106 protein-coding genes and 1 pseudogene (1 of these 107 running past the window's edge) are annotated in these 114,970 nt (G+C 60.0%); 55 read left to right on the forward strand and 52 right to left on the reverse strand.

Annotated features, from left to right (window positions below):
- Both AC54XV_RS26500 and AC54XV_RS26505 read right to left on the reverse strand, forming a co-directional pair.
- Positions 1-960, reverse strand: the 5' portion of a protein-coding gene (locus tag AC54XV_RS26500; protein WP_201025292.1) for a CaiB/BaiF CoA transferase family protein. Its footprint begins 264 nt before the window's first position; 960 of the gene's 1,224 nt are visible here — the first part of the coding sequence; its start codon is at positions 958-960; its stop codon lies beyond the left edge, outside the window.
- A 9-nt stretch (positions 961-969) separates the two neighbouring features.
- The gene (locus AC54XV_RS26505; protein WP_003401217.1) at positions 970-2,151 is read right to left on the reverse strand and encodes an acyl-CoA dehydrogenase; all 1,182 of its coding nucleotides are present in this window, start codon (positions 2,149-2,151) and stop codon (positions 970-972) included.
- Positions 2,152-2,304: 153 nt separating this feature from the next.
- On the opposite strand from AC54XV_RS26505, the gene AC54XV_RS26510 reads away from it, so the two are divergent.
- From AC54XV_RS26510 to AC54XV_RS26555, 10 genes are all read left to right on the forward strand, one after another.
- Entirely contained in the window at positions 2,305-3,219 is a 915-nt protein-coding gene (locus AC54XV_RS26510) for a LysR family transcriptional regulator (RefSeq protein ID WP_058399173.1), read from the forward strand.
- Positions 3,220-3,638: 419 nt separating this feature from the next.
- A complete protein-coding gene (locus tag AC54XV_RS26515; protein ID WP_003401222.1) occupies positions 3,639-4,760 on the forward strand; it encodes a Re/Si-specific NAD(P)(+) transhydrogenase subunit alpha in 1,122 nt (373 codons plus the stop codon).
- A 10-nt stretch (positions 4,761-4,770) separates the two neighbouring features.
- Positions 4,771-5,094, forward strand: coding sequence for an NAD(P) transhydrogenase subunit alpha part 2 (locus AC54XV_RS26520; protein ID WP_002555867.1), 324 nt, complete (start codon positions 4,771-4,773; stop codon positions 5,092-5,094).
- Positions 5,091-6,545, forward strand: coding sequence for an NAD(P)(+) transhydrogenase (Re/Si-specific) subunit beta (locus AC54XV_RS26525; protein WP_024639005.1), 1,455 nt, complete (start codon positions 5,091-5,093; stop codon positions 6,543-6,545). The genes AC54XV_RS26520 and AC54XV_RS26525 overlap by 4 nt, the downstream gene beginning before the upstream one ends.
- Before the next feature lie 179 nt (positions 6,546-6,724).
- Positions 6,725-8,218, forward strand: coding sequence for a succinyl-CoA:acetate CoA-transferase ScpC (gene scpC, locus AC54XV_RS26530; protein ID WP_058399172.1), 1,494 nt, complete (start codon positions 6,725-6,727; stop codon positions 8,216-8,218).
- Between the two features lie 320 nt (positions 8,219-8,538).
- Positions 8,539-8,754 (forward strand): DUF1127 domain-containing protein, encoded by a 216-nt coding sequence (locus tag AC54XV_RS26535; RefSeq protein WP_002555870.1) that lies wholly within the window; start codon positions 8,539-8,541, stop codon positions 8,752-8,754.
- 311 nt (positions 8,755-9,065) lie between these two features.
- On the forward strand, positions 9,066-9,383 hold the full coding sequence (locus AC54XV_RS26540; protein WP_003340363.1) for a DUF2388 domain-containing protein: 318 nt from the start codon (positions 9,066-9,068) through the stop codon (positions 9,381-9,383).
- 86 nt (positions 9,384-9,469) lie between these two features.
- Positions 9,470-9,775 (forward strand): DUF2388 domain-containing protein, encoded by a 306-nt coding sequence (locus AC54XV_RS26545; protein WP_003401226.1) that lies wholly within the window; start codon positions 9,470-9,472, stop codon positions 9,773-9,775.
- 38 nt (positions 9,776-9,813) lie between these two features.
- A complete protein-coding gene (locus AC54XV_RS26550) occupies positions 9,814-10,134 on the forward strand; it encodes a DUF2388 domain-containing protein (protein WP_003316115.1) in 321 nt (106 codons plus the stop codon).
- Positions 10,131-12,092, forward strand: coding sequence for a DUF7844 domain-containing protein (locus AC54XV_RS26555; RefSeq protein WP_011269381.1), 1,962 nt, complete (start codon positions 10,131-10,133; stop codon positions 12,090-12,092). The genes AC54XV_RS26550 and AC54XV_RS26555 overlap by 4 nt, the downstream gene beginning before the upstream one ends.
- Here the strand turns inward: AC54XV_RS26555 and AC54XV_RS26560 are convergent, their stop codons facing one another.
- The 5 genes from AC54XV_RS26560 to AC54XV_RS26580 all read right to left on the reverse strand — a co-directional run bounded on the left by AC54XV_RS26560 (position 12,093) and on the right by AC54XV_RS26580 (position 15,174).
- Positions 12,093-12,470: a hypothetical protein gene (locus AC54XV_RS26560; protein ID WP_011269382.1), complete on the reverse strand. Its 378-nt coding sequence runs from the start codon at positions 12,468-12,470 to the stop codon at positions 12,093-12,095.
- A gap of 165 nt (positions 12,471-12,635) precedes the next feature.
- A complete protein-coding gene (locus tag AC54XV_RS26565) occupies positions 12,636-13,079 on the reverse strand; it encodes a hypothetical protein (RefSeq protein ID WP_003401233.1) in 444 nt (147 codons plus the stop codon).
- A gap of 247 nt (positions 13,080-13,326) precedes the next feature.
- Positions 13,327-13,602 (reverse strand): HU family DNA-binding protein, encoded by a 276-nt coding sequence (locus AC54XV_RS26570; protein ID WP_011269383.1) that lies wholly within the window; start codon positions 13,600-13,602, stop codon positions 13,327-13,329.
- A 192-nt stretch (positions 13,603-13,794) separates the two neighbouring features.
- Entirely contained in the window at positions 13,795-14,943 is a 1,149-nt protein-coding gene (locus tag AC54XV_RS26575; protein ID WP_011269384.1) for an NAD(P)/FAD-dependent oxidoreductase, read from the reverse strand.
- A 63-nt stretch (positions 14,944-15,006) separates the two neighbouring features.
- Positions 15,007-15,174, reverse strand: a complete 168-nt coding sequence (locus AC54XV_RS26580; protein WP_003401239.1) for a rubredoxin — start codon at positions 15,172-15,174, stop codon at positions 15,007-15,009.
- 189 nt (positions 15,175-15,363) lie between these two features.
- Here AC54XV_RS26580 and AC54XV_RS26585 point away from each other — a divergent pair, with 189 nt between their 5' ends.
- From AC54XV_RS26585 to AC54XV_RS26605, 5 genes are all read left to right on the forward strand, one after another.
- Entirely contained in the window at positions 15,364-15,924 is a 561-nt protein-coding gene (locus AC54XV_RS26585) for a chorismate--pyruvate lyase family protein (RefSeq protein ID WP_024652671.1), read from the forward strand.
- Complete coding sequence (gene ubiA, locus AC54XV_RS26590) at positions 15,924-16,814, forward strand: 4-hydroxybenzoate octaprenyltransferase (RefSeq protein WP_058399171.1); 891 nt, start codon at positions 15,924-15,926, stop codon at positions 16,812-16,814. The genes AC54XV_RS26585 and ubiA overlap by 1 nt, the downstream gene beginning before the upstream one ends.
- 167 nt (positions 16,815-16,981) lie before the next feature.
- A complete protein-coding gene (gene phoB / locus AC54XV_RS26595; RefSeq protein WP_002555882.1) occupies positions 16,982-17,671 on the forward strand; it encodes a phosphate regulon transcriptional regulator PhoB in 690 nt (229 codons plus the stop codon).
- Between the two features lie 60 nt (positions 17,672-17,731).
- The gene (gene phoR, locus AC54XV_RS26600) at positions 17,732-19,054 is read left to right on the forward strand and encodes a phosphate regulon sensor histidine kinase PhoR (protein ID WP_011269386.1); all 1,323 of its coding nucleotides are present in this window, start codon (positions 17,732-17,734) and stop codon (positions 19,052-19,054) included.
- Between the two features lie 99 nt (positions 19,055-19,153).
- Positions 19,154-20,494, forward strand: a complete 1,341-nt coding sequence (locus AC54XV_RS26605) for a hemolysin family protein (protein ID WP_003316097.1) — start codon at positions 19,154-19,156, stop codon at positions 20,492-20,494.
- Between the two features lie 169 nt (positions 20,495-20,663).
- On the opposite strand, the gene AC54XV_RS26610 is transcribed toward AC54XV_RS26605, so the two are convergent.
- From AC54XV_RS26610 to AC54XV_RS26645, 8 genes are all read right to left on the reverse strand, one after another.
- Positions 20,664-21,566: a peptidoglycan DD-metalloendopeptidase family protein gene (locus AC54XV_RS26610; RefSeq protein WP_058399170.1), complete on the reverse strand. Its 903-nt coding sequence runs from the start codon at positions 21,564-21,566 to the stop codon at positions 20,664-20,666.
- A 190-nt stretch (positions 21,567-21,756) separates the two neighbouring features.
- A complete protein-coding gene (locus AC54XV_RS26615) occupies positions 21,757-22,641 on the reverse strand; it encodes a response regulator (RefSeq protein WP_003401252.1) in 885 nt (294 codons plus the stop codon).
- Positions 22,642-22,845: 204 nt separating this feature from the next.
- The gene (gene phoU / locus AC54XV_RS26620) at positions 22,846-23,607 is read right to left on the reverse strand and encodes a phosphate signaling complex protein PhoU (protein ID WP_003401254.1); all 762 of its coding nucleotides are present in this window, start codon (positions 23,605-23,607) and stop codon (positions 22,846-22,848) included.
- A 70-nt stretch (positions 23,608-23,677) separates the two neighbouring features.
- On the reverse strand, positions 23,678-24,511 hold the full coding sequence (gene pstB / locus AC54XV_RS26625; protein ID WP_003401255.1) for a phosphate ABC transporter ATP-binding protein PstB: 834 nt from the start codon (positions 24,509-24,511) through the stop codon (positions 23,678-23,680).
- A gap of 66 nt (positions 24,512-24,577) precedes the next feature.
- A complete protein-coding gene (gene pstA / locus AC54XV_RS26630) occupies positions 24,578-26,194 on the reverse strand; it encodes a phosphate ABC transporter permease PstA (protein WP_172452223.1) in 1,617 nt (538 codons plus the stop codon).
- A gap of 69 nt (positions 26,195-26,263) precedes the next feature.
- The gene (locus AC54XV_RS26635) at positions 26,264-28,549 is read right to left on the reverse strand and encodes an ABC transporter permease subunit (protein ID WP_024661017.1); all 2,286 of its coding nucleotides are present in this window, start codon (positions 28,547-28,549) and stop codon (positions 26,264-26,266) included.
- Between the two features lie 143 nt (positions 28,550-28,692).
- Positions 28,693-29,691: a phosphate ABC transporter substrate-binding protein PstS gene (locus AC54XV_RS26640; RefSeq protein WP_024639001.1), complete on the reverse strand. Its 999-nt coding sequence runs from the start codon at positions 29,689-29,691 to the stop codon at positions 28,693-28,695.
- Between the two features lie 166 nt (positions 29,692-29,857).
- Positions 29,858-31,147: an MFS transporter gene (locus AC54XV_RS26645; protein ID WP_496717513.1), complete on the reverse strand. Its 1,290-nt coding sequence runs from the start codon at positions 31,145-31,147 to the stop codon at positions 29,858-29,860.
- Between the two features lie 430 nt (positions 31,148-31,577).
- Between AC54XV_RS26645 and AC54XV_RS26650 the strand changes: the two genes are divergently transcribed.
- Together AC54XV_RS26650 and AC54XV_RS26655 are read left to right on the forward strand one after the other, a co-directional pair.
- Positions 31,578-31,979: an acyl-CoA thioesterase gene (locus AC54XV_RS26650; RefSeq protein WP_003316086.1), complete on the forward strand. Its 402-nt coding sequence runs from the start codon at positions 31,578-31,580 to the stop codon at positions 31,977-31,979.
- A 91-nt stretch (positions 31,980-32,070) separates the two neighbouring features.
- A complete protein-coding gene (locus AC54XV_RS26655) occupies positions 32,071-32,982 on the forward strand; it encodes a D-hexose-6-phosphate mutarotase (RefSeq protein WP_003401266.1) in 912 nt (303 codons plus the stop codon).
- 24 nt (positions 32,983-33,006) lie between these two features.
- Here the strand turns inward: AC54XV_RS26655 and AC54XV_RS26660 are convergent, their stop codons facing one another.
- The 4 genes from AC54XV_RS26660 to purE all read right to left on the reverse strand — a co-directional run bounded on the left by AC54XV_RS26660 (position 33,007) and on the right by purE (position 35,799).
- Positions 33,007-33,549 (reverse strand): DUF3299 domain-containing protein, encoded by a 543-nt coding sequence (locus AC54XV_RS26660; RefSeq protein ID WP_003401267.1) that lies wholly within the window; start codon positions 33,547-33,549, stop codon positions 33,007-33,009.
- 83 nt (positions 33,550-33,632) lie between these two features.
- Complete coding sequence (locus AC54XV_RS26665) at positions 33,633-33,878, reverse strand: GlsB/YeaQ/YmgE family stress response membrane protein (protein WP_003401269.1); 246 nt, start codon at positions 33,876-33,878, stop codon at positions 33,633-33,635.
- Between the two features lie 337 nt (positions 33,879-34,215).
- Positions 34,216-35,298 (reverse strand): 5-(carboxyamino)imidazole ribonucleotide synthase, encoded by a 1,083-nt coding sequence (locus tag AC54XV_RS26670; RefSeq protein WP_003401272.1) that lies wholly within the window; start codon positions 35,296-35,298, stop codon positions 34,216-34,218.
- 9 nt (positions 35,299-35,307) lie between these two features.
- Positions 35,308-35,799: a 5-(carboxyamino)imidazole ribonucleotide mutase gene (gene purE, locus AC54XV_RS26675; protein ID WP_003340324.1), complete on the reverse strand. Its 492-nt coding sequence runs from the start codon at positions 35,797-35,799 to the stop codon at positions 35,308-35,310.
- A gap of 360 nt (positions 35,800-36,159) precedes the next feature.
- Between purE and AC54XV_RS26680 the strand changes: the two genes are divergently transcribed.
- On the forward strand, positions 36,160-36,774 hold the full coding sequence (locus AC54XV_RS26680; RefSeq protein WP_003401274.1) for a zinc metalloprotease: 615 nt from the start codon (positions 36,160-36,162) through the stop codon (positions 36,772-36,774).
- Positions 36,775-36,824: 50 nt separating this feature from the next.
- Here AC54XV_RS26680 and AC54XV_RS26685 read toward each other — a convergent pair whose 3' ends face one another.
- Positions 36,825-37,724, reverse strand: coding sequence for a LysR substrate-binding domain-containing protein (locus AC54XV_RS26685; protein WP_003401277.1), 900 nt, complete (start codon positions 37,722-37,724; stop codon positions 36,825-36,827).
- A gap of 315 nt (positions 37,725-38,039) precedes the next feature.
- On the opposite strand from AC54XV_RS26685, the gene aspA reads away from it, so the two are divergent.
- The 3 genes from aspA (at position 38,040) to AC54XV_RS26700 (ending at position 42,231) form a co-directional block, all read left to right on the forward strand.
- On the forward strand, positions 38,040-39,464 hold the full coding sequence (aspA, locus tag AC54XV_RS26690; RefSeq protein WP_011269395.1) for an aspartate ammonia-lyase: 1,425 nt from the start codon (positions 38,040-38,042) through the stop codon (positions 39,462-39,464).
- A gap of 281 nt (positions 39,465-39,745) precedes the next feature.
- Positions 39,746-41,197: an alanine/glycine:cation symporter family protein gene (locus AC54XV_RS26695; RefSeq protein WP_032654703.1), complete on the forward strand. Its 1,452-nt coding sequence runs from the start codon at positions 39,746-39,748 to the stop codon at positions 41,195-41,197.
- Between the two features lie 29 nt (positions 41,198-41,226).
- Positions 41,227-42,231, forward strand: a complete 1,005-nt coding sequence (locus AC54XV_RS26700) for an asparaginase (protein ID WP_496717517.1) — start codon at positions 41,227-41,229, stop codon at positions 42,229-42,231.
- A gap of 55 nt (positions 42,232-42,286) precedes the next feature.
- Here AC54XV_RS26700 and AC54XV_RS26705 read toward each other — a convergent pair whose 3' ends face one another.
- The 3 genes from AC54XV_RS26705 to pdxR all read right to left on the reverse strand — a co-directional run bounded on the left by AC54XV_RS26705 (position 42,287) and on the right by pdxR (position 46,122).
- A complete protein-coding gene (locus tag AC54XV_RS26705; RefSeq protein WP_003316074.1) occupies positions 42,287-43,174 on the reverse strand; it encodes a bestrophin family protein in 888 nt (295 codons plus the stop codon).
- Positions 43,175-43,293: 119 nt separating this feature from the next.
- Complete coding sequence (locus tag AC54XV_RS26710; protein WP_116893928.1) at positions 43,294-44,505, reverse strand: YeeE/YedE family protein; 1,212 nt, start codon at positions 44,503-44,505, stop codon at positions 43,294-43,296.
- Between the two features lie 54 nt (positions 44,506-44,559).
- Positions 44,560-46,122, reverse strand: coding sequence for a MocR-like pyridoxine biosynthesis transcription factor PdxR (gene pdxR, locus AC54XV_RS26715; RefSeq protein WP_024642901.1), 1,563 nt, complete (start codon positions 46,120-46,122; stop codon positions 44,560-44,562).
- A gap of 90 nt (positions 46,123-46,212) precedes the next feature.
- Here pdxR and AC54XV_RS26720 point away from each other — a divergent pair, with 90 nt between their 5' ends.
- From AC54XV_RS26720 to AC54XV_RS26730, 3 genes are read left to right on the forward strand one after another with little or no spacing between them, the layout of a single operon-like run.
- Complete coding sequence (locus AC54XV_RS26720) at positions 46,213-46,851, forward strand: FMN-binding negative transcriptional regulator (RefSeq protein ID WP_024642900.1); 639 nt, start codon at positions 46,213-46,215, stop codon at positions 46,849-46,851.
- Positions 46,848-47,294, forward strand: coding sequence for a GNAT family N-acetyltransferase (locus AC54XV_RS26725; RefSeq protein WP_024642899.1), 447 nt, complete (start codon positions 46,848-46,850; stop codon positions 47,292-47,294). The genes AC54XV_RS26720 and AC54XV_RS26725 overlap by 4 nt, the downstream gene beginning before the upstream one ends.
- 15 nt (positions 47,295-47,309) lie before the next feature.
- Positions 47,310-47,978, forward strand: a complete 669-nt coding sequence (locus tag AC54XV_RS26730) for a GNAT family N-acetyltransferase (RefSeq protein ID WP_024642898.1) — start codon at positions 47,310-47,312, stop codon at positions 47,976-47,978.
- A gap of 152 nt (positions 47,979-48,130) precedes the next feature.
- Here the strand turns inward: AC54XV_RS26730 and oadA are convergent, their stop codons facing one another.
- Positions 48,131-49,939 (reverse strand): sodium-extruding oxaloacetate decarboxylase subunit alpha, encoded by a 1,809-nt coding sequence (gene oadA, locus AC54XV_RS26735; protein ID WP_057458180.1) that lies wholly within the window; start codon positions 49,937-49,939, stop codon positions 48,131-48,133.
- 100 nt (positions 49,940-50,039) lie between these two features.
- Positions 50,040-51,455 (reverse strand): acetyl-CoA carboxylase biotin carboxylase subunit, encoded by a 1,416-nt coding sequence (locus tag AC54XV_RS26740; RefSeq protein ID WP_003401293.1) that lies wholly within the window; start codon positions 51,453-51,455, stop codon positions 50,040-50,042.
- A gap of 160 nt (positions 51,456-51,615) precedes the next feature.
- Here AC54XV_RS26740 and AC54XV_RS26745 point away from each other — a divergent pair, with 160 nt between their 5' ends.
- Complete coding sequence (locus AC54XV_RS26745) at positions 51,616-52,566, forward strand: LysR family transcriptional regulator (protein WP_024638995.1); 951 nt, start codon at positions 51,616-51,618, stop codon at positions 52,564-52,566.
- Here the strand turns inward: AC54XV_RS26745 and AC54XV_RS26750 are convergent.
- Positions 52,520-52,705 (reverse strand): PA3496 family putative envelope integrity protein, encoded by a 186-nt coding sequence (locus tag AC54XV_RS26750; protein ID WP_003401296.1) that lies wholly within the window; start codon positions 52,703-52,705, stop codon positions 52,520-52,522. The two genes, AC54XV_RS26745 and AC54XV_RS26750, sit on opposite strands and share 47 nt — an antisense overlap.
- A gap of 256 nt (positions 52,706-52,961) precedes the next feature.
- Between AC54XV_RS26750 and AC54XV_RS26755 the strand changes: the two genes are divergently transcribed.
- Complete coding sequence (locus AC54XV_RS26755; RefSeq protein ID WP_024641708.1) at positions 52,962-53,273, forward strand: hypothetical protein; 312 nt, start codon at positions 52,962-52,964, stop codon at positions 53,271-53,273.
- 93 nt (positions 53,274-53,366) lie between these two features.
- Here AC54XV_RS26755 and hexR read toward each other — a convergent pair whose 3' ends face one another.
- On the reverse strand, positions 53,367-54,233 hold the full coding sequence (gene hexR / locus AC54XV_RS26760; protein WP_003401299.1) for a transcriptional regulator HexR: 867 nt from the start codon (positions 54,231-54,233) through the stop codon (positions 53,367-53,369).
- A gap of 312 nt (positions 54,234-54,545) precedes the next feature.
- On the opposite strand from hexR, the gene uvrD reads away from it, so the two are divergent.
- The 3 genes from uvrD to AC54XV_RS26775 all read left to right on the forward strand — a co-directional run bounded on the left by uvrD (position 54,546) and on the right by AC54XV_RS26775 (position 58,324).
- Entirely contained in the window at positions 54,546-56,729 is a 2,184-nt protein-coding gene (gene uvrD / locus AC54XV_RS26765) for a DNA helicase II (protein ID WP_003367943.1), read from the forward strand.
- A 211-nt stretch (positions 56,730-56,940) separates the two neighbouring features.
- Entirely contained in the window at positions 56,941-57,786 is an 846-nt protein-coding gene (locus tag AC54XV_RS26770) for a Tim44 domain-containing protein (RefSeq protein ID WP_058399165.1), read from the forward strand.
- A gap of 130 nt (positions 57,787-57,916) precedes the next feature.
- On the forward strand, positions 57,917-58,324 hold the full coding sequence (locus tag AC54XV_RS26775) for an SMI1/KNR4 family protein (protein ID WP_003316056.1): 408 nt from the start codon (positions 57,917-57,919) through the stop codon (positions 58,322-58,324).
- Between the two features lie 37 nt (positions 58,325-58,361).
- Here the strand turns inward: AC54XV_RS26775 and AC54XV_RS26780 are convergent, their stop codons facing one another.
- Entirely contained in the window at positions 58,362-60,125 is a 1,764-nt protein-coding gene (locus AC54XV_RS26780) for a cation:proton antiporter (RefSeq protein ID WP_024660271.1), read from the reverse strand.
- A gap of 291 nt (positions 60,126-60,416) precedes the next feature.
- On the opposite strand from AC54XV_RS26780, the gene AC54XV_RS26785 reads away from it, so the two are divergent.
- Complete coding sequence (locus tag AC54XV_RS26785) at positions 60,417-60,902, forward strand: acyl-CoA thioesterase (RefSeq protein WP_003316052.1); 486 nt, start codon at positions 60,417-60,419, stop codon at positions 60,900-60,902.
- Between the two features lie 47 nt (positions 60,903-60,949).
- On the opposite strand, the gene pdxY is transcribed toward AC54XV_RS26785, so the two are convergent.
- Entirely contained in the window at positions 60,950-61,816 is an 867-nt protein-coding gene (gene pdxY, locus AC54XV_RS26790) for a pyridoxal kinase PdxY (RefSeq protein ID WP_024642075.1), read from the reverse strand.
- A 118-nt stretch (positions 61,817-61,934) separates the two neighbouring features.
- Here pdxY and AC54XV_RS26795 point away from each other — a divergent pair, with 118 nt between their 5' ends.
- On the forward strand, positions 61,935-62,327 hold the full coding sequence (locus tag AC54XV_RS26795; protein ID WP_003401310.1) for a DUF3301 domain-containing protein: 393 nt from the start codon (positions 61,935-61,937) through the stop codon (positions 62,325-62,327).
- A 136-nt stretch (positions 62,328-62,463) separates the two neighbouring features.
- On the opposite strand, the gene AC54XV_RS26800 is transcribed toward AC54XV_RS26795, so the two are convergent.
- Positions 62,464-63,435 (reverse strand): CobW family GTP-binding protein, encoded by a 972-nt coding sequence (locus tag AC54XV_RS26800; protein WP_496717524.1) that lies wholly within the window; start codon positions 63,433-63,435, stop codon positions 62,464-62,466.
- Positions 63,436-63,487: 52 nt separating this feature from the next.
- Here AC54XV_RS26800 and AC54XV_RS26805 point away from each other — a divergent pair, with 52 nt between their 5' ends.
- On the forward strand, positions 63,488-63,862 hold the full coding sequence (locus AC54XV_RS26805) for a hypothetical protein (protein ID WP_011269409.1): 375 nt from the start codon (positions 63,488-63,490) through the stop codon (positions 63,860-63,862).
- 3 nt (positions 63,863-63,865) lie between these two features.
- On the opposite strand, the gene AC54XV_RS26810 is transcribed toward AC54XV_RS26805, so the two are convergent.
- Positions 63,866-64,516 (reverse strand): DUF1826 domain-containing protein, encoded by a 651-nt coding sequence (locus tag AC54XV_RS26810; protein WP_058399164.1) that lies wholly within the window; start codon positions 64,514-64,516, stop codon positions 63,866-63,868.
- Positions 64,516-65,724 (reverse strand): zinc metallochaperone GTPase ZigA, encoded by a 1,209-nt coding sequence (zigA, locus tag AC54XV_RS26815; RefSeq protein WP_058399163.1) that lies wholly within the window; start codon positions 65,722-65,724, stop codon positions 64,516-64,518. Before zigA ends, AC54XV_RS26810 begins: the two co-directional genes overlap by 1 nt.
- Positions 65,725-65,864: 140 nt before the next feature.
- On the opposite strand from zigA, the gene AC54XV_RS26820 reads away from it, so the two are divergent.
- Complete coding sequence (locus AC54XV_RS26820; protein ID WP_024651559.1) at positions 65,865-66,248, forward strand: hypothetical protein; 384 nt, start codon at positions 65,865-65,867, stop codon at positions 66,246-66,248.
- A gap of 5 nt (positions 66,249-66,253) precedes the next feature.
- Here AC54XV_RS26820 and AC54XV_RS26825 read toward each other — a convergent pair whose 3' ends face one another.
- Together AC54XV_RS26825 and AC54XV_RS26830 are read right to left on the reverse strand one after the other, a co-directional pair.
- A complete protein-coding gene (locus tag AC54XV_RS26825; protein ID WP_024638986.1) occupies positions 66,254-67,480 on the reverse strand; it encodes an N-acetylmuramoyl-L-alanine amidase in 1,227 nt (408 codons plus the stop codon).
- A gap of 200 nt (positions 67,481-67,680) precedes the next feature.
- Complete coding sequence (locus tag AC54XV_RS26830) at positions 67,681-68,202, reverse strand: DUF3617 domain-containing protein (protein WP_003316040.1); 522 nt, start codon at positions 68,200-68,202, stop codon at positions 67,681-67,683.
- Between the two features lie 169 nt (positions 68,203-68,371).
- Here AC54XV_RS26830 and cls point away from each other — a divergent pair, with 169 nt between their 5' ends.
- The gene (gene cls, locus AC54XV_RS26835; protein WP_024641007.1) at positions 68,372-69,811 is read left to right on the forward strand and encodes a cardiolipin synthase; all 1,440 of its coding nucleotides are present in this window, start codon (positions 68,372-68,374) and stop codon (positions 69,809-69,811) included.
- A gap of 46 nt (positions 69,812-69,857) precedes the next feature.
- On the opposite strand, the gene cfaB is transcribed toward cls, so the two are convergent.
- From cfaB to hflK (AC54XV_RS26860), 5 genes are all read right to left on the reverse strand, one after another.
- Positions 69,858-71,045: a C17 cyclopropane fatty acid synthase CfaB gene (cfaB, locus tag AC54XV_RS26840; RefSeq protein ID WP_024641006.1), complete on the reverse strand. Its 1,188-nt coding sequence runs from the start codon at positions 71,043-71,045 to the stop codon at positions 69,858-69,860.
- A gap of 236 nt (positions 71,046-71,281) precedes the next feature.
- Positions 71,282-73,246, reverse strand: coding sequence for a heavy metal translocating P-type ATPase (locus AC54XV_RS26845; protein ID WP_032654732.1), 1,965 nt, complete (start codon positions 73,244-73,246; stop codon positions 71,282-71,284).
- Positions 73,243-74,313, reverse strand: a complete 1,071-nt coding sequence (gene hflK / locus AC54XV_RS26850) for a protease modulator HflK (protein WP_003401338.1) — start codon at positions 74,311-74,313, stop codon at positions 73,243-73,245. The genes AC54XV_RS26845 and hflK (AC54XV_RS26850) overlap by 4 nt, the downstream gene beginning before the upstream one ends.
- Positions 74,310-75,344 (reverse strand): protease modulator HflC, encoded by a 1,035-nt coding sequence (gene hflC / locus AC54XV_RS26855; protein WP_003401340.1) that lies wholly within the window; start codon positions 75,342-75,344, stop codon positions 74,310-74,312. The genes hflK (AC54XV_RS26850) and hflC overlap by 4 nt, the downstream gene beginning before the upstream one ends.
- 11 nt (positions 75,345-75,355) lie before the next feature.
- Positions 75,356-77,302 carry a protease modulator HflK gene (gene hflK / locus AC54XV_RS26860; RefSeq protein ID WP_058822546.1) on the reverse strand — a complete coding sequence of 649 codons (1,947 nt, stop codon included), beginning with the start codon at positions 77,300-77,302 and terminating at the stop codon, positions 75,356-75,358.
- Between the two features lie 96 nt (positions 77,303-77,398).
- Here hflK (AC54XV_RS26860) and AC54XV_RS26865 point away from each other — a divergent pair, with 96 nt between their 5' ends.
- From AC54XV_RS26865 to AC54XV_RS26880, 4 genes are all read left to right on the forward strand, one after another.
- Positions 77,399-77,632 carry a hypothetical protein gene (locus tag AC54XV_RS26865; RefSeq protein WP_129451593.1) on the forward strand — a complete coding sequence of 78 codons (234 nt, stop codon included), beginning with the start codon at positions 77,399-77,401 and terminating at the stop codon, positions 77,630-77,632.
- Between the two features lie 198 nt (positions 77,633-77,830).
- On the forward strand, positions 77,831-79,450 hold the full coding sequence (locus AC54XV_RS26870; RefSeq protein WP_003401346.1) for a glucan biosynthesis protein D: 1,620 nt from the start codon (positions 77,831-77,833) through the stop codon (positions 79,448-79,450).
- 710 nt (positions 79,451-80,160) lie between these two features.
- Complete coding sequence (locus AC54XV_RS26875; RefSeq protein ID WP_496717531.1) at positions 80,161-81,444, forward strand: hypothetical protein; 1,284 nt, start codon at positions 80,161-80,163, stop codon at positions 81,442-81,444.
- Positions 81,445-81,538: 94 nt separating this feature from the next.
- Positions 81,539-83,422 carry an acyltransferase family protein gene (locus tag AC54XV_RS26880; RefSeq protein WP_240851076.1) on the forward strand — a complete coding sequence of 628 codons (1,884 nt, stop codon included), beginning with the start codon at positions 81,539-81,541 and terminating at the stop codon, positions 83,420-83,422.
- 102 nt (positions 83,423-83,524) lie between these two features.
- Here AC54XV_RS26880 and AC54XV_RS26885 read toward each other — a convergent pair whose 3' ends face one another.
- The 4 genes from AC54XV_RS26885 to AC54XV_RS26900 are packed head-to-tail and all read right to left on the reverse strand — an operon-like array spanning position 83,525 to position 88,363.
- Complete coding sequence (locus AC54XV_RS26885; RefSeq protein ID WP_003401355.1) at positions 83,525-84,163, reverse strand: response regulator transcription factor; 639 nt, start codon at positions 84,161-84,163, stop codon at positions 83,525-83,527.
- Entirely contained in the window at positions 84,163-85,230 is a 1,068-nt protein-coding gene (locus AC54XV_RS26890) for a sensor histidine kinase (RefSeq protein WP_060409288.1), read from the reverse strand. Before AC54XV_RS26890 ends, AC54XV_RS26885 begins: the two co-directional genes overlap by 1 nt.
- A 51-nt stretch (positions 85,231-85,281) precedes the next feature.
- Positions 85,282-86,586 (reverse strand): ABC transporter ATP-binding protein, encoded by a 1,305-nt coding sequence (locus AC54XV_RS26895; RefSeq protein ID WP_024640682.1) that lies wholly within the window; start codon positions 86,584-86,586, stop codon positions 85,282-85,284.
- 22 nt (positions 86,587-86,608) lie between these two features.
- A complete protein-coding gene (locus AC54XV_RS26900; RefSeq protein WP_003401364.1) occupies positions 86,609-88,363 on the reverse strand; it encodes an ABC transporter permease in 1,755 nt (584 codons plus the stop codon).
- A gap of 709 nt (positions 88,364-89,072) precedes the next feature.
- Between AC54XV_RS26900 and AC54XV_RS26905 the strand changes: the two genes are divergently transcribed.
- Positions 89,073-90,448, forward strand: a protein-coding gene (locus AC54XV_RS26905) for an IS3-like element ISPsy9 family transposase (protein WP_104722995.1) whose coding sequence is annotated in 2 segments (ribosomal slippage) — positions 89,073-89,544 and positions 89,544-90,448 — 1,377 coding nt in all. Because the reading frame shifts where the segments join, the coding sequence is not laid out codon by codon here.
- Positions 90,449-90,539: 91 nt separating this feature from the next.
- Here the strand turns inward: AC54XV_RS26905 and AC54XV_RS26910 are convergent.
- The 4 genes and pseudogenes from AC54XV_RS26910 to AC54XV_RS26925 form a co-directional block, all read right to left on the reverse strand.
- The gene (locus tag AC54XV_RS26910) at positions 90,540-91,403 is read right to left on the reverse strand and encodes a methyl-accepting chemotaxis protein (RefSeq protein ID WP_371136417.1); all 864 of its coding nucleotides are present in this window, start codon (positions 91,401-91,403) and stop codon (positions 90,540-90,542) included.
- A 39-nt stretch (positions 91,404-91,442) separates the two neighbouring features.
- Positions 91,443-92,462: pseudogene (locus tag AC54XV_RS26915) on the reverse strand (methyl-accepting chemotaxis protein); the annotation flags it as partial.
- Between the two features lie 181 nt (positions 92,463-92,643).
- The gene (locus AC54XV_RS26920) at positions 92,644-94,674 is read right to left on the reverse strand and encodes a methyl-accepting chemotaxis protein (RefSeq protein ID WP_060406249.1); all 2,031 of its coding nucleotides are present in this window, start codon (positions 94,672-94,674) and stop codon (positions 92,644-92,646) included.
- A 426-nt stretch (positions 94,675-95,100) separates the two neighbouring features.
- Positions 95,101-95,325 carry a DUF6555 family protein gene (locus AC54XV_RS26925; protein WP_003316018.1) on the reverse strand — a complete coding sequence of 75 codons (225 nt, stop codon included), beginning with the start codon at positions 95,323-95,325 and terminating at the stop codon, positions 95,101-95,103.
- 427 nt (positions 95,326-95,752) lie between these two features.
- Between AC54XV_RS26925 and AC54XV_RS26930 the strand changes: the two genes are divergently transcribed.
- From AC54XV_RS26930 to AC54XV_RS26940, 3 genes are all read left to right on the forward strand, one after another.
- Positions 95,753-96,634: a manganese catalase family protein gene (locus tag AC54XV_RS26930; protein WP_011269424.1), complete on the forward strand. Its 882-nt coding sequence runs from the start codon at positions 95,753-95,755 to the stop codon at positions 96,632-96,634.
- A 36-nt stretch (positions 96,635-96,670) separates the two neighbouring features.
- Positions 96,671-96,868 carry a hypothetical protein gene (locus tag AC54XV_RS26935; RefSeq protein ID WP_003401374.1) on the forward strand — a complete coding sequence of 66 codons (198 nt, stop codon included), beginning with the start codon at positions 96,671-96,673 and terminating at the stop codon, positions 96,866-96,868.
- Between the two features lie 92 nt (positions 96,869-96,960).
- Positions 96,961-97,458, forward strand: coding sequence for a YciE/YciF ferroxidase family protein (locus AC54XV_RS26940; RefSeq protein WP_032654854.1), 498 nt, complete (start codon positions 96,961-96,963; stop codon positions 97,456-97,458).
- Between the two features lie 68 nt (positions 97,459-97,526).
- On the opposite strand, the gene AC54XV_RS26945 is transcribed toward AC54XV_RS26940, so the two are convergent.
- Positions 97,527-98,045 (reverse strand): DUF4142 domain-containing protein, encoded by a 519-nt coding sequence (locus AC54XV_RS26945; RefSeq protein WP_010428410.1) that lies wholly within the window; start codon positions 98,043-98,045, stop codon positions 97,527-97,529.
- Between the two features lie 334 nt (positions 98,046-98,379).
- Here AC54XV_RS26945 and AC54XV_RS26950 point away from each other — a divergent pair, with 334 nt between their 5' ends.
- The 12 genes from AC54XV_RS26950 (at position 98,380) to AC54XV_RS27005 (ending at position 110,484) form a co-directional block, all read left to right on the forward strand.
- Positions 98,380-99,831: an iron-containing redox enzyme family protein gene (locus tag AC54XV_RS26950; protein ID WP_060409266.1), complete on the forward strand. Its 1,452-nt coding sequence runs from the start codon at positions 98,380-98,382 to the stop codon at positions 99,829-99,831.
- Positions 99,828-100,775, forward strand: coding sequence for a methyltransferase (locus AC54XV_RS26955; RefSeq protein ID WP_024640374.1), 948 nt, complete (start codon positions 99,828-99,830; stop codon positions 100,773-100,775). The genes AC54XV_RS26950 and AC54XV_RS26955 overlap by 4 nt, the downstream gene beginning before the upstream one ends.
- Before the next feature lie 159 nt (positions 100,776-100,934).
- Complete coding sequence (locus AC54XV_RS26960) at positions 100,935-101,348, forward strand: VOC family protein (RefSeq protein ID WP_024651901.1); 414 nt, start codon at positions 100,935-100,937, stop codon at positions 101,346-101,348.
- Positions 101,349-101,623: 275 nt separating this feature from the next.
- A complete protein-coding gene (locus tag AC54XV_RS26965; protein WP_060409241.1) occupies positions 101,624-102,403 on the forward strand; it encodes an ABC transporter ATP-binding protein in 780 nt (259 codons plus the stop codon).
- Between the two features lies 1 nt (position 102,404).
- Positions 102,405-103,355, forward strand: coding sequence for an ABC transporter substrate-binding protein (locus AC54XV_RS26970; RefSeq protein ID WP_060409242.1), 951 nt, complete (start codon positions 102,405-102,407; stop codon positions 103,353-103,355).
- Positions 103,352-104,395 carry a FecCD family ABC transporter permease gene (locus tag AC54XV_RS26975; RefSeq protein WP_054092694.1) on the forward strand — a complete coding sequence of 348 codons (1,044 nt, stop codon included), beginning with the start codon at positions 103,352-103,354 and terminating at the stop codon, positions 104,393-104,395. The genes AC54XV_RS26970 and AC54XV_RS26975 overlap by 4 nt, the downstream gene beginning before the upstream one ends.
- A 184-nt stretch (positions 104,396-104,579) precedes the next feature.
- A complete protein-coding gene (locus tag AC54XV_RS26980; protein WP_496717538.1) occupies positions 104,580-105,908 on the forward strand; it encodes a UDP-glucose dehydrogenase family protein in 1,329 nt (442 codons plus the stop codon).
- Complete coding sequence (locus AC54XV_RS26985; RefSeq protein WP_060409243.1) at positions 105,905-106,900, forward strand: NAD-dependent epimerase/dehydratase family protein; 996 nt, start codon at positions 105,905-105,907, stop codon at positions 106,898-106,900. The genes AC54XV_RS26980 and AC54XV_RS26985 overlap by 4 nt, the downstream gene beginning before the upstream one ends.
- A gap of 11 nt (positions 106,901-106,911) precedes the next feature.
- Positions 106,912-107,655: a glycosyltransferase family 2 protein gene (locus AC54XV_RS26990; RefSeq protein WP_058822555.1), complete on the forward strand. Its 744-nt coding sequence runs from the start codon at positions 106,912-106,914 to the stop codon at positions 107,653-107,655.
- Entirely contained in the window at positions 107,652-107,936 is a 285-nt protein-coding gene (locus AC54XV_RS26995) for a lipid-A-disaccharide synthase N-terminal domain-containing protein (protein WP_003367870.1), read from the forward strand. Before AC54XV_RS26990 ends, AC54XV_RS26995 begins: the two co-directional genes overlap by 4 nt.
- Positions 107,933-109,462, forward strand: coding sequence for an ArnT family glycosyltransferase (locus AC54XV_RS27000; RefSeq protein WP_024651904.1), 1,530 nt, complete (start codon positions 107,933-107,935; stop codon positions 109,460-109,462). Before AC54XV_RS26995 ends, AC54XV_RS27000 begins: the two co-directional genes overlap by 4 nt.
- A 41-nt stretch (positions 109,463-109,503) precedes the next feature.
- On the forward strand, positions 109,504-110,484 hold the full coding sequence (locus tag AC54XV_RS27005; RefSeq protein ID WP_060409245.1) for an SdiA-regulated domain-containing protein: 981 nt from the start codon (positions 109,504-109,506) through the stop codon (positions 110,482-110,484).
- Between the two features lie 146 nt (positions 110,485-110,630).
- On the opposite strand, the gene AC54XV_RS27010 is transcribed toward AC54XV_RS27005, so the two are convergent.
- Together AC54XV_RS27010 and AC54XV_RS27015 are read right to left on the reverse strand one after the other, a co-directional pair.
- On the reverse strand, positions 110,631-110,906 hold the full coding sequence (locus AC54XV_RS27010) for a type II toxin-antitoxin system RelE/ParE family toxin (RefSeq protein ID WP_003401398.1): 276 nt from the start codon (positions 110,904-110,906) through the stop codon (positions 110,631-110,633).
- On the reverse strand, positions 110,906-111,178 hold the full coding sequence (locus tag AC54XV_RS27015) for a CopG family ribbon-helix-helix protein (RefSeq protein ID WP_003401400.1): 273 nt from the start codon (positions 111,176-111,178) through the stop codon (positions 110,906-110,908). The genes AC54XV_RS27010 and AC54XV_RS27015 overlap by 1 nt, the downstream gene beginning before the upstream one ends.
- Before the next feature lie 199 nt (positions 111,179-111,377).
- Here AC54XV_RS27015 and AC54XV_RS27020 point away from each other — a divergent pair, with 199 nt between their 5' ends.
- Entirely contained in the window at positions 111,378-112,103 is a 726-nt protein-coding gene (locus AC54XV_RS27020) for an NAD-dependent epimerase/dehydratase family protein (RefSeq protein ID WP_060409246.1), read from the forward strand.
- Positions 112,104-112,209: 106 nt separating this feature from the next.
- Here the strand turns inward: AC54XV_RS27020 and glmS are convergent, their stop codons facing one another.
- Complete coding sequence (glmS, locus tag AC54XV_RS27025) at positions 112,210-114,045, reverse strand: glutamine--fructose-6-phosphate transaminase (isomerizing) (RefSeq protein ID WP_058822558.1); 1,836 nt, start codon at positions 114,043-114,045, stop codon at positions 112,210-112,212.
- Between the two features lie 9 nt (positions 114,046-114,054).
- The gene (locus tag AC54XV_RS27030; protein WP_010422861.1) at positions 114,055-114,822 is read right to left on the reverse strand and encodes a DeoR/GlpR family DNA-binding transcription regulator; all 768 of its coding nucleotides are present in this window, start codon (positions 114,820-114,822) and stop codon (positions 114,055-114,057) included.
- Positions 114,823-114,970 lie beyond the last annotated feature (148 nt).

A 114,970-nucleotide genomic window follows, 5' to 3' on the forward strand; every position in this document is an offset into this window, starting at 1 on the left:
GGCGGCCTCCAGCTCACTGACCCATTGCGCAGTGGTCTTGAACACCGTCACCTGGCGAATCAACGGAATCAGCTCGGCACGATGGGCCACTCGCAGCTTGTTGGTCAGGAAGCGCGGATCCTCCGCCCACTGCGGCTGCCCCGCCACAGCGGCAAACTTCCTGAACTGACTGTCATTGCCGACGGTAAGGATCAGGTCGCCATCGGCCGTGGGGAAATCCTGATACGGCACGATGTTGGGATGAGCATTTCCCAGACGCCTGGGGGCTACCCCCGTCGTCAGGTAGTTCATGGCCTGATTGGCCAGACAGGCTACTTGTACATCCAGCAGCGCCATATCGATGTACTGGCCGATATCGCTTTGATCGCGATGCGCCAGAGCCGCGAGAATGGCCGTCGTCGAATACAGCCCCGTCAGAATGTCAGTCAATGCGACGCCGACCTTCACCGGCCCGGCCCCCTCTTCACCGTCCGGCAGACCGGTAAGGCTCATCAAGCCACCCAGCGCCTGGATCATGAAGTCGTAACCCGGACGCCGCGCATACGGCCCGCTTTGCCCGAAGCCGGTAATGGAGCAATAGATCAGCCTCGGGTTGACCGCCCTCAGCGACTCGTAATCCAGTCCGTAAGCCGCCAGCCCGTCGACCTTGAAGTTTTCGATCACGATGTCGGACTTCGCTGCCAGTTCGCGCACCAGCCTTTGCCCTTCAGGACGCGTGAAGTCGATGGTCACTGACTGCTTGTTGCGATTGGCGGACAGGTAATAAGCCGCCTCGCTGGTGTTCTGCCCCGCAGCATCCTGAAGGAACGGCGGCCCCCACGAGCGCGTATCATCGCCACACCCGGGGCGCTCGACCTTGATGACGTCAGCGCCGAGGTCAGCAAGGATCTGCCCGGCCCATGGCCCGGCCAGGACTCTCGACAGGTCGAGCACCCGGATATGCGAAAGCGCCCCCATGATCAGCCCTCCTTAATAGAAAGCCTGAATGCCGGTCTGCGCACGCCCAAGGATCAACGCATGCACGTCGTGCGTGCCTTCGTAGGTATTCACCACTTCCAGGTTGACCAGATGCCTGGCGATGCCAAACTCGTCCGAGATGCCATTGCCGCCCAGCATGTCGCGGGCCAGACGCGCGATATCCAGCGACTTGCCGCACGAGTTGCGCTTCATGATCGAGGTGATCTCCACGGCAGCCGTACCTTCGTCCTTCATGCGCCCCAGACGCAGGCAACCCTGCAAGGCCAGAGTGATTTCGGTCTGCATGTCTGCCAGTTTCTTCTGGATCAGCTGATTGGCCGCCAACGGACGCCCGAATTGCTGGCGATCCAGGGTGTATTGTCGCGCGGTGTGCCAGCAGAACTCCGCGGCACCCAGCGCACCCCAGGAAATGCCGTACCGTGCCGAGTTGAGGCAGGTGAACGGCCCCTTCAGACCGCGCACGTCGGGGAAGATGTTCTCTTCGGGGACGAACACGTTATCCATGACGATCTCGCCGGTGATCGATGCGCGCAAACCAACCTTGCCGTGAATGGCCGGAGCGCTCAGGCCTGCCCAGCCTTTTTCGAGAACGAAACCGCGAATATCGCCGGCATCGTCCTTGGCCCACACCACAAACACATCGGCGATCGGGCTGTTGGTGATCCACATCTTGCTGCCGCTCAAGCGGTAACCACCCTCGACACGCCGGGCACGGGTAATCATCGCTCCAGGATCGGACCCATGATCAGGCTCGGTCAGGCCGAAGCAGCCGATCCATTCGCCCGAAGCCAGTTTGGGCAGGTACTTCTCTTTCTGGGCCTGCGTACCGAACTCGTTGATCGGCACCATGACCAGCGAGGACTGCACACTCATCATTGAACGGTAGCCCGAGTCGATACGCTCGACTTCACGCGCGATCAGCCCATAACACACATAATTCAGACCGCTGCCGCCGAACTCTTCCGGGATGGTCGCCCCCAACAGCCCCACTTCGCCCATCTCGCGAAAGATGGCCGGGTCGGTTTTCTCGTGACGGAATGCTTCCAGCACGCGCGGGGCCAGCTTGCTCTGGGCGAACTGCTCGGCCGTGTCGCGGACCATGCGCTCTTCTTCAGTGAGCTGTTGATCCAGCAACAAGGGGTCAATCCAGTTAAAGCTTGCCTTACCGCTCATGCCAGTTCCTCGCATTCAGATGAAATCATGCAGCGATCCTAGTCCCGGCCCATGCCAGCGACAAACGAGGTTTTATCAAGCGTCTGTGCTAATTTCTCACTCCGTGACACAGAACTGCGCTCTAAAACAAAAATATCAGTGAGAAGAAAGTACATGAGACGCAAGATACCCAGCACCACTGCACTGGTCAGTTTCGAGGCAGCCGCCCGCCACGAGAGCTTCACCAAGGCCGCCAATGAGCTGTCCCTCACGCAAGGCGCTGTGTGTCGGCAAATCGGCGGACTGGAGGAGTTTCTCGGCGTTGAGCTGTTCCGGCGTTCGCGCAGGGGCGTAAAGCTCACGGAAGCGGGGCTTTCCTATAGTCGTCGTGTGTCCCAGCAACTGGACGCGGTAGAGCGTGACACACTGTCGGTCATGGGCCAGCAAGGTGCCAACGCCATCGAGCTCGCCGTGGTGCCGACCTTCGGAACTCAGTGGCTGCTGCCGCGCCTGAAGGACTTCCAGCACAGGCACCCCGACGTCACGGTCCACCTGACCAACCGCACCCGCCCGTTCCTGTTTGCCGACACCGACTTCGATGCCGCGATCTACTTTGGCGATGCCGACTGGTCCGGCACCCAGTCGCATCGGCTGATGGGTGAAAACTCCATGCCGGTCTGCAGCCCCTCCTTTCTTGAAGGTCGCGACAGCCTGGAAGCACGCGAACTGGCCGAATTGCCGCTGCTGCAACAGACCACCCGGCCCTACGCCTGGCGGCAATGGTTCAACGCACAGGATCTGGATGTAGCGCGTGACATGACCGGTCCGCGCTACGAGCTGTTCTCCATGCTGGCGCAGGCGGCCATGCACGACATGGGCATCGCCCTGATTCCGCCCTTCCTCATTCAGCGTGAACTGCAGGAAAGGCGCCTGGTGATCGCAAACACCCGCGCACTACCCGGCAGTAGCAGTAAGGGCTATTACCTGATGATTCCCGAGCGCAAAGTGGAATCGGCCTCGCTGACTGCATTTCGTGACTGGCTGATCGAACAGGCCCAGCGTTACCGGCTGCCCCAGGAACAAGCCTGAAGCCGTTCAAAGGTAGTCCATAGCAAAAGTCGCCTACAGATATAACCTAATGTCGCAATGAAGAAACTTCCCACTGATCACAAAAATCCGGCATCCCTCTTTGTTTATAGGGACTTTAGCTCTATTCGCTGCTTTTCCCGGTTTTCCGCCAGAAAACTTCTATCACCTGTTTTTCGTAAGGAATAGCGCCACAAGCCTTACAGATAAAGGTCCTCGTCAGATCAGTGCGACAATAGGTCACAGTGTGACTTGTAGTTCATCTATAGTTTCGTTACAGAATGTATTGAAGCCCGCAAACTTCGCCTGCAAAATGCCCCGCCCCTGCTGCAAAGGGGTGTGCTGATTGGCCAAGCCAGACGCACCAGCCGTAGTGCACTGGCCTACATACGAACGATAAAAAATCGCGCAGGAGATTTGTCGTGCACATTGGTGTTCCTCTCGAAACACAAGCGGGCGAAACCCGGGTAGCTGCTACCCCGGAAACCATCAAAAAGCTGATCAGCCAGGGTCACAGGGTTACGGTGCAAAGCGGCGCGGGCCTTCATGCCAGCGTTCCGGACAGCGCTTACGAGGCTGCTGGCGCAGTGATCGGTGACACTGACGAGACCTATGCGGCCGAGCTGATTCTCAAGGTCGTCGCACCTGACGATGAGGCGCTGAGTCTGATCAAAAGTGGCTCGGTGGTCGTCGGCATGCTCAACCCCTTCAACAATGAACTGATCGGCAAGATGGCCGCACGCGGCATTACCGCGTTCGCCCTGGAAGCCGCGCCGCGCACATCGCGCGCGCAAAGCCTTGATGTGCTGTCTTCGCAAGCCAACATCGCGGGCTACAAGGCAGTACTGCTCGCCGCACATCATTACCCGCGCTTCATGCCCATGCTGATGACAGCTGCCGGCACCGTCAAAGCTGCCCGGGTGCTGATCCTGGGCGCAGGCGTTGCCGGTCTGCAGGCCATTGCCACCGCCAAAAGGCTGGGCGCAGTGGTAGAAGCCTCGGATGTACGTCCGGCAGTGAAGGAGCAGATCGAGTCGCTGGGCGCAAAATTCATCGATGTGCCCTACGAGACCGACGAAGAGCGCGAATGCGCCGAAGGCGTTGGCGGCTACGCGCGGCCCATGCCGGCCAGCTGGATGCAGCGCCAGGCCGCCGCTGTGCATGAGCGCGCGAAACTGTCGGACATCGTCATCACGACCGCACTCATTCCCGGCCGCAAGGCACCGGTGCTGCTCGGCGCAGAAACCGTGGCGCAGATGAAACCAGGCTCGGTGGTGATCGACCTGGCCGCTGCACAGGGCGGCAACTGCCCGCTGACCGTTGCCGATCAAGTGGTTGTCGAGCACGGCGTGACCATCGTCGGCCACACCAACCTGCCCGCTCTGGTCGCAGCCGATGCATCGGCGCTCTACGCCCGCAACCTGCTGGACTTCATGAAGCTGCTGTTCGACAAGGACGGCACATTCTCGATCAACCTCGAAGACGACATCGTCGCCGCATGCCTGATGTGCCGCGACGGGCAAGTTGTCCGCAAGAACGGCTGAGGACACACCAATGGAAGAGCTGATTTCCCCCGGCGTCTACAACCTGATCATTTTCGTACTGGCGATTTATGTCGGCTACCACGTGGTCTGGAATGTCACGCCTGCGCTGCACACGCCACTCATGGCGGTCACCAATGCCATCTCCGCCATCGTCATCGTCGGCGCCATGCTCGCCGCCGCGCTCACGGTTACCCCGCTGGGCAAGACCATGGGCACGCTGGCGGTCGCACTGGCGGCCGTGAATGTGTTTGGCGGGTTTCTCGTCACTCGGCGGATGCTGGAGATGTTCAGGAAAAAGGCCCCCAAGGCAAAGGATGAGGCGCCCAAGTCATGAGCATGAATCTGGTTACCCTGCTGTACCTGATCGCATCGATCTGCTTCATCCAGGCACTCAAAGGCTTGTCGCACCCGACCACCTCGCGCCGTGGCAACCTGTTCGGCATGCTCGGCATGGGCCTGGCGGTCATCACCACAATCGGCCTGGTGTTCAAACTGGCGGCACTGTCTAGCGCTGAAGGGACCAGCGCAGGCATCGGCTACATTGTGGTCGGCCTGCTGGTGGGCGGAACCGCTGGCTCGATCATGGCCAAGCGCGTCGAAATGACCAAAATGCCGGAGCTGGTGGCGTTCATGCACAGCATGATCGGTCTGGCAGCGGTGTTCATCGCTATAGCAGCCGTGGTCGAGCCTCAATCGCTGGGTATCGTTCGCAATCTGGGCGATGCGATTCCGGCCGGCAACCGTCTGGAGCTGTTCCTGGGTGCAGCCATCGGTGCGATTACCTTCTCGGGTTCGGTCATCGCTTTCGGCAAACTCTCGGGCAAGTACAAATTTCGCCTCTTTCAAGGCGCACCGGTACAGTTTGCCGGCCAGCACACGCTCAATCTGGTCCTGGGTCTGGCCACGCTGTTCTTCGGTCTGACCTTCATGTTCACCGGCAGCCTCACTGCCTTTGCGATCATGCTGGCGCTGGCCTTCGTCATCGGTGTGCTGCTGATCATCCCGATTGGCGGGGCCGACATGCCGGTGGTGGTCTCGATGCTCAACAGCTATTCAGGCTGGGCAGCAGCCGGCATCGGCTTTTCGCTGAACAACTCGATGCTGATCATTGCGGGCTCACTGGTAGGCTCCTCGGGCGCGATCCTTTCCTACATCATGTGCAAGGCGATGAACCGCTCGTTCTTCAACGTGATCGGCGGTGGCTTCGGCGGCGCAACGGACTCGGCAGGCCCGGCGGGTGCCAAGGAAGCGCGCCCGGTGAAGTCAGGTTCGGCAGACGACGCAACCTTCTTGCTGACCAATGCCGATACCGTGATCATCGTGCCCGGCTACGGCCTGGCAGTGGCTCGTGCCCAGCATGCGCTCAAGGAACTGACCGAGAAGCTCGTCCACCGCGGCGTCACCGTGAAGTACGCCATTCACCCGGTGGCCGGACGCATGCCCGGGCACATGAACGTGCTGCTGGCCGAAGCCGAAGTGCCTTACGACCAGGTGTTCGAGATGGACGACATCAACTCCGAATTCGGTCAGGCCGATGTGGTGCTGGTGCTCGGTGCCAACGACGTGGTCAACCCGGCCGCCAAGAACGATCCGAAATCCCCTATCGCCGGAATGCCCATCCTGGAGGCGTTCAAGGCCAAGACCATCATCGTCAACAAACGCTCGATGGCCAGTGGTTACGCAGGTCTGGATAACGAATTGTTCTATCTGGATAAAACCATGATGGTGTTCGGAGACGCCAAAAAGGTGATCGAGGACATGGTGAAGGCCGTCGAAAACGCCTAGCCTCACACCGCTCCATTGAAGCCCAGGCTCGCTTGGCGACCGGGGCTTTTTACATTCCGCGTAACAGTGTTTTGCGCTGGAAACCGCCAATCAGAGCGCTCAAATGCGACCTTGGTAGCAGGACGAAGCCCGTCCAAGGCTCTAGACTTGTCGTTCGCTTCTATCTACGAGACAGACCCATGTACCGTGACCGTATCCGCCGGCCCTCCCTGATGAGCAAGGTTATGAGCGCAGCCGACGCTGCCGCCTTGATTGAAGACGGCATGACCGTCGGCATGAGTGGCTTCACCCGTGCAGGCGAAGCCAAGGCCGTACCCCACGCGCTGGCCGAGCGCGCCAAAGTGACGCCGCTGAAAATCAGTCTGATGACCGGCGCCAGTCTGGGCAATGACCTGGACAAGCAACTGACCGAGTCCGGCGTTCTGTCCCGGCGCATGCCCTTTCAGGTCGACAGCACGCTGCGCAAGGCGATCAACAACGGCACGGTGATGTTCATCGATCAGCATTTGTCCGACACCGTCGAGCTGCTGCGCAATCGGCAGATCAAGGCTGTGGACCTGGCCGTGATCGAATGCGTGGCGATCACCGAAGAGGGTCATCTGGTGCTGAGTACCTCCGTGGGCAACTCGGCCAGCTTCGCCATTCTGGCCAAACAGGTCATCGTGGAGATCAACCTGTCCCAGCCACTGGAGCTGGAAGGCCTGCACGACATCTATATACCCAGCTACAGGCCGACACGCCTGCCGATTCCGGTCCTGGAGGCCGATTCGCGTATCGGCAGCCACGCGGTGAAAATCGACCCGGCAAAAATAGTCGGCATTGTCATCAGCAACCAGCCCGACTCGCCTTCCACGGTAACGCCACCTGACGCGGACACGCAGGCCATCGCCAATCATCTGGTGGAGTTCTTCAAGAAGGAAGTGCGCGAAGACCGCCTGACCGACAAGCTGATGCCATTGCAGGCCGGTATCGGCAACATTGCCAACGCCGTGATGCATGGCCTGCTGGCGTCGCCCTTCACCGACCTGACGATGTATTCCGAGGTGCTGCAGGACTCGACCTTCGACCTGTTCGATGCAGGCAAACTGACTTTCGCCTCGGGCAGCTCCATGACCTTGTCGGCGGCCAAGCACGCCGAGGTCTTTGCCGACTTCAATCGTTACAAGTCCAGGCTGGTGTTGCGCCCCCAGGAAATCTCCAACCACCCCGAGGTGATCCGCCGTCTGGGCATCATCGGGATCAATACCGCGCTGGAGTTCGACCTGTACGGCAATGTGAACTCCACCCACATCTGCGGGACACGCATGATGAACGGCATCGGCGGTTCCGGAGACTTCTCGCGCAACGCGCACCTGGCGATCTTCGTCACCAAATCGATCGCCAAAGGGGGCGCGATCTCCAGCGTTGTGCCGATGGTCAGCCATGTCGACCACACCGAACACGACGTCGACATCCTGGTCACCGAGCAGGGCCTGGCGGACCTGCGCGGTCTGGCGCCTCGCGAGCGCGCCAGGGTGATCATCGACAACTGCGTGCATCCGGACTATCGCGACGCGCTGAACGCCTACTTCAGTACTGCTTGCGCTGTGGGCGGGCACACCCCGCACATCCTGCGCGAAGCACTGAGTTGGCACATCAACCTGGAAGAAACCGGACGCATGCTGCCAGCCTGAACAGGACAGTTGGAAGTGAGCAAGCGCTTTTCTGATTCACTTTCAGCTGGCACCCAAGGGCTTATGAAAAAACTGTACTGCTGTACCGGTCATAAAACTGCCTTGAACGGTCAAAATCACCACAATCGACCACAAAATGCACCCATAAAGTGCAGACCGGTACAGTTGCCCCATTTATGAACAAAACAGTGCCCGATCACAGTTAACTGAACCCTCACAATACAGGTGAACTGTGTCTATGGAAGCTGGACGCGCACGAGGAAAATGGGCACCAGTCAAGTAACTCACTTATCCCGCCACGAGCGGAAGGAAGTCACACCATGGAACGTACAATCAGTTCCGATCTGTTCAGCGAAAGCACCGTTACCACCGCAAAAGCCTCTCTGCCTCTGCGCGTATTCGCCAACCTGATGCTCTGGCAGCGTCGCCTGTCCAGCCGCCACCAGCTGGCCCGTCTGGATGCACGCCTGCTGGCTGACGCCGGTATCAGCGAATCCCAGCGTTACGAAGAGCTGAGCAAGCCGTTCTGGCGCTAAACATGCGCCCGCTGGTCCTTGACCTTTAGGTCTCCTGCCAGCACCCCGAATTGCTTCATACAAGACCCGTCTCAGGCAACTGAGGCGGGTTTTGTCGTTTCAGGGGGCGGATTAAAGAGTTCTGGCTAGACAGGTACAGTTTTTAAGAAGTCTAAAACTGCAGGTACAGTTACCAAATATTGCAAACTGTGTAAGCCGAAGCCATCGACCGTCATGACAACTGCGGTATCGGTGGGATAGTCTAGCGCTCTACCTCAGCCCTTCGGCTTCGCAGGCAGTCTGTGCCCACTTGTCCACAACGGAACTCGATCATGTCTCTGCTACGTAACCTTGGCGCTGTCTTTCTGTTGACCGCCGCAGCCGGTGCAAACGCCTCCAGCTTCATTGTCACCACCGACGCAGTGGTCGATGCCGTCAATGCAGCGACGCGCGCGACCTCCAACGTTTCTTCTTCCCTGAAAGACGACAAGATCGTTCTTGCCGCCCGTGACGACGCCGCCAGCTTCGTGGCCAGCTCCGGCGACATCCGCAGTGCTCGACTCGAAGGCGCGCTGCAGCATATCCGCCAGGTTTTGCCTGAACTGCAAGCCAGCGACAGCCAACTGGCTCAAGCCATCCTGGCCATCTGACCGCTGCGCCCCGGCCATGTGCCGGGGTAGCTCTGGCCCGCGCATTGCGCTAGCCTTGGAGGCTGTTTTGCCGGTTCGTGAAAGTCATGCGTTTAGTGCACCTTCTGTATATCGCTCCCTTTGCCAGCCTGATGTACGTCAGTCAGGTTCAAGCGTTCGATACGACCACGCAAGGCCTGGTCAAGACCGGCTACGCCACCAGTCAGGTTTCGACAGGACCGTTCGATAACAAACTGATCATGGCTGCCCGTGACGATGCTGCTGCATTCATCGCCAGCGGCGGAGAAATGCGCGGTGCCCGGCTTGAGTCAGCGCTGCACGCCCTGCGTCAGGCAGATGCAAAACTTCATGCCAGCGACCTTGAACTGGCGCAGGCAATCCTCGTCCAATAGCCACTTTCCCCTCTTCGCGTAACTGGAGACGTCACTACATGCGTACCCCGCTGATTGCTGCTTCCCTTGGCCTGCTCTTGCTGGCCGATTTTGCCCAGGCCCAGACTGTTGTGGCCACGAGCAACATCATCGTTCGTGCGTTCGGCCGTACCATCGATTTCACTTCCGACACCACCACATCGATCCGCGATTCCAAGGTCGTTCTCCAGGCCAAGGACGATGCTGCCAGCTACGTTGCCACCGGCGGTGATATCCACGGTGCCCAACTGGATGCTGCGTTCGACACGCTGCGTACCCGCGTGCCGGAAGCGCGCGGTGCAAGCGATCAGACCCTGGCTGAAGCAATCCTCGCATTGTGAGGCGGCTTCGCGCCTGGCTGCTCGCTGGCGCGCTGTCGCTGGTCGGTACGCATGCCTTTGCCAGCCTGAAGCTGGAACTGCACACCGACGGCCTCGATGCACCTCAACAGCAAGCCAGCCAGGCGCTGCTCGACGAAGCCCTGCATGCGTTACCGCCCAGCTTCGTCGAAGCACTGGACCGCACCGTCGAGGTGAGCTGGTCCGCTGACATGCCGCAGAATGCCTACGGTCAGGCTGCCGGTCCCTATCAGCTGTACCTCAACAACCACCTGCTGGCGTCATTGACGGACGGCTCGGCCGCCACCGCCCAGACGGGCCGACCACACGGCACGGTGCGTCGTGAGTTGCTCGCCACTGTCCTGCATGAGCTGACCCACGTCTACGACCGCGCCCGCCTGTGGTCGCCCAGCGAGCGAGCGGCGATTTTTCGCTGCACATCACGCAGCAGTTCGCTGGGCAAGGTCGGCCTGCCTGACAACTGCCGCGGCCAGACCGAGCGACGCTTCACCCTGAGTGACGATCCACGCCTGCTGGACCTGGCGGGCTGGCAGCAATATGTCGGACGTCGTGGCGACCGCGAGGAACATAACGGCCAGGTTGCCCGCAGCCCGGACATCTACGAAACCACCAGCCCGCTGGAATTCGTGGCGGTGAACATGGAGTATTTCCTCCTTGATCCGGCCTACGCCTGCCGTCGCCCTGCCCTGTATGCGTATTACAAGGAGCGTTTCGGCTGGGCACCTGCAGCCCATAACGAATGCCCAAAGTTTTACCCCTACCTGAACGCCGGCAGCGACTTCGGCCGGGAGCCGCTGGGCAAGCTGGACCCGGAACGGGTCTATGCGGTGGACTATCTGCTGGCCGAGGCGAACCAGAACTGGGCAAGCCGCTGGGGCCACAGCATGTTGCGCCTGGTGATCTGCAAACCCGGTCGCCCGCGCGGCCCGGATTGCCGACTGGACCTCGATCAGCATCTGGTGCTGTCTTACCGGGCGTTTGTCGGCGACGTGCAGCTGTCCAGCTGGGACGGCCTGATGGGGGCCTACCCGTCGCGCCTGTTCGTCCTGCCACTGGCGCAGGTCATCGATGAATACACCAAGACCGAACTGCGCAGCCTGGCGTCGGTACCGATCAAGCTGTCGCGTCCGGAAATAGAAGGGCTGGTGCAGCACGCTGCCGAGATGCACTGGAGCTACGACGGCAACTACTACTTCCTTTCGAACAACTGCGCCGTTGAAAACCTCAAACTGCTGCGCGCCGGTACGCACAACCCCAAACTCGTCGGCCTGGACAGCATTTTGCCCAACGGTTTGCTTGAAGTCCTCGAAGGCCGTGGGCTGGCTGACACCAGCGTACTGGATGATCCCAAGGAGGCGCTGCGTCTGGGCTATCGGTTCGACTCCTATCGCGACCGCTATCAGGCGATGTTCGAAGTGCTGAAGAAGCACCTGCCGATCAAACAGAACACCGTGGAAGACTGGATGGCCCTGCCAGCCAGTGAGCGCAGCCAGTGGTTCGCTAAAGCCGATCTACGTACCAGCGCTGCGATTCTGCTGCTCGAGCAGGCCAGCCTGCGCAGGCAACTGCTGTTGGCCCAGGACGAAGTGAAACAGAGCTACCTGGGTGCACGGGAATTGAAAGACGGCAAAGTCTCCAACGCGACCAAAACGCTGCAGGAAATCCTCGCCAGCAGCGGGTTCCTCAGCCGGCCTGCCGAGCTGCTGGGCAGCGACGGGTACGGTTTGCCACAGGCGGGTGAATGGCAGCGTCTTGAGGCAGAAAGCAGTCAGCGCCAGAAGCAGCTCAAGCGCCTGACCGGCGATCTCGACAAGGAAGTGCGAGCCCTGCTGGAGCCTGAGCGCGCCAAAGAGATTGCCGCCAACGAAGCCAACCTCAAACAGGTGTCCGAGCACCTCAGGGCGTTGCACAAGGCTGCAGGCGGGCTGCAGCTGCCGTGATCAGGCGGCTTTCTTTCTCGGTTTGAGGTATTTGACCAGGCCCTGGAACCAGATCACCAGGGCCGGGTTGCCCTTGATCTGAATATCCTTGTCCTGAATGCCCTTCATGAACGCCAGCTGCTTGTTCTTCGCCTGCAGGGTATCAAAGCCGAAGGCTGCATCACGAAACACGATGGCAAAGGCCGGCTCTGCGACCGTGCCACTTGCACTGCGAATCCGCTGATCGTGGACCATGAAGTGACGTGCAACCTTGCCATCTGCGGTCTGCAACTGAAAGGTCAGGTCCTTGCCAGCCAGTTGCTGCTGAAACGCAGGGTTGTTACGACTGGCGCGAGCCATCAGCAGGCCCAGCATCCACAACAGAAAACGAAATTTCATACACGGCCTCTGAACACGCGGGTTCCGATTCTGGATCGGCGTGGCAGTGTAGCGGGTTATCGGCGCAAAACCTGTAGGACAAAATGGATATCGAAGGAGATCGGCACTAAACGGCCGTTGAGCGCGAGGATGCTGCTCCGCGTGGGAAGCAGCATCACACTGACATCAACGAATGCTGTTGATGCTGCCTTTGTTACCCGTGACCTTTACATCGACCTTCTTGAAGATGAAGTAGTCCTTGACGCTGACTTCGTAGCGCGGCGCGACGATCAGATCGGCGCCGGAGGATTTGACCGCTTTGAAGGCGGCTGCCGCTTTGGTCGTTGACACAGGATCAGGCAACGCCAGACCCAGGCCGCCACCGCCACTTGCGCCACCGTAGGTCACGCCATCGGCGAACTGATTATCGCCGCCGAAGCTCAGGAAATTGAACAGCACGTTGGTGGACGACTCGCCGCTGATGGTGCCGCCAACCTTGACGTCAGCCTTCAGGTCGGTTTTGACCGTGCCTTCCAGCGGTGCGCTTGGCTGGCTGACGTTGTAGCTCACACAACCGCTGGTCGTGGCGATCAGCGCCGCAACAGCAGCAAACTTCCATGGCTTTTTCATTCGAGATTTCCCAAGAGTAATTGAAGGGGTGCAGCAGGGGCGGCACTCTAAGGGAATCAACAACAAGAAGAAGTCAGGCAAAGCTGGGGCTTTGGAAGGCAATTACACGCAATGGGGTAGGACAATTCTCGCAGGGAGCGAAAGGCATCATCGGCGTCATACGACAGAAACAAGAAACGGGCACCCAATCCGATTGGTGTGCCCGCCTGTGGGTCGCGCGCCTCCCGCCGAGGCGCACAACAGGGTGTCAAGGATTGACGCTGTCTTTCAGGGCTTTCCCCGGTTTGAAGGCAACCGTGTTGCTTGCCTTGATTTTAACCGGCTCCCCGGTCTGTGGGTTCTTGCCAGTGCGAGCGCCGCGGTGGCGTTGCAGAAAAGTACCGAAACCTACCAGCGTGACACTGTCCTTGCGGTTCAGTGCGCCAGTAATCTCTTCAAGGATGGCATTGAGAACGCGATTGGATTGTTCTTTGGTGAGATCCGCCTTTTCAGCGATGGCGGCTGCAACATCTGGTTTGCGCATATGAAGCCTCTTTTACGGTTTTTTGTTTTTATGTCCCGCGCCGCTTTTGTAAAACAACGGCAACAAGGCGCCGCGACAGCTCTACGTAGCGGCAGACAAGACCGAGGATGGCATGCCGAACTGACCCGCGCCAGTGCATGAACGCGGTTTATTGGCAGAAATACAGGGTCAATCCGACAAAATGACGAGAAATCACGCCAATAACGCAGGTAACGCCTTGTTGAGTGCGAGTTTTTCCATAACCGCAGCGCCTGTCAGGGCATAGCCCAGCAGATGGCCATCAGCGTCGTGACACAGCGCCTTGATGTCAGCGCCCTGCCCTTCGACGCTCCAGTGGCCATCGCTGCCACGCGGCGGCGGCGAAACCACCAGCGGGCAGGCGGGCGTCTTCACGGTGATCGGCATGGGCCCGTATTTGACGGAAGTCGGGTTTCCGGCCAGCGTCTGGGCCAACGCACGAGCGCAGCTCATCAACGGCATCACGTAGAGCAGGTTCAGGCCATCGACTTCAGCGCAATCACCCAGCGCGTGGATGTTGGCGTGGGAGGTTTGCAACAGGCGGTCGACCAGAATGCCGCGCCCGGTCTGCAGCCCGGCGGCAGCGGCCAGTTCGATGCGAGGACGCAGGCCGATGGCTGACACCACCAGGTCGCAGTCCATCACCTGCCCGTCCGACAAGTGCGCTTGCAGGCCATCACCATTGCGATTCAGACGGGTCAGCACCGGCCCCAGATGGAAACGTGCACCCAGGCTTTCAAGGCCGGACTTCACAGCAGCCGCAGCCTCAGGGGGCAACAGGGTCGGCATGACCTGTTCGCACGGCGCCACCAGATCCACTTCATAGCCGCCCAGGATCAGGTCGTTGGCGAACTCACAGCCAATGAGCCCTGCGCCGAGAATCAGCACCCGGCGTTTGCCCGCCGCAGCCGCCCGGAAACGGGCGTAATCCTGAAGATCGTTGATCGGGAAAACCGCGTCGCCGGCGTCGCCTTCCACCGGTACACGAATGGTTTCGGCGCCCCAGGCCAGCACCAGATCGCGGTAATACACCGCCTCTTCGCCGATCCACAGGCGTTTGTGGCCGGCATCGATCCCGCTGATGCGCGTGTGCGTACGAATCTCGGCCTTGAGCTGATCGGCCATGGCGCCGGCTTCAGCCATGCTCAGGCCGTCAGCCTCCTTGTTTTTGCCAAAGCCGGTAGAGAGCATCGGCTTGGAGTAGGAACGGCCATCGTCGGCCGTGATCAATAGCAGCGGCGTGTCCACGTCCAGCTTGCGAAACTCTCGGGCGAGGTTATACCCCGCAAGGCCGGTGCCGATGATGACGACAGGTGCGCTCATTGTTCTTCCCTATTTCACTGTGCCTGGTGCTAGTTGTTGCCAGCCCTTGTTTGCGGGCAGCAATCAGCCGATTTCGATCATCTCAAAGTCCATCTTGCCCACGCCGCAATCCGGGCACATCCAGTCTTCAGGCACATCCTGCCAGAGGGTGCCGGGCGCAATTCCGTCATCCGGCCAGCCATCGGCTTCGTTATAGACCAGGCCGCAGACGATGCATTGCCACTTCTTCATGTCAGGTTCTCTCGTTTATCAGGCTCAATAGCGTACGACGGTCGGTTGCCGTCTTCTGAAGGGGCGTTGTACTGATCGGCAGGCGCGGATGCAAGTCTGATTCTATAACCCGACGCTCTATCGACCGTCGGTCGAGACCGGCAATCATGCTAAGCTCGCGGCCTCGTTGGCTGCCGGAACTGGCTTACCGTGACCCAGCAATCCCCCGCATTCATTGGCCCTGCCTGGCTTGAGCGCGAGCAATTGATCGACGCACCGGACCCGGTAATGCTCGACTGGTTGTTCAATCAGGACTCCCTCACTCGTCGGTTGGACCGTTTGTCTGACGGTCGTTTCAGCGTATTTCCGCAGTTTGAAGGCTGGCAGCCCTTGCGCCCTGACGAGTGCCTGGCGCTGGGCCTGCCAGAGGCTGGCGAAGGCTGGGTACGCGAGGTGTACCTGCGTGGTAACGGCAACAACTGGGTGTTCGCGCGCAGTGTCGCCGCCCGCAGCGCCCTGCAGGATGGTGGCCTGAATATGGACGAGCTGGGCACTCGCTCGCTGGGTGAGTTGCTGTTCAGCGACCCGGCGTTCGTGCGCGGCACGCTTGAAGTGTGTCATTACCCCGAGGCCTGGCTGCCGGCTGCCGATGCAGCGCGCGGACTGTGGGCACGCCGCTCGCGCTTTGATCGCGATGCCTTGAGCGTGCTGGTCGCCGAAGTTTTCCTGCCTGCCCTGTGCACTGCGATTCATGACAAGGACCACGTCTGATGTACCTGTCCCTCCTCAAATCCCTCAATCGTCTGAGCCCGCGCGCCTGGGACTTCATCCAGCTGACGCGCATCGACAAGCCCATCGGCGTCTACCTGCTGCTGTGGCCGACCCTGTGGGCGGTCTGGATTGCAGGCAAAGGCGCGCCGTCGCTGCAGACCGTGTTCATTTTTGTGCTCGGCGTCTTTCTGATGCGGGCGGCAGGCTGTGTGATCAATGACTTCGCCGATCGCAAGGTGGACGGCCACGTCAAACGCACCGAGCAGCGCCCGCTGGTCAGCGGCAAAGTCAGCTCCAAAGAAGCGCTGGTGCTGTTTGCGGTGCTGGTCGGACTGAGCTTTGTGCTGGTGCTGTTTACCAATGCGGCGACCATCTGGCTGTCGTTCGGCGGTCTCGCCCTGGCGGCCAGCTATCCGTTCATGAAGCGCTACACCTATTACCCGCAAGTGGTGCTGGGTGCTGCGTTCTCGTGGGGCATGCCGATGGCCTTCACTGCCGAAACCGGCGAGCTGCCCGCTGCAGCCTGGTTGCTGTACATCGCCAACCTGCTGTGGACCGTGGGCTACGACACTTACTACGCCATGGTCGATCGCGACGACGACCTGAAAATCGGCGTGAAATCCACGGCCGTCCTGTTCGGCGATGCCGACCGGGTCATCATCCTGACCCTGCAAGGGCTGGCACTGGGCTGCCTGATGCTGGCCGGTGCGCGCTTCGAACTGGGCACGTGTTTCTACATCGGTCTGCTGGCAGCGGCAGGCTGCTTTGCCTGGGAATTCTGGAGCACCCGTGAGCGCGAGCGAGACGCCTGCTTCAAGGCCTTCCTGCACAATCACTGGGCCGGGCTGGCGATATTCCTGGGCATCGTCGCCGACTACGCGGTGCGCTGAAAACAGCCAGCGCCAGCCTGGGCACGAATTAAATAACTTCAGGATCGCGGGGCCTGCGGGCCCCCGCAGCCTGTCAGCGTGCTAGCCTCATTCAGACCTGTCACACGACTGCAATAATTCCGTTATCTAATGCGCCCCAAGACAGTTAAATGACAAGAGGTTCGAGCATGGCTGGCAGGAGCATCCTGATCGTTGACGACGAAGCGCCAATTCGCGAAATGATCGCCGTTGCGTTGGAAATGGCTGGATACGACTGTATTGAAGCCGAAAACTCTCAGCAGGCCCACGCGATCATCGTGGACCGCAAGCCTGACCTGATTCTGCTCGACTGGATGCTGCCTGGCACGTCCGGCATCGAACTGGCCCGGCGCCTCAAGCGTGATGAACTGACCGGGGACATCCCGATCATCATGCTCACCGCCAAGGGTGAAGAGGACAACAAGATTCAGGGCCTGGAAGTCGGCGCCGACGATTACATCACCAAGCCTTTCTCGCCCCGCGAGTTGGTGGCACGCCTCAAGGCTGTGCTGCGTCGCGCTGGCCCGACTGACGGCGAAGCGCCCATCGAAGTCGGCGGCCTGCTGCTCGACCCGATCAGCCACCGGGTCACCATCGACGGCAAACCGGCCGAAATGGGCCCGACCGAATACCGTCTGCTGCAGTTCTTCATGACCCACCAGGAGCGCGCCTACACGCGCGGTCAGTTGCTGGATCAGGTATGGGGCGGCAACGTCTACGTCGAGGAACGCACCGTCGATGTTCACATCCGCCGCTTGCGCAAGGCTTTGGGGGATGCGTATGAAAATCTGGTACAAACCGTACGCGGCACTGGCTATCGTTTCTCGACCAAAAGCTGACAACCGCTGCGTCGACGCAGGGCAAGGGCCGGTGCAGACCAGACAAGGATTTACCCCTAATTGAATCAAAATTGGCACGGCACTCTGATACGCCACATGTTGTTGCTGGTCACCGCCTGCCTGTTGGTCGGCCTGATCAGTGGGCAATATGCCTGGAGCCTGGCCGCCGGGCTGGGGCTGTATCTGGCCTGGACCCTCAAGCAACTGTTGCGCCTGCATGAATGGCTGAGCAGCCACAAGGCCGACGAGCCGCCTCCGGACGGTTACGGTCTGTGGGGCGAGGTCTTCGATAGCATTTATCACCTGCAACGTCGTGATCAACGCGTCCGCGGTCGCCTTCAGGCGGTCATCGACCGCGTGCAGGAATCCACCGCCGCGCTGCGTGATGCGGTGATCATGCTCGACAGCGACGGCAATCTGGAGTGGTGGAACCGTGCCGCTGAAACCCTGCTGGGCCTGAAGACGCCGCAGGACAGCGGGCAGCCCGTGACCAACCTGGTGCGGCATCCACGTTTCAAGGAATACTTTGCGTTGGGCGACTACAGCGAGCCGCTGGAAATCCCGTCGCCGACCAACGATCGCCTGCGCATTCAGTTGCTGATCACCCGTTATGGCAACAATGAGCATCTGATGCTGGTGCGCGACGTGACGCGCATTCATCAGCTGGAGCAGATGCGCAAAGACTTCGTCGCCAACGTGTCTCACGAGTTGCGGACGCCGCTCACGGTGATCTTCGGCTACCTGGAAACGCTGCTCGACAACGTGGACGAGGTCAATCCACGCTGGGTACGTGCGCTGCAACAGATGCATCAGCAGGGCGGGCGCATGCAGACGCTGCTCAACGACCTGCTGTTGCTGGCCAAGCTCGAGGCCACCGATTACCCCTCGGACAACCACCCGGTGGTCGTCAATTCCCTGCTCAAGACCATCACCGCCGATGCCAACGCGCTGTCGGGCAGCAAGAACCAGCAGATCCACCTCAGCCTGGAAAGCGACATGCGCCTCAAGGGCAGCGAAAGCGAACTGCGCAGCGCGTTTTCCAACCTGATTTTCAATGCCGTCAAATACACCCCGGCCGAGGGCGTGATCCGTATTCGCTGGTGGGCCGACGAACGGGGCGCGCACCTGAGCGTGCAGGATTCAGGGATCGGCATCGAGACCAAACACCTGCCGCGCCTGACGGAGCGCTTCTACCGGGTCGATACCAGCCGCGCGTCCAATACCGGCGGTACAGGGCTCGGTCTGGCCATCGTCAAACACGTGCTGCTGCGCCATCGCGGCAACCTTGAGATCAACAGTGTTCTCGGCAAGGGCAGTGTTTTTACCTGTCACTTTGCCAGCGCTCAGTTGTCCAAACCCGCGAGCGACGATTCAGACTACTAGGCAATCCCGCTTCGAGCCGCTACATTGCCGGGTTCATAGCCTCCTCTCTGGCGTGACACGACCCTCTTCCTGTTAATACGGACCCTGCAAAACCCAATCATGGACCCTTCCCCTAGTTTTAACCTGTCTTCACTCTTCGCCGATTTCGGCATGATTCTGTTTGCTTTGTTCCTGGTCCTGCTCAACGGTTTTTTCGTTGCGGCAGAGTTCGCCATGGTCAAACTGCGCTCGACTAAGGTTGAAGCCATTGCCGACAAGAACGGCTGGCGCGGGCACATTCTGCGCAAGGTCCATGGCCAGCTGGACGCCTACCTTTCGGCCTGTCAGCTGGGGATCACCCTCGCCTCTCTGGGCCTGGGCTGGGTCGGTGAACCGGCCTTCGCGCACCTGCTGGAGCCGCTGCTCGCAGCGGTGGGCGTGGACACTCCGGAATTGATCAAGGGCGTGTCGTTCTTTACCGCCTTCTTCATCATTTCCTATCTGCACATCGTGATCGGCGAGCTGGCCCCCAAATCCTGGGCGATCCGCAAGCCGGAGCTGCTCTCGCTGTGGACGGCGGCGCCGTTGTACTTCTTCTACTGGTTGATGTACCCGGCCATCTACCTGCTCAACGCCAGCGCCAACGCCATTCTGCGCATCGCCGGCCAGGGTGAGCCCGGCCCGCACCATGAACACAGCTACAGCCGCGACGAACTGAAACTGATCCTGCACTCCAGCCGTGGCCAGGACCCAAGCGATCAGGGCATGCGCGTGCTGGCGTCGGCGGTGGAAATGGGCGAGCTGGAAGTGGTCGACTGGGCCAACTCCCGCGAAGACATGGTGTCACTGGACTTCAACGCGCCGCTCAAGGAAATCCTCGCCTTGTTCCGCCGTCACAAATTCAGCCGTTATCCGCTGTATGACGCTGAACGTGGCGAGTTCGTCGGCCTGCTGCACATCAAAGACCTGCTGCTGGAGCTGGCAGCGCTGGACCATATTCCGGAATCGTTCAACCTCGCCGAGCTGACCCGCCCGCTGGAACGTGTTTCCCGGCACATGCCGCTGTCGCAGTTGCTCGAGCAGTTCCGCAAGGGTGGCGCGCACTTCGCCGTGGTGGAAGAAGCCGACGGCAAGATCGTGGGCTACCTGACCATGGAAGACGTGCTCGAAGTACTGGTGGGCGACATCCAGGACGAACACCGCAAGGTCGAACGCGGCATTCTTGCCTATCAGCCAGGCAAGCTGCTGGTACGCGGAGATACGCCATTGTTCAAGATCGAGCGCCTGCTGGGCATCGACCTGGATCACATCGAAGCCGAGACACTGGCGGGCCTGATCTACGACACGCTCAAGCGCGTGCCGGAAGAAGAGGAACAACTGGAAGTCGAAGGCCTGCGCATCATCATCAAAAAGATGAAAGGCCCGAAAATCGTCCTGGCCAAGGTGCTGAAGCTGGACTGACCGATCAGCGCCGCCTGTTCAGGATCGAACGCAAGGTGTCCTCCCGGACGACTATCGTTCCTCACGCTCCAGCGTAGGAATGCCTTGCGTGACGCTCCGCGTCACAAATCTGCGCCGCGCCCCATGTTCAGGATCGGACGCAGGGCGTGGAGCTATGAATGGCTCCCCCTCAATTCCCGCCGACGGCGAAGTTGGGTAGGCTCTGCACCGGTGTGGCGAATTCATAGGGGATCGAGATCAGTTCATTGCCCGAGTTGCGCTGCACGACGAAGTGCAGGTGCGGACCGGTGCTGTTGCCGGTGTTGCCCGACCGCGCCAGCGCTGTTCCGACACTCACCCGCTGACCTTCCCTGACACTCACCGAGCCGCGCATCAGGTGCAGGTAGACGCCCATGGTGCCGTCGTCGTGCAAGATGCGCACAAAGTTGCCTGACGCATTCGAGCCCCGCCCTGACTGGCTGTTTTCGATCTTCACCACCGTGCCGCCGCGCGCGGCAATGATCGGCGTTCCCTCCGGCATGGCGATGTCCATTGCATAGCGCCCCTTGACGCCGTAATGGCTGTACCTGCCATTCGGGCCCTGAGTCAGGCGGAACGGGCCGCCAATCCACGGCAGCGGGTATTTGTAGGCCTGCACCGAGCCTTTGGGGTCTCCCAGAGTTGAAGTCAGCATCGAGGCGTAGTTCATCGGCTTGCTGCCCACCTTGGGGCTCAAGACCACCACGCGCTGGTTGCTGCGCGCAGCGATCGTGCGGCGCAGCGTTGCCGACGAGCCAGAGACCCCCAGCACGTTGGTCACACTGGAAAGCTTGAGTTCGACCTCGACCGGGGCATACAGATCATTGCGCACGTACAGACTGTGTACGCCCTTTTCACGTCTGACACTCAAGTGCACCTGGCCGTCGATACGCTCGACCATGCGGTCCCGAAACACCATGACCGATGCGCCGGGCGTCGGCCGGTCCGAGAAGGACACCACGCCATTGGCATCGGTGAATTTATAAATCGTGACCGCCCCGGCCGACTGCACAGTCAACGTCAGGGCAAACAGGATAAGCAGGCGTTCAAGCATCGGGATGGTCGGGTTCAAGGGCACTGGGTGCCAAGCCTAGCAGCCTTGCAGGCAGAAGAGGACGCAAGGGTATCAATCGGACATGAATGAAGCGTCAAGGAAGGCACGCCAGAGCGCCGGTACGCGGTGTTGTGTAACACCGCGCAAAGCTGACGCAGCGTGGGCACGCCGTTCAGCTCAGAGGTGGATGTCAGGCACCCGGGATAAAGTGCTTCTGCGCCGTACCGCGTGCAATCAGACGCGACAGATAGTCGAGCTTCTGCGCATCCTGGTCGACGAAACGGAAAGACACCTGCAGCCATTCGCTGTCGGGCTTCTGCTCGAACGCGGCAACCGAGTGCAGGTAGCCATTCAGGCGCGCGACTTCGTTGCTCTCGCCCTGCTCAAGGTCCAGCACCGCGCTGTCGAGTACCTGCGGCAGGTTTTCGCTGACGCGAATCACCAGCGTGGCGTCTTTCAGGGTGAGGGCCTTGATCACGCACGACTGAATGCCGTTGGGCAGACGCAACTGGCCCTGTCCGCGACCGGTCGGCTCTGCCGATCTGGCGGGTGCAGGTGCTGGCTTGGGAGCTGCGGCAGCAGCAGGCGCGCTACGAACCACTTCGGCCTTGCCACCGGTCAATGCACTCAGCGAGTCATTGAGCGGCGAGTTCATGCGTGCCGGGGCTGTGGACATGACAGCGTCAAGCTTGCCGACTTTTGCCAGCGCTTTCTTGACCTTGGTCAGCAACTGTTCATTGGTGAACGGCTTGCCGACAAAATCGGTCACTCCAGCCTGAATGGCCTGCACGACGTTTTCCTTGTCACCACGGCTGGTCACCATGATGAACGGAACGGTTCTCAGGTAATTGTCTTGCTGGCGGCACCATGTCAACAGCTCAAGGCCGGACATTTCTGGCATTTCCCAGTCGCACAGGATCAGATCGAACGCCTCTTTGCCCAGCAACGTCTGAGCCTTGCGACCATTGACCGCGTCCTCGGTATGAATCCCGGGAAAATAATTGCGCAGCCCTTTCTTGACCAAGTCGCGAATGAAAGTCGCGTCATCCACCACCAATACACTGACCTTACTCATCGACGCTCCTGCGGGCGTGTTCACCTGGAGGCGAACTGCGGTATGCCAACACGCCCTTTGTTTCGGCAAGCATAGCGTTGACTGATAGCCAACTGCCATATTGATTGACTGCGCCGCGGCATTTAATCCGCTGGCGACGGGAAATACTGATCTGCACAACGAAAAACGCCCAGCGCGTGCTGGGCGTTTTTCTCGCAGGCAATCTTACTTATCGTCAGCGTCGCCCGGAACATTAGCGGTTTCGCTCGATATACCCTGCACTTCTTCCTTCATGCGCTTGAGACCCATGTGCCGCACGTCGGTCCCGCGCACCAGGTAGATCACCAGTTCGGAAATGTTGCGTGCATGGTCGCCAATTCGCTCCAGAGAGCGCAGCACCCAGATGATGTCCAGTACCCGGGAGATCGAGCGTGGATCTTCCATCATGTAGGTCGCCAGCTCGCGCAGAGCCGTCTTGTACTCGCGGTCGATGGTCTTGTCGTACTGCGCCACCGACAGGGCCAGCTCGGCGTCGAAGCGGGCGAACGAGTCCAGCGCATCGCGCACCATGTTGCGCACCTGATCGCCGATGTGACGCACCTCGACGTAACCACGCGGCGCCTCGCCCTCTTCGCAAAGCTTGATGGCACGGCGTGCGATCTTGGTGGCTTCATCACCAATGCGCTCCAGGTCGATCACCGACTTGGAAATGCTGATGATCAGGCGCAGGTCGGACGCCGCAGGCTGGCGACGAGCCAGAATGCGCAGGCACTCTTCGTCGATGCTGCGTTCCATCTGATTGATCCGGTCGTCGACCTCGCGAACACGCTGGGCAAGACCGGAGTCGGCCTCGATCAACGCCGTGACCGAATCGTTCACCTGCTTCTCGACCAGGCCACCCATTTCGAGCAAATGGCTGCGAACATCTTCGAGTTCAGCGTTGAACTGTTGGGAAATGTGATGCGTATGGCTGTCTTTGTGGATCATGCTGGGTGTCCTTGGAACGTCCGGTTAATTGCGAAAACGCAGCGGTGGTTCAGGGCTGACGAAGCACGTACTACCCGTAACGACCGGTGATGTAGTCTTCTGTCTGTTTTTTTGCCGGGTTGGTGAACAAGGTATCCGTATCACCGAACTCGACAAGCTTGCCCATGTACATAAACGCGGTGTAATCCGACACCCGAGCCGCCTGCTGCATGTTGTGGGTAACGATCACAATGGTGTATTTCGATTTCAGTTCGTAGATCAGTTCTTCGACCTTGAGAGTCGAAATCGGATCAAGTGCCGAACAGGGTTCGTCGAGCAGCAGGACTTCCGGCTCCACGGCGATCGTTCGGGCAATGACCAGACGCTGCTGCTGCCCCCCGGACAAACCCAATGCCGACTCATGCAGTCGATCCTTGACTTCATCCCAGAGCGCAGCGGCTTTCAGCGCCCACTCGACAGCTTCATCGAGCACGCGCTTCTTGTTGATCCCCTGAATGCGCAGCCCGTAGACCACGTTTTCATAAATCGTCTTGGGGAACGGATTGGGCTTCTGAAACACCATGCCGACGCGTCGACGCAACTCGGCGACTTCCTCGCCCTTGGTGTAGATGTTGTGCCCGTACAGGTTGATCGCGCCCTCGACCCGGCAACCATCGACCAGGTCGTTCATGCGGTTGAAGCAGCGCAACAACGTCGACTTGCCGCACCCGGACGGGCCGATGAACGAGGTCACCTTCTGCTTCGGGATATTCAGGGCAATGTCGAACAGCGCCTGCTTGTCGCCATAGAACAGATTCAGGCCTGGCACTTCGATGGCCACGCTCTCGTCGGCCAGATCCAGGCGTTGCTTGTGCCGCCTCAGGGCCGACATGTTCATGCCACTCGTCGGGCTTTCATGCTGCATGGATTGCTCCTGTGCGAACGGTTCGCGTCATCGAACGGCCGCGTTTGCCAAAGGGCGAATTCGGAATCAATTGTCGAGCGCCTTGTACTTTTCCCGCAAATGGTTACGGATGCTCACCGCCGACAGATTGAGCAAGGCGATGACCAGTACCAGCAGCAGTGCGGTGGCATAGACCAGCGGGCGGGCTGCCTCGACGTTGGGGCTCTGGAAGCCGACATCGTAAATGTGGAAACCCAGGTGCATGATCTTCTGATCGAGGTGCAGATAAGGATAGTTGCCGTCCAGCGGCAGTGACGGCGCCAGCTTGACGACGCCCACCAGCATCAAGGGCGCAACTTCCCCGGCGGCACGCGCCACCGCGAGAATCAGCCCGGTCATCATTGCCGGGCTAGCCATCGGCAACACAATCTTCCACAGCGTCTCGGCCTTGGTTGCACCCAGTGCCAGCGAACCTTCACGCAAGGTCAGCGGAATGCGCGCCAGCCCTTCTTCGGTTGCCACAATCACCACCGGCACGGCGAGCAGTGCCAGGGTCAGCGAGGCCCATAACAGGCCAGGCGTGCCGAACGTCGGAGCCGGCAGCGCTTCAGGAAAGAACAGCCGATCCACCGAACCGCCAAGTACATAGACGAAAAAGCCCAGGCCGAACACGCCGTAGACAATCGCAGGCACACCGGCGAGGTTGTTCACCGCGATGCGAATCAACCGGGTCACCGGCCCCTGACGCGCGTACTCACGCAGATAGACCGCCGCCAGCACACCGAACGGCGTGACGATCACGGCCATGATCAGGGTCATCATCACCGTGCCGAAGATCGCCGGGAAGATACCGCCTTCGGTGTTGGCTTCGCGTGGATCGGCGCTGAGAAATTCCCACAGTTTCTCGAAGTAGAAGCTCAGCTTGGTCACCGTGCCCATCGCATTGGGCTGATAGGCACGCACCACCTTGCCCAGGCTGAGTTCGATCTCTTTGCCGCTGCCATCACGCGCGGTCAGGCTGTCGCGATCAAAGGCCTGGTGCAGCCCGTCAAGACGCGCCTCGATCACCTTGTAACGCGCATCCAGCTCGGCACGCTCGGCGGCCATGTCCGCTTGCGCGGCGGCATCCAGCCGGCCATCGAGCTCCAGCTTGCGGGCCTGCAGACGCAGGCGCTCGATGCTGTGATTGATGGCACCAATGTCTTTCTTTTCCAGGGTATAGAGTTCGTCAGCCAGCTTTTCGACGCGTTTGATGCGCTCTTGCAGGACCGGCCAGGCCGCCTCGCCTTCGGCCACGATGCGTCCGCCCTCCTTGACGTTGACCAGATAGCCGTAGAAATTGCCCCACTCGCGCCGCTCCAGCGTCATCAGGTCTGCAGGCCGGCTCTGCCCGGTCAGCCATTCGCCTACCACCCAGTTGAAGTCACTGGGGTTGATATCCCGATTGCCGACCTTGAACAGCTCACGGGTCATGAACTCCGGCCCCTGATCAGGCACCGGCAGGCCCGCGCTTTTCAGGCGCGCACGAGGCACCTGCTCCTGCTCGACCCGTTCACCGACCAGAACACTCGATTCCTGATTGGGTACCGCGTACTGCGCGCTCACCAGATCGGCGGGCCAGAAATGCCCAAGGCCGCGCACGGCGATCACCGCCAACAGGCCGATGGTCATGATCACAGCGATGGATACGGCACCCGCACTCATCCAGACGCCGGGGGCGCCACTTTTGAACCAGTTCCTGAGGGAGTTCCGCTTCACCAATGCTTACCTTCCTTACAGCGACGAGTATTGCTTGCGCAGACGCTGACGAATCAGCTCTGCGAGGGTGTTCATCACGAAGGTGAACATCAACAGCACCAACGCCGCCAGAAACAGCACCCGATAATGGCTGCCGCCCACTTCCGACTCCGGCATCTCCACCGCGACATTCGCCGCCAGCGTACGCATGCCTTCAAACAGGTTCATGTCCATGATCGGCGTATTGCCGGTCGCCATCAGCACAATCATGGTTTCCCCCACGGCCCGGCCCATGCCGATCATCAAGGCGGAAAAGATGCCGGGGCTGGCGGTCAGGATCACCACCCGCGTCAGGGTCTGCCATGGCGTTGCGCCCAGTGCCAGCGAACCCAGCGTCAGGCTGCGCGGCACGCTGAACACCGCATCTTCGGCAATCGAATAAATGTTGGGGATCACTGCGAACCCCATGGCGATACCGACCACCAGCGCATTGCGCTGATCGTAGGTGATACCCAGGTGGTCGCGAATCCAGGTGCTCATGTCCCCGGCGAAGAACCAGCTCTCCAGGTGCGGGCTCATGCTCAACGAGAACCAGCCCACCAACAGCACGACAGGAATCAGGATCGCGCTTTCCCAGCCATCGGGAATACGCAGGCGAAGCGAATCAGGCACGCGGGTCCAGAAAAAGCCCGCCAGCAAAATGCCGATCGGCGTGAGCAGCAGCACACTGAAAATGCCGGGCAGATGCCCTTCCAGATACGGGGCCAGAAACAATCCGGCAAAAAAGCCGAGAATCACCGTCGGCATCGCTTCCATCAATTCGATCACCGGCTTGACCTTGCGGCGCATGCCCGGGGCCATGAAGTAGGCGGTATAGATCGCCGCAGCCACGGCCAGCGGCGCGGCCAGCAACATGGCGTAGAACGCCGCTTTCAGCGTGCCGTAGGTCAACGGTGCCAGGCTCAGCTTGGGCTCGAAGTCGGAGTTGGAGGCCGTGGACTGCCAGATGTACTTGGGCTCATCGTAATTCTCGTACCAGACCTTGCCCCACAGCGAACTCCAGGAGACTTCCGGGTGTGGGTTGTCCAGCGTCAGCGGCAGCAGCTTGCCAGCGCTCTCGATCAGAATCCGGTTGGCGCGCGGCGACAACGCCAGAATGCCGGGCCCCTCGGCAACCTGGTCGATCAACAGGGTGCGGTGCGCAGTGCTGTGGAATACGCCCAGCTTGCCGGAAGTATCCAGAGCGATGAAGCCCTTGCGGCGCTGCTCGGCCTTGATCTGCGCGATAGGTGCGCTGCCCAGGCCGAAATCGCGGATGCGCATCAGGCGCTGCTCACCGTCGGTGCCACGGGCCATGAACCACTGGGACAGGCTGCCCTTGGAGTTGCCGATGATCAGCGAAATGCCGCCGACCAGTTGAGCGCTCGCCGTGATCTCGGCGTTGCCGTCTTCCAGCAATTTATAGCGGCCATTGAGGCTGCGATCGCGCAGGCTGAACACATCCGCCTGCGCGCGCCCGTTGATGACATACAACCATTGCTGGCGCGGGTCGATGTAGATCGCCTTGACTACAGCAGACATCTGCGGCAATTCGATGCGCGTCTGCTCGCGGGTCATCTCGCCGGTCATCATGTTTTCTTTCTGTTCGAGCGAGACGACATGCAACTGAGTGCCGGTCGCCCCTGCCAGCTTCAGGCTGTCGCCATCGGAGCTGACGGTGACATGCTCGACCGCACGCCCGGCCTCATCCAGTACCAGGGGCGCTTCGCCGTAGGGCCAGGCCACGCTCGGGGTGATGGTTTTCTGATCGTTCGGGTAGGTCGTCAGGTACGAGTGCCTGAACACCAGCACCTGACCGTTGGACAAGCCCAGGGCTATCAATGGCGCGCCGGGCTGGTCCTTGCCGATGGACGCGACGGACACGCCCGCGGGAAGCGGCAAGGCAATGCGCTGCAGCTCTGCGCCGTCCTCGAGGTTGAAAAAGACCACTTCGCCCTTGTCGGAAATGCGCATGCCGATCTGGTTCTGCTCTTCGATGGTGATCATCAGCGGCGCACCAGCGTCCTGCAGCCAGGCGGCATTCAGCGCAGGCTCGGCGGTCAGGCTGGCGCCTTTGAAAAGCGGCGCAACGACATAGGCAAGGTAGAAGAAGATCAGCGTGATGGCCGCCAGCACGGCAAGGCCACCAATGGCGACGTACCAATGAGTGAGACGATCCTTCAACGCACGGACACGACGCTTTCGCACCATCGCGGGCGTATTGAAATCAATACGCGCCGGAGGCGAATTCTGGTCCATCGTCGATTTGAACAGCTCATTCATGCGCACACACCGTAGACGCCTTGTATGACAGAAACATTACAGAAAGGTGACGCAAGAAAGCCCGCTGCCTGCGCAACCGGCGGCGGACTGTTCAATTTTGTGTGCAGGCCAGTCCATCGAGCCTCGCCCCAACGCGTACGCGATTACTTTAACGCCACGCCGCTCGCGCCCTGCAGGCCAAGATCGGCCAGCGTCTTTTCCACGACACGCGCAGGCAGCGGGATGTAACCGTCCTTCATCACCACTTCCTGGCCCTGTCTCGACAGCACCAGTTTCACGAACTCGGCTTCCAGCGGCGCCAAGGGCTGATTCGGCGCCTTGTTCACATACACATAAAGAAAGCGCGACAGTGGATAACTGCCGTTCAGGGTATTGGCTTCGCTGTCTTCGACAAACTCGCCCCCTTCCTTCTTCGCCAGCGCAACAGCCCTGACGTTGGATGTCTTGTAACCGATCCCCGAGTAACCGATGCCGTTACGCGAATTGCTGATCGCGCTGACTACCGAAGCAGAGCCGGGCTGCTCGTTGACGTTGGCCTTGAAGTCGCCTTTGCACAGGGCTTCTTCCTTGAAGTAACCGTAAGTGCCCGACACCGAGTTACGACCGAACAACTGGATCGGTTTGCCTGCCAGATCGCCGGTCACACCGACATCACCCCAGGTTTTCGCATCTGCCCTGGCACCGCACAGGCGGGTCGCGGAAAAGATCGCGTCCACTTGCTGCAGGGTCAGGCCCTTGATCGGGTTGTCCTTGTGCACGAAAACCGCCAGGGCGTCCACCGCGACCGGAATCGCGGTCGGCTTGTAGCCATGCTTCTGCTCGAACGCCGACAACTCGCCGTCTTTCATCTTGCGGCTCATCGGGCCCAGATTGGCCGTGCCCTCGGTCAGCGCGGGTGGCGCCGTGGAGGAGCCGGCCGCCTGGATCTGGATGTTCACGCTCGGGTATTCTTTCTTGTAGGCCTCGGCCCACAATGTCATCAGATTTGCCAGGGTATCGGAGCCGACACTGGAGAGATTGCCCGACACACCGGAGGTCTTGGTATAGGCCTTGATGGCAGGGTCGACCGCAGCCAGCGTATTGGCTGCCGTCACTCCGGCAGCAACCAGGGTCAGTGCAGTCATCAAACGCTTGAGTGTCATCCTTGCGCTCCTGGCAGGGTGTGTCGGTGTCGACGAGCCTTTTTTGGCCAGTCTTGTGACTACTCTATGAATTGATTATGACAATAAGATGAAAAGGCTATCGACCTGTGCAGGTAGATAGCCTTTGGCTGTAGCGGTGCCAGAGCGATTCAACAGTGGGCGATGATCAACGCTTTCGGCTCAGCAAGAACGCACCGATGGCCATGCCCAGGCCGCAGAGGATCGCGACGTACCACGCCGGCCCCATCGGACTGCTCTTGAGCATGAAGGTCACGACCATCGGCGTCAGACCACCGAAGATCGCGTACGCCAGGTTGTAGGAGAACGACAGCCCCGAGAAGCGCACCACAGGCGGGAACGCCTTGACCATGACGTAGGGAACTGCGCCGATCGTACCGACGAACAGGCCAGTCACCGCATACAGCGGGAACAGCACTTCCGGATGGCTGCCGAGGATGTGATAGAACGTCCAGGAACTGATCAGCAGACCTGCGCTGCCCAGCAGAAACACCCAGCCTGCGCCGAAGCGATCCGTCAGAGCACCTGCCGCGATGCAGCCCACGCTCAGGAAGACAATGGCCAGGCTGTTGGCTTTCAGCGCCGTAGCAGCCGGAAAGCCATAAATGGTCTGCAGGATGGTCGGCGTCATCAGGATCACCACTATGATCCCGGCAGACAACAACCAGGTCATCAGCATCGACAGCGCAACGGCGCCACGATGATCGCGCAGCACCGCCTTGAGCGGCACTTCCTCGGCCAGTGCCTTGCGCAGTTGCAGCTCGGCGAAGACCGGCGTTTCATGCAGCAGGCGGCGCAGATAGACCGACATCAGGCCGAACACGCCACCCAGCAGGAAAGGGATACGCCATGCGTAATCCGATACCTCGACCGGGGTGTAGATGCTGTTGATCGCCGTGGCGACCAGCGAGCCCAGCAGGATGCCCGCTGTCAGGCCGGCGGTCAGGGTGCCGCAGGCATAGCCGACACGACGTGCAGGCACATGCTCGGACACGAACACCCAGGCGCCCGGCACTTCACCGCCAATGGCGGCCCCTTGAATGACGCGCATCAACAGCAGCAGAATCGGCGCCCACATGCCGATCTGTGCGTAGGTCGGCAGCAGACCCATGATCAGGGTCGGCACCGCCATCATGAAAATGCTCAGCGTGAACATTTTCTTGCGCCCCAGCAGATCGCCGAAGTGCGCCATGATAATGCCGCCCAGAGGCCTCGCCAGATAACCGGCGGCGAAAATGCCGAACGTCTGCATCATGCGCAGCCAGTCGGGCATGTCCACCGGGAAAAACAGTTTGCCGACCACCGCCGCGAAAAACACGAAAATGATGAAGTCGTAGAACTCCAGCGCACCACCCAGAGCCGACAGCGACAGGGTTTTGTAATCGCTGCGAGTCAGAGGCCGCGCAGGCTGCGTGGAACTTGGAGGAACAGATGACATGACAAGGCTTCTCTTTACGTGTTCTTTGAAAAGGGGCGAGCGACAGCAACGCTGGCTGCTGCGGGGTGCCGTGCAGAAGCGATTGTCGGGAGCAACGGTGCAGATAGGCACCAAAATTGCGTGTACAGGCAGTCTTGTCACCTGTAGAGGTCCAGCAAGATAGCAAATTGCTACAAAAAACACATGGCAGAACTGCCACTGACACAAAATGAAGACCCACGGTCGTTCTATGACGCAACGCCCGATATACTCGCAAGTCGTCAACAGCCTTGGGAAGCTGTGCGAAAACGTCTGAATCAGCGGGTTTCGCAGAGTTTCCCTTTGGGCCACACCGGCGCTGAACACATAATGTTCATGCTCATGGTTTTGAATGGCACCTGTTAACCGCGACATACAATAATGAGAGTCATGGGTCAGAGGCACCCTAGGCATGATCGAGCTCGAACAAGAAGACCCAACCCCGCAAGGCGACCTTGCACTGCAAATCACCGCCCTTCCCCGCGAAACCAATGGCTTTGGCGACATCTTTGGCGGCTGGCTGGTGTCTCAGATGGACCTGGCAGGCACAGCGATGGCCAGTAAAGTGGCGGGTGGCCGTGTGGCGACCGTCGCCATCGATCGCATGGCGTTTCTGGTCCCGGTCGCAGTCGGCGAACAGCTTTCCTTCTATACCCGCACCCTCGAAGTCGGACGCACCTCGATCAAGATGATGGTCGAAGTGTGGAGCGACGACCCGCTCACCAGCGAATGGCGCAAGGTCACCGAGGCTGCGTTCGTGTTCGTGGCCATAGATGCCAGCGGCCGGACGCGCTCGGTTCCTGCGCGACGGTAAATTGTCGTTCGGTCATGGATTGGCTGCACGGGTAAACTCACCGAGCGTGAAGCGGTCTATTTTCGTCACGGTCATTGAGTGAGAACTTTGCATGCCAACATCCCCGGTTGAACCCACCGTTGAATCCATCCTTTACGATGAGCTGAACTGCTGGCGTATTTGCCACGGCGAAGCAGAGCTGCTGGTTGCGCAACAAGGCGCACACATCCTCAGCTATCAAGTGGCCGGGCAGCCGCCGCTGGTGTGGCTGAACGAAGAGGCGGTTTTCAAACGCGGCAAACCCATTCGTGCCGGCATGCCGATCTGCTGGCCGTGGTTCGGTAACCTGGAGCGCAACCCGCAAAGCGTGCAGGCCATGCGCGACAGCAGCGAGCCTGCCAAGGCGCATGGCGAAGTGCGGGCGCTGGACTGGCAGTTGCTGGGTATTGGCGCAGATGGCGACGCACTGCTGGTGGAGTTCGTGCTTCCCGAAGCCGAAGGCCACTTGCCTGGCTGGCCGCACAACGTCGCCCTGAAACTAAGCATTCGTCTGGACCACGCACTGAATGTCAGTCTGGTCAGCTACAACTGCGGCACTGAGCCAGTAGTGATCAGCCAGGCGCTGCACACCTATTTCGCCGTCAGCGACGTACGTCAGGTCAGCGTCGAAGGGCTCGACGGCCTGCGCTACATCGAAACCCTGGCAAACTGGGAAGAACGCGAGCAGAGCGGCGACCTGACCTTCACAGGCGAAACCGACCGCATCTACAAGGACACGCCGGGCGTGCTCAGCATCGTTGACCCCGAGTGGCAGCGACGCATCCACATCCGCAGCACGGGCTCGAACTCAGCCATCCTGTGGAACCCGTGGATCGAAAAGACCGGCAAGTTCACCGACATGGCAGCAGACGGCTGGCAGCGCATGGTCTGCGTCGAAACCGCCAACGTGCTGGACGACGTGGTCACGCTGGCACCGGACCAGATGCATGTGCTGGGTGTGAGTATCTGGAGCGAGGCGCTCTGATCGATCAGTAATTGATCAAGCCCATCAGAGGTCCGACTCAACCACCACACGGACCTTTGATGCATCCATCGCATACGCCGCATCGGCAAGGTCGTTACTGACCTTCTCGATTTTCAGGGTGCCTTCTACCCACAGTGGTGTGTAGATATCATCCAGTTTCAGACCCTTGGGGTAACGCACCAGCACCAGCTGGTTGGGCGGCGGTGGCGGAACGTGGATGCAGGCGCCTGGGTAAGGCACGATGAAGAACAGCGTACTGCGGCCCTTGGCATCGGTTTCGAGAGGCACAGGGTAGCCGCCGAGACGAATCGTCTTGCCATTCATTGCCGGGACGGTTTTGGTCGAATACATGACTGCTGGCAGACCCTTGCTCTGCTTTAGCCCACCCTTGCTGTCGAACGTGCCCATGGCTTCCGGAGAATTGTGGTCAATCTCGGGCATGGCTTCGAGGGCTTTTTGATCGGACTTGGGCATCAGCTCAAGCCAGTCGGTTTCCGGCAACTGGGCGAGTGCGGGACCGGAGAGCGCGGATAACAGCAGAAGAGTCATCAACAGGAAGCGACGCATGATAAAGCTCGGCAAAGGGGTGGAAAGTTGCCGAGCATTCTAGCCCTCTGCGCACTGTAAAACAGAGGGCTGACGCATAAGCGTTATTTCTTTCTGATCATGCCGTAGATAACCAGCAGGATGATTGCACCTACCAGCGCGCCGAGGAAACCTGCACCCTCGCCTGCCTGATAGATACCCAGCGCCTGACCACCGTAAGTGGCTGCAAGCGAACCGGCGATACCCAGCACGATGGTCATGATCCAGCCCATGCTGTCGTCGCCCGGCTTCAGAAAGCGAGCCAACAGACCAACGATCAGGCCGATAAAGATGGTTCCAATGATACCCATGCCATTTCCCTCTGTATTAAGTGAATATGCCCGGGCTAATAGCAGCCCCGACCTACTGCTATCTGAGAACAGCGACAGGGAATGGTTCCGGCGCGATGGCGAGTTTGAGTCGAGGTGGAGAATTCTTCATGAATGACGGGGCTGAACCGACCTGAGCTGAGGCCAGGCGTCTCGAACGGCGCTGCAACGCAGAAGCATAGGTACGACAGTTCAAAACGCTCGTTCCGCACGCTCTGCGTGGGAATGCAGTTCTCGACGCTCCGCGTCGCAAAAGGACGCGGAGTGTCCTGAAACTGCATGCCAACGCGGAGCATCGGCACGCTAGCCTTGGGCCGGATCAGCCCTTGATCAGCGACTCTACCAACTTCACCTGACGATCCAGCGTTGCGCGGTCTACGCTGCGGACCGTGGCGTGTCCTACCTTGCGGCCAGCCTTGAAGGCCTTGCCGTAGTGATGCAGGTGGCAGTCTTCGACCGCGATGACCTTGTCCACTGCGGGCACTTCACCGATGAAGTTGAGCATGGCGCTTTCACCGACCTTGGCCGTAGAGCCCAGCGGCAGACCGGCAACCGCACGCAGGTGGTTTTCGAACTGGCTGCACTCGGCGCCTTCGGTGGTCCAGTGACCGGAGTTGTGCACGCGCGGCGCGATCTCGTTGGCTTTCAGGCCACCGTCGACTTCAAAGAATTCGAATGCCAGCACACCCACGTAATCCAGCTGCTTCAGAACGCGGCCGGCGTAGTCCTCGGCCAGTGACTGCAAAGGATGATCGGTGCTGGCGATGGACAGACGCAGGATGCCGCTGTCATGCGTGTTGTGCACCAGCGGGTAGAACCGGGTCTCGCCATCACGCGCACGCACGGCAATCAACGACACTTCACCGCTGAACGGCACGAAACCCTCCAGCAGGCAGGGCACGCTGCCCAGCTCGGCGAATGTGTCGACCACATCGGCCGCCGAACGCAGGACCTTCTGGCCCTTGCCGTCATAACCCAGGGTGCGGGTCTTGAGCACGGCAGGCAGACCGATGCTGGCTACCGCGGCATCCAGGTCGGCCTGCGACTGGATATCGGCGAATGCCGGCGTCGGGATGTCCAGGTCCTTGAACATGCTCTTTTCGAACCAGCGATCACGCGCAATGCGCAACGCCTCGGCGCTCGGATAGACCGGTACGAACTGTGACAGAAACGCCACGGTCTCGGCGGGAACGCTTTCAAACTCGAAAGTCACCAGATCGACTTCATCCGCCAACTGACGAAGATGATCCAGATCGCCGTAATCGGCACGCAGATGCTCGCCAAGTGCCGCAGCACAGGCGTCCGGCGCGGGATCGAGAAAGGCGAAGTTCATGCCCAGCGGCGTACCTGCCAATGCCAACATGCGGCCCAGCTGGCCGCCACCGATTACACCGATCTTCATGGAAAAACCTCAGGCGTGGCGTGGGTCTGGATTATCCAGGACGCTGTCTGTCTGTTCAGTGCGAAATTTCTTCAGCGCTGCGTGGAATTGCGGGTGCTTTGCGCCAAGGATGCTGGCTGAAAGCAGCGCTGCGTTGATTGCACCCGCCTTGCCGATGGCCAGGGTCGCGACCGGGATACCGGCCGGCATCTGCACGATCGACAACAGCGAATCGACCCCCGAAAGCATCGAAGACTGCACCGGAACGCCCAGCACAGGCAGGTGGGTCTTGGCAGCGCACATGCCCGGCAAGTGAGCGGCACCGCCGGCACCGGCGATGATCACTTCAATGCCACGGCCTTCCGCTTCGTCGGCGTACTGAAACAGCAGATCCGGTGTGCGGTGAGCTGACACCACCTTGACTTCAAAAGGGATGCCGAGCTTTTCCAGCATATCGGCGGTGTGGCTAAGGGTGGACCAATCGGACTTGGAGCCCATGATCACGCCAACCAGTGCGCTCATCGTCGTGCCTCTCATCGGGCGCCCGCAGGCGCGTCTGAAAACAACAAGCCACGCGGGGGAACCGGCGTGGCTTGTTGTACGAATAATGACCGATTTAACCGGCCAAAGGCCGCGCAGTATACCGCAAAGTGGGGCGTTTAAAGCACCTGCAATCACCTTGTGTCAGCAGCCCTGCAAGACGTCGACGCAGACAGTGCCTGCAGTCCCCAAGGGAGCCTGTGCATCTTACGTCATGACAGCCCATGCCCTACCGTGTCAGGCGCAGAGTGCGACTGTCAGACACAAACAGTATTTGTTTAACTGCCTCGTCGACATTTGAAGTCGCTATTTAACCTGACGCTCAAGGATGAGAACGTACCCATGAAGAACACACTGAAAATCTGGCTGTCACTGGCCGTCTTTTTTTACCTGCCGTTTGCCAGCGCCGGCGGTCCCAATCTGGGACTGTTCCTGATCATGCACGATCAACTTACAAAACATGAACGCGCTGAACTGGCGGACAGCTACTTGAATCCCCTGCTCGCTCAGCTGGAGGAAATCACCGGGCGCAGGACAACGGTCACGTTCATCGAAAACGAACCGGGCCTGACAAACTTCGCCTATCGCGGGGAGAAGCTGGACACTGTGCTCTACCGGTTGTCCAGGGAGAGCATCGAATATGCAAACGCAAAGAACCTGCCGCGCCCTTCGGAGCGGCATAAATATGTGCTGATCACTTCCAATAAAATCAACGGGACAGTACACGGCGTCACGGCAACGAGCCATAACGTCGCAATGGCGTCCCTTAAAGATTACAACACGCTGCCACATGAGGTCGGTCACCTGTTTGGTGCTGAACATGAGGCTGCAACCGGTTTTCCATGCCAGACGACAATGTGGGAAAACTCCACTACATCGATTATCCCCTGCTATTACTTCAGCGACGCCAACAAGGAACTGATCCGCAAATACGTCGACAACCTGTCTGTTCGCTGAGCAATCGGCCTGACGTTATGCCTCACACGCCAGGCCACGCTTGCCTCGTCCTACGAAGCCGCACTCTCAAGCTTGCGCCAAAGCAGACGCACATTGGCCTTGCGCACCAATGCGCAACGGTACAGGCGGATCTCCAGCGGCACATGCCATTGCGGTCCGCCACACACCACCAGCTCACCGCGCGCCAGTTCGGCGCGCACACTCAGTTGCGGCACCCAGGCGATGCCCAGACCTTCAAGCGCCATGCTTTTCAGGCTGTCAGCCATCGCCGTTTCGTAGACCGTGGTGAAGCGCAGATTGCGCTGACGCAGCAACAGGTTCACCGAGCGTCCGAGAAAGGCCCCGGTGCTGTAGGCAAGCAGCGGCACACTGCCCTCACCTTCCATATCGAATAACGGTCGCCCCTCGGCATCGGCGGCACAGACCGGCAACATCTCGGTATGCCCCAGATGCAGCGAGGGGAAGATTTCCGCGTCCATCTGCAGCGCGGCATCGGGATCGTAGAACGCCAGCATCAGGTCACAGCCACCTTCACGTAACGCATGCACCGCATCACCGACGTTGGTCGCCACCAGACGGGTCGCAATGTTCAGCCCCTCGTTGCGCAACTGGGCGATCCAGCGCGGAAAGAACCCCAGCGCCAGGGAGTGTGCCGCAGCCACCTGCATCACCTCGCCCTGCCCGCCTTCCAAGTGATGCAGATGGCGTACGACCTCGCCCAGTTGCTCGACCACGGTGCGGGCCGTGACCAGAAATAATTGTCCGGCGGCGGTCAGCTCGATGGGGGTACGCGAGCGATTGACCAGCGTCAGCCCCAGCGCCGACTCCAGACTGCGAATCCGCCGGCTGAATGCCGGCTGGGTCACGAAGCGACGCTCGGCGGCCTGAGAAAAGCTGCGAGTGGCGGCCAGGGCGCTGAAATCCTCCAGCCATTTGCTTTCCAGATTCATCAGGTCCTCCCGGACAATGGATGACGGCTTCGATAGGCAATTGCGCATGCCCAGTGGCACCGATTTGCAGCGTCACAGTGGGACGCCCGGCGACGCGGCGCGGATACATGCCCGGACGGCGCAGCAGGAGCGACCAAACGAGCGCACAGGTGCGACATTTTGCCCCCTTTACGCACTGAACGGAATCCAGGTCACACCCTGATTATGCCGTTCTTGCATAGGCCAGCGTTTAACAGCATTGGTCAATCGAGGGCGGCAAGCCCACTATTCGTGGCGTTCCGGCATTGTCCGTGCCTTTTTGAGACTTTTTTTATCATGTCCTCGCCTGCATCATCGCGCATCGAAAAAGACCTGCTTGGTGTTCTCGAAGTACCTGCCAACGCTTATTACGGCATCCAGACCCTGCGAGCGGTGAACAACTTTCACCTCTCCGGCGTGCCACTTTCGCACTACCCGAAACTGGTAGTGGCGCTGGCCATGGTCAAGCAGGCGGCGGCGGATGCAAACCATCAGCTCGGACACCTCAATGCTGCCAAGCATGCGGCCATCAGCGAGGCCTGCGCGCGCCTGATCCGCGGCGACTTCCATGATCAGTTCGTGGTCGACATGATCCAGGGCGGCGCTGGCACGTCCACCAACATGAATGCCAACGAAGTCATCGCCAACATCGCTCTGGAAACCATGGGTTTCGAGAAAGGCGACTACAAACACCTGCACCCCAACAACGATGTCAACATGGCGCAGTCGACCAACGACGCCTACCCCACTGCGATCCGTCTGGGTCTGCTGCTGGGTCACGACGCCCTGCTCGCCAGCCTGTCCAGCCTGATTCAGGCGTTCGCCGCCAAGGGCGAAGAATTCAACCACGTGCTGAAGATGGGCCGCACCCAGTTGCAGGACGCTGTTCCGATGACTCTGGGTCAGGAATTCCGCGCCTTCGCCACCACCCTGACCGAAGACCTCAACCGCCTGCGCAGCCTGGCCCCCGAGCTGTTGACCGAAGTGAACCTGGGCGGAACCGCAATCGGTACCGGCATCAACGCCGACCCCGGCTATCAGAAGCTGGCGGTCGATCGTCTGGCGCTCATCAGCGGCCAGCCTCTGGTGCCTGCCGCCGACCTGATCGAAGCGACCTCCGACATGGGCGCCTTCGTGCTGTTCTCGGGCATGCTCAAGCGTACTGCAGTCAAGCTGTCGAAAATCTGCAACGACCTGCGCCTGCTGTCCAGCGGCCCGCGCACCGGCATCAACGAAATCAACCTGCCGGCACGCCAGCCAGGCAGCTCGATCATGCCCGGCAAGGTCAACCCGGTGATCCCGGAAGCGGTCAATCAGGTGGCTTTCGAAATCATCGGCAACGACCTGTCGCTGACCATGGCTGCCGAAGGCGGACAATTGCAGCTCAACGTTATGGAGCCGCTGATCGCCTACAAGATCTTCGACTCGATCCGCCTGCTGCAGCGCGCCATGGACATGCTCCGCGAGCACTGCATCGTCGGCATCACGGCCAACGAACAGCGCTGCCGCGAGCTGGTCGAGCATTCGATCGGTCTGGTCACCGCCCTGAACCCTTACATCGGTTACGAGAACTCCACCCGTATCGCCCGCATCGCGCTGGAAACCGGCCGCGGCGTGCTGGAACTGGTGCGTGAGGAAGGTCTGCTCGACGACGCCATGCTCGACGACATCCTGCGCCCGGAAAACATGATCGCTCCTCGCCTGGCCCCCTTGAAGGCCTGACAGGAATGACCTGCGCAACCTGCTCACCAGATTGAGGGCCTAGACACCCCTCAATTTTTTGAGGGTCTGGGAGTGATTCTCCAGACCCTTTTTTTTGCCTGCAGCAAAGGGCTCCGACACTGGACCCAGAGCCTTCGGCACCCTACTTTTGCGGAGCCATCCGTGGAAGTATTCATTCATCGTCGCGAATGAAGAATCAGCCGTCCAAGAAAGCGACTACAGACGTAAAAACTTTGCACCGGTATAGTGCGCCCCCTCAAAAGTAGCGAGGAATAACAAAAATGCTGGAAATGATTAACGACTTTCTCTCCGGTAAGGTACTGATCGTCCTTATCGTAGGCCTGGGTAGTTACTTCACGATCCGCTCGCGTTTCGTTCAGTTTCGACACTTTTTCCACATGTTCTCGGTTTTTCGCGACAGTCTGCGCAGCAGCGCGGGACAATTGAGTTCGTTTCAGGCCCTGATGCTCAGCCTGGCGGGCCGCGTCGGTGCCGGTAACATCGCAGGCGTCGGCATTGCCGTGACGCTCGGCGGGCCGGGTGCCGTGTTCTGGATGTGGGTGACCGCACTGGTCGGCATGGCCAGCAGCTTCATCGAGTGTTCACTCGCTCAGCTCTACAAGCGCAAGGATTCCGAAGGCCAGTTCCGTGGCGGTCCGGCGTTCTACATCCAGCACGGTCTGGGCAAGCGCTGGCTGGGCATGGTCATGGCCGTACTGCTGCTGGTGACCTTCGGTTTTGCTTTCAACGGCCTGCAATCGCACGCTGTGACCGACTCACTGAAAAGCGCGTTCAACGTCGACACCCGAACCACCGGCATCTGCCTGGTCGTACTGCTGGGCCTGGCGTTCGTTGGCGGCATCAAGCGTATCGCGGCGATTTCCGACCTGCTGGTTCCGGTCAAGACCCTGATCTACATCGCGGTCACCATCTACGTCATCGTCCTGCAGATCGACCACGTTCCCGGCATGCTTATGACGATCGTCAGAAGCGCCTTCGGCCTTGATCCGGTCTTCGGCGGCCTGATCGGCAGCGCGATCGTGATGGGCGTCAAACGTGGCGTCTTCGCCAACGAAGCCGGTCTGGGCAGTGCGCCCAACGTGGCTGCCGTGGCACAGGTCGAGCACCCGGTGGCACAGGGCGTGGTTCAGGCGTTCAGCGTGTTCCTCGACACCTTCGTGATCTGCACCTGCACCGCCTTGCTGATTCTTCTGTCCGGTATCTACGACATCGGCTACGACGGCAACGGCATCGTTCTGGCACAGAACTCGCTGGCAGCCGTGGTCGGAGACTGGGGCCGGGTGTTTATCAGCGTAGCGCTGGCACTGTTCGTCTTCACCTCGATTCTCTACAACTACTACCTGGGCGAAAACAGCCTGCGGTTCCTGTTTGGCGAGAAGATGCAGACCATCATCATCTACCGCATCGCGGTACTGGTATTGATCATGTGGGGTGCCGTCGTCGACCTGAAAGATGTACTGGCATTCGCCGACATCACCATGACCATGCTGGCGTTCGTCAACCTGATCGCCCTCGCCATGCTGTTCAAAGTCGTCAAGCGCATTTTGAATGACTACGATGCGCAACGTCGGGCCGGGGTCAAGACGCCGGTGTTCGATTCCAGTCAGTTCCCTGATCTGGACCTGGACCGCAACGCATGGCCAGCCAATCCGACCCGTCAGTCGACGCAGGATGCCGAAGCGGCAGCCAAGCCTGCGCCCGAAGCACGATAACCACCGCGACACTGCGCCGGAGAAGAGCCATGCCTGATGACGCACAACAACCCGCCCAACGCGTGATGGTTCTTTACACCGGCGGCACCATCGGCATGCAGGCCAGCGCCAACGGCCTGGCACCGGCCTCCGGTTTCGAAGCGCGAATGGCCGGGCAACTGGCCGAGCACCCGGAACTGGTGGTGCCGCAGTGGCGCTTTCGCGAGATGGCGCCGCTGATCGACAGCGCCAACATGACGCCTTCCTACTGGCTGCGCCTGCGCGCGGCGGTGATCGAGGCGGTTGAGGTCGACGGCTGCGATGCGGTGCTGGTCCTGCATGGCACCGACACCCTGGCGTACAGCGCAGCGGCGATGTGCTTCCAGTTGTTGGGGTTCAGCGCGCCGGTGCTGTTCACCGGTTCGATGCTGCCTGCCGGCGTGCAGGACAGCGATGCCTGGGAAAACGTCAACGGCGCTCTGCTGGCGCTGGGTTCGGGTCTGGTGTCAGGCGTTCAGCTGTATTTCCACGGGCAACTGATGACACCCGTACGCTGCGCGAAAATTCGCAGCTTCGGTCGTCAACCGTTCGCACCGCTGCAACGCTCGCGGGGTGGCCATGCGGTGATTTCGCTCCCTGACGCACTGAACTATCGCCAGCCCAAGACACTGGCAGAAGTGGCGGTATTGCCGCTGTTTCCCGGTGTCGGTGCTGCCCAGCTGGACGGTCTGATCAACAGCGGTATCCGCGGTCTGGTGCTCGAATGCTTCGGCAGCGGCACCGGCCCCAGTGACGATCCGCAATTTCTGGCCAGTCTGGAAAACGCGCGAGCGCTGGGTGTCTGTGTGGTCGCGATTACCCAGTGCCATGAGGGCGGTGTCGAGCTCGATGTCTACGAAGCGGGCAGCCGTCTGCGCGGTGCAGGCGTGCTCTCCGGTGGTGGCATGACCCGTGAGGCAGCGCTCGGCAAACTGCATGCGCTGCTGGGCGCCGGCCTGACGACCGAAGAGGTCCGCCGCCTGGTCGAACTGGACCTGTGCGGCGAGCTGCGTTAAGCGGCTGCCTCTGCTTTACCCGAGGCGTCACGCACTCGCGCGACGCCTCACCCCTTCATGAAGCCTTGCATTCTTCCTGCGCGCCCCTGAGCATCGAATCCAGATTGCGCTCGATGTTTTCGCACAACGCCGTCATCTGAATCTCATGTTCACTGGCACGGAACGGGCTCTGCAGGTCGGTACCGATCTTCTCGATCGCCAACAGCATGAAACCCACCACTGTCGACGCCAGAGGCGTGAACCAGCCAAGGGTCTCCACCAGGCCAATCGGTACGATCAGACAGAACAGCGTGATGAACAGGCGCGGAAAGGCCACGTACGGATAAGGCAACGGTGTATTGGCAATACGCTCCATGCCGCCCTGACAATTGGAGATATCCACCATGGTCGACTCCAGACGCGCCAGACGAATGCTGTCGAGCCGCCCGGCCTGATACTCCTTGGCCAACAGCGCCGCCGACGTATTGAGCAGGTCGTTAGGAAAATTGTTGGTGTCGTGACGGCGTTCGAATTCCTCGCGAGGGATCAGCATCTGCACCTCGTCACCACACTTGGCGCCCTTCAGGTGCGCAGACAGGCACTTCACATAGGCGACGTGACGACGCAACAGCGTGGCCTTGACCGGGTTGATCCCGTCGTCATCCTCGACCAGCGTCAGCACTTGCCGAGCGAAGCTGCGTGAACTGTTGACCAGCGCACCCCACAGCGTCCTGGCTTCCCACCAGCGGTTATAGGCACTTGAATTGCGAAAGCTGGTCAGCACCACCAGCGCCGAGCCCAGCAGGGTCAACGGCATGGACGGCAAGGTGATCTTGCGTTCCAGGTAGAGCATGAAGTCGACCGTGACAATCACGTCCCAGATCAACAGCCAGAAAAGCGACCATCCTACATAGCCGATGGTCTTGCCGAGAAAACGGATTTTCGAAATGATCGTTTGCTGCAAAAGAACCACCCCATCGAAAAATAAGCGAACCGCATACGCACAGTTACCGCATGGCCTTTGAATACGAAACCGGCAGTTGGTTCGCAAGCGGCCCGCTTATCTCGGGGTTTCGGACGTTTTCAGCAGCCGCTCAGGGCCACCTGCGGACGCTCGCCGGTGAAGAAAACCGGCCGCAGGCGGACACCGATCACGTTACCGGCGTAGGCCGCCACCAGCCACAGCCAGCCGTGCAGGCTGCCGGAGGCAATGCCGCTGAAGTACGCACCGATGTTGCAGCCGTAGGCCAGGCGCGAGCCGTAGCCGAGCAACAGGCCGCCGATGACCGCCGCCACCAGAGAGCGCGTGGGGATGTCGAGGCTGGGCGCAAAACGACCCGCCAGGCCTGCCGCCAGCAAGGCACCGAGCATGATGCCGATGTCCATCACACTGGTGATGTCTTCCCACACCGGAGCCGCCAGCGCCTTGGCGTTCGCAGCGCTCTGCCAGAACACCCAACTGCCGACGTCCACGCCCAGACCACTGGCCGCTTTCGCACCCCATAGCGCGAACGCCGAGGTGATGCCCCACGGGCGACCGGCCAACGCCAGCGTTGCGTAATTGAGCAGTGCCAGCGCGACAGCGCCCCAGACCAGAATCCACGGCCCGCGCAGCACGCGACTCAGGCCACGACGGTCCGTGGCTGGCGGCACTTCAAGCTGGCCGTGACGGCGCTTTTCGAGCTTGACGGTCACCAGCGCGATCAAGCCGAACAGCGCCAGATTGACCAGCAGCGCAGGCAGCACGCCGAAGGTCTTGACCACCGACACCGCCGGGAACGAAGGCAGGGCAAACCACCAGTCGACGTGATGGGTGGCAATCAGTGAGCCGAGGATGAAAAACAGCAGTGTCACCAGCATCCGCGCATTGCCACCGCCGGCAGTGAACAGTGTGCCGGACGCACAGCCACCGCCCAGCTGCATGCCGATGCCGAAAATGAACGCGCCGACGACGACCGAAACCCCGGCAGGCGCAACCAGGCCGGTGACTGGCTGGCCGAACAGCGTGCCCGCACCGAGTGCCGGGAAAAACAGCACCACAGCGACCGCCAGCATGACCATTTGCGCGCGCAGGCCAGCACCCCGCCGCTCGCGGATGAACACCCGCCACGCCGAGGTGAAACCGAATGCCGCGTGATACAGCGTTACGCCCAACGCCGCGCCGACGATCCACAGCATCACCTGGCGGGTGCCGACACTGAGCAGAAGGAACTGGGCACCCATCAGCAGCAGGAACAGCGCAGCCAGCGGCGCGCCGAACTTGCGTCCGGGTGTTGCAGTAAGAGAGTTGTTCATGGGTATCTCAAGGACAGGTAACAGTAAGCGCAGATTATACGCCTGCCAACGGGACTACTCGGACCAGGCCTCGCGCAGCCTGTTCAATGCATCGAGCATTTCGTCCTCGGGCACTGCGGCAAAGCCCAGTACCAGCCCGGCGCGGTTATCCACAGGCTCAGTGGAGTCAGGCAGCCAGTAATCACTCAGGGCATTCATTTCGACACCGACGCCATTGGCCTTGGCAATCAGCGCCTGCTCGCGCGCCACGCTGTCGACCTTGACCATGACATGCAGCCCGGCAACCACTCGGGGCATTGCCGAGCATCCCGGGATATCGGCAGGCCAGTTATCCAGCAGCACATTGCGACGACCGAGCGCCGCACGGCGCATGCGACGTATGTGTCGTTGAAAATGACCCGACGCAATGAATTGCGCCATGACCGCCTGAACCCCTATTTCGGTATGACGCATGTCCACGGCCTTGCGCTGGCTGAACACCGGCACCAGTGGCTCTGGCAACACCAGATACCCAAGGCGCAGCGCCGGGAAGGCGATTTTGCCAAACGTCCCGACGTACAGCACTCGCGCGTTGCGGTCGAGCGCGGCCAGGGGGGCCAAGGGTGAACCGCTGTAGCGATACTCACCGTCGTAATCATCCTCGACGATCCAGCCCTTGTGCCTCTCGGCCCAGGCCAGCAATTCCAGGCGCCGCGCCAGGCTCATCACCACGCCGGTCGGGTATTGGTGTGAAGGCGTCACGTAGGCCAGTCGACAGTCTGCCTGCTCAAGGTCGGCGCAACGCATGCCCTCGTTATCCACAGCCACGCCGTGCAATCGAGCACCTGCCAGTGCAAACGCATGACCGGCCGCCCGATAACCCGGATTCTCCACGGCAACGCCCTCGCCCGGCGTCAGAAGCAACTGTGCACAAAGGCTGATCGCATGCTGCGCGCCACTGGTGATCACAATTTGCTCAGCACTGCACGGCAGCCCACGCGATGAGCGCAGGTAGACCGCGATCAATTCGCGTAACCGCGGGTCTCCCGCTGCCGACCCATAACCGAGCTGGGCACGGTCCGGCTTGCGCCAAAAAGCGGCATACAGCTTGCCCCACAAGGCAAAGGGGAAAAGATCGAACGCCGGAACGCCTACCCGAAAGGCTCGTGGCTGACCCGCCGGAGGTTCATGCAGATGATGTTTTTCAAGCAGCGCCAGTGCCGGGCTGTGGATAACTTCACAGCAGGAATCCGACGGCATTTCAGCCGCGATTGTGGACAAACCTGTGCGTAACCCTGTGGATACACCTGTGGGTAAGTTGGTGGATAGTTTTTTACGGCTCGCACGCCGAGACGCAGCGCTTGGTTCCGCGAGCTGCGCAACATAGGTACCGTCGCCAACGCGTCCTTCGATGAAACCCTCGGCATACAGCTGGTCATAGGCGCGTATGACGCTGTTACGGGAGATGCCCAGTGAATGCGCCAGATCGCGACTGGCTGGCAGACGCGTGCCGCCGCTCAGACGCCCATCGAGGACCTGCTGGCGCAACAACCCATAAAGCTGCTTGCTCAGGCCCTGATTCGGGTTCAGCGCGATACCAGTGAGGGTGGACGCAAACGCAACGGGGAGATCAGGCATGCATTGGCCCTGTTAAAACGATCAAAAATGGATCTTACATCAGACCAATGCCTTGCCTACGATCCTGTCACTCGCCAAGGAACAGTCCCCATGTACATCCCTGCCGCTTTCAACGATAACGACACGCCGAGCCTGCACCAGCAGATGGAGCAGACGCGCCTGGCGATCCTGGTCACCGACGGCGCAGAAGGATTGCAGGCAACCCACCTGCCGCTGCTGTTGCGCCGCGATGAAGGTTCGTATGGCACGCTTTACGGGCATCTGGCCAAAGCCAATCCGCAATGGCAGCAACTGAGCTCAGGTGCCGAAGCACTGGTGATTTTTCCTGGCGGCGATGCCTACGTGAGCCCGTCGTTCTATCCGAGCAAGAGGGAGCATGGCAAGGTCGTACCCACGTGGAACTATGTGGCCGTGCATGCTTATGGGCAGGCCGAGGTTTTCACCGACGCCGCGCAATTGCATCAATTGCTGGCTGACCTGACCCATCGCCATGAATCCGACCGAGCGCAACCCTGGTCCATTGACGATGCGCCAGCGGACTACATCGCGAAGATGCTCGGAGCGATTGTCGGATTCGCCATTCCGGTGCAGCGGCTGCAGGGCAAACGTAAACTCAGTCAGAATCGCAGCGCTGCGGACATAGCCGGTGTGCGCGACGGCCTTGCCGCAAGCCAGGATGCAAATGACCAACACATCGCTCGCCTGATGAGCGAAGGGAGCAGCTCATGACCGATATCCGGATTCGCCGCGTTACCGTCGACGATCATCACGCGTGGCTGCCTCTGTGGCAGGCCTACCTGCGCTTCTACAACACCGAGTTGGCCGAAGGCGTCAGCGAGAACACCTGGCAACGCCTTGTGGACCCGAACGAGCCGACTCACTCGGCGCTCGCCTGGCGGGGTGACGAGGCGGTGGGCATGGTGAACTTCATCTACCATCGCTCCAACTGGAGCATCAACAACGCCTGTTACCTGCAGGATCTGATCGTCGCCCCCGAAAAACGCGGGACAGGCATCGGCAGGCAACTGATCGAGTTTGTCTACGCCACGGCCAAGGCAGACGGTTGCGACAAGGTGCACTGGCTGACCCACGAAACCAACGCCACGGCCATTCAGTTGTACGAGCGAATCGCCGAACGGCCCGGCCTCATACAATTTCGTAAAGCACTCTGAAACAGGAAGTGACTGATGTCCGACACCCTGCTGGACTGGCAAGCCGCTGCACTGCCCACGGCCCATACACTGACAGGCCGTTTCATTCGTCTGGAAAAACTCGATGCCGCGCGTCACGCCGATGACCTGTGGGCGGCACTCGAGGGTCCGAATGCGGACCCGCAGCTGTGGGATTATCTGCCGTACGGGCCGTTCAGTGACCGTGGCGCATTTGGTGCGTGGCTGGTCGCGCACCAGGCGGCCACCGATCCGTGGTTTTACACCGTGGTCGATCAGCAGACCAATAAGGCCGAAGGCGTCATCAGCCTGATGTCGATCGTCGCTGCCCATGGGCGTATCGAGATAGGTCATGTCACCTTCGGCGCGGCCATGCAACGCACGCCCAAAGGCACCGAAGCCATTTACCTGCTGGCCAGAGAGATTTTCGCACTGGGCTATCGCCGCCTGGAGTGGAAGTGCAACGCCAACAACGCCCGCTCCAAACGCGCTGCCGAGCGATTCGGCTTCAGCTACGAAGGCACCTTCCGCCAGCACATGGTGGTCAAAGGCCAGAGCCGGGATACCGCGTGGTACTCAATCCTCGACAGCGAATGGCCTGAGCGGCAGAACGCCTTTGAGCGCTGGCTGGCTGTGGATAACTTCAAAAACGGGCAACAGATCAAGGGGCTTGAGGCGTTTCGGTAATCCTGAGGGACGCAGAGCGTCAAGAACGGCATTCCCACGCTGGAGCGTGCGGAACGATAGTCGTGACCACTGGCCGCACCTGCACAGAATAAAAAAGGGAAGCCACGAGTGCTTCCCTGAGGTAAACCTTTGGATGATGCGCGGGTGTCAGCTCAACCTTCGATCTCGATCAGCACTTCGCCCGGATTGACGCGGTCGCCCTTGGCGACGTGGATGGCGACGACCTTGCCGGCGACCGACGCCTGAACCTCGGTCTCCATCTTCATCGCTTCAGTGATCAGCACTGCCTGACCGGCCTTGACCACATCGCCCTCCTTGACCAGCACATCGACGATGTTGCCGGGCATGGTGGTGCTGACGTCACCCGGTGCGTGGGCTTGTTTGCGTTTGCTGGCCCCGCCGCCGACGAATTCGTTGAGCGGCTCGAACACCACCTCTTCCGGCATGCCGTCTATGGTCAGGTAGAAGTGGCGCTTGCCCTCGGCCTTGACGCCCACACCGGTGATGTCGACCCGATAGGTTTCGCCGTGCACATCAATAACGAACTCGGTCGGCACGCCCTCACCGCCGGCCCTGGCCACGCTTCCGGCTTCGGGAATCGGCAGCAGCACTTCCGGCGCCAGCGTCCCGGCTGCACGTTCCTCAAGGAACTTGCGGCCAATGTCCGGGAACATGGCAAACGTCAGCACGTCCTCTTCGGACTTGGCCAGCGCGCCGATATCAGCCCTTAGCTTGGTCATCTCCGGCTTGAGCAGGTCGGCCGGACGAACATCGATCAGCTCTTCATTGCCGATCGCCTGACGACGCAGTTTTTCATCCACCTGACCCGGCGCCTTGCCGTAGCCGCCTTGCAGGTAAAGCTTCACTTCATTGGTGATGGTTTTGTAACGCTCCCCGGCCAACACATTGAAGAACGCCTGGGTACCGACGATCTGCGAGGTCGGGGTTACCAGCGGCGGATAGCCGAGGTCTTTGCGCACGCGCGGAATTTCAGCCAGCACTTCGCTCATGCGGTTGAGTGCGCCCTGCTCCTTCAACTGATTGGCCAGGTTGGAAATCATCCCGCCAGGCACCTGGTTAACCTGTACCCGGGTGTCGACTGCAGTAAATTCGCTCTCGAACTGATGATATTTCTTACGCACCGCGTAGAAGTACAGACCGATTTCCTGCAGCAGCTCCAGGTTCAGACCGGTGTCGAACTCGCTGCCTTTGAGCGCAGCCACCATCGATTCGGTGCCCGGATGGCTGGTGCCCCAGGCAAAGCTGGAGATCGCCGTGTCGATATGGTCCGCGCCGCTTTCAATCGCCTTGAGCTGACACATGGCAGCCAGACCGGCCGTGTCATGCGAGTGGATGAACACCGGCAGCGACTGCTCGGCCTTCAGCGCCTTGACCAGCTCACCCGTGGCATAAGGCGTCAACAGGCCGGCCATGTCCTTGATCGCCACCGAGTCACAGCCCATGGCTTCCATCTGCCGGGCCTGCGCCACGAAGGCCTCGATGGTGTGCACCGGGCTGGTGGTGTAAGCGATGGTGCCCTGTGCGTGTTTGCCCGCCGCTTTCACCGCCTCGATGGCAACCCGCAGGTTACGCACATCGTTCATGGCATCGAAAATACGGAACACATCAATACCGTTGACCGCCGCCTTGGCGACGAACGCCTTGACCACGTCATCGCTGTAGTGCCGATAACCCAGCAGGTTCTGCCCACGCAGGAGCATCTGCAACCGGGTATTGGGCAAGGCCGCACGCAGCTGGCGCAGGCGTTCCCACGGGTCTTCCTTGAGAAAACGCACGCAGGCATCGAAGGTAGCGCCGCCCCAGACTTCCAGCGACCAGTAGCCGACCTGGTCGAGCTTGTCGCAGATCGGCAGCATGTCTTCGGTACGCATGCGCGTCGCCAGCAACGATTGGTGAGCGTCACGCAGGATGGTGTCGGTTACAAAGATCTTCTTGGTCATTAGTAGTCCTTTCGAGCTGCAAGTTGTCAGCTGCAAGCTTCAAGTAAGAGCGACTCGGCTTTTACTTGCAGCTGGTAGCTTGAAACTTGCAGCTGCTTATTCATAAGCCTGCATGGGCGGCAATGGCGGCGGCGATGGCCAGGGCCAGCTCTTCGGGTTTGCGTTTGATCGAATAATTGGTCAGCTCGGGATGGCTCTCGACAAAGCTGGTGTTGAACTCACCGCTGCGAAACTCCGGGTTGCGGAGGATTTCCTGGTAGTAGGCAGCCGTGGTCTTGACCCCTTGCAGGCGCATGTCATCGAGCGCACGCAGGCCGCGGTCCATGGCCTCTTCCCAGGTCAACGCCCAGACAATCAGCTTCAGGCACATCGAGTCATAGAACGGCGGGATGGTGTAGCCGGTATAAATCGCCGTGTCGGTGCGCACGCCAGGGCCACCGGGCGCGTAATAGCGGGTGATCTTGCCAAAGCTGGGCAGGAAGTTGTTCTTCGGGTCCTCGGCGTTGATCCGGAACTGCAGGGCAAAACCGCGATGGATAATGTCTTCCTGCTTGACCGACAGCGGCAGGCCGGAGGCGATACGGATCTGCTCGCGAACGATATCAATGCCGGTGATTTCTTCGGTGATGGTGTGCTCGACCTGCACCCGGGTGTTCATTTCCATGAAGTACACCTCGCCCTCGGCGAGCAGAAACTCCACGGTGCCGGCGTTCTCGTAACCGACGGCCTTGGCCGCACGTACCGACAGATCGCCGATGTAGGCGCGCTGTTCGGGGGTCAACTGCGGGCTGGGAGCAATTTCGATGAGCTTCTGGTTGCGTCGCTGAATCGAACAGTCGCGCTCGAACAGGTGCACCACGTTGCCGAAGCTGTCGCCCAGAATCTGCGCTTCAATGTGCTTGGGATTGACGATGCATTTCTCGAGAAAGACTTCTGCCGAACCGAAGGCCTTGGTCGCTTCGGAAATCACCCGCGGGAAGGCCTGCTCGAGCTCTTCACGGCTGTTGCAGCGGCGGATGCCACGTCCACCGCCTCCGGAGGTGGCCTTGAGCATCACCGGGTAACCGATACGCTCGCCCTCGGCCAGCGCCTCATCGATATCTGCCACGTTGCCTTCGGTGCCGGGCGTGACCGGCACGCCGGCCTTGATCATGCTGCGCCGGGCCTCGGTCTTGTCCCCCATGCGGCGAATCACTTCTGCCGAGGGACCGATGAATTTGATCCCTCGCTCGGCACAGATATCGGCCAGTTCGGCATTCTCGGAAAGAAAGCCATAACCGGGATGCAACGCATCGCAGCCGGTCTCCACTGCCAGATTCACCAATTTACGCGGGTTCAGGTAACCCGCCAGAGGTTCGGCACCAATGCTGTAGGCTTCGTCGGCACGTTTGACATGCAAGGCATGCCGGTCCGCTTCGGAAAAGATCGCCACCGAGCGAATGCCCATCTCGGCGCATGCACGCACGATGCGAACGGCAATCTCCCCGCGGTTGGCGATCAGAATTTTTGTTATCACTGACGTTTCCCTCGACCCACACTTGTAACCGTGTATGTGACTGAATGTCGCAGGGCCACCCTATGCCGAATCGAGGATTAACAAAAATGAGTAAAAGTTGGGAGGTGCATAAGTAAAAGCTTATAGTTGAGGCTTCAGCAGCGTCAGGAAGCTTTTATAAATGCGTAAGTCATTGATGCGTATGACATTGCGTCAGTTGCGCATTTTCAATGAAGTGTGCGATCTGCGCTCCTACAGCCGTGCGGCCGAAGAGATGTCGCTGACACAGCCCGCTGTCAGCCTGCAGATTCGCCAGCTCGAAGAGCTGATCGGCCAGCCGCTGTTCGAATACGTCAGCAAAAAGCTCTACCTGACCGAAGCGGCGCAAGCGCTACAACAGGCCAGTCGGGATATTTTCGGGCGCCTGGAAAGTCTCGACATGCAGCTTTCCGACATGCAGGGCTCGCTGCAGGGCCAGTTGAAGCTCGCCGTCGAGTCGAGCTGCAAGTACTTCATCCCTCACCTGTTCGCCGCCTTCAAGCGCCAGCACCCGGAAGTCAGCCTGAGCCTGATGGTGGTCAATCGCGCGCAAGTCATCAGGCGCCTGTCGGATAACCGCGATGATCTTGTGGTGATGTCGGCAGTGCCGCTGGACATGGGCCTGGAGTTCCTGCCGTTCCTGAATAACCCGATTGTCGCCGTCGCGCCGCCTGACCATCCGCTGAGCAGCCGCGCGACGCTGAACCTGAAAGATCTGGAGCCATGGCCGTTGCTGACCCGAGAAACAGGATCAGGCACGCGTCGGGCCTGCGAGGAATTTTTCAAAGAGAAGCGCGTGCATTTCACGCAGACGCTGGAAGTGTCCTCCAGCGAAGCACAACGTGAATGTGTGGTTGCCGGGCTGGGCCTGGCGATGCTGACCCGACACGCGGTCTGCCAGGAACTCGCCACAGGCGCCCTGGTGGAGCTGCCCGTGGCGGAGTTGCCGCTGTATCGCAGCTGGTGTGTGGCTCAGGCCGGGGACAAACGCCTTTCACCCGTGGCACATGCGTTTCTTGCGTTCATCCGCAGTGAACGTGCGCAGATCAGCCAGCTTGTCGAGCGTTTCGACGGTCGACCGCGGGCAACTTGATCGCCTGCCAAACGGCGTTGTCCATGCCGTCCATGTAGTCGCACAACTCCTGATTGAGCTGACGTGCCTCGCTGTAGCTTTCAATTGCCCGACGAAACTCCATGCGACGTTGATCTTCCTGCTGACGGCGGGTTTTCACGGTGCTGGTAGGTAAATCATCGTAATGCCGAGCCATATCCTGTCTCCCAATACGTTTTGTGGGAGCACCAGCATGGAGCGAGGCAATGACAATCAGGCGGCGGGCATATGACAGCTTGGTTAAATTTTGAAACGTGGTAGCCGGAAAAGAGCCGCGAAAAATATATATCTACCGCATTCCGGTGCTCTAACGATAGAAACTGGCCCTGCAGGATGCAATTCACTCATTACATCAATTAATAGCAAGGAGCTACCTAATGACTATCGAAAACAAAAACTGGCAGGCACGTGATGACAGGATGCCAGGCGTTAAGACCTTGAAAGTTTCCGGCATCGTGACTGCCCCGCAGGCAAATTCGGTTCCGGTACTGGTCAAGAGCGCCAGACCAGCCGCTTTCAGCCATCTGGGTCTGGATCTGACGTTTGAAGCCCAAGACATCGGCGCCCAGGTGCTTACCGACAAAGAAGTTGTCTATACCCAGCCAAGTGGTGCCGATATCACGACTGTCAGCGTTTACTACAACGGCGAGCTGCTGGCGTCCATCAATGCAGTAGAAGTGACGCATTGATCAACGCAACATAGCATCTGATTCATGGGCTCCCGCCAATCACCTCAGGTCATTGGCGGGAGTTTTGGCGTCGTTTTCAAATTGAAAACGGCGTCAGTCTTCGTGGGTCTTGATCGACTTCGGTGACAGGCGCAAGCCGCGCAGGCTGCGTTTGACGCTCTTGAGGTGGTTGACCAGACCTGGGCCGCGGGCCATTGCGACGCCCATCGCCAGCACATCAATGACCACCAGGTGCGCGATGCGCGAGGTCAGCGGCGTGTAGATTTCGGTGTCTTCGTGCACATCGATGGCCAGATTGACCGAGGACAACTCGGCCAGCGGCGTCTGACTGGGGCACAGGGTGATCAGTGTGGCGCCGCTCTCGCGGACCAGATTGGCGGTGATCAGCAAATCCTTCGAACGGCCAGACTGCGAAATGCACACCGCGACATCCGTCGGCTTTAGCGTGACGGCCGACATTGCCTGCATGTGCGGATCGGAATAAGCCGCAGCGGTCAGCAGCAAACGAAAGAACTTGTGCTGCGCATCGGCGGCTACTGCGCCGGACGCGCCAAACCCGTAGAACTCGACCCGATTGGCCCCGGCCATGGCCGTGACTGCCAGTTGCAACGCATGGGGGTCGAGGTTTTCGCGCACTTCCATGAGCGTGTGCAGCGTGGTGTCGAAAATCTTCAGGCTGTAGTCGGCAACCGAATCGTCTTCGTGAATCGCGAACTGTCCAAAACTTGCGCCCGCCGCGAGGCTCTGCGCCAGCTTGAGCTTGAGGTCCTGAAACCCGGTGCAGCCGATGGCCCGGCAAAAACGCACGATGGTCGGCTCACTGATACCGACGCTGTGCGCCAGGTCTGCCATGGAACTGTGCATCACGGCCGCAGGGTCGAGCAGCACATGGTCAGCTACCTTGAGCTCCGATTTGCGCAGCAGATTACGTGACTGGGCGATGTGTTGCAGCAGATTCAAGGGGCAGACTCGGCAAAAGAGAGGTGGGCTGGGTTGTAGCTTTCTTGTAGTTATACTACATGACCTGCCAGCCGCCCAGTTAAACGAAGCTGTCACGGGCTGGCTGTGCTGGCTTTATCAGCGGCATTTGTGGGAATAATCCTACATTAGGCCGGATTCCCTGTCAGACCCTGACTGTTCACCAATAACGGTAGACGCAACGCATTCGCTCCCGGCGACAGGCGACGACCGGTCGTCAGCGCCTCCGCCATTTTTATTGCCTGACGCAAAGCATGGTTTGCCCGTCATCGCGCGGCACCCTAGAATGCGCTGATGCGCGATGATCTCTCTCTTCTTCTGAATTCCCTCAACGATGCCCAACGTCAGGCCGTAGCTGCCTCTCTGGGTCGTCAGTTGGTTCTGGCTGGTGCTGGCTCCGGCAAAACCCGTGTGCTGGTGCATCGCATCGCCTGGCTGATGCAGGTCGAGCAAGCCTCCCCGCATTCGGTCCTGTCGGTGACGTTCACCAACAAGGCCGCCGCCGAGATGCGCCACCGTATCGAGCAGCTGATGGGCATCAGCCCGGCTGGCATGTGGGTGGGCACCTTCCACGGTCTGGCCCACCGCCTGTTGCGTGCGCACTGGCAGGAAGCCGGGCTGGTACAGACCTTCCAGATTCTCGACAGCGACGACCAGCAGCGTCTGGTAAAGCGCGTGATGCGCGAGCTGGGCCTGGACGAACAACGCTGGCCTGCACGTCAGGCCCAGTGGTTCATCAATGGTCAGAAAGACGAAGGCCTGCGCCCGAAACATATTCAGGCCAGCGGCGACCTGTTCCTGACCACCATGAAAAGCGTCTACGAAGCCTACGAGATCGCCTGCCAGCGAGCCGGCGTCATCGACTTCTCCGAACTGCTGCTACGCGCACTCGACCTGTGGCGCGATAACCCGGGCTTGCTGGCGCATTATCAGCGCCGCTTCCGTCACGTCCTGGTGGACGAGTTCCAGGACACCAACGCCGTGCAGTACGCCTGGCTGCGCCTGCTCGCCCAGGGGGGCGACAGCCTGATGGTGGTCGGCGACGACGATCAGTCCATTTACGGCTGGCGTGGCGCGAAGATCGAGAACATCCACCAGTATTCCTCGGACTTCCCGGACACCGAAGTCATCCGCCTGGAGCAGAACTACCGCTCCACGGCGAGCATCCTCAAGGCCGCCAATGGCTTGATCATCAATAACAGTGGTCGCCTGGGCAAGGAATTGTGGACCGACGTCGGCGATGGCGAGCTGATCAATCTGTATGCCGCGTTCAACGAGCACGATGAAGCGCGTTACGTGGTCGAGACCATCGAGAGCGCGCTGAAAACCGGTATTTCGCGTAACGATATCGCCATTCTGTACCGCTCCAACGCCCAGTCGCGGGTGCTTGAAGAAGCCCTGCTGCGTGAGCGTATTCCGTACCGCATCTACGGCGGACAGCGCTTCTTCGAGCGCGCCGAAATCAAGAACGCCATGGCCTACATGCGCTTGCTGGAAGGCCGTGGCAACGATGCGGCACTGGAGCGGGTGATCAACGTGCCGGCGCGCGGCATCGGCGAAAAGACCGTCGAAGCGATTCGCGAGCATGCGCGTCATGCCGATGTGTCCATGTGGGAAGCCATGCGCCTGCTGGTGGCCAACAAGGGCCTGACCGGACGCGCCGCCACTGCCCTGGGCGGTTTCATCGAGCTGATCGAGAACCTCGCGGCCAAGGTCATGGAAATGCCGCTGCACCTGATGACCCAGACGGTGATCGAACAGTCCGGGCTGATTACCTATCACGAGCAGGAAAAAGGCGAGAAAGGTCAGGCGCGGGTAGAAAACCTTGAGGAACTGGTCAGCGCTGCGCGTGCCTTCGAGAATCACGAAAGCGAAGAAGACCTGACGCCACTGGCAGCGTTCCTGGGGCATGCCTCGCTGGAAGCGGGCGACACCCAGGCGCAGGAGCATGAAGACAGCATTCAGCTGATGACCCTGCACAGCGCCAAGGGCCTGGAATTCCCGCATGTGTTCCTGGTGGGCATGGAGGAAGGGCTGTTCCCGCACAAGATGAGCCTGGAAGAACCGGGCCGTCTTGAAGAGGAACGGCGTCTGGCCTATGTCGGCATCACCCGGGCCATGAAACAGCTGGTGATGACCTACGCCGAGACGCGTCGTCTGTACGGCAGCGAAACCTACAACAAGGTCTCGCGTTTCGTACGGGAGATTCCGCCTGCGTTGATTCAGGAAGTCCGGCTGTCCAACAGCGTCAACCGTCCGTTCGGCGGCACGCCGAAATTCAACAGCAGCAGCCTGTTCAACGGCACGGGCATTCCGGAAACCGAGTTCACCATGGGCCAGCGCGTCCAGCATGCGGTGTTCGGCGAAGGCGTGATCCTCAACTTCGAAGGCGCCGGCGCCCAGGCACGGGTGCAGGTCAACTTCCCCGAGGGCAGCAAGTGGCTGATGATGGGCTACGCGAAGCTGGTGCCGTTGTAGGCCGGTCAATCATCGTCCATACGCCCCTGACTGCCACTGACTATCGTTCCCGCGCTAAGCGTGAGGAACGATAATCCTCGTACACATCTTACGAAGCGCGTAGAAAAGTCCTACGCTGTTTATGTAAAAGTCCGAAACACTAACGCGCTGGTCATGTCGCCATCCGCTGTGCAACATGGCGCGCGTGCAATCACAAAACGGGAATACCCTTATGCAACGTTTTCTAAGCATCGCGATGGCGCTGTGCATTGGGCTCACCATGAGCCTGGATGTGAACGCCGCGCGCTTTGGTGGCGGCAAGAGCATGGGCTCGGCGCCTACGCATCAGACACGTCAGGCCGCGCCTTCCACACCTGCGGCAGCGCCTAACGCTGCGGGTCGTCCTGCCGCTGCGGCAAGCGGTGCTTCGCGCTGGCTGGGCCCATTGGCCGGTATCGCTGCCGGTGGCCTGCTGGCATCGATGTTCATGGGTGACGGCTTCAACGGCCTGCAACTGTTCGACATTCTGATCATGGGCCTCATCGCCTTCCTGATCTTCCGCTTCATTGCGCGTCGTCGTCAGCAGCAACAGCCGAAAATGGCTGCTGCCGGTGCGCCGCCGTACCAGCGCGAAACCAGCCAGCCCGCACAGAACCCGATCTTCGGCAGTTCGTCGCCTGCCTCTGCTGCGCCAGTGATCAACGCACCGGCCTGGTTCAATGAACAGCGCTTTCTGGACGCTGCCCGCGGCCACTTCCAGTCGCTGCAGGAGCACTGGGACGCCAACGAGATGGACAAGATCGCCGAGTTCGTCACCCCGCAAATGCTGCAATTCCTGAAAAAGGAACGTGCAGATCTGGGCGACGGCTTCCAGTCGACCTTCATCGAAAACCTTCAGGTTCAGCTGGACGGTGTGGATGATTGTGCCGACAAGACCATTGCCACCCTGACCTTCTCGGGCGTGTCCAAGACGTCGCGTTTCGATCAGGGCGAAGTGTTCAGCGAAAGCTGGAACATGGAACGCCCGCAAGGCGATAACCAGCCTTGGCTGGTGGCAGGAATTCGCCAGAACGGTTGAACCAGAACCCGTTCTCGCGTTCAGAACCCCGGACATGTCCGGGGTTTTTGTTTATCCGTTCGGATAGTTATTTTGAGAAAGGCTTTACGCTACTGTATAACCCGCGCCATCAAGTGAGAGGATCTGTGTCGTGGAAGAAGTCATTGAACAACTGCGTGAAGCAAATGAACCGGTTCCGGTTCCGCTTGAGCTGCCTGACGAAGACCAACTGGTCGAGATCGAGGAACAGCTGTTCATCAACATTCCGTTTGTCTTCAAGGAATTTCTCCTGACAGTCAGCGATGTGGTGTATGGCAGCCTTGAACCCGTCACAGTGACCGACCCGCAGTCGCACACCTACCTGCCAGACGTGGCCGCCACGGCCTGGGACCTGGGCGTACCACGCGAGCTGATCCCGATCTGTCAGGACGGTGACGACTACTACTGCGTCGAGGAAGACGGCACTGTATTGCTGTGGTCCGCCGAAGAAGAACTGGTCACCGAAGACAGCTGGGAGTCGGTCTGGCACTGGGCCCGGGATGTCTGGCTGGAAAGCTGAGACACCCCGCCGCGCGCGTTTGAAGGATCTCCGGGCGCTAATGCCCGGGGGATTCCGGATGATTCCCCAGCGTCTCAAGCAACGCAATCTGCATCCGTGTATGCACACGGATCAGCCAGCGCCACAGCAATGCAGCGACCAGCGCAGCAACCAGAGCGACCACCAGCAGCAGTTCGTTGGCGGGCAGAATGCTTGCCGACAGCGCCGCCAGCATCACGAAAATCACCACCAGCGACAACAACGGAATCACCTCGGCCACGACCTTGCGCACGCGCACGGTATGCCGGCCCGCCATCTCGGGTTTCACGCCCATCTCGGCCAGCAGCATCGACAGCGCCTTGAGCTTGCGGTACGCGGCAATCAGAAACGGCAGTGACAGCAGCAGTGCGGCGCCGCATATCCAGGCTTTCTGATGGCTGACATCGCCCACCCATTCGCTCATGTAGCCGCCCAGACGCTCGGCGAAGTAACCACCACTGAAAAAGATCGCCATCACCAGCGCCAGGTTGACGCCGACCTGCAAGAGAATCCGCCTGATCATCCCGGCCAGCACTGCACTCTGGCCTTGCGGCTGAATGCTGCGCAGCCACTCGCCGTACATGCCGAACACCCGCGCAACGCGCCGGGGCATGATCGCCGCCAGCTTCAGCGACAACGGGTCTGCGCCACGAATCAGGTAGGGTGTCAGCAGGGTGGTGATGGCGGATACGGCGACTGCCACCGGGTACAGAAAGTCGCTGGTGACCTGCAGGGTCATGCCCAGCGCCGCGATGATGAAGGAGAACTCGCCAATCTGCGACAGTCCCATGCCCACGCGCAGCGAGGTACGGCCATCGTTGCCAGCGATAAAAGCGCCCAGCCCGCAGGACAGCATCTTGCCCAGCACCACGGCAACGGTAATGACGGCGATCGGCCAAGCGTATTGCAGCAGGATGCCCGGATCGATCAGCAAACCGATGGCGACGAAAAAGATCGCGCTGAACATGTCGCGAACCGGCTCGATCAGGCGCTCGATCTTCAGTAACTCACGCGACTCGGCCATGATCGCGCCGATCAGGAAGGCGCCCAGTACCATGCTGTATTCCAGCTTGACCACCAGCAGGCAAAAGCCGAAACACAGGCCCAGCACGGTGATCAGCAACATCTCGTTGCTTTCGAATCTGGCGACATAGGACAGCAGTCGAGGCACCACAAGGATCCCGATCACCAGCGCCACAATCATGAACAGCGACAGCTTGCCGACGGTGGAGAACACTTCGCCGGAACTGACCGAGCCGCTGACAGCGATGCCGGACAACAGCGCGATGATGCCGATACCGAGAATGTCTTCCACGATCAACACACCGAAGATCAACTGGGCAAAGCGCTGGTTCTTCATCTTCAGGTCGTTGAGCGCCTTGACGATGATGGTGGTGGAAGAAATCGCCAGAATCGCGCCGAGAAACAGCGAGTCCATGGTTTTCCAGCCAAAGAACTGCCCGATCTCGTAACCGATCCAGATCATCAGGGCAATTTCCAGGAAGGCCGCGATGAACGCCGTGGCGCCGACCTTGAACAGCTTGCGCAGGCTGAACTCCAGCCCCAGGCAGAACATCAGGAAGATCACCCCCAGTTCGGCCAGAATTTTGATGGTCTCTTCGTCGTGGATCAGACTGAATGGCGGGGTGTGCGGACCGATGATGAACCCGGCAACGATATAGCCAAGTACGACCGGCTGCCGGAGTCGATGGAACAGGATGGTCACCACACCGGCCACCAGCATGATCACTGCCAGGTCCTGAATGAAATTGATGGCATGCATGATGGCGAAGCTCCTTGTGATGATGACGTTGCAAGCCGATATCGCCGTGCCCTACAGGGCGACAGCTATCCTTTTCGTCACTAAAATCAGATAAAGACGCAGGAAAAGACCCGATCCACAGGTTTTTGCAGGTTAACACCGCCCCCTTCGACATAAAGGCGGTGCAATATATGGAAACAGATAGTTATGACGCGTGACGGCCGCCTGCTGGCCAGCGTCCCGATAACTGTCGCAAGCCCCTTGAGCGCCAGCATAGGCGCCCCTTGAACACCTTGACCGTGTGAGTACGCTATGGAACCCGGAAACGCCCAGCTGTCGATGACTGTATTGATGACCCCGGACATGGCCAACTTCTCTGGCAACGTACACGGCGGCACGCTGCTCAAGTACCTGGACGAAGTGGCCTACGCATGTGCCAGCCGCTACGCCGGACGCTACGTGGTGACGCTGTCGGTAGACCAGGTGATTTTCCGTGAGCCGGTGCACGTCGGTGAACTGGTGACCTTTCTCGCCTCGGTCAATTACACCGGCAACACGTCCATGGAGGTGGGCATCAAGGTGGTCACCGAAAATATCCGCGAGCGCTCGGTACGCCATTCCAACAGCTGCTTCTTCACCATGGTTGCCGTGGACGACAATCGCAAGCCCGCCAGCGTCCCGCCCCTGGAGCCCGAATCGGCCGATGCCAAGCGGCGTTTCATCCAGGCGCAGCAACGCCGCCAGATTCGTCAGGAACTGGAAAAGCGCTATCAGGACATCAAGGAAGAAGCGTTGTAAGAGGCAGACTCGGGCACGGATGCCCGAGTCGTCGATGGCAGCCGGGTTTACAGACGCACGGCGTCGAACCTGACCCGCGGATGCGCAATACGATCCTGAGCGCGCACCAGTTCCAGTTCATAGCTGCCACAGGCCTGGGTTTCCAGCAGCACTTCGTGGACGGCGGCCGCAGCGAACTCGAACGCGGCAACCAGATCGTCGCCCAGCAGCACACGCGACAGAAACAAACCGGAGGTCAGATCACCCACGCCGACCGGCTGACGCGGAAACGCCAGTAACGGGCGGCGCAGGTGCCAGCTCGCCTCGGCGGTGACCAGCAGCATTTCGAAGCCATCGGCGGCCTTGCCGGGGTAATCGAGGTGTTTCACCACAATCGCCTTGGGACCACGCGCCAGCAAGGCACGCGCCATCGCCAGGCAGTCGTGCAGTGATTCGGGCTTACGACCCGAGAAGCTGTCCAGCTCCAGTTGATTGGGGCACATGAAGTCCGCCATGGCCGCCGCTTCCTGCAGCAGGAAATCACTGACTTCGGGCGCAACGATGCAGCCTTTTTCAGGATGGCCCATCACCGGGTCGCACAGGTACAGCGCTTTCGGATTGGCCGCCTTGATACGTGCCACGCCCGTGAGGATCGCCCTGCCCTGCGCCGCACTGCCCAGATACCCCGACAGCACCGCATCGCAGTTGCCCAGCTCGCCGATGGCGGCAATGCCGTCGATCAGCGCAGGAATCTGCTGCGGAGCCAGCACTTCGCCGGTCCACTGCTTGTATTGCGTGTGGTTGGAGAACTGGACCGTGTTGAGCGGCCAGACGTTGACCCCGATACGCTGCATCGGGAACACCGCTGCGCTGTTGCCGGCGTGGCCGAATACCACATGGGACTGGATAGCGAGCAAATGAGGCGTACGTTTCATGGGGGGCGGAATCCTGAACACGATGCAAATGCAATAATGAGAAATATAAGTCGCGCAGTATGGCTGTAAATCACTCAGGACAGTTAAGCTGACGACTCCTACGCTGGAGCACTCCGTCATGCTGACCCTGGGAAACATCTTCGTGCTGATGCTGTTCGCGAGCGCCGCGGCCTGGTGGTGGCACGCCCATGGTCTGCGCGAAAAGGCCCTGGCACGCGTCAAGCAGCACTGCGCACGCCTCGAACTGCAACTGCTGGACGACGCGGTTGCCCTGCGCCGCCTGACCTTCGCCCGCGACGCTCAAGGCCGCAAACGCCTGGCCCGGGTGTATGGCTTCGAGTTCACGGTGACCGGCGAGCAACGTCACCCTGGCACCATCACCCTGTTCGGCGCGCACACTGCGCAAATCGAACTGGCACCCTACCCGTTTGAAATCAAAACACCACCGCCCAGCGCTGAAGTTATTCAGATGAGCGAATGGCGTCAATCGCATCAGAAATGGAAGCAGTAGCCGCGCACGACGCTCGTCGCCGCGATTCAGCGCTCATGTCCATGCCTGAACCCGACTGACTATCGTGCCAATGCTCCGCGTTGGCATGCCGTTCCGGACGCCCCGCGTCCTGCCCTCAGCAAGCCGCTAGCCCCCGTCACACCAGACACTCCGCCATCTGCGCCTGCAACTTATCCACATCCTGAGCAGTGGAAAAGATCAATTCCAGGCGTGAGTCCTGACGCCATTCACTGATTTGCCAGGCCAGCGGAGCACCATCAACGACGTTGCCGGAATACCAGCCGCACTCGCTGTGGATAACCATCTTCGCCCGTCGCCAATCAAGGCTTTCCAGCCAGCGCAGGATGCGCTGCAGATCGAAGCGCTGCGAGGGATGCCAGCGCCAACCGATGCTCCAGCCTTCAGCACTGACCTGACTCAGACAGATCGGCACCTTCGGGTCGGTCCATAGCGCCGGCAAGTGGCCGACGCCATCGGGAAGCATCAGCTTATCCACAGACTGTTTATCCACAGCAGTACCGCTGGTAAACCCCGGCACACAGCTCAGGGGCAGCTCGCCGTGTCGGGTCCAGATCAAGGCGTGCGGCAGCAACTGTTCGGTCAATGCCTGACGAGAGATATCATCCAGTTGCTCGGACTTGTTCATGACCACCAGCCCGGCATGCGCCAGGGCTTCCTGCTGAGTACTCGGCAACGGTTGTCCGGCGAGCATTGCCTGCGCGTCCAGCACCACCACGCCGGGCTGGACATCCAGGACGCCGCGCCACGGCGCTTCGCGCAATTGCGTCATCAGCTGCGCGGGATGGCCCAGCCCCGAAGGCTCGATCAACAGACGGTCCGGTCGCGCCTTGCGCAACAAACGCCCCAGGCCGATCTGAAAGGGCACGCCATTGACGCAACACAGGCAGCCGCCAGCCACTTCGCCAAGTGCGATACCATCGGCATCCGTAGTCAGCAGCGCGGCGTCCAGGCCGATCTGCCCGAACTCGTTGATCAGTATGGCCCAGCGCTCATGGGCAGGTTTCTGCGCCAGCAGGCGCTTGATCAGGCTGGTCTTGCCGGCGCCCAGCGGGCCACCGATGACATGCGTCGGTATGTTTTGCAGCATGAGATCACTTTTGGCGAATGCGTGGTTCATTGAAGAGCAAGGAAGGATAACGATGCAAGTAATGCGGCTGTCTGCCCGCCTGGCGTTGATGCTGCTGACAGTGTCTTGCGGCTCAGCGTGGGCCGAAGCGTGCCTGGTCCACAGCCAGGCCGAAAGGCTCGACGTGAAGGTCTGCCAGGAAAATATCAACATCCCGGCAAACCTGTTTCACGACAGCTTCTGCCAGCCGCAACTGGCCGGGCAGAAGACTGAGACCGTCTATTCGCAACAGTGCCCGACAGGTGCGTTCGGCGTCTGCCGCAATGCGCAGGTTGCCAATATGCCGTATCGCGAGCACATCCACTATTACGGCGTCGCCGGTGATGCGCTGTACCTCAAGCCCTTCTGCGAAGGCCAGAGCAAGGGGCAGTGGCTAACGCCTGACTGAACCTCAGGCCAGCCAGTCCAGCGTCAGAATCAACCTGCGCTCGTTGCGCAGCAGTTGCGGCGAGCGGTGGATCAGACCAAAACCTTCATTGCCGTGCCAGCGCTCGCCCTTGAGCAGCGCCACTTCACCGCTGTTGATCTGCTGGATATGGGCAGCATCCGTCGGCTCGGCGTCCAGACGCCCCAGTTGTTTGCGGTCCATCACCCCTTCATGCAGCCATTGACTGCCAACCCCGCCGTAAGTGGTGATGAGACGCACCGGCACGTGGTCGACATGGAAGCGCGAGCACATGGCCTTGTCGAGCACCCGCAGGCGCAGGCCAACGCATTCGGCACCCAGCAGACAGGCATAGGCGCTGACCAGCCAGGAAACGTCGGCAATGAACCCCTGATAGCCCAGCAGGTCGGAATAGCCCGATGCCAGCGCGCTCAGGTCAGGCTCGACCTCGCCGCCCTGCACTTCCAGGGTCATGGACTCGGCAAGAGGCTCACCCATCGACAGCAGCAAGGCACCGAAATCTTCTATATGCGCAGGCAACTGACGCTGCCAGAGCGCCAGGTTGACGCCATCCTGCAGAATCTCGCTCAACACATCGGGCGTAGCGCCCTGTACCTGCCGGACTGCGGTTTCAGGTTTAAAACGATAGGCCAGCATCAGGCAGCCACCTCTGCGTGCCATTCGCCAAACGGATCGGCCAGCGCACGCCAACGCTCGACACCCGCCTCCATCTCCGCATCAGTGAGCAGGCAGTTGTCCAGCTCAGCGGTCAGCCGCGCAAAATCAATGTTCTGGCCGATGAACACCAGTTCCTGCCGACAGTCGCCAGTCTCAGTCGACCAGTTCTCCAGAATGGAACTGACGCTTTCCTTGTCCTCGGGCCAGCTGTCGCGGTTCACGAAACGCCACCAACGCCCGGCAAAGCCATGGCGCATCAAACCGCCTGCCTGCGACCAGCTGCCCGCATCCTTGTATTTGCTGGCCAGCCAGAAGAAGCCTTTGGAGCGCAGCAGCTTGCCGTTGCTCCAGGGACGATTGATGAAATCGAAAAAGCGCTCCGGATGGAACGGCCGGCGAGCACGATAGGCGGTTGATGCAATGCCGTACTCTTCGCTTTCCGGCATGTGTTCGCCGCGCATTTCCTTGAGCCAGCCCGGTGCCTGGGAAGCACGCTGGAAGTCAAAGCGCCCGGTGTTGAGAATCGTCGCCAACGGCACCTGACCCATCACCATCGGCACAATCTCGGCCTCCGGGTTGAGGCGCTTGAGGATCGCCATCAGCTCTTCACGCTCAATGGAACTGATCAGGTCGATCTTGCTAAGCAGGATGACGTCGGCAAACTCGATCTGCTCGATCAGCAGGTCGGTAATCGAGCGATCATCGTCTTCACCCATGGTTTCACCGCGTGTGGACAAGCCGTCTGCGGCCTCGTAATCGAGCAGGAAGTTCACGCCATCGACCACGGTGACCATGGTGTCCAGGCGCGCCAGGTCCATCAGGCTTTTGCCGGCCTCGTCGCGGAAAGTGAAGGTTTCAGCCACGGGCAACGGCTCGGAGATTCCCGTGGATTCGATCAATAAGTAATCAAAACGACCGTCCTGTGCCAGGCGGCTGACCTCTTCGAGCAGATCCTCGCGCAAGGTGCAGCAGATGCAGCCATTGCTCATCTCGATCAGCTTTTCTTCGGCGCGGTTGAGGCTGACATCACGCTGAACTTCGCTGCCGTCGATGTTGATCTCGCTCATGTCGTTGACGATCACCGCAACCCGCAGGTTTTCACGGTTGCGCAGCACGTAATTGAGTAAAGTGCTTTTTCCGGCCCCGAGAAAACCGGACAGAACGGTAACGGGTAGAAGATTTGCCATCAGGATTCTCCAGGCAGCTGCAAGGCTTGAACCTTGTTCATGTCGGCTGCGACGAATCCCTCTGGCAGCCCACTCCAATCACATCAGGATGTTATAGTATAACAAGCCGAAATAGCTATGGCCTTGGTGAAGGGATCTTCATGAGACGGGTTTCGACAGGTTTGATGGCGATGCTGATCAGCACGCATTTGATGGCTGCACCACCAAGACCCTCCGCCGACCTCGCTACCTGTACCCGCAGCGCGACGCTGCTGGCGTGCAACGATGCGCAGGGCAATAGCTACAGCGTGGCAGCCGCCGGATCAACGACGTGGTTAAAGGGCTACGAGGTACTCGACAAGCGCCGTTGGGCGCAGACCAACAGTCGCTATGGCCAGTTGACGTTTTTTACCGGGCTGGCTTCTGATGGCGAAGCCTGGGTAGGCACTGTGCAGCGTGTGGGCTGGACGACAATCACCCGGGTATCCAGCTCAAGCGGCACGCGCAGCAAGATCACCTGCAGCCGCTTGAATGGCTGCCGCTGAGCCGATCAGACCGGCTGTTCCTGCTTCTGCGCCTGCAGCCAGGCCATGTGCGAGTCGACTGGCGGGTTACGCTGGAAATAGCGCTGCAGGCCATCGAACAGACCATCGGCAACGGCCTGTTGATGACGCGCCGTGACCAGGCGCTGGCTGTCGCGGCTGTTGGAGATGAAGCCGGTCTCGACCAGAATCGACGGCACATCCGGTGATTTGAGAACGGCGAAACCGGCCTGTTCAACGCGCTTCTGATGCAGCGTGGTGATGCCTTCCAGACTGCCCAGGACGGTGTGACCCAGTTGCAGGCTGGCCGCAATGGTGGCGTTCATCGACATGTCGAGAATCACCCCGGCGAGCATCGGGTCCTTGTCCTTCAGATTCAGCAGCGACGTGGCACCCAGCAGGTCCGCACCGTTTTCCCGCTGAGCCATGAAACGCGCGGTTGCCGACGTTGCTCCGCCTTCGGAAAGGGCAAACACCGACGCACCCGATGCCGTCAGCCGAGGCGCAGCATCGGCATGCACGGAGATGAACATGTCAGCGTTGGACTTGTGCGCGAACTCGACGCGCTTGCGCAGCGGTACGAAAAAGTCATCGTTGCGCACCAGACGTACGTCGAAGCCCTTCTCGCGCTTCAAGCGTCTGGCCAGCAACTGAGCAATGGACAGCACCACATCTTTTTCACGCTCACCCCGCGAACCAACAGCGCCAGGATCCTTACCGCCATGACCGGCATCGACTACCACCATGATGTCGCGTCCGGTGTGCGCCTTGCTGGTCGGGATCGGCACAGGCACTGGCGGCGGCAGCTCAGCCATCTGCACAGGCGCATGAGCCGTGGAACTCATGTCCAGCACCAGCCGATGCCCCTGCCCGCCTTCCGGACCAAGCAGGAAACTGTTGAGCTGTACCGGTGCGGTGAGGTCCAGCACGATGCGCGTGTCGTCACCCTGGCCGTAGTGCCCGGAGCGAATCGATTTTATGACGGTACGGTCCAGCGCCAATTGGCTGAAGTCGCCGGTCAGCCGCGAACCGCTGACGTCGATGATCAGGCGGTCGGGAGCTGTCAGAGTGAAGGTCTTGTATTGCACCGGGCCGCTCAGGTCGAGGACCAGTCGCAGCTTGTCGTTGGTACGCCAAAGACGGGCGTTACGAATCTGCGTGGCGTAGGCACCCAACGGCAACGTCAGGGCCGCACTGGCCAGCAGCATGTTGAGCAACACTTGGCGTCGGTGCATGGAACGTCTCAAAGAGCAAATTGAGCATCCCGGCTCACGAAGGGTTCATCCACATCATTAGTAACAATATAACATGCAGTTACGAGCGAAAGATGAGGCCCTTCATGAAGATTAAGTCATCTGAAACGCTGTCAGAGGCGACAAAAATTCATCACCTCTGCGCGGCGTGTTCCACGTGGAACATAACTCTCTGAATTTGATCAGGTACGCGGGGCAACGTTGCCACATTGCGGCCCCAGCCACACCGCGCGGGTGTCCATGCTGCCGTTCTGTTGCTGACCGGTGGCGTTGAATGTGCCGACGACGTTGGTGGTGAACTCGCGATCACTCAGGAACTGCGCCTGCCCGGTGCCCTTGGCTTTCGGGCAGCTGAACTGGAAGTTCCAGGTCTTGCCGTTGCGCGCCGTGATCTTTTGCGTGCATCCGGATGCCGGGTCAGTCAGGGGAATGTCGTCCGACTGCACCTGAGCCTGAGTCAGGCAGGCCCTCACACCTTTGCCGCCCAGGGTGACGCCCTGCTTCTTCATCATCTGTTCCATCATCGCACGCTGCTCGGGCGGCAGATTCTGCAACTGCCCCAGCATCAACTGCATGTCCGGCAGCTGCTGTCCGTCCACTTTCATATTGCTGGACGTCAGCTCCCACAAACCCGGTTGCAGCATCTGCGCCTGAGCCAAAGGAGCCGCCAGACAAAACATCCAAGCCAACATGCGTTTGTTCATTTCAAGATTCCTGATCGGGCATTACGGATGAAAACGAGACTGGAATAATCCAGCCAAAAGATAAACCTTAGACGGCACACATGTCGCCCAGTTGCACCCGGAATTAAATAGCGACATTCCTGTTCAGCTGTGGTCTGTTAGGCAGCAAAGGCGAGGAGCATTGTTCCACATGGATTATCACGACCCGTACTTTTTCGGTTACGTCCTGGGTTTCATTCATTTACTCGGTACAGGTGCCGCCATCCATGCATTGCTGACCGTGCGGACTTCCCAAGGAGCAATTGCCTGGGCGATGCCGCTGCTGTTCATTCCCTATTTCACCTTGCTGCCTTATCTGGTGTTCGGCCGAAGCTCATTCGATGCGTACATCAAGGCGCGTCGCCAGGCCAACCAGGAAATGCGGATCGCGATCGGCAGCCTCAACTGGCGGCCATGGATGGAAGAGGCCGTGGCTGCGCGTCGATCGGATGCCTATGCGGCGCTGCGGGCAATGCCCAAGCTGGGCAACATGCCGGCGCTGGCCAACAACAAGGTCAGGCTGCTGATCAACGGCGAAGAAACCTTCGGGGCGATTTTTCAGGCCATCCGTGAAGCGAAAAAGACCATCCTGATTCAGTTCTTCATCATCCATGACGACAAACTCGGCCGCGAGCTGCAGTCGCTGCTGCTGGAAAAAGCCGCCGAAGGTGTAGCGATCTTTGTGCTTTACGATCGTATCGGCAGCCACGCCTTGCCGGGCGTCTATATCGATAAACTGCGCGACGGTGGCGTGCAGATAAAAGCCTTCGCCACACGCGGCGGCTGGCTCAATCGCTTTCAGATCAACTTCCGTAATCACCGCAAAATCGTTGTCGTCGATGGCCTGAAAGGCTATATAGGCGGTCATAACGTGGGTGATGAATACATGGGGCTGAAGCCGCCGCTGGCCCCATGGCGCGACACTCATGTGCAAGTCATCGGCCCGGTGGTCGCCTGCTTGCAGGAGTCGTTCGCCGAGGACTGGTTCTGGGCCACCCGCGAACTGCCACCGCTCAGCCTGCCTGATGAATTTCCCGAAGACGGTGTGCTTTGCCAGTTGCTGACCAGTGGCCCGGCTGATGCGCAGGAAACCTGCTCGCTGTTCTTCGTTGAAGCCATCCATGCTGCCGAAGAGCGCGTGTGGATCACCAGCCCCTACTTCATACCTGACGAAGCCGTCAGCGCTGCGCTGACCCTGGCGGTATTGCGCGGCGTGGACGTGCGCCTGCTGCTGCCGTCGCGCCCCGATCATTACGTGGTGTACGCCGCTTCAAGTCTGTACGCCTTCGATGCTGTGCGTGCCGGCGTACGGGTGTTCCGCTACGAACCGGGCTTCCTGCATCAGAAGGTCGTCCTGGTCGACAACGAGATTACCGCCATCGGCAGCGCCAACCTCGACAACCGCTCGTTCCGCCTCAACTTCGAATTGATGCTGCTGACCGTCGACAGCGACTTTTCCAGCCAGGTGGAATCCATGCTCACCGCCGACTTCAACCTCGCCCGCGAAATCTCCGTACAGGAAAGCCACGAAACGCGGCGTCTGCATCAACTGGGTATGCGCGTGGCGCGGCTGATTTCACCGATTCTGTGAGACCTGTGCTCGCTACGCTGCTTGCCTTGAGGGGCTAAACGGGACGTCACCCATAAATATCCTCACGCGTCAGTGGCAGTCCGGTCTTGCCGTCGGCGAAGGGTTTTACGGCGAGTATCTGGTGCAGGTTGATCCAGCCTTTGGTGAATCCATAGGCGCAGCCTGCGAGGTACAGCCGCCAGATGCGCAGGGTCTGTTCGGGCACGATGCGCGCGGCTTCGTCGAGCCGGGATTCCAGTCGTGCGCTCCAGTGCTCCAGGGTTTTCGCGTAGTGCGGGCGCAGGCTTTCTACGTCGACCACTTCAAGCCCGGCTTCGCTGATCTGGGCGCTGATCATGGCCATGTGCGGCAGCTCGCCATTGGGGAAAACATAGCGATCGATGAACTCGCCGGCACCACGCCCGACAGGACGACCGTCGGTGTGCCGTGCGGTGATGCCGTGATTCATCACCAGGCCGCCCTCCTTCACTGCACCGAACAGGCGTTGCGCGTACAACGGCAGGTTGGCGTGCCCGACGTGCTCGAACATGCCGACACTGACCACCTTGTCGAAGCGCGCATCCCGCGGCAGGTCGCGGTAGTCGAGCAGTTGCAGGTCGACCTTGTCCTGCAGACCTTCGGCTTGCACGCGTTCGCGGGCCAGCGCCAATTGTTGCTGGCTCAGGGTGATGCCAAAGACCTTCGCGCCGTATTCACGAGCCGCAAAACGCGCCAGCCCGCCCCAGCCGCAGCCGACGTCCAACAGGTACTCACCGCGCTTGAGCCGCAACTTGCGGCACAGGTGGTGGAATTTATCCTGCTGCGCCTGCTCCAGCGATTCGTCGCCGGTTTTGAAATACGCGCAGGAGTAGACCATCTCCCTGTCGAGCCAGAGCTGGTAGAAGTCGTTGGAAACATCGTAGTGGTAGGCAATCGACGCCGCATCAGTGTCTTTGTCATGCTCGACCCGGACCGGATTGCCTGCGCTGTCGTCATCGTCCACCAGCGCGTGGGTCAGTTCATCGCAGACCCGGACCACTTCGCTGATTGAACCCTCCAGTTCCAGCCTACCCTCAACGAACGCGCTGCCAAGCAGGCCCAGACTGGGGTGGCTGAAGTCGGAGACCAGTTGCGGATCCTTGACGACTATCGTGACGCTGGGCGAAGGCCCGAGGTCCATCTGATGACCGTCCCAGAGCCGGAGCCGCAACGGCAGATGAAGATTCTGCAAGGTCGTTGGAAGTTGTGTAAGCATTTCAAAATCACCCCCTTATCCAGAGACTCAAAAAAGAGTAATCCAGCAAGGACCCTGCAAAAGGGCCCGAAAAGGCATTGGCGACGGCAAAACTGCTATGAATCAACTGCGGGGGAACAGCCCTGTGCCCTCTGATTCGAGCCGAGAGTCAGCCTGAATCTGGATCATGCAATGAAACATAGCGCTTAATCTGTAACAGATTTTGTCAAAGCTCAAGCCATTTGACGCACTGACCCTCAGCGCAAACGCGAGCCCTGATGCTGCACGCCCGCGTCCTCGAGCTTGAGCAATGGCTCCTGAAAGCGCAGCAAACGTCCGGCGTTGCCCAATACCAACAGGGTGCTTAGATTGTGCAGGATAGCTGCGACCATCGCGCCCGCAGCGCCAAGCAGACCAAAGGCGGCGAGTGCCACGATGGCCAGCGTCCAGCCCAGCCCGATGATGACGTTGACCTGCAGGGTCTGACGACACTGACGGCTGAGTCGCACGCAGGTGCCGAGGCGGCGCAGGTCGCTGCCGATCAGCACGATGTCGGCAGACGCCAGCGCGATATCCGCCCCGCCCGCGCCCATCGCCACGCCGACCACGCCCGCCTTCAGGGCCAGTGAATCGTTGACCCCGTCGCCCACAACCATCGGCCGGAAGCCATTGGCAATCTCGCCCATGACGCGGTTGAGCTTATCCTCGGGCAACGCCTGTGCCTGAACGTCGGCGATGCCGATATCGTGCGCCAGGCTGTCGGCCACGCTCTGCCGGTCACCGGTCAACAGCAACTGTCGGCCCAGGCCCAGCCCGCGCAATTCGAACAGTGCCGCCTGCGCTTCGGGTTTGACGCTGTCGGCGAGCAGCAGCCAGGCCAGAAAAACCCCATCCAGCGACAGCCCGGCCAGCGGGCCGTCATGTGCCGGGACGGCAGGCGTGACGATGCCCATCTGAGCGAACAACTCCGGGCGGCCCAGTGCTGCATCGCCCTGCCCGGTCGACGCCACTACACCCAGGCCCTGGCGCTCTCGGGTGTCGGTCAGCGGCAACAGTCGGGCATTGTCCACCAGCCCGGCCAAAGCCCGACTCACCGGGTGGCTGCTGGCCGACCCGAGGCTCGCAGCCAGCTCCAGCAATTGTGGATGCTGTGGACCGTCAGCCTGTACGGACTGCAGGCGCAGGCGGCCGTAGGTCAGGGTACCGGTCTTGTCCACAACCAGTGAGTTGAGGTCCGCCAGTTCTTCAAGAAACGCCGAACTGCGGATCAGAATGCCGTGCCGCGCCGCGACCGCAATACCTGCAATGGCGGTGGCCGGGGCCGAAAGCACCAGCGCGCAGGGACAGGCCGCGACCAGCACCGCCAGCATCGCCTGCGCATCCTGAGTGATGAACCAGGTCAGCGCCGCGATCAGCAAGACCAGCACCATGTAACTGCCTGCGTAACGCTCCAACAGACGCGTGATAGGCGGCTTGGAACGCTCCGCGCTCTGCATCAGCGCGATGACCTTGCCCAGCGTGGACTGATCGCCGATGCGGGTCACTTCGATGCGCAGCAGGCCGTCCAGGTTGATGGCGCCACCGAACACTTCGACCCCGATACTGGCTTCCAGAGGGACCGATTCGCCGGTGATCGACGACGTATCCAGACTGGCTTGCCCGGACAGTACCCGACCGTCCGCCGGAACCCGGTCGCCCGCCCGCACTTCCACCTGATCGCCGGCTTTGAGCGTCGCGTTGTCGACCTCGCGCACGCTGCCGTCGGCGCCCAGCAAACGCGCCTGGCTGCGGGTCAGGCGTCCCAGCGCTTCGATGGCCTCCTGCGAGCCGATCACGCTGCGCTCTTCCAGCACATGCCCGAAGATCATGATGATCGGCAGCAAGGCGGCGGTCATCAGGTCACCGGTGGCCCAGGCACCGAGCATCGCCAGCGCAATCAACTGATCGGTGATGCCGTGCAGGCTCGGATGCCGCAGGCTGTGCCAGCCGGCGCTGATCACCGGTATCGCCACCAACAGTGATGCAGCGCCCAACAGCAACTGGCTGACACCTTCCTGCTCCGGGGCGAAAAACCGCCAGACCAGTCCCAATCCCAGCAAGCCCAAGGCCAGCATCGCGAGGGTCAGTTGCCGGGCCGCACTGCGCTGCTCGGCGCTGCTCAGCAGACTGCCAGGCGCTTGCGGCTGTTCGGCGTCGTGGGTGTGAACGGCTTCGCCACTCATTGTGGTGCTCCCTGAATGATCAGGCGGGAATCGTCTTTGGGGTCGATCGTGGTCACCGAACCCGCCTGATGCAGAATGGCCGGTACGCGTTCACGGTAGAGGCGTTGCAGCAGACCGGGGTCGCTGCGGGTTTCGGCCGATTGCGTCAGGCTGACGACCGTTGCGGTGGCCGCCTGCGCCTTGGCCAGACGCTCGGACGCCTGTGCGTGCGCCACTTGCAGGGTTCGGTCGGCCTGTTGATTGGCGGTCTGGGTCAGCTTTTCGGCATCCGTGCGTGCATTGGCCACGGCCTGATCGGCCTGCTGACTGGCCGTCAGTACGGCATTGAACGCATTGACTGCGGAGGTCGGCAGGCTCGACTGCACATCCACCCGAGCGACCTCGACACCGATGCCCATGCCTGTCGCCTTGAGCTCGGCCAGACGCTGATTGATGCCGCGCACCAGGTCGCCACGCAGCCGCTCACGGCGCTCGGCGGCCTGGCTGTCAGCACCGATCAGCTCGGGACGGGCAACCAGAATGGTGTCCAGATCCCGCGCCGCGGTCAGCGCCACAGCGCTGCGATTGACCAGCCGGTCCAGCGCGGGCAATACATGCTCGCCCTGCAATACGAAGGCAGTGGGGTCAGTCACTTTGTAAAACACCGTGACGTCCAGTTGCACCACACCGGCATCGCCAGTCAGCAGAAAACCTGAGCCTGCCAGTGCATCGCTCATGGGTGCCGACAGGGTCGCGACTTCATCGGCCTTCAACGCGGCAGGCGAACGCAGCAGGGTTTCCACGCGCCGCTCTATCACCCGATCAGCCGAAGGCAGCAGCACCACCTGTTCGAATGGCTGCGGCCAGGCGACCAGCAATCCTGCGTTCTGAACCCGTTCGATCGCGCCGAAGTGCATGACCACCGCGCGATTCTGTGGATCGATCTGGCGTATGTTGGACGTCGCCCAGGCCAGCGCGGCGAGCAGTGTCACGCCATACAGCCCCAGAAACGCCAGACGACTCGCCTGCAACCAGGGGCTGTTCACTGGCGGGCGCTGCGCCACGGCTTCGTCGAGCGGCTGGCTCATGGCTGCGTTCCGCTCTTGCCATCCAGCGTCGGCGGGCCGTCCACCAGCACGCGAAACGGCGCAGCGTCGGTGCGCAGTATCAGACGCGTGCCCGGCGTCACGATGGTGCCCAGCGTGTCCAGCGAGCGCAGCAGGTTGTAGAGCTGCGGCGAGCCCGCATAGGCACGCCCATAGATCTGCGCGGCTTCGACCCGCGACTGTGCTTCGATATCAGCCGCCTTGACCGTGGCATCGGCTTCGACAATCCGTGCGTCGCGCTCGGCGGCCGAACGAATCTGCGCCGCCTCTCGCTTGCCCACGGCGGTGCGCTCGGTGGCGATGGTCTCGCGTTCGGCGCGCATGCGGTCCACCGTAGCGTTGAGCGTCACTGACGGCAGGGTCAGTCGTTCAACGCCAACCTGCAGGACACGCACCCCGTAAGTCGCCAGCAGTTGCTGATCGATCTGCTGGCGCAGCTGATTTTCGAAGGCGGTGATATTCACCTTGCTGGCGTCGGTATTCACCAGGCTGGAGAGGTCGAAACTGCTCGCCGTGGTTTCCAGCGCCGAGCCGACAAAGGTGCGGATCTGCCGCGCCGCTTCATCTGGCTGGTTCTGTACCGCGCGCATAAAACGCTGCACGTTGTCGGCATCGCCCTGCACCTGCCACGCCACATAGGCCTGCACGATGATGCGCAAGCCATCGCGGGTACCGACGTCCTGCAGACCGCTGGAGGTGGTACGCAGGCGCAGATCCACCGGGATGGTCGCCTCGAACGGTGCCGGCCAGCGCCAGTTGAGGCCAGGCTCCAGCAGGACGCGGGACGGGTTGCCGAAGCGCGTGACGACGGTCGCCTCGCCCGAACGCACCTGCACCAGGCTCGCTGCCGCAATCGCAAACGCGATCAGCAGCGCAGCCAGGCTTGCCCGTCGCCAGGGGAACGCGGCGGGGCCGCTCGCGCCATGATGGTGGTGGTGATGACCGTGGCCGCCATGGCCGTGACTGTCATGGCTATCGTGGTCGGCGTGATCGTGATGATGGAACAGACTCAAGGGACGACTCCTTACTGAACGGCTTTACGCGGCGCCGTTGGGTCTGCCGGTGGGGTGAAGGTACGCAGGTCGATGGTCGGCGCACTGTCGCCGCCCAGACGGTGATCAAGTATCAGCAATTTCGCATTGCCCAGGCCCTCGGTCAGTTGGGCCAGGTATTGCTCCAGCAAAAACGCCTGGCCTGCCTTGGCATAGGCCTGACGTTCAGCACTGAAGCGCAGGTCCGCACCCTGTGCGCCGGCCAGAATCTCGCGGGCGGCGGCACTGGCCTGATCACGCGCCACGCTGGCGTTGAGCTGCGCCTGATTGGCCTTGTCGCTGGCCGCGCCGCGCTCGCGGGAGATCAGCGCCTGTGCACCAATCTGCGCAGCCTGCACAGCATGATAGGCATTGGCAGCACCGGCGGGCGGGTGGATGGCTTCGACCACCGTGGCGAGCAATTCGACGCCGCTGTCCAGACGCTGCAAGTCGGCCTGCACGGCCTTGCCGATGTCATCGGCCAGGCCGCTGCGCTGTTCGCCGAGCAGCTCATCCAGCGTGCGCGAGGCAAAGTCGTGCACCAGCACGCGGCTGGCCGTGCTGCGAATCAAGGCCGGAATGTCAGCGCTGTTATAGGTCGACGCCATGGCTGCGGCATCTGTCAGGCCGATGCGGTAGACGAACCGCACGTCCATGTTGACGATCTGAAAGCTCTGCTTGTCGCCTGCACTGCTGGCAATGACCTGGGATTTTTCGTTGATATGGCTGGCATCCCACAGACGGTTGGCGCTGCCAGGCGGCGGGCCTTCGGCCGGGTCCAACGTCTGCTCGAAAGTGTCGGCGGCCGAAACGCTGGTCGCCAGTTCATGAACCACGCCGTTTTCAACCGCCAGCACGCGCCCGAACGGCCACGGCAAACCCACATGCAGACCGGGTCCGAATACGTCGACCGGCTTGCCGAAGCGCTCATAAATGCCCCGCCCCTGCATGGGAATTTCATGCACGCCGCTCAGCACCCAGCCCAGCGCTGCGACCACCGCCAACACCGGCAAAAAGGCGCGACGCATGTAGGTAAAGGCCCAGATCTGGCGCAGATCGATGCCGAAACGGTTGTGCAGTTCGTGCTGCAAGGCGAGCAGCGGGCGCGGTGGCCAGCGCAACAGGTCAGCGATGAAACTGGCGGCCAGCAGGCGTGGTTCGCTACGTGGGTTGCGCGGGCTGAACACCGACAGCACAGCGCGCAGCAGGAACTCCAGCGCCACGCCAAGCGGCAGCAGGCCGATCAACACCGCCAGCCGCGCAGGCCAGACACGCTCTGCGCTGGAGAAAAACAGGCACAGCGCGCCGATCAGCAGAACGATCAGCGTCATGCGCACCAGTTGCGCCAGCGCTCCGGCCTCCGGCGACTGACTTTCGGACTCGCTGCTCAATTGCCGCTCGATGACCAGCAGGCCGAACGCCAACAGCAGCATGACACTGCCGGCCAGGCTACCAGCCGTGGAGAGGTCGGCGCCGAACAGCGCCAGGTTCCAGAAGGCGCGAACGACGATCAACGCCAGCACCGCCCAAGCGGCAAGCCACAGGGTCGAACTGCCCACATGCCTGACCAGCGATTTGCCGGAGTCACTCAGCCGTTCAAGCAGGCGCTCGTACCAGCCGCTCTCGTCGGCAGCAGACAGGCTTTCGTCGAAGGTGTCTGCATCCGGCGAACGCAGCGCGCGAGCCCGCCACAGCGCGACATGCCGCGCCGATTGCAAGCCCGCCGTGAGCAGAAACAACGCCGCCGAGGCGTTGCACAGCACAGCCATCCACAAAGAGCCGGGGGAAAACAGATCGATGGACAACGCCAGCAGCAGCCCGAACGCCCCTGCCCCACCGGTCACATACATCAATCGTCCCAGACGCCGAACCTGTTGCACCGCCATTTGAAAACGCGGCAGGCCTTCAAGGCCTTCGTGCTCATCCAAATCAACCCGCATCACTACCCCGGCACCCGCTTATTTATCGCCCTTTGGAGAGCCCTGCATTGGCATCTGAATGCCAGTGAATCATAGCGTTACGATATAACACGCGGAATGAAACTTTCGTCAGGACTATTAGCTGAACGAATGTGCGATAGCGGTGCTGCCCAGCGGTCGATTCGACCTGAAGTCGTACAGATGATGAGCCCGCACGCCCGAAAAATGTTTGCTGAATATTGCCTGGCAAAAAAGTTTTTAGCGTCGTCCGAAGGCACCCAGTTGATCGGCGCTTCTTGCCCCGATCGGCTGGAAGCCTTGCGCCACGCGGCGATGCGCTTAATCGATTAGTCTAAAGCGCTGCAAAAATCCGCGTTATAGCCGTCAATACGCCGGATTCATTACCCCTGATCGGCGTTTTTTTTTGGCCGATTTCCGAACCGTATCTCGTCTTTGTTATCTGTTGTGGGTAGTTTGCGTTCGGCAAGGAGTCGTTGGCGCGCCATTTTTTGTGCAGGACGCACAGAATTACTCAGAGGCTTCACCTTTATGAATCGCAGAAATCTCCTGAAAGCGTCCATGGCGTTGGCCGCCTACGGCAGCGTATCGGCCTCAGGGCTTTTTGCTGCGCGGGCACTGGCCGCCGCAGCCGATGGCGAGATCGAACACTTCGATTTTGCAGAGTTGCAGGCGCATGCCAAGAAGCTTGCGAGCAAAGGGTATGTGAGCAACAAGCAGGTGCTGCCACCGGTACTTGCGAACATGACGCCGCAGCAATTCAATGCCATCCGCTACGACCCGAATCACTCGCTGTGGAAAGACGTCCACGGCCAGCTCGACGTGCATTTCTTCCACGTCGGCATGGGTTTCAAGACCCCCGTACGCATGTACAGCGTCGATCCGCAGAGCAAGCAGGCGCGCGAAGTGCATTTCCGCCATGACCTGTTCAACTACGAGAACAGCGGCATCGACAAGAATCTGGTCAAGGGCGATCTGGGCTTTGCCGGTTTCAAACTGTTCAAGGCGCCTGAAATCGCCATCAATGACGTCGTTTCGTTCCTCGGCGCCAGCTACTTCCGCGCGGTGGACAGCAACAAGCAATACGGCCTCTCGGCCCGCGGCCTGGCCATCGACAGTTACGCCAAGCGTCAGGAAGAATTCCCGGACTTCACCAAGTTCTGGTTTGAAACACCGGACAAGAACGCGACACGCTTCGTGGTTTACGCACTGCTCGATTCGCCGAGCGCGACCGGTGCCTATCGCTTCGACATCGACTGTCAGGCCGGCCAGGTGGTCATGGAAATCGACGCGCACGTCAATGCGCGTACCGACATCCAGCAGTTGGGCATTTCGCCGATGACCAGCATGTTCAGTTGCGGCACTCACGAACGCCGTATGTGCGACACCATCCACCCGCAAATCCACGACTCGGATCGCCTGTCGATGTGGCGTGGCAACGGTGAGTGGATCTGCCGTCCGCTGAACAACCCGGCCAAACCGCAATTCAGTGCGTTCTCCGACACCGATCCGAAAGGCTTCGGGCTGGTACAGAGCGATCACGAATTCTCCAGCTATCAGGACACGGTCGTCTGGTACAGCCGTCGTCCAAGCCTGTGGGTCGAGCCGATCACGGCGTGGGGCGAAGGCGAGGTCAGCCTGCTGGAACTGCCGACCACCGGCGAGACGATGGACAACATCGTGGTGTTCTGGACACCGAAGACGCCGGTCAAGGCCGGGGATTCGATGAACTACGGCTACAAGCTGTTCTGGAGCCCGCTGCCGCCGGTGAGCACGCCGCTGGCGCAGGTCCACGCGACGCGTTCAGGCATGGGCGGTTTCCTCGAAGGCTGGGCACCGGGCGAGCATTACCCGACAACCTGGGCACGCCGCTTTGCGGTGGACTTCAACGGCGGCGGTCTGGATCGCTTGCCGGAAGGCACCGGGATCGAACCCATCGTCACGGTCACCCATGGCAAGGTGCAGGACTTCAACATCCTCGTGCTGCCGGACATCAAGGGCTACCGCGTCACCTTCGACTGGGTACCGGACAGCGACTCGGTCGAGCCGGTCGAAATGCGCATGTTCATCCGCACTGGCGACCGTACGCTGAGCGAGACCTGGCTCTATCAGTACTTCCCGCCCGCACCGGACAAACGCAAGTACCCGTAATCCGCAAATGGGTGACGCAGAGCGTCACGAAAGGCATTCCCACGCTGGAGCGTGAGGAACGATAGGTGTCTGCAGGATCGCGTCCGCAGGAACACCATCGTGCCCATGCTCAAGCGTGGGCATGCCGTTCCGGACGCTCCGCGTCCTGTCCTAGGTACTGCAGCGCAGCGCAGATTTGTGACGCAGAGCGTCACGAAGGGCATTCCCACGCGGAGCGTGAGGAACGATAAGTGTCTGGGCTGGGGCATGAGGAACGATAGGTGTCTGCAGGATCGCGTCCGCAGGAACACTATCGTGCCCATGCTCCAGCGTGGGCAAGCCGTTCTGGACGCTCCGCGTCCTGTCCTCGGTACTGCAGCGCGGCGCAGATTTGTGACGCAGAGCGTCACGAAGGGCATTCCCACGCGGAGCGTGAGGAACGATAGGGGTTCTCAGGAACACCATCGTGCCTACGCTCCAGCGTGGGCACGCCGTTCTGGACGCTCCGCGTCCTGTCCCGGGCACGGGGCGTGCGGCGCATAACCATTAATCCTGACTAATTAATTGACAGTTGCCCCAACTGCGACTGATATACCTGTTGTCATGCCGTTGCGAGCGTCCGCTCCAGACCCCCATCTCACAAAGCCTGCCTGTGTCGACACGTCCCCGTGATCGTCGGGCGGTAGCTTTGTCCGCGCAATTCCCCTGACGTATTTCACAAGGCAGCCAGCATGGCGTTGAATACTGCGAACGGCGTCGACGCCAGGTCGTCGTTGATGTCCTTTGACAAGTCCACGGTGGTGGTGTGGGTCGCCATCAGCCTGATTCTGGTCGAGACCTTTTCCGGAGCATTGCGCTTCTACTTCGATCAGGCAGGCCTCAGCCCCCTGCTCTACCTGCCCAAGGCCGCCTGCATCCTGCTGTTTGCGCTCGAACTGCGCACCTTCAGGGCCGGATGGCTGTTCTGGACATTCACGATCCTGTGGCTGCTTTCCGGGCTGCTGGCCATGCTGCATCGCGCCAGCGTGCACAACCTGGCGTTCAGCCTGTTCGCGCTGAGCCCGCTGGTGTTCGGCCTGGTATGTGGCCGGCACCTGCTGTATCGCCGCAAGCTGTTGTACCGCGCCATTGGCTTCTGCCTGCTGGCCTCGCTGCTGGGGATTGCCCTGGACAAGCTCACCTCCGTGCCGTGGAAGGGCTACAGCTACAGCGTCGGTGAGACGCAGTTGAGCGCCAATACCTCATGGAGTGCGGACGAGGTGGATCGCATTGCCGGTTTCGCCAGGGTGTCCAACGTGCTGTCGATCATGATCGCCTTCTACACGCTGTACCTGCTCATGTTCCTGCGCTCGCGTCTGATGATGGTGTTGCTGAGTGCGGTGGCGCTTTACGCCATCGTGCTGACCACCAGCAAAGCGCCAGCCGCGGCCTTCGCCCTGACCATCGTGCTGCTGTTGTTGCGGCGGATGAGCTGGACCTGCAGGACAGTGTGCACCGTGGTGGTAGGCATCGGTCTGCTGTTGCCGGCACTGGGGCTGATTGTGAGTCCTGATGCCTACGCGGTCAGCAGCGGCGGCTCGCTGGCCTCGCTGTATGACCGGCTGATCAACACCTGGCCCGGCCTGATCAATGCGATGAGTCGCGAAGGCTGGATGATCAGCGGCGCAGGCTTCGGCATGGTCGGCAGCACGATGGGGCTGTTTCCAGTGGACGGTGCCGGGGTATTTCTCGGCATGGACAGCTCCGCCCTGTACCTCTGGGCAATGCTGGGCGTGCTCGGCTTGCTGCTGTATGTGCTGCAGATTCCGCTGTTGTTCCGCCTGATCGATGATCAGACCCGTGTCGGCCATATGCTGCTGGCGATCAGCTTCTGCTGGTGCCTGATCAGCTGGACCACCGACATGTTCGAGGTCGCTGTCGCCAACCTGTTCATCGGCCTGGCGATTGGTCATGTGATTGCCGGCAGAGAACCTTCTGCGAGCCATGCGCCCGGACTGTCGCCGGCTGCCCGCTGACCGCCACCCCATCACCACCACGCTGGCCGCCGATACGTTTCGGCTGATCCCGGCACCCTCTCCCTCACGATCAGCCAACGGATGGCGTTCTCAAATGGACTTCAGAAAAGACATCAATGGCCTGCGCGCCATCGCAGTGATCGCGGTACTGCTCTTCCACTTCCACCCCGACTGGCTGCCTGGCGGCTTTGCCGGTGTCGACGTGTTTTTCGTGATCTCGGGGTATCTGATCACCGGCATCATCCTGCGCGGCTTGAGGAGCGGTAAGTTCAGGCTGGCAGCGTTCTACACGTCACGGGCCAGACGCATCGTCCCGGCCCTCGCTGCGCTGTGTTTTGCCTTGCTGCTGCTGGGCTGGTTCGCCCTGCTGCCGCTGGATTACAGTGCGCTGGGCACACATGTGGCGAGCAGCCTGGGGTTCGTTTCCAACGTTGTCTATTGGCGTGAGGCGGGGTATTTCACCGCCAGTGCCCATGAGAAATGGTTGCTGCACACCTGGTCGCTGTCGGTGGAATGGCAGTTTTACCTGCTGTACCCGATTGCGCTGCTGATGCTCAGCCGCTTCGTCGCGCTGCATAACCTGCGCTGGTGGATACTCGGAGCAAGCCTGGCAGGCTTTGTGGTCTGCATACCTGCCTCCTCGCAATGGCCGGAGGCAGCGTTCTACCTGCTGCCGACCCGCGCCTGGGAGTTGCTGGCAGGTGGCGTCGCCTGCCTGTTCCCGCTGCAATTGAAGGCCCTGCAGCAACGCGCTCTGGAACACATCGGACTGACGCTGATCGTGGCCGGTTTCTTTCTGCTGTCCGTGCAGGACACATGGCCGGGTTATCTGGTGCTGATGCCGGTGCTGGGGACATTCGCGGTGATCATCGCCGCGCGCAACGACTCGCTGCTGACCTGTAACCCACTGGCCCAATGGACCGGCACACGGTCGTACTCGCTGTACCTGTGGCATTGGCCGGTGGTGGTGTGGATGAATGACGCCGGCTTGCTGGGCGAGACCCGCACGGTGCTGGTGGGCATCGGCGTGGCCGTGACGCTGGGTCTGGTTTCATGGCGGCTGATCGAGCAGCCCGTCAGCAGGCCGTCATCCGATCAGCGCAGCAGACGTGCCACGTTCGGCGCGCTGATCGCTCTGCTGTTCGTCGGCGGAGCGCTGGTGAGTGCGACTGGCGGCGCGGTATCGCCACTGCGACCTGTGAGTGTTTCGGACAAGGCGCGTTTCATTCAGGAATACGCTGATCGTCAGCACAACCTGTACGAGCCTTACTGGCTGAAATGTGATGCCTTCTCTGCCCTGACCCAACGCGGCCAATCAGGCATCGACGAAGCCTGCACGCGCAAGCAAGGTGCGGGCGGCGTGTTCCTGTGGGGCGACTCTCACGCGCAGGCGCTGTCGCTCGGCTTGCGTACCTTGCTGACACACAGCACGCCTTTCTATCAGGTCGCCTCGGCCAGTTGCCGTCCCGGTCTGAGTGACCATCAAGGACGTACCTCTGCGACCAGCAGGGCCTGTGACTACTCCAACAGAACGGCCCTGCAGGGCATCGAAAAGCTGCGTCCGGATATCGTGGTCATCGCGCAGAAGGATGGGCACGACAAGACTGACTGGACGCAGATCGCGACCCGGCTCAAGGGCTTGGGCGTGAAGCATATCGTGCTGATCGGCCCGGTCCCGCAGTGGAACCCGTCGCTGCCCAGCGTCATCGCCAACCGCCATTGGGGGCTGAGCGAATCGCACATCCGCGATCCGGCTCTGGATCAAAGCATCATGCTGGTGGATCAGGCGGCCCGCAATTTGGCCGCATCGGCAGGCATCCAGTTCGTGTCGCTGATCGACAAACTGTGCATCGCCGATGCCTGCCTGGTACGCCTGGAAGACAACCGCTCGCTGCTGCAGATCGACTCGGGGCACTTGAGCGCAGAAGGTTCGCTGTACGTCGTGCGCAACTATGTACTGCCGCAATTGGTGAATTAACAAACGTCCTGTTTCTGGAGGCTGTAGCGGCCTCTTCGCGAGCAAGCGAAGCGTCGCCCGGCTCGCTCCCACGAGACAGGTGTATAACGATGGGGTCGTCGATCAATGCAGCTCTTTGAGGCGCTCGGCAAACTTGACGAGGTCGGCCAGGGAATCGGCTTCCATCTTGCGCATCACCGAGCCACGGCGGACCTTGACGGTGATTTCGCTCACGTTCAGCCGGGCTGCAATCTGTTTGTTGAGCAGGCCGCTGACCACCAGCTCCATCACCTGCTGCTCACCGAGATTGAGGCTTGCGTGGCGGCGCCGCAGTTCGGCTTCGACGGCGGCACTCTGGCGCCGGCTGCGATCCTGCGCCAAGCCCTGCTGAATGGCGTCGAGCAAGTCCTGATCGCGAAAGGGCTTGGTCAGAAACTCCACCGCACCGGCCTTCATCGCCCGCACGGACATGGGGATGTCACCATGCCCGGTGATGAAAATGACCGGCAGGGAAATCCCCGACCTGGCCATATGTTCCTGGAAATCCAGGCCGCTCATGCCCGGCATGCGGATGTCCAGAATCAGACAGCCCGGCGCGTCAGGACGCGGGGTGTCCAGGAACTCGCGGGTCGAGCCGAACAGCATGCTGCGCAATCCGACCGAGGCCAGCAGGTCCTCCAGCGAGGAGCGCACCGACAGGTCGTCATCGAGGACGTAGATGATCGGCTCTTCGGTCGGTGATGCAGTGGCAGCTGTGCTCATCAGGTTTCCATCTTTCCAGTAGGCAAGGTGAAGTGAAACGTAGCACCGATTGACGGGTTGGGCGTGACCCAGATGCGCCCGCCATGGGCCTCGATGATCGAACGGCTGATCGCCAGGCCAATCCCCATCCCTTCCTCCTTGGTGGTGTAGAACGCGTCGAACAACTGGTGGATGTTTTCCGGCAGCACGCCGATCCCATTGTCGCTCACCGCAAATCCGATATCGCCGCCGTCTTGCAAGCCCACCCGAACCTCCAATTGCGCCTGATCTGCCTTGAGCTTTTTCATCGCATCCACACCATTGAGCATCAGGTTCAGCAACACTTGCTGGATCTGCACCCGATCAGCCAGCAGCGGCGGCAGGCCCTCCGGCACGTCGACCAGCAGTGCGACGCCCTGCCCTTCTATCTCGCTGTGTGCCAACGCGACGATCTCGGCGACGGTATCGGCCACGCTGATCCACTCCTTGTGAGTGGACGAACGCTTCGCCAGGGCACGCACTCGCACGATGATGTCCCCGGCGCGGTTCGCGTCACTGATCATGCGCTCGACCGCCTGGCGGGCCTTGTCCAGGTTGACCGGCTCGGTGGCCAGCCAGCGCTGACAGGCATTGCCGCTGGTGACAATGGCCGACAGCGGCTGATTGACCTCATGAGCAATGGACGCCGTCAGCTCACCCAGTTGATTGACCCGTGCGATCCGCGCCAGCTGCGAGCGCGCTTCGTGTACCGAACGGATAGCCAGCGCCATGCGCAGTGCCAGCCAGGTGGTCATGGCAATGGCCGCCAGGCTGATGATGCAATTGATCAGCCCGGACGCCTCACTGCCTCTGGAGGTCGTCATCTCGTAACTGATCACGGTCAGCACCATGCACAGCAACGCCATCGCGATAACGCCTGTGGCCGGCAGGAACCTGACCGCCAGCAGCACCACCACAATCTGAAATACGCCCACGGCGATTTCCAGGTCGGTCAAGGTGTCGGCAACCGCAATGACCAGCGCCAGCATCAGCAACGCGATCAGCCGCACCGCCATAGCGGCCTTGCCGTAGGATTCAGGTTCACGCATGCGCATCATCCCGCTGGTTGCAAAAGGCCCATTGAGTATGTCCTACAAACCTCAGGACGGGTTGTCCAGGCTGAACTGATCGGCCAGTTCGTCATAGGCGAACAACTCCGCGTAGCGCCCCCATTGAATCACTGCATTGAGGGTCTGCATGGCGTCGCTTTCGGACATGAAGTCTTCGAGTTGATCACGAAAGCGCCGTGCCGGTGCCGTGTGCGTGGGACGATCATCCAGCACTCGACGGATATGCGCCACCAGCGGCACGAAGCTCAGCAAATGCTGGGCAAACAACTGTTTGCGCTCGTCGACATCCGCCAGCGCATAGCGATTGGCGGCAGGCAGCAGGCGAATGTCGCCGCCCTTCAGTTCAGCGAAGCGCAATAGTTGCAGCACCTCGGCAATCGGGAACAGCTCGTCGGCGTTGTAGTGCAGCGCCGCGGCCAGCTCCGGCAGGTCGGCTTTCAGGCTATAGGGCGGCGCGTGAATCGCCTCGATCAGCCCGGCCAGTGCGTTGGTGGAAACCTGTGGCAACACCATCCCCAGCCCGGTGCCCGGAAACACGCCCTGACGGATTTCGCCGGCGTCGTTGTCCTGGGTCATCAGCACGTAGATTTCTTCCACCAGCGCCCGAAAGATCGGGTCCTGGCGGTTACGTGGCTGGGGCAGATCGACCTTGATCTCGCTGATCACCCGCCCAGGATTGGAGGAGAACAGCAGGATGCGGTCGCACATCAGCACGGCTTCGGCGATGTTGTGCGTCACCATCAGGATCGACTTGATGGGCATGCGCCCTTCGCTCCACATGTCCAGCAAGTCAGTGCGCAGGGTTTCGGCGGTGAGCACGTCGAGCGCGGAAAACGGTTCGTCCATCAACAGCACGTCAGGATCGATGACCAGTGCACGCGCCATGCCCACCCGCTGGCGCATCCCCCCGGAAAGCTCCTTGGGGTAGGCGCTCTCGAAACCGTCCAGGCCGATCAGATCGATGGCAGCCAGTGCGCGCTTGCGGCGGACCGCGGCGGGCACACGTTGCGCTTCGAGGCCGACTTCGACGTTTTCCAGCACGGTCAGCCAGGGAAACAGCGCAAAGCTCTGGAACACCATGCCCACCGACATCGCCCGCCCTTGCGCACGACGCGGGAAATTCACCTCACCTTCGGTGGGCACCACCAGCCCGGCGATGGAGCGCAACAGGGTCGACTTGCCCGAACCGGACCGGCCCAGCAGGCCCACTATTTCGTTCTCGTTGAGCGTCAGGGTCACGTCATCCAGCACCAGGCGCTCTTTGCTGCCTTTGCCGTACACATGTCGGACCTTTTGAACATCTACCAGGCAACGCGTTTCGACAGCCATCATGATGGCGCCCTCCCCTTACACAAGATCAGACAAGACTCAGACGTCGCTCGGCAAACCCGTACAGCGGGCGCCACAGCAACCGGTTGAACGCAATCACGAACACCGACATGACCACGATGCCCAGCGCGACGCGTGGAAAGTCGCCCGCCTGGGTCGCATTGGCGATGTACGACCCCAGGCCTGCCGCTTCCAGATGCTGATCGCCCCAGGAAACCGCTTCGGCGACGATACTGGCGTTCCACGAACCACCCGACGCGGTCAGCGCCCCGGTGATGTAGTAGGGAAACACGCCGGGCAGCGCGACACGGCGCCACCACTGCCAGCCACGCATGTTGAACATGGTCGCCGCTTCGCGCAGGTCAGTCGGCAAGGCACTGGCCCCGGCGATCACGTTGAACAGGATGTACCACTGGGTGCCGAGCACCATCAGCGGCGACAGCCAGATGTCCGGGTTCAGGTGCAGGCCGACAATCGCGATCACCGCAAAAGGGAACAGAACGTTGGCCGGGAACGCCGCCATGAACTGCGCGATTGGCTGCAAGCGTTCAGCCCAGACCGGACGCAGGCCGATCCAGATACCGACAGGCACCCAGATCAGGCTGGCGACGACGATCAATACGATCACGCGCACCATCGTCGCCAGGCCCAGACCAAAGGCAGTAACCATATCGCTGGCGCCCAGTGACGCCTCGATGAACCTGAACAGGTACACGCTGCCGGCCAGGCAGGCGGCCATGACCAGACCCAGCCACGCGTAGTCGAGCACGCGGGCGACGCCTGGGGTGAGCTTCACTTTCCACAGCCGGGAGATCACGCGCCCGTCGATCAGCATCAGGCATTTCCACGGTGCAGCCAGGACCGAGCCCAGCATCGGTGCGACACGGGAGCGGCCAAGCACGCTGTACATCCACGAGCGCGGACGCTTCGACGATGCGGTTTGCTCGAAGCGGAATTTGTCCGCCCAGGCGACGATCGGCCTGAACAGCAATTGGTCATAGGCCAGAATCACCAGCGCCATTGCGCCCACTGCCCAGGCAATCGCAGCCAGGTTTTTCTGCTCGATGGCCAGCGCCAGCCAGGAACCGATGCCCGGCAGATTGACCGTGGTATCGCCGACCGAAATGGCCTCGCAGGCGACCACGAAAAACCAGCCGCCGGACATCGACATCATCATGTTCCACACCAGCCCCGGTATGGCGAACGGCAGTTCCAGGCGTGTAAAGCGCAGTACTGCAGATAACCCGAACTGACGGCTGACTTCATTCAGGTCACTGGGCACAGTACGCAGTGACTGATAGAAACTGAACGCGAGATTCCAGGCCTGGCTGGTGAAGATGGCAAAGATCGCTGCGCATTCAACGCCCATCTGCCGACCGGGAAACAGGCCCATGAAGAAGGTCACGGTGAACGTCAGAAAACCCAGCACCGGTACCGACTGAAGAATATCCAGCGCCGGGATGATCACCTGCTCGGCCTTGCGACTTTTGGCTGCCAGCGTGGCGACGACAAAGGTAAAGATCAACGAAGCGGCCAGCGCGATGAACATACGCATTGTAGTGCGCAATGCATATTCGGGCAGGCGCGCCGGATCGAGGCTCATGGGGCTTGAATTAAGCACCGCCAACGGCTGCATCATCTGGCCAAGGCCATAGATGAACAGGCCAATGAACAGAGTCAGGATGGCCAGGCAAATACCATCGGCCCAATAAGGCGTGCGTGCACCGGGTTTGACGAAACGGGGCGTCCGCAGGCTTTTACCGAATTCAAATATCGAATGCATTGCTCACCTCGAGCCGGCCGCGCAGGCGCAGACCCACCCGCTTTAATAAGCAAACAGGCAGTCAGCGATAACAGATAAAGGCCGTGAGTTAATAGTTGCCGTACAGTGAGGTAAAGCTTATAGCGTTTCGATCAACAGTAGAAACCTGCATAAGTAGCTCATGTTTATCTGTCAGTATCAGTGATATATACCAACGTATAGTTATATAACTGTGGCTCTGTTGTTCAGGCCAGTTAAGCGTTATTCAGAGGAACATTATCGTGCCCATGCTCCTCCGGGCATGCCGTTCCGGACGCGACTATCGTGCGACGCTCCGCGTCGTATGCCGTTCCGGACGCTCTGCGTCCTCACTTGAGCAGGCGGTACGACCGGGGATGTGACGCGGAGCGTCACGAACGGCATTCCCACGCTGGAGCGTGAGGAACGATAATCTCGACTATCGTGCGACGCTCCGCGTCGTCACTTGAGAATGCGGTACGACCCAGAGCTGTGACGCAGAGCGTCACGAACTGCATTCCCACGCTGGAGCGTGCGGAACGATAATCTCGACTATCGTGCGACGCTCCGCGTCGCATGCCGTTCCGGACGCTCTGCGTCCTCACCTGAGAAAGCGGTGCGGCCTGGAGCTGTGACGCGGAGCGTCACGAACTGCGTTCCCACGCGGGAGTGGTGTGACCCCCGAAGGTTGGATGCAACCTTTGGAGGCGTCATGGGTAAATATACAGAGCAGGCAAAACTCGCAGCCGTGAAAGAGTATTGTGCCGGCAAGGCAGGTTTGAGGGATGTTGCGCGTCGCCACGATGTGGACTTTTCCTGCCTTCGTCAGTGGGTCGCGGCTTATCAGATCCACGGCCCAGCCGCTCTTAAAGAGAAAAGGCGGCAGCGTTACAGTGACGAATTCAAGCTAGCTGTTTTGAAGCGCATGCATGATGAGCGATTATCACTGCGCCAGACAGCGGCCTTGTTCGATATCCGTCAGTTCGGCATCATCAATCTATGGCAGCGCCTTTTTGACGAAGGTGCTCTTAACGCATCCTCAAAGCCCCCTAAGAAAGTTGGACGCCCAAGAAAGATGACGACGCCCCTTCCCCCTGTGAACTCCGCTCCGATCAACGATGAATCGCGCTCGCGTGACGAGTTGCTTGCCGAGGTGAAGCAACTGCGGATGGAGGTCGATTATCTAAAAAAGCTCGATGCCTTGGTTCAGAAGAAGCAACGAATAGCGCAGCAGAAAAAGCGCAAATCGTGATGGAACTGAGGCCTTTACATTCTCTGGACGGCCTGCTGAAGTTTGCCGGTCTGGCACGCAGCACTTTTTACTATCAACAAAAGGTACTGCTGGTAGATGACAAATACGCCGGGCTGAAAGACCTGATTCAGGCAACTTTCTACGAGCACAAGGGCCGGTATGGCTATCGTCGCATCACGGCAGCTTTGCGCAGGGCGGGCCATCTTGTGAACCACAAGACGGTGCAGAAACTAATGGGGCAGCTAGGCCTGAAGAGCCTGATACGCGTGAAGAAATACCGTTCCTACAAAGGCGAAACAGGCAAGGCCGCGCCTAACCTGCTAAAGCGTGATTTCAAAGCGCAATACCTTAACCAGAAATGGGCCACCGACGTGACCGAATTCAAAGTAGGAGGCCAGAAACTTTATCTGTCGCCGATCATGGATCTGTACAGCGGCGAAATCATTTCCTATGCGATTGCCAGGCGCCCGCTGTACTCCATGGTCGACGAAATGCTTGAAGGAGCATTTAAGCGGCTTGGACCGCATGAAAAGCCGATTTTGCATTCCGACCAGGGCTGGCAATATCGGATGCCTATTTACCAGCGACTGCTCAATGAGAATTCGATCGCAGCCAGCATGTCGCGCAAGGGTAACTGCTACGACAACGCGGCTATTGAGAGCTTTTTTAGCACGCTGAAATCCGAATTTTTCTACCTGAACAAATTTAACGATCTGGATGAGCTTCAAGCGGGTATCGAAGAGTACATTGAGTATTACAATCACTCACGCATAAAACTGAAGCTTAACGGCCTGAGTCCTGTGGAATACAGAATGCAGGCCGCCAAGGCAGCGTAGGTGGATAATTGTCCAACCTTCGGGGGTCACACCAGAGCGTGCGGCACGACAGATGTCCGGCTGCTCCGCGTGGGCACGACCGTCAGGTGGATCACACCCGGAAGTGGCTGACCATCATCTGCAGCTGGCCACCGAGGCGTGCCAGCTCGACGCTGGAGGCTGCGGTTTCTTCGCTGGCTTCGGCGGTCTGTTCGGATACATCGCGAACGTTGACGATGCTGCGGCTGATTTCGTCGGCCACCGAGCTTTGCTGTTCGGCAGCGGCAGCGATCTGCTGGTTCATCGCCTGAATGCTCGAGACGGTCCGGGTGATGCTTTCCAGCGACGTACCGGCCCTGCGCGTCAGTTCGACACTGCTGTCTGTCAGGGTGCGGCTGCCAAGCATGATGCCCGACACCTGACGCGTGCCGTTCTGCAATGCAGCCACCAGCCCTTCGATTTCTTCGGTGGACTGCTGGGTACGCTGCGCCAGGCCGCGAACTTCGTCGGCGACCACGGCAAAACCCCGGCCGGCTTCCCCGGCACGTGCTGCTTCGATAGCAGCATTGAGGGCCAGCAGGTTGGTCTGCTCGGCGACCGCCTTGATCACATCCATGACCTTGCCGATCTTGTCACTGTCCTGCTCCAGCACGTTCATTGCGTCGGATGAGCGAACCACTTCGGCGGCCAGTCGCTCGATCTGCTGGATGGCTTCGCCGACGACCTTATCGCCGTCGCGCGCCTGCTGGTCGGCATCGGAAGCCGCCACGGAAGCCTGCTCGGCATTGCGCGCCACTTCGTGCACCGTCGCCGACATTTCATGCATGGCGGTGGCCACCTGGTCGGTCTCGACCTTCTGGCTGTTGACCCCTGCACTGGTCTGCTCGGTGACCGCCGACAGTTCTTCGGCCGCGCTGGCAATCTGCGTGACGCCATCGCGAATACCAGAGATCAGTTCACGCAGCGTCGTACCCATGCGCTGGATGCCTTGCTGCAAGACGCCCAGTTCATCGCGTCGGGTGACCGCTTCGGTATGGGTCAGGTCGCCGGACGCAATACGCTCGACGATGGCCAGCGTATCGCGCAATGGCCGGGTGATCTGACGCGTGATGATCACCGCGGCAAGTATGCCCAGAAGCATGACCAACACCACACAACCTATCTGCAGGCTGCGCGCGTGAGCGGTGTCTTCCTTGCCCATCTGCATCTGCAGGCCGTACAACTCTTCGCCCAGCTTGACGATGGTCGCACCCTGGGTGGTCAGATCCTTGCGCACGCTCGCTGCTGTCTGAGTGGTTGCCTTGAAGGCATCGACCGAGCTGCGGTAATTGCGTAAAGCGCTTTCAAACTGTGCGATCTGTTCGCGGTTGGCAGGACCAAAAGCGGCCTTGAACCTGTCCAGATGACTGATCGCGCTATCCAGTTGCTGGAAGGCTGCTGTCTCGGTCTTGTCATTCGGATTGCCGGTATAGCCACGCACTTCATAACGCACCAGAAGCAGGTCTTGCCGAGCGCTGTTTGCCAACTGGGCCAGATCGAAGCGTGCCGGGTCAGCAGGATCTATCTGCAGGACCGCATTGTTCAACGACTCTACGGCCTGCATCGCTGCTGTGCCATTGGCAGTCATCTCGTTGCGCACCTTGGCCCCGGTCTGGTACGCGGCGCGCATGCTGTTCAGGGATGCCTCATAGTCGCGGGTGACATCGGCCAGCTCGCGCAGCGGCTTGAGGTTGACCGGATTGTTGAAGCTGACGAGCAGTGATTGCTGCTGCGCCTTGAACACATCCAGCTTGCTTTGCATATTCTGTGCTGCGGTTTCATCGCCGTCAGTCAGCATGTATTGCAAACGCGCGACTCGCAGATTGGTCAGGTTGTCACTCAGCCTGGTGATATCGCCGATGCGGTCGGTGCGATAGATGAGCTTGTCGAGGCTGATCCAGCCAACAAGGGCGAGGACAGCCGTGAAGAAAAGAACGGTCCCAAAGCCCAATGCCAACTTCATGTTGACGCTGATATTCGCAAATCTGCTGTTCATAAAATCTCCTGAAGATGCTTTTTTGTGCGCAACGAAAGAGCTGAGATTTGTTTTTATGGACAGCAAACCCGCGCGCCAGAGCTATCGGCCGCAGAAGAGCAAAACTTGATCGGAAAAAGGCAATCCGCGCGAGCGCGCCGATTCGGGAGGGAAATCGGGGGCTGAACAGCCCCCGATTCAATCAGGCAATCAGTTTGAAACGCGCCACGACATTGCGCATGTCGCTGGCGACCCGCGCCAGTTCATCGGCGGTAACCGCGTTGTTGTCGATACCCAGCATCAACGTACCGGAGCTGTTACGAATCTCCATGACATTGCGGTTGATGTCTTCGGAGACCGCATGCTGCTGCACGGCGGCACTGGCGATCTGCGTGTTCATCTCGACGATACGCTCCACGCCCTGACTGATGCTCGACAGGCTGCCCGAGGCATCGCTGGCGGCACTGATGCACGCATGAGCCTTCTGCTGCCCGGCCTGCATCTGCTGCACGGCAGCGTCGGTCGCACCTTGCAGTTGCTGAATGATGCCGCGAATTTCTTCGGTCGACGCCTGAGTGCGCGAAGCCAGCGTGCGGACTTCATCAGCCACCACGGCAAATCCGCGACCCTGCTCACCTGCCCGTGCAGCTTCGATGGCGGCATTGAGGGCCAACAGGTTGGTCTGATCGGCAATGGTGCTGATGACCTGGATAACACCACCAATCGACTGACTGTGCAGGGCCAGCGCCTGGACCTTCTGGGCACTGAGTTCCACTTCTTCGGCCAGCGCCTGAATGGTCGAGTGTGCCTGGTGCATGATGCGCAGGCCGTTACGCGATGCAGTATTCGCTTCATCGGCGGCCAGCGCAGCACCTTCGGTGTTCTGCGCCACATCGGCGACGCTCGCGGTCATCTCGTTGATCGCGGTCGCCACTTGCTCCGTTTCAGCCTGCTGCGCGTTCATCGACTGCTTGGCCAGGCCGATGGATGCGCCCAGCCGGGACGCTACATCCGTCAGTTCGTAAGAGGTGCGGTCCATGTGCGAGATGGAGCTGGCGAAGGCGTCGGCCATCAGGTTCAGGCCGTTGGCGATATCCGCCACTTCGTCCTTGCTGACGACCGCTACGCGTGCACTCAGATCGCCCTCGCCCAGACGTCGGGTAACGCCCAGCAGGCTGTCGATGGTCAGGCGCAAGGCGCGGTAGATGCTGCAGAACGCGTAGAGCAGCAACAAACCCATGATCACGCACATGGCAATCACGACTTCGCGTTGCAGCACCAGGGCGTCGTAGCGAGAATTCAACTCATCCTGAAGCGCGGTCTGAATTTCGTCCTGAGCCTTGTAGAGGCCCGAGACAACCACGTTGCCGCGCGCACTCAGCGCCTGACCCTGCTGCACCGAAAACTCTGTGCCTTTTACGTACGCGTGCAGGTCGCCGCGAAAGCTGTCCATCGCTGCAGTAGCGGCAGTGATCGGGTCACTGATGCGCGCGGCCAGCTCTGGCGAACGGCGCTTGAGCAGTCGAATGCTTTGCTCCAGCTCCGCCCGAAATTGCAGTTCGATCTTCAGCAGGCTTTCCAGCGAGCCGCGCATCGATACACTCAGCCCCTGACCGGTTACCAAACCTGCCGTGATGCCGCGGATCTGACCGGCGACGTTGATTTCCCGAGGCATACGGATGGTGCTCAGGTCGATCAGAAACAGCGAGGCGTAATCTTCGTCCAGCACCATGCCTGAGGTCGCCGAGACGTAGTAGATAAAGTTGAGAGTCTGGGCCAGTTGCTCGTTCCACTGGGCGAATACTTCATCCTGCGACAGGCCTGGCTTGATACTGTCCATCAGGGAGCGGGTGCTTTCACGCAGGCGCTGTACGCGGTTCTCGGTTTCCAGCTGCTGCCCTTGGCGTGCGTCCATGTCGGCAAGATTGGCAAGAGCGGTTTCGAGCTGAGCGCGATTGCTGATCACATCCTGAGCGGCAGAGGCATCGCCGGCGAGCAGACGGTTACTGGCCGCGCGCTGGAGCATGGAAGTTCGCAGCACGGGGGTGGTCAATTGCAGGTATTCACGGCCGACGCGCTCTTGCGCGACCGTGTCGATGCTTGCATTCAGGCTGTTGAAAACCCGAAGACCGAGAACGATCAGCGGGATAACGATAATGATGGCTAAAACGGCAAACTTGGCAGGGAAACGCAGGCGATTGGTCAGGTAGATACCAGGCGAAAGGATGTTCATAGTGTTCTCTTTTTAATTAGGGTGTCCGATCCGGGCGGAAAAGCTCCTTTCTTTGCATCACGGGTAGTACAGGGCAGCTATGCCGTGCTGAACGAGGTCATCCATTCAGATAGAGGCACATTGACATCACTTGAGAGCAGTGGCCTGTCAGGAAGTTCAATGGGTGCTATAGCCTGATACCCGGGCTATCGACCAAGCCACGGTTAACGTGAGGTCAGGATCATGGGGCGAATGGCGGGCGAGAGCGCTTTACCGCTAATACGCTTGCGGCAGGCATGATTCGAATGAGGGTATTCAGGTCAATCAGGCGGGAAACAACTGTTCATCTGACAGTCTGGCGACCGTAGACTTTGCAAAAGAGAAATACCGTCGTGCGACATCGTGACGCACGACGGTAGGTGTCGTATCGAGGTGATCGAGGGCTCTTCAAGCCCTCGCCCACTCCACGTTCGACAAACCGAGCTTTTCCGCCTGAGGCTTGCTCAGCTTCGGCACCGGGTCGGAACGGTACTTGGGGATCGCACCGAACCCGGCATCCACTGAAGCCCAGTGCCAGGCCTCTTTATTGTCCATGGCGCCTGCTCTTATGTAGAACGTCTTGTAACTGCCATGCAGCAGGTAATCGATACGGTAGTGTTTTTCATCAGCCATTGTGGTGCTCCTGCTTTGTCGACTCGCAAAACAGATCACAGCAGTTTCAAAAAATTCAAAATATTAATGCCATCATTTAAATGATATCATTTAGCCATAACCTGATGTATCTTTATAACTGAACCCTAGGGTTTAGTTGGCGATAGAGTTTGTTTATAACTGCACTTTTACGCTGTTTTCAGCGGGAAACAGTGACGGCCGCCGAGCCGGTTAAAATAGGCTTCTCCGCCACGATGAACGGACATTCAGCGCAGCATAGGGAATAATAAAATTCTATTGAACGGCAGTTTAAACACCGTCGGTCCTCTTTAAAAAAGTTAGCAGTAACGATCGTGCTCCTCAGTCTCTCATAACCTGTGACTGCGTTGAATCGAGCCCATGCACATGGGTTGACGCTTCCCGAGAGATCAAAGCCTGAGGATACGACATGTTCATGTATAACAAGCGACTTCAATATACCGTACGCGTAGCAAGACCCAATCCTGGACTGGCCAACCTTCTGCTTGAGCAGTTCGGTGGGGCTCAGGGTGAACTGGCCGCCGCCGGCCGCTACTTCACTCAAGGGTTGAGTGAAGAAGATCCAGGCCGTAAGGACCTGCTGATGGATATCGCCACCGAAGAACTGAGCCACCTTGAAATCGTCGGTTCCATTATTGTCATGCTCAATAAGGGCGCCAAAGGTCAATTGGCTGAAGGCATCGAAGAAGAAGGCGAGTTGTATCGCGCTATCAACGGTAATGGCAATGACTCACATATCACCAGCCTGCTATACGGCTCCGGTGCGCCGCTGACCAATTCTGCCGGTGTGCCTTTTACAGCGGCTTATATCGATACCATCGGCGAACCAACAGCGGACTTCCGTTCCAACATCGCCGCAGAATCAAGAGCCAAGATTGTTTACGAGCGATTGATGAACGTGACCGATGACCCTGGCGTTAAAGAAGCGCTGGGCTTTCTCATGACTCGGGAAATCGCACACCAGTTGTCGTTTGAAAAAGCCCTGCACGCCATCCAGCCCAACTTCCCGCAGGGCAAGCTGCCGGGCATGCCGGAATTCACCAACAAGTACTTCAACATGTCCGGCGAATCCAATGTACGCGGCGCCTGGAATCAAGGCGGCGACTGGGAGTATGTGGAATCGCCACAAGCGGCTGTCGATGGCGGCGATGGTACGGCCTCGGTCACGCTCAATGAAAAGGACACCGAGGCGCTGGAAATGATGAAGGAACGGACCCAGTCCGACCCGGCCGCCAACCCGATCACCGGGGCGGACCTGGGTTCTGGTCTGGTCCAGGGCAAAGATGCCTGAAACGGCAACCCTTGTTATGTTCAGGAGAATGGAATCATGAAGAAACTTCGCTCCAGCACATCCCCTTCGCCGCAGGGCGAGTTCGATACCGCCTTGAGCGACGCGGTATTTGTAAAAGGGCTTCGTGCCTTCGAAGCCCAGGCGCTGCGTGCACGCCGAGGCTTCCAGGTGGTGATGGCGATCAAGGGTTTCGGCGTTGGAACCCTGCTTGAAAACAACCTGCCACGGCGCTGATCTCACAGCGCATCAAACCCGACTTGTCCACAGGCCAGCAGGCAATCCGCTCGCCTGTGGACAAGTCTCTCTTCGCTGAAAAGGGCAAGAACATGACTCGCACGACGATAGAAGATTTGTTCATTCACGAACTTTCAGACGTTTACAGCGCTGAAAAGCAAATTACCAAAGCACTCCCGCGTCTGGCACGCGCTTCGACCAATCCACTGCTGGCAGAAGCCTTCAAGGCTCATCTTGAAGAAACTCAGGCTCAGATCGATCGTATCGATGAATTGGTGGAAGGCGCTGGTCTGAAGCTGAAACGCATGAAGTGCGCGGCCATGGAAGGTCTGATCGAAGAAAGCAAGGAATTGCTGGAAGAGATCGAAAAAGGTGCAGTGCTCGATGCCGCGTTGATCGGGGCATGCCAGAAGGTCGAACATTACGAGATCGCCAGTTACGGCACACTCATCGCAATGGCCAGACATTTAAATATGAAAGAGGCAGCCGCTTTGTTGAGTGCAACGTTGGCGGAAGAAAAAGGCGCAGACGAAAAGCTCACGGAGATCGCCGAACAGGGCGGAACCCAGGCGGCCACTTCGAAAAAGTAATCATGGTTCACAGCGTCAGCCGCATGACGGTCTACAGGGTGTAGATCCCGTCATGCGGGCTAGTGGAATTACTTCTTGGCAGCATCACCGCCATGCGCAGCAGCGAGTTTTTTCGCATGCTCCAGATGCTTCTCCAGCGTAGGCAGCGTTGCCTTTGCAAACGCCTTCAGCTCTGGATCCTTGCCATTCTCGGCCTCTTCCTTGTACAGCTTGATCGCCTGCTCATGCGCGGAGACCTGATTGTTGGCATAAGCCTGGTCGAACGACTTCTCGCGCATCTCCAGAATCATTGCCTTGGCTTTGTCCATCAGCATAGGGTCTTCGGACACTTCAAGGTTCTTGCTTTTTGCGATTGCAGCCAGCTTCTCATTGGCAGCGGTGTGATCCGTGACCATCTGCTTTGCAAATTCCTTCACATCTGCAGAGACACCTTTCTCATCCTGTGCGAGCTTGCCAACCTGAACTTCGGCGATGCCTTTAGCAGAAGCGTCTTCTACGAAATCATCAGCGTCCTGAGCAGCAACAGCCATTTGCGAACCTAGCGAAAGTACAACGGCAATGGCGCTCATGCGAAAATAATTGGTCATTTTCGGTCATCCTTTTATGGGCTGAATACGTCATCGTTATCGACGACATGAACGTTACGACCTGCTTCAAATACCTGCGTTCAGCCTTTTTGATCAGACGCGGCATACGCCGGTACCACGGCCACCTGATGCTGATGTAAACCCGAACCGGCAATGCATTTTTTCCGCGCGACCATCGCCCCCTGGAATAAGCACGATCGCCACCTATCGGCGCCCGGAAAATTACGCTGAATTTCCCTGTACCGAGGCACTCACTTATCTACGCTGCATAGAAAAACAGAAAGTCCCGAATGACTGCGTCAACGTGATGTTCAACTGCCGAGGTACGATTTTCATGACGTCTCTTCAAGTGATGACAGGCGATGCCGTCGTCAAAACCGTCGTTGAAGAAGCCCGTTCAAAAACCGTCTATCAATCATGGATGAATGAACGTGCTCCCGAACATCAACACGATGCGGTCCTGTTTCTGAATCACTGCCTGGCCCTGGCCGAGCGGGAACACTGCGACCTTCCGGCCCAGCCTGAAGCGCTTGAACAGTGGATGGAGCAGAACGTAGGGGTCGTGGCTGATCAATATGCGCTCTATCTCGAGCAACGCCGCGCAGGAAAACCGAGACGGTTTTTCAAGAACAAAGCGCACGCGATGTATTTCATTCAGCAGGTCGCACCGACCAAAATGGTCGACGGCGCCTGGCTATACGGATTGCTGCCGCGCTGGGCGGACTACCGCTTCCACGGCCTGATTCGTACGTATCTTGAAGAGCTCGGTGACGGCGAACAGGCGCAGAATCATGTCTCGCTGTACCGGAAACTGCTGGCGGATCTGGACTGCGATACCAACGCGCCACTGGCAGACGACGCTTACCTGCAGGGTGCGATTCAGCTGTCACTGGGGCAACTGAGCGAGCAGTACCTTCCCGAGGTCATTGGTTACAACCTGGGCTATGAACAGCTGCCGCTGCACTTGCTCATCACGTCATTCGAGCTGAATGAACTGGGCATAGACCCTTACTACTTCACCCTGCATGTGACGATCGACAACGCCAGCACCGGTCATGCGCGCAAGGCTGCGCAGAGCGTCCTTGAACTGATGCCTGTAGGCCAGGAACGCGACGAGTTTTACCGTCGTGTCGCCAGTGGTTACCGGCTCAATGAGCTGGGCATGGGTTCAACTCAGGTGATCCAGTCGTTCGACCTGGAGCAGGAAGTGATCGCCATGCTCGAGCGCAAGCGCACGTTCGGTCAGCACATGCATTCCGACTACTGCCGTCTCGACGGCAAGACTGTCAACGAATGGCTCGCCGAGCCCGATCAGATCCCGGAATTTCTTGCTGTACTGCAGAACAGAGGCTGGATCAAGCGTCACGAAGACCCTCTGCACAGCCGCTTCTGGAAGCTGTTCGAGGGCGCCGGCGCACCGATGTTCGGCGTCTTCAACGGTTATGAAAAGCAACTCGTGCACGACTGGATCGCCGGTGAGTGGCTGTCGGATGGCAGCGCTCAGCCCACGGTTGGCAAACGGCTTCCGGAAGCCTTTCGCTCGCGCTTCCGCAGCCTGCAAGATGGCGCTCAGCCCTCCCCCGCGCTTGCAGTGCCTGCCTCGGCAGATGCTGATCCGGACGTGCGCGAACTGCACATGAAACTGGAATCTGCGCCCGCCTCGGAGAAGATGTCCACGTTGATCGAAAGCATGTCGCCGGCGAGACACGCGACCGCCGCCGGCCTGCACGCGACGCGTCTGTTTGTGAACAGCATGGCCGAGCGCATGACAGGAGCCCACGCATGAGTCATCCCCTCCCCGACAGCGCCGCGCTGATTGCCCTGGCGCAGCGTCTTGAAAACAGCGGCTATCGCTTCATCACGCCCACGCCCCTGACTCATCAACACGTCAATCAGCGCCCGGAAAATCGTACTGCCGCGTCACTGCGCGATGTGTTCGGCTGGAGTCGGCTGATACCGGAGTCCATGCTGCCGGTCGAGGAGGCTCAAGGGTTGCTGGCTGCCGGTATTCTGGAACGTAAGGAAGACGGCTTGAAAAGCCGGGTGAGATTTTCCAGCCTGGATGATCTGCTGCTGGTGCATTCGGCGTTTCCTACCTCAGATGAAGACTCGGTGTTTTTCGGTCCGGATACCTACCGCTTCGCGCAGTCCATCAATCGCCATCTGCAAGGCACGTCGCATCCGGTCAACCGCGCCGTCGACATCGGCTGTGGCACGGGTGCCGGCGCCATGTTGATCGCGGTCGCCCGTCCGCAGGCACAGGTCCACGCCGTCGACATCAACCCCAAGGCGCTGCATTTCGCACAGACCAATGCGGCAGTCGCCGGGCTGAAGAATATGGAGTGCTGCCACAGCGATATTCTCTCGGGCCTGAGCGGAAATTTCGACCTGATCGTCGCCAACCCGCCCTACATGAAAGACACCCAGCGCCGCGCCTACCGCCACGGAGGTGATGCACTGGGCGCAGACCTGTCTGTGCGCATCCTGCGCGAGTCACTGGACCGCCTGACTCCTGGCGGCTCGCTGGTGCTTTACACCGGCGTGGCCATGGTGGGCGAGCACGATCCGTTCTTCGAGGCGGTGCAGGCCGATATCGACCATGCGGCACTGACATGGACCTACCGCGAACTGGACCCGGATGTGTTTGGCGAAGAGCTGCTTGAAGAGGGTTACGAAGACGTGGACCGTATTGCAGCAGTGGAGCTGGTGGTCACCCGACGCCCCGCATGACCCACCGAAATATCTTCAATAGTTCATGCTTATAACGCGCATAAGAACCAAGCATTGGTCAGCCTGACCGCATCCCGGTGAAACTTGCCACGAGCCATCGATCAACACCCTGCTGTTGATCGATGCAGGCTCGTCGCACACCGAAAAGGATGACGACACATGCCACGCCTTAACAGGATCATCGAAACAGCCCTCTACGTAGACGATCTGGCGAACGCCAGGGAGTTCTATTCCGACACCCTTGAACTGGAAGTGATGTTCGAAAGCGCGACATTGGTGGCTTTCAACGTCGGCGGTGTGAGCACCCTGCTGTTGTTCAAGCGCGGCGCTTCGTTGCAGACGCAGTACCTGAGCGGCGGAGAGATACCACCCCACGATGCACACGGCCGGATTCATGTGTGCTTCGCCATCAATGCCGACGAGATGCAAGCCTGGGCGGATCGCCTTGCCAGGGCCAGCGTCGCCATCGAAGGCCGCACCGAATGGCCCAAAGGCGGATCGAGCGTCTATTTCCGCGACCCCGATGAAAATCTCGTCGAACTCCTGACGCCGGGCTGCTGGGCGATTTATTGAATCGCTCAGGTCACACGTTGCTCTGCAAAGGTGGGTCAATAAAGCGGGGCAATCGAATATTGATACGCGGGTGTGCTGCGCCTCAAATGTTATGTTATAACGCTTGAAGATTCTTAATGCAGCCTTCCCAAGCGATCTTCCGCCGCCATGATCAACCCTGTTCCCCAATCCTTTCCAGTCACCACCAAGCACGCCTTGCAGGCAGGTCAGCATACTCAGCAATGGATACCCAGTGAGCCGCACTCGCGGCACGTCGCTGTGGACCCGCGTGTTTGATGCTGGCGCTGGAACGCCTCGCGTGGGCACCGGAACAGACGTCAGTCTGCACGCACCAACATTTTGCCTTGAAGGATATCGACCTGCAGATCGCCGCAGGCGAGTTCGTCGGCCTGATCGGGCCCAATGGCAGCGGCAAGACCAGCCTGCTGCGTTGCGCATTCCGCTACAGCCGCCCGCACAGCGGCAAGGTCGCCATCAATGCCCGCGATATCTGGTCCTGCAGCTCGCGCTGGTGCGCCCGGCACGTGGCAGTGGTTGCCCAGGAGTTTCCCGATGCATTCGGCCTGACGCTGCTGGATGTGGCAAACATGGGGCGTGCCCCTCACCAGGGATTCTTTGCCGCAGACAGTGACCACGACCGCACAATTGTACAAAACGCGCTGAACGCCGTCGGGCTGGCGGGCTATGAGCAGCATCGGTTCGACACGCTTTCCGGCGGCGAGAAGCAGCGTTGTCTGCTGGCGCGGGCGCTGGTGCAAGAACCCCGACTGATGGTGCTGGACGAACCCACCAACCACCTCGACCCGCGCCATCAACTGGAATTGCTCGGGCTGGTCAAACAGCTCGGCACGGCCACGCTGGCCAGTATCCATGACCTGAACCTGGCGGCGGCATTCTGTGATCGCCTGTGTGTCATTCATCACGGCCGGCTCATTGCGCAAGGCACGCCCCGGGAGGTGCTGACCCCGGAAATGCTGCTCAGTGTGTTCGGCGCCAAGGCGCTGGTCGACAGCCACCCTCTGCGTGACTACCCACGCATCACCTGGATACCCTGACATGAACAGCCTGTCCGCCCGCCTGGCTTTGGCCGCGTTGCTATGCAGCCCGATGGCGCATGCCGCCTACCCTGTCACCGTGCAAAGCTGTGACCGTTCGGTGACGTTCACGGCTGCGCCGCAGCGCGCGGTCAGCAACGATGTGAACCTCACCAAAATGATGGTTGCTCTGGGTTTGCAATCGCACATGGTCGGCTACAGTGGCATCACCGGCTGGAACAAACCCGATCAGGCGCTATTGCGCGACCTGGGCACGCTGCCCGAGCTGTCCAGTAAATACCCGTCTCTGGAAACGCTGCTCAATGCCAACGCCGACTTCTATTTTGCCGGCTGGAACTATGGCATGCGCGTGGGTGGCGATGTCACGCCGCAAAGTCTGGCCCCGCTGGGCATTCAGGCCTATGAACTGACCGAGTCCTGCGCCCAGATAATGCCCCGCGCCGAGGCGACGCTGGAGGATGTCTATAACGACCTGCTCAATCTGGGCCGGATATTCGATGTGCAGAGCCGGGCCGAAACGCTGGTTGCGCAGATGCGCCGCAGCGTGAGCGACGTCGAGAAAAGCGTGGCGGGCAAATCGCCGCCCAGGGTGTTTCTGTACGACAGCGGCGAAGACCGGCCGATGACCGCCGGGCGCCTGGCCATTCCCCAGGCGCTGATCAGCGCTGCAGGCGGCCGCAATGTCATGGGCGACGTCGCAGCCAGCTGGACCCACGTCAACTGGGAGTCGGTCGTGCAAAGCAATCCCGAGGTGATCGTCATCGTCGACTACGGTGAAGTCAGCGCTGCGCAGAAACAGCACTTTCTTGAAAGCAATCCGGCACTGCACTCCGTGGACGCGATCCGCAACCGGCGTTATGTCGTGCTGCCCTATGTGGCGGTGACGCCCGGCATCGACAATGTCACGGCCATCGAAACGCTTGCAGCGGCATTTCATGATGTGAAGCGATGACGCTGGCGCAGTGGCTGACCGAACGGCCGCGCCGTTACCTGGGCCTGTTGATCGCTCTGACGCTTTTGCTGCTGACGTCGTGCCTGGTGTGCATCACCTTCGGCGCGGCCCCTGTGCCCTTGAGCCGGGTGATGGCTATCCTGATGTTCAAACTCTCCGGTACTGCCGAACACCCACCGCTCTGGACAACGGGACAGGAAACCATCGTCTGGCTGATACGTACGCCCCGCGTCTTGCTGGGCGCGCTGGCAGGCGCAGGGCTGGCGTTGATCGGCAGCGTTCTGCAAGCCGCGACCCGTAATCCGCTGGCCGATCCGCATTTGCTGGGGGCGACCTCGGGCGCCACGCTTGGCGCCGTGATCGTGGTCATGCATGTGGGGGAAGTGTTTGGCATGCTGACATTGCCACTGGCCGCCTTTGTCGGCTCGCTGGTCAGCCTGTGCCTGGTGCTGTGGCTGGCCAGTCACCAAGGCCGGCTGGACAGCCAGCGCCTGCTGCTCGGCGGTGTGGCCGTGTCCTTCGTGATGATGGCAATCGCCAACCTGTCGTTGTTTCTGGGCGACCACCGCGCCAGTTCCTCGGTGCTGTTCTGGATGCTGGGCGGGCTGGGTCTGGCCCGCTGGGAATTGCTTGCGGTGCCGTTTATCACGGTGCTATGCGGTTGGATCCTGCTGCAAGGGCTGGGTCGTTCACTGAACGCGCTGATGGGCGGCGACCAGACCGCCGTGAGCCTTGGCCTGCAAGTGCGCAATATGCGCCTGCTGGTTTTTCTGATCGCCTCACTGATGACCGGCGTACTGGTCGCCCTGTGCGGCTCCATCGGTTTTGTCGGCCTGATGGTGCCGCACATGGCCAGACGTCTGGTGGGCTCGGAGCATCGACGACTGTTGCCTGTCGCCACCCTTCTGGGCGCATTGTTGATGGTCTGGGTCGACGTCATCTCCCGCACGCTGATCGCCCCCGAAGACCTGCCGATAGGCATTACGACCGCCTTGTTGGGAGGGCTGTTTTTCATTTTCATGATGAAGCGCGGTCAGTAATCGGCAAGGTGTTTGCCGTGGGCAAACAGGACTGCCCGCGGCCCTTCCGACTACATGACAAACTCGTGTCATCGTTCCTTAACACCTTTATGACATTTATTTTGCGCTGGTTATTTCAGGCTGCCGAGGCGCCTGAGAATAAACCGGCTCATCCATTCATGTCATGAGGCGGAAGGAGCGGCACTTGAAAGTGACAGTGTTCGGAACCGGTTATGTGGGGCTTACTCTTGCCGCCTGTCTGGCTGAAGTAGGCCATACCGTCTGTTGCATGGATGTCGACAGCAAGCGCATTGATGCGCTTCGCGAAGGCATATGTCCGATATTCGAACCCGGTCTTGGCGAACTTCTGCGCAACGGCCTGGACTGCAAAAGACTGAGTTTCACGACCGATGAGGTACACGCCAGTCGCTTTGCAGAGTTGGTCTTCATCGCCGTCGGTACGCCAGCGCAAGCCGACGGCAAGGCGGACCTGAGCCAGGTGCTTGCCGTACTGCGCTGCGTGATCAGACACGCCGAAAGTGCCCCGATCATTGTCAACAAGTCGACCTCGCCAGTGGGCACCGTTGACCGCCTGCTCGCTGAGATCGCTGCCAGTGCGCGACGTGATGACGGCTTTGAAGTGATCAGCAACCCCGAGTTTTTCAAGGAAGGCTGCGCAGTCAGTGACTGCCTGCGTCCGGATCGCATTATCGTCGGCGGGGCCAGTCCGCGAGCGCTGGAGCAGATGCGCGAGTTGTATCAGCCCTTCAGTCGCAACCGCGAGAAGTTTGTGGTCATGGATGCGCGCAGCGCAGAGCTGTCCAAATATGCTGCCAACTGCCTGCTGGCGACCAAGATTTCGTTCATCAACGAGATCGCCAACCTGGCTGAACAGGTGGGTGCTGACATAGAACAGGTCCGGCTTGGCATCGGCTCCGACCCTCGTATCGGTTATGACTTCATTTACCCGGGCTGCGGCTTCGGTGGCTCATGCTTTCCCAAGGACTTGCAGGCGCTGATCGGCACGGCCAGCGAGCACGGCGTGGAGACGGCGTTGCTCAACGCCGTGAAACAGGTCAATCGCCGCCAGAAGCACCGCCTGTTCGAAAATATCCACACGCATTATCACGGTGATCTGAGGGGCAAGGTCTTCGCTGTCTGGGGACTGGCCTTCAAGCCCAATACCGATGACATTCGCGAAGCAACCAGCCATACCCTGCTCAAAGCACTCTGGGCAGCCGGTGCCAGGGTTCAAGCGCACGACCCTCAAGCAATAGAAGCGGTCAGGCATCATTACGGCGAGCGAAACGACCTGCAACTGGTGCAGTGCAAGCAAGATGCACTGGAAGGCGCAGACGCTCTGGTGGTGGTGACCGAATGGCAGGACTACCGGGTGCTGGATCTGGACGCGCTCGGCGAAACGCTCGGTGATCGCGTGGTGTTCGATGGCCGCAACCTGTTCGACCCGGCGCAACTGCGTGAGGCGGGCTTTACCTACTACGGCATTGGTCGTGGCCGGGCGACGCCGGCATGACGGTACTGGTGACAGGTGCTGCAGGGTTCATCGGGTTTCATGTCGCCAGGCGTCTGTGCGAGCTCGGCGTGGAGGTCGTCGGCATCGACAACCTCAACGATTACTACAGCGTCGAGCTCAAACAATCGCGCCTGGCCCTACTCCAGCGCCTGCCAGGTTTCACGTTCCACAGGCTGGACATCACCGATGCCGAAGGGCTGTCCGCCCTCTTCTCGCAAAATGGCTTCGAACAGGTCATTCATCTGGCGGCTCAGGCCGGTGTGCGTTATTCGCTTGAACAACCGAATGTTTACGCCCAATCCAATCTGGTCGGCTTTATCAACGTGCTCGAGGCCTGTCGGCAGTATCGACCGGCGCACCTGATCTACGCGTCGAGCAGCTCGGTGTACGGCGCCAATACGCGCATGCCGTTTCAGGTCGAGGATGCGGTCGACCGGCCGCTGTCCCTGTATGCCGCCACCAAGCGCGCCAACGAACTCACCGCCTACAGCTATTGCCACTTGTACAGCCTGCGCGCCACAGGGCTGCGCTTTTTCACCGTCTACGGCCCCTGGGGCCGGCCGGACATGGCGCTGTTCAAGTTCACCAAAACCATGCTGGCCGGCCAGCCTGTGGATATCTACAACCACGGCGAAATGGCGCGGGACTTCACCTACATCGACGACATTGTCGAAAGCATCCTGCGCCTGCGTCTGCTGCCGCCCGATGCGGTTGGCAGCGAGCCGCCCCATCAACTCTTCAACATCGGCCGGGGTCAGCCCGTCAAGCTGCTGGAGTTCGTCGATTGCCTGGAGGCCGCGCTAGGCCTGCGCGCTGAACGGCGCTACCTGCCCTTGCAGGCGGGCGACGTGCTGCAAACCTGGGCTGACGTCAGTGCGCTGAGCCAATGGATCGACTTTCAACCACAGGTCTCGGTCGACACCGGCGTCAGGGCCTTCGTCGACTGGTATCGGGAGCACTATCAGGCCCGGATCTGCGAGCCACTTCAATAACAAGGACTTCCATGACCACGCCCACTTTTCTCTCCGTCGTGATCCCGGCCAAAAACGAAGCCGATAACCTGCCCAGCCTGATAAAAGAAATTTGCACAGCGCTGGACGGAGAACGCTACGAGATACTGGTCGTTGACGACGGCAGCACAGACGACACCTTGAAAGTGCTGACTCACCTCAAGGACAGCGGGCTGACCGTGTTGCGGATCCTGCGCCACGAGCGATCACTCGGGCAGAGCACCTCGGTCTATCACGCAGCACTGGCAGCCAACGGCACCTGGCTGGCAACCCTGGACGGTGACGGTCAGAACGACCCGGCGGACATTCCGGGGATGTTGGCGCTGGTACGCGCTCACGCAACAGGCTCGGAGGCGATACAGCTGGTGGCAGGCCACCGGGTGAATCGGCGCGATACCGCCAGCAAACGCTGGGCTTCGCGCTTTGCCAACGGCCTGCGCAGCCGGCTTCTCAACGACTCGACTCCAGACACCGGGTGCGGCCTGAAACTGATCGAGCGAGCCGCGTTTCTGCGCCTGCCGTACTTCGACCATATGCACCGGTTCATTCCAGCGCTGATTCAGCGACATAACGGCCGTATGGTCACGCACCCCGTCAACCACCGTCATCGCCAGGCCGGCGTGTCCAAGTACGGCAACCTGGACCGCGCGCTGGTGGGCATTCTTGATCTGGTCGGGGTCTGGTGGCTGATCCGTCGGACTCGCCTGGATGTTCAGGCACAGGAACTGCGGCCATGAAGCCGGACAACGAGACCTTCTGGCTGATCCTCGGCTTTGTCGGGCAGGCGGTTTTTACCGGCCGCTTTGTCCTGCAATGGCTGTACAGCGAATTCAAGAAGCGCAGCATCATCCCGGTAGGCTTCTGGTACCTGAGCATGCTGGGCAGCACGATCCTGCTGGCCTACGCCATTTATCGACAGGACCCGGTCTTCATCGCCGGCCAGGCCTTTGGCCTGCTGGTGTACATGCGCAACCTGCAGCTGATCAGCCGACAGGCCAAGACACCTGAGGAGCAATGACGGTGCGAACTCACCTTTCGCCTCGCCTTGAGGGCTGGCTGCTGGTCGCGCTGGCCGTTTTACTGGTCGGGGGCGGCCTGGGCTTGCGTCTGCCGCAGAACGTGGACGAAGAGCGTTTTCTCGGCGTTGCCCTGGAAATGCTGCAGAACGGCTCATGGTTCGTCCCGCACCGGGCCGCGCAGATTTATGCCGACAAACCGCCGCTGTTCATGTGGGCGACGGCATTCTTCATTTGGCTGACGGGCAGCCCGAACATCGCGCTGTACCTGCCCGGGCTGCTCTCTGCAGGCGCAACCACCGCAGTCCTCTACGATCTGGGCACCCGCCTGTGGAACCGACGCATCGGTCGGTACGCCGCCTTGTTGTTTCTGGCGACCTATCAGACCTACAGCATCCTGCGCACCGGGCAGATCGACAGTTTTCTGTGCTTGTGGATTGCGCTGGGCTTCTACGGTCTGGTTCGCCACGTGTTGCTCGGGCCGGCCTGGGGCTGGTTCTATTTCAGCTGTGCGGCCATGGGTCTGGGCATCATCACGAAGGGCGTCGGTTTTGTTCCTGCGTTGATGTTGATCCCTTACGCCTATGCCGCGCGCAAAGGTTGGCAAGGTGTGGTGGCCATGCCTGGACAGGCCGCTCGCTGGGCGCTGGGTCTGCTGGTGTTATTGCTGGCCTGCTGCCTGTGGCTGGTGCCGATGATTATCTCGGTCGTGCGTGACGGCGGCCCGGAAGGGTTCGCCTACGTGCAGGAAATACTCTTGCACCAGACCGCCAATCGCTACGCCAGCGCCTGGGACCATCGCGAGCCCTTCTGGTATTTCTTCGTCAAAGTCATCCCGCAGTATTGGCTGCCGCTGGTGCTGGCGCTGCCCTGGCTGATCCCGGCCTGGCGCCGACAGTTGAGCAAGCACGATGGCCGGGTGTTGGTACTGCTCGGGTGGGTGTTGCTGGTGCTGCTGTTCTTCAGCCTCTCCAGTGGCAAACGCAAAATCTACATCTTTCCGGCGCTGCCCGGCCTGGTACTGATAGCCGCCCCCTTGCTGCCCTGGTTATTGAAACGCTGGTTCCATGACCGCATACGGGCTCGGCGAATCGTCCCGGTGGTGGTGGTTATCTGGCTCGGTCTGTGGTTCGCCAGAGGGTTCGTCGAACCCGTCATAGAAGGCCAAAACCCACACAAGGAACTGATGGAACAGGCCGCTTACGTCACTCAAGGTGCTGATCTGGTGCTGGTCAACTGGCGCGAGGGGCACTGGCTCTATGCACGCCAACCCATTGTGCATTTCGGTTTTGCCAAGCCGTCGGCAACCGAACAGGCCGCCCGCTGGCTAAGAGAACACCCCGGCACCTTTGCGCTGGTGCCAGGCGAGCAACTGGCCAATTGCTTCTTGCCGGAAAAAGCCCGGCCGCTGGGCCAGACCTCCAGAGCTGACTGGTTCATCGTCGATGCCGATGCCGACAATGGCCGGTGTAAACCGCAACGCCCTATGCAGGCCTATCGCTTCGCCTGGCAGCAGAATGTTGATTAATCCCCCGCCCAGCCACCCAACACGCGGGAGTGCCTGAAGCCATGCAGCTGGAAACGATCAAGGCAAAGCGCCTGACGTGGTCGAACGTCGCTCGAAGGCAGGTATCACTCGCACAACTCGTGTTGAGTGCAGCTGCTCTCGGGCTGCTGATCCTGGCCTATGCCGTGTCGACACATTTTCAGGTCCACCAACAGCTGTACCAATACGGTCGCACCTGGTTAAAGGGCAATACGGCAGCCGACAAGAATATCTGGCTGCCGGATTTCCAGGTGGTTATCGACGCCAAACCACTTGCCCCGGACGTCGCCAATATCTCCGGGATCACCTACGACTACGACAATGACCGACTGCTGGCAGTGACCAACAAAGGCCCCATGCAACTGCTGGCGCTGAACACGAACGGCGACATAATCGACCGCTACCCACTGATCGGTTTCGACGACACAGAGGGTGTGGCTTATCTGGGCAACGGTCGCATCGTGCTGTGCGATGAAGATCTCCAGCAACTGGACATCATCACGTTGCCGACGCAGGCACGCCCCATCCACGTCGAGGAAGCTCAGTTCATTGCGCTACTGATCAACCCCAGCATTCATAACAAGGGATTCGAAGGCGTAACCTACGATCCCGCCAACGACCTTCTGTTCGCGATCAAGGAACGCGATCCACGCCAGATGTTCGAGGTTTCCGGCGTCCTGCGCTCCATCGATCAAGGCCGTTTGCAGATCAAAATTGCCGACCGGCTGGACTGGATCACGAAAAGTGTCGCTGCACGCGACCTTTCAGACGGCTACTACGATCCGCGAACTGGCCATTTACTGCTGCTCAGCGACCAGTCGCGCTCGATCACGGAACTGGACAGCAAAGGACGATTCGTCAGCATTCGATCACTGCTGGCTACCTTCTCCGACCTCAAGCACAGCGCCCCCCAACCCGAAGGCCTGACCATGGATCGCGCAGGCAACCTGTACGTCGTCAGTGAGCCGAATCTGTTTTACAAGTTTTCGAAAGTGCCGGAATAGGTAGTGAAGAAACTAGGCCTTGAGGGTGACTTTCGGGGGGTAGGGTCTGTTTTGGGAGAGCTTACGGAAGTCGGAAAAATCGGACGCTGAGGCTTTTCGACCGGTCTTGACCAGGCGCAAAGGTCGGTTTTGCTGCTTTCACAACGCTATCGATCTTCACGGGAGTGCCACAGGCGCAGCAGATAGACAGTGGAATTCACTATCTCGTAACGCATCTCGTAATGGCCGATCTGAATCCGGCGCACATCCCTGGGCTCAAATTCTTCAAGGCGCTCGCCGATGCGCGGGTTAGTCCGCAGCGTAGTCGGCGCTGACGTGAGCTGCTGTACGGTTCGTGCAGCAGCAGGCTGATTTACCGCTGCCAGAAACTCGTAAAGCCTAGCAATGTCAGAAAGCGCCTTGCTTGTCCACTTCAGTTCCATCAGCGCGGTAACGGCAACGCCGTGTCGGTGCTAAGGCTATCAGCCCAGGCCTGCACAGCCTGGTGGTCGATTATGCGGCCAGCATCAACATCAGCCAAGGCTTCGCGGGTCAGGCGACTGCGTTCCTCTTCCTGGTCTATCCAAGCGGACAGCGCCTGTTTGACGATCCAGTTTTTGGAGCGTTCGAGACGCTCTGCCATCAAATCGACTTTTTGTGCCAGTTGCTCAGGAACGTGAGCCGTGACAGATCGGGTTTTGGCGGTTGTTGCCATGATGAGATACTCCTGATTGTCACTCGATTCAAAGTTAATCATAGTGAATAATTAGCCATCGTCAAGCGCGCTAGCAGGTCGGGCCTAATCCTAGGCCTATCCAATAGAATCCACATTTTTTATTGGAGGGTATTGACACAGTGCCAGGCGAGTTGGCGCACTGCTTCCGCTGCAATGAACCCTCAAGGAGATGAGTGCAATGTCGCGTAAAGTTTTCGTAGCCGGCGCATCCGGTGTAATCGGCAGAGCCCTGCTCAAGCTTTTGGTGGCTGCGGACTACAGCGTATATGGCGCTACCCGTCGCGCCGAAAAAGTGAAGGACATCGAGGCCACAGGTGCTACGGCAGTGGTGGTTGATGTCTATGACGCCGAGCGTTTAAACAAAGAGTTGGTCCGCATACAGCCATGGGCTGTTATTCATCAACTGACAGATCTGCCTCGTGGCTTGAGTCCTGAATTGATGGCCAAAGCGGTCGAGAACAACGCACGTATCCGTACAGAAGGAAAGCGTAATCTGGTAGCCGCCGCTCGAGCCGCTGGCGCTACACGCCTGATAGCTCAAAGCATCGCCTGGGCCTACCGTCCAGGCGACACCCCTTATCTGGAAACCAGCCCTCTGGACGTAGAGGCACAAGGCAGCCGTGGCATCAGCGTGGAGGGTGTGGCGGCCCTGGAACAGCAAGTGCTCAGCGAGCCTGCATTGAACGGCACAGTCTTGCGCTATGGTCAGTTGTACGGGCCCGACACCGGCACTGACGAGCCGACCGGTACCAGCCCAGTACACGTACAAGACGCTGCGCGTGCAGTACTGCTGGCGTTGCAAAAAGAGCAAAGTGGTATTTTTAATATCACTCAGGACAGCCCGACCGTCAGCAACGAAAAAGCCAAGCGCATACTGGGGTGGTCTCCTTCCATGGAGGCTTGACGCCACAACGCAGTTACTCCGTACGAAGGAGTGACCGCGTTAGGACTTATTTTGAATAAATCTGAGTCTGCTCTAATTTACTGAAGCCCCCACCCCTGTGGATAACTCACTCCACCGTCACCGACTTCGCCAGGTTCCTCGGCTGATCGACATCCGTCCCCTTCAACACAGCCACATAATACGAAAGCAACTGCAGCGGAATGGTGTACAGAATCGGTGCCAGGGCATCGATGATGTGTGGCATGGCGATGACGTGGGTGCCTTCGCCGTTCTTCATGCCGGCTTGCTCGTCTGCGAATACGATCAACTCGCCGCCGCGTGCGCGCACTTCCTGCAGGTTGGATTTGAGTTTCTCCAGCAGTTCGTTGTTCGGTGCGACGGTGACGACTGGCATGTCGGCGTCGACCAGCGCCAGCGGGCCATGCTTGAGTTCGCCGGCCGGGTAGGCTTCGGCGTGGATGTAGGAGATCTCTTTGAGCTTGAGTGCGCCTTCCATTGCCACCGGGAACTGTGCGCCGCGCCCGAGGAACAGGGTGTGGTGCTTCTCGGCGAACAGTTCGGCGACTTTCTCGACCGTGCCATCCATTGCCAGCGCTTCGCCGAGGCGGGTTGGCAGGCGACGCAGTTCTTCGACCAGTTGCGCTTCGACGCCCTCCTCCAGCGAACCCTTGACCTGACCCAGCGACAGGGTCAGCAGCAACAAGGCAACCAGCTGGGTGGTGAAGGCTTTGGTCGATGCCACGCCGATTTCCGGACCGGCCTGGGTCAGCAGGGTCAGGTCGGATTCCCGCACCAGTGAGCTGATGCCCACGTTACAGATGGCCAGGCTGGCCAGAAAGCCCAGTTTCTTGGCGTTGCGCAGCGCTGCCAGGGTGTCGGCGGTTTCACCAGACTGCGAGATCGAGACGAACAGGGTGTCCGGTTGAACCACTACCTTGCGATAGCGAAACTCACTGGCCACTTCGACCTGGCAAGGGATGCCGGCCAGGCCTTCAAGCCAGTAACGCGCGACCATGCCGGCGTGGTAACTGGTGCCACAGGCGACGATCTGAACATCGCGTACTTTGGCGAACAGCTCGGCAGCCTGTGGGCCGAATGCGTGGACCAGCACTTGCTGCTGCCCCAGACGGCCTTCGAGGGTGCGCTGTACGACCTTGGGCTGCTCGTGAATTTCCTTGAGCATGAAGTGGCGGTACTCGCCCTTGTCGGCGGCTTCGGCGCCTTCGTGGTATTGCACCACTTCACGCTCGACCGAAACACCGTCGACGTTCCAGATCTGCACGCTGTCGCGACGGATCTCGGCGATGTCGCCCTCTTCCAGGTACATGAAACGGTCGGTGACCTGACGCAGTGCCAGTTGGTCGGAGGCCAGGAAGTTTTCACCCAGGCCCATGCCGACAACCAGCGGGCTGCCGCTGCGGGCTGCCAGCAGGCGATCGGGCTGCGCGGCATTGATGACCGCAAGCCCATAAGCACCGTGAAGTTCTTTCACCGCAGCTTTCAGGGCAACCGCCAGATCGGCGGTGTCCTTGAGCTTGTGGTGCAGCAGGTGGACGATGACTTCAGTGTCGGTATCGGATGCGAAGACGTAACCCAGGCCTTTCAGCTGTTCACGCAGCGCTTCGTGATTCTCGATGATGCCGTTGTGGACAACTGCCAGCGTGTCGGCCGAGAAGTGTGGGTGGGCGTTACGCTCACACGGGGCGCCGTGGGTCGCCCAACGCGTGTGGGCGATGCCCAGACGGCCGATCAGCGGCTCGCCGGCAAGTGCCTGTTCCAGCTCACTGACCTTGCCGGAGCGACGACGGCGCTCAAGGGTGCCTTCGTTGCTGAAGACTGCCACGCCCGCGCTGTCATAGCCGCGGTATTCAAGGCGCTTGAGGCCTTCGAGCAAAATGGCCGTGATATTACGTTCAGCAACGGCGCCGACGATTCCACACATGGTTATCTCCTAGCTGACAGCAGCACAAATCAGATTGATGCCGCGGGCCTGTATCTGATCGCGTGCCTCACTGGACAGGCGATCATCAGTAATAAGGGTGTGGATACTGCTCCAGGGCAGCTCCAGATTGGGGATCTTGCGACCGACCTTGTCGGCTTCGACCATGACCACCACTTCCCGGGCGACTTCCGCCATGACCCGGCTCAAGCCCAGCAGCTCGTTGAAGGTGGTGGTGCCACGCACCAGATCGATGCCGTCAGCACCGATGAACAGCTGATCAAAGTCGTAGGAGCGCAGTACCTGCTCCGCGACCTGCCCCTGAAAGGACTCCGAGTGCGGGTCCCACGTTCCGCCCGTCATCAACAAGACCGGTTCGTGTTCCAGCTCGGTCAGGGCGCGCGCAACATGCAGGGAATTGGTCATGACCACCAGGCCGGGTTGCTGGCCCAGCTCAGGGATCAATGCCGCCGTGGTGCTGCCACTGTCGACGATGATTCTGGCGTGCTCGCGAATCCTGCAAACCGCAGCGCGGGCGATGGCCTGTTTGTAGCGCGAAACTGGCTGACTGCCATCGCTTATAAGCTCATGGGGAAGCGGCACTGCTCCCCCGTAACGGCGCAACAGCAGGCCGTTGGTTTCAAGCGCAGCCAGGTCCTTTCGAATCGTAACTTCGGAAGTTTCAAAGCGTCTGGCCAAGTCGTCCACACTGACTTCGCCTTGCTCGTTGAGCAGGGCGAGAATGTTGTGGCGACGTTGTGGTGTATTGCGCTTCGACATGACTGCCTTAAGTTTCGTTTCGAAAGATAACGAAGGCAATCAAAACCTATTTTTTGGGTTTGGTCAAGGTTTCAGGATGGGGCGGCGCAATTTCCATCGGATACTCGTGACACCGGCTTTTGAGCCTGGGGTTTGACGCGGAGCATCA

The organism is Pseudomonas fragariae (ex Marin et al. 2024) (genome assembly GCF_059621105.1).

Coding starts and splice junctions, on each gene's coding strand:
- AC54XV_RS26655 (WP_003401266.1), top strand. CDS start 32,071: ATGCCAACATCCCCGGTTGAACCCACCGTTGAATCCATCCTTTACGAT.
- cfaB (WP_024641006.1), bottom strand. CDS start 71,045: ATGCTTACACAACTTCCAACGACCTTGCAGAATCTTCATCTGCCGTTG.
- AC54XV_RS26910 (WP_371136417.1), bottom strand. CDS start 91,403: ATGGGTACGACGCTGCGTGAACTGATCTCTGGTATTCGCGATGGCGTC.
- AC54XV_RS26670 (WP_003401272.1), bottom strand. CDS start 35,298: ATGAAGATCGGTGTAATCGGTGGCGGCCAGCTGGGCCGCATGTTGGCA.
- AC54XV_RS26960 (WP_024651901.1), top strand. CDS start 100,935: ATGCCACGCCTTAACAGGATCATCGAAACAGCCCTCTACGTAGACGAT.
- AC54XV_RS26810 (WP_058399164.1), bottom strand. CDS start 64,516: ATGCTGGCCTATCGTTTTAAACCTGAAACCGCAGTCCGGCAGGTACAG.
- AC54XV_RS26940 (WP_032654854.1), top strand. CDS start 96,961: ATGACTCGCACGACGATAGAAGATTTGTTCATTCACGAACTTTCAGAC.
- AC54XV_RS27030 (WP_010422861.1), bottom strand. CDS start 114,822: ATGTCGAAGCGCAATACACCACAACGTCGCCACAACATTCTCGCCCTG.
- AC54XV_RS26645 (WP_496717513.1), bottom strand. CDS start 31,147: ATGTCATCTGTTCCTCCAAGTTCCACGCAGCCTGCGCGGCCTCTGACT.
- hflK (WP_058822546.1), bottom strand. CDS start 77,302: ATGCGGGTTGATTTGGATGAGCACGAAGGCCTTGAAGGCCTGCCGCGT.
- oadA (WP_057458180.1), bottom strand. CDS start 49,939: ATGACCAAGAAGATCTTTGTAACCGACACCATCCTGCGTGACGCTCAC.
- AC54XV_RS26995 (WP_003367870.1), top strand. CDS start 107,652: ATGAAGCCGGACAACGAGACCTTCTGGCTGATCCTCGGCTTTGTCGGG.
- AC54XV_RS26525 (WP_024639005.1), top strand. CDS start 5,091: ATGAGCATGAATCTGGTTACCCTGCTGTACCTGATCGCATCGATCTGC.
- AC54XV_RS26825 (WP_024638986.1), bottom strand. CDS start 67,480: ATGCACCGACGCCAAGTGTTGCTCAACATGCTGCTGGCCAGTGCGGCC.
- AC54XV_RS26950 (WP_060409266.1), top strand. CDS start 98,380: ATGACGTCTCTTCAAGTGATGACAGGCGATGCCGTCGTCAAAACCGTC.
- AC54XV_RS26885 (WP_003401355.1), bottom strand. CDS start 84,163: ATGAGCACAGCTGCCACTGCATCACCGACCGAAGAGCCGATCATCTAC.
- AC54XV_RS26820 (WP_024651559.1), top strand. CDS start 65,865: ATGAGACGGGTTTCGACAGGTTTGATGGCGATGCTGATCAGCACGCAT.
- AC54XV_RS26725 (WP_024642899.1), top strand. CDS start 46,848: ATGACCGATATCCGGATTCGCCGCGTTACCGTCGACGATCATCACGCG.
- hflK (WP_003401338.1), bottom strand. CDS start 74,313: ATGAGCCAGCCGCTCGACGAAGCCGTGGCGCAGCGCCCGCCAGTGAAC.
- phoU (WP_003401254.1), bottom strand. CDS start 23,607: ATGATCCACAAAGACAGCCATACGCATCACATTTCCCAACAGTTCAAC.
- AC54XV_RS26985 (WP_060409243.1), top strand. CDS start 105,905: ATGACGGTACTGGTGACAGGTGCTGCAGGGTTCATCGGGTTTCATGTC.
- AC54XV_RS26890 (WP_060409288.1), bottom strand. CDS start 85,230: ATGCGTGAACCTGAATCCTACGGCAAGGCCGCTATGGCGGTGCGGCTG.
- AC54XV_RS26720 (WP_024642900.1), top strand. CDS start 46,213: ATGTACATCCCTGCCGCTTTCAACGATAACGACACGCCGAGCCTGCAC.
- AC54XV_RS26845 (WP_032654732.1), bottom strand. CDS start 73,246: ATGAGTGGCGAAGCCGTTCACACCCACGACGCCGAACAGCCGCAAGCG.
- AC54XV_RS26745 (WP_024638995.1), top strand. CDS start 51,616: ATGCGTAAGTCATTGATGCGTATGACATTGCGTCAGTTGCGCATTTTC.
- AC54XV_RS26800 (WP_496717524.1), bottom strand. CDS start 63,435: ATGCTGCAAAACATACCGACGCATGTCATCGGTGGCCCGCTGGGCGCC.
- AC54XV_RS26560 (WP_011269382.1), bottom strand. CDS start 12,470: ATGAAATTTCGTTTTCTGTTGTGGATGCTGGGCCTGCTGATGGCTCGC.
- AC54XV_RS26830 (WP_003316040.1), bottom strand. CDS start 68,202: ATGAACAAACGCATGTTGGCTTGGATGTTTTGTCTGGCGGCTCCTTTG.
- AC54XV_RS27010 (WP_003401398.1), bottom strand. CDS start 110,906: ATGGAACTGAAGTGGACAAGCAAGGCGCTTTCTGACATTGCTAGGCTT.
- AC54XV_RS27005 (WP_060409245.1), top strand. CDS start 109,504: ATGCAGCTGGAAACGATCAAGGCAAAGCGCCTGACGTGGTCGAACGTC.
- AC54XV_RS26535 (WP_002555870.1), top strand. CDS start 8,539: ATGGAACGTACAATCAGTTCCGATCTGTTCAGCGAAAGCACCGTTACC.
- AC54XV_RS26695 (WP_032654703.1), top strand. CDS start 39,746: ATGCTGGAAATGATTAACGACTTTCTCTCCGGTAAGGTACTGATCGTC.
- AC54XV_RS26700 (WP_496717517.1), top strand. CDS start 41,227: ATGCCTGATGACGCACAACAACCCGCCCAACGCGTGATGGTTCTTTAC.
- AC54XV_RS26565 (WP_003401233.1), bottom strand. CDS start 13,079: ATGAAAAAGCCATGGAAGTTTGCTGCTGTTGCGGCGCTGATCGCCACG.
- AC54XV_RS26605 (WP_003316097.1), top strand. CDS start 19,154: ATGGACCCTTCCCCTAGTTTTAACCTGTCTTCACTCTTCGCCGATTTC.
- AC54XV_RS26615 (WP_003401252.1), bottom strand. CDS start 22,641: ATGAGTAAGGTCAGTGTATTGGTGGTGGATGACGCGACTTTCATTCGC.
- phoB (WP_002555882.1), top strand. CDS start 16,982: ATGGCTGGCAGGAGCATCCTGATCGTTGACGACGAAGCGCCAATTCGC.
- scpC (WP_058399172.1), top strand. CDS start 6,725: ATGTACCGTGACCGTATCCGCCGGCCCTCCCTGATGAGCAAGGTTATG.
- AC54XV_RS26505 (WP_003401217.1), bottom strand. CDS start 2,151: ATGAGCGGTAAGGCAAGCTTTAACTGGATTGACCCCTTGTTGCTGGAT.
- AC54XV_RS27020 (WP_060409246.1), top strand. CDS start 111,378: ATGTCGCGTAAAGTTTTCGTAGCCGGCGCATCCGGTGTAATCGGCAGA.
- AC54XV_RS26520 (WP_002555867.1), top strand. CDS start 4,771: ATGGAAGAGCTGATTTCCCCCGGCGTCTACAACCTGATCATTTTCGTA.
- AC54XV_RS26730 (WP_024642898.1), top strand. CDS start 47,310: ATGTCCGACACCCTGCTGGACTGGCAAGCCGCTGCACTGCCCACGGCC.
- pstB (WP_003401255.1), bottom strand. CDS start 24,511: ATGCAGCATGAAAGCCCGACGAGTGGCATGAACATGTCGGCCCTGAGG.
- AC54XV_RS26770 (WP_058399165.1), top strand. CDS start 56,941: ATGCAACGTTTTCTAAGCATCGCGATGGCGCTGTGCATTGGGCTCACC.
- AC54XV_RS26570 (WP_011269383.1), bottom strand. CDS start 13,602: ATGCGCAAACCAGATGTTGCAGCCGCCATCGCTGAAAAGGCGGATCTC.
- AC54XV_RS26870 (WP_003401346.1), top strand. CDS start 77,831: ATGAATCGCAGAAATCTCCTGAAAGCGTCCATGGCGTTGGCCGCCTAC.
- AC54XV_RS26880 (WP_240851076.1), top strand. CDS start 81,539: ATGGACTTCAGAAAAGACATCAATGGCCTGCGCGCCATCGCAGTGATC.
- purE (WP_003340324.1), bottom strand. CDS start 35,799: ATGAGCGCACTGGTTGGCGTGATCATGGGCTCCAAGTCCGATTGGTCC.
- AC54XV_RS26575 (WP_011269384.1), bottom strand. CDS start 14,943: ATGAGCGCACCTGTCGTCATCATCGGCACCGGCCTTGCGGGGTATAAC.
- AC54XV_RS26955 (WP_024640374.1), top strand. CDS start 99,828: ATGAGTCATCCCCTCCCCGACAGCGCCGCGCTGATTGCCCTGGCGCAG.
- pdxY (WP_024642075.1), bottom strand. CDS start 61,816: ATGAAACGTACGCCTCATTTGCTCGCTATCCAGTCCCATGTGGTATTC.
- AC54XV_RS26510 (WP_058399173.1), top strand. CDS start 2,305: ATGAGACGCAAGATACCCAGCACCACTGCACTGGTCAGTTTCGAGGCA.
- AC54XV_RS26970 (WP_060409242.1), top strand. CDS start 102,405: ATGAACAGCCTGTCCGCCCGCCTGGCTTTGGCCGCGTTGCTATGCAGC.
- AC54XV_RS26640 (WP_024639001.1), bottom strand. CDS start 29,691: ATGACACTCAAGCGTTTGATGACTGCACTGACCCTGGTTGCTGCCGGA.
- AC54XV_RS26875 (WP_496717531.1), top strand. CDS start 80,161: ATGGCGTTGAATACTGCGAACGGCGTCGACGCCAGGTCGTCGTTGATG.
- AC54XV_RS26965 (WP_060409241.1), top strand. CDS start 101,624: ATGCTGGCGCTGGAACGCCTCGCGTGGGCACCGGAACAGACGTCAGTC.
- AC54XV_RS26795 (WP_003401310.1), top strand. CDS start 61,935: ATGCTGACCCTGGGAAACATCTTCGTGCTGATGCTGTTCGCGAGCGCC.
- pstA (WP_172452223.1), bottom strand. CDS start 26,194: ATGAGTGCGGGTGCCGTATCCATCGCTGTGATCATGACCATCGGCCTG.
- AC54XV_RS26550 (WP_003316115.1), top strand. CDS start 9,814: ATGCGTACCCCGCTGATTGCTGCTTCCCTTGGCCTGCTCTTGCTGGCC.
- AC54XV_RS26945 (WP_010428410.1), bottom strand. CDS start 98,045: ATGACCAATTATTTTCGCATGAGCGCCATTGCCGTTGTACTTTCGCTA.
- AC54XV_RS26780 (WP_024660271.1), bottom strand. CDS start 60,125: ATGCATGCCATCAATTTCATTCAGGACCTGGCAGTGATCATGCTGGTG.
- AC54XV_RS26865 (WP_129451593.1), top strand. CDS start 77,399: ATGAAACTTTCGTCAGGACTATTAGCTGAACGAATGTGCGATAGCGGT.
- aspA (WP_011269395.1), top strand. CDS start 38,040: ATGTCCTCGCCTGCATCATCGCGCATCGAAAAAGACCTGCTTGGTGTT.
- AC54XV_RS26975 (WP_054092694.1), top strand. CDS start 103,352: ATGACGCTGGCGCAGTGGCTGACCGAACGGCCGCGCCGTTACCTGGGC.
- AC54XV_RS26580 (WP_003401239.1), bottom strand. CDS start 15,174: ATGAAGAAGTGGCAATGCATCGTCTGCGGCCTGGTCTATAACGAAGCC.
- AC54XV_RS26680 (WP_003401274.1), top strand. CDS start 36,160: ATGAAGAACACACTGAAAATCTGGCTGTCACTGGCCGTCTTTTTTTAC.
- AC54XV_RS27000 (WP_024651904.1), top strand. CDS start 107,933: ATGACGGTGCGAACTCACCTTTCGCCTCGCCTTGAGGGCTGGCTGCTG.
- AC54XV_RS26785 (WP_003316052.1), top strand. CDS start 60,417: ATGGAACCCGGAAACGCCCAGCTGTCGATGACTGTATTGATGACCCCG.
- AC54XV_RS26920 (WP_060406249.1), bottom strand. CDS start 94,674: ATGAACATCCTTTCGCCTGGTATCTACCTGACCAATCGCCTGCGTTTC.
- AC54XV_RS26635 (WP_024661017.1), bottom strand. CDS start 28,549: ATGAATGAGCTGTTCAAATCGACGATGGACCAGAATTCGCCTCCGGCG.
- AC54XV_RS26540 (WP_003340363.1), top strand. CDS start 9,066: ATGTCTCTGCTACGTAACCTTGGCGCTGTCTTTCTGTTGACCGCCGCA.
- AC54XV_RS26650 (WP_003316086.1), top strand. CDS start 31,578: ATGATCGAGCTCGAACAAGAAGACCCAACCCCGCAAGGCGACCTTGCA.
- AC54XV_RS27015 (WP_003401400.1), bottom strand. CDS start 111,178: ATGGCAACAACCGCCAAAACCCGATCTGTCACGGCTCACGTTCCTGAG.
- AC54XV_RS26805 (WP_011269409.1), top strand. CDS start 63,488: ATGCAAGTAATGCGGCTGTCTGCCCGCCTGGCGTTGATGCTGCTGACA.
- AC54XV_RS26990 (WP_058822555.1), top strand. CDS start 106,912: ATGACCACGCCCACTTTTCTCTCCGTCGTGATCCCGGCCAAAAACGAA.
- AC54XV_RS26685 (WP_003401277.1), bottom strand. CDS start 37,724: ATGAATCTGGAAAGCAAATGGCTGGAGGATTTCAGCGCCCTGGCCGCC.
- AC54XV_RS26900 (WP_003401364.1), bottom strand. CDS start 88,363: ATGCATTCGATATTTGAATTCGGTAAAAGCCTGCGGACGCCCCGTTTC.
- glmS (WP_058822558.1), bottom strand. CDS start 114,045: ATGTGTGGAATCGTCGGCGCCGTTGCTGAACGTAATATCACGGCCATT.
- AC54XV_RS26610 (WP_058399170.1), bottom strand. CDS start 21,566: ATGCTTGAACGCCTGCTTATCCTGTTTGCCCTGACGTTGACTGTGCAG.
- AC54XV_RS26710 (WP_116893928.1), bottom strand. CDS start 44,505: ATGAACAACTCTCTTACTGCAACACCCGGACGCAAGTTCGGCGCGCCG.
- zigA (WP_058399163.1), bottom strand. CDS start 65,724: ATGGCAAATCTTCTACCCGTTACCGTTCTGTCCGGTTTTCTCGGGGCC.
- AC54XV_RS26755 (WP_024641708.1), top strand. CDS start 52,962: ATGACTATCGAAAACAAAAACTGGCAGGCACGTGATGACAGGATGCCA.
- AC54XV_RS26545 (WP_003401226.1), top strand. CDS start 9,470: ATGCGTTTAGTGCACCTTCTGTATATCGCTCCCTTTGCCAGCCTGATG.
- AC54XV_RS26930 (WP_011269424.1), top strand. CDS start 95,753: ATGTTCATGTATAACAAGCGACTTCAATATACCGTACGCGTAGCAAGA.
- AC54XV_RS26660 (WP_003401267.1), bottom strand. CDS start 33,549: ATGCGTCGCTTCCTGTTGATGACTCTTCTGCTGTTATCCGCGCTCTCC.
- pdxR (WP_024642901.1), bottom strand. CDS start 46,122: ATGCCTGATCTCCCCGTTGCGTTTGCGTCCACCCTCACTGGTATCGCG.
- AC54XV_RS26665 (WP_003401269.1), bottom strand. CDS start 33,878: ATGGGTATCATTGGAACCATCTTTATCGGCCTGATCGTTGGTCTGTTG.
- cls (WP_024641007.1), top strand. CDS start 68,372: ATGGATTATCACGACCCGTACTTTTTCGGTTACGTCCTGGGTTTCATT.
- ubiA (WP_058399171.1), top strand. CDS start 15,924: ATGTACCTGTCCCTCCTCAAATCCCTCAATCGTCTGAGCCCGCGCGCC.
- AC54XV_RS26935 (WP_003401374.1), top strand. CDS start 96,671: ATGAAGAAACTTCGCTCCAGCACATCCCCTTCGCCGCAGGGCGAGTTC.
- AC54XV_RS26925 (WP_003316018.1), bottom strand. CDS start 95,325: ATGGCTGATGAAAAACACTACCGTATCGATTACCTGCTGCATGGCAGT.
- uvrD (WP_003367943.1), top strand. CDS start 54,546: ATGCGCGATGATCTCTCTCTTCTTCTGAATTCCCTCAACGATGCCCAA.